At 44.8% G+C, this 115343-nt stretch carries 96 protein-coding genes, 4 tRNA genes, 1 pseudogene and 1 other annotated feature (1 of these 102 running past the window's edge); of the genes and pseudogenes, 50 read left to right on the plus strand and 51 right to left on the minus strand.

Going from position 1 to position 115343, the window contains the following annotated elements; genetic code table 11:
- Nucleotides 1–88: 88 nt before the first annotated feature.
- The 3 genes from R8O10_RS06150 to R8O10_RS06160 form a co-directional block, all read right to left on the minus strand.
- Entirely contained in the window at nt 89–184 is a 96-nt protein-coding gene (locus tag R8O10_RS06150; protein ID WP_005372963.1) for a MetS family NSS transporter small subunit, read from the minus strand.
- The gene (locus R8O10_RS06155) at nt 181–1647 is read right to left on the minus strand and encodes a sodium-dependent transporter (RefSeq protein ID WP_005372966.1); all 1467 of its coding nucleotides are present in this window, start codon (nt 1645–1647) and stop codon (nt 181–183) included. Before R8O10_RS06155 ends, R8O10_RS06150 begins: the two co-directional genes overlap by 4 nt.
- A gap of 569 nt (nt 1648–2216) precedes the next feature.
- Nucleotides 2217–2807: an outer membrane protein gene (locus R8O10_RS06160; protein WP_047103413.1), complete on the minus strand. Its 591-nt coding sequence runs from the start codon at nt 2805–2807 to the stop codon at nt 2217–2219.
- 127 nt (nt 2808–2934) lie between these two features.
- Here R8O10_RS06160 and R8O10_RS06165 point away from each other — a divergent pair, with 127 nt between their 5' ends.
- Both R8O10_RS06165 and R8O10_RS06170 read left to right on the plus strand, forming a co-directional pair.
- Complete coding sequence (locus tag R8O10_RS06165; RefSeq protein WP_005372970.1) at nt 2935–3027, plus strand: YnhF family membrane protein; 93 nt, start codon at nt 2935–2937, stop codon at nt 3025–3027.
- Between the two features lie 44 nt (nt 3028–3071).
- Entirely contained in the window at nt 3072–4223 is a 1152-nt protein-coding gene (locus R8O10_RS06170; protein WP_149192474.1) for a patatin family protein, read from the plus strand.
- Between the two features lie 108 nt (nt 4224–4331).
- Here R8O10_RS06170 and pyk read toward each other — a convergent pair whose 3' ends face one another.
- Entirely contained in the window at nt 4332–5774 is a 1443-nt protein-coding gene (gene pyk, locus R8O10_RS06175) for a pyruvate kinase (protein ID WP_005372972.1), read from the minus strand.
- Between the two features lie 407 nt (nt 5775–6181).
- Between pyk and R8O10_RS06180 the strand changes: the two genes are divergently transcribed.
- A complete protein-coding gene (locus R8O10_RS06180) occupies nt 6182–7399 on the plus strand; it encodes an ROK family protein (RefSeq protein WP_005385828.1) in 1218 nt (405 codons plus the stop codon).
- Nucleotides 7400–7762: 363 nt separating this feature from the next.
- On the plus strand, nt 7763–8716 hold the full coding sequence (locus tag R8O10_RS06185; protein ID WP_005372976.1) for a chemotaxis protein CheV: 954 nt from the start codon (nt 7763–7765) through the stop codon (nt 8714–8716).
- Nucleotides 8717–8788: 72 nt separating this feature from the next.
- On the opposite strand, the gene R8O10_RS06190 is transcribed toward R8O10_RS06185, so the two are convergent.
- From R8O10_RS06190 to R8O10_RS06205, 4 genes are all read right to left on the minus strand, one after another.
- Nucleotides 8789–11863, minus strand: coding sequence for an error-prone DNA polymerase (locus tag R8O10_RS06190; RefSeq protein ID WP_318191213.1), 3075 nt, complete (start codon nt 11861–11863; stop codon nt 8789–8791).
- 27 nt (nt 11864–11890) lie between these two features.
- Complete coding sequence (locus R8O10_RS06195) at nt 11891–13294, minus strand: DNA polymerase Y family protein (RefSeq protein ID WP_318191214.1); 1404 nt, start codon at nt 13292–13294, stop codon at nt 11891–11893.
- 4 nt (nt 13295–13298) lie between these two features.
- Complete coding sequence (gene imuA, locus R8O10_RS06200; RefSeq protein ID WP_005372979.1) at nt 13299–13991, minus strand: translesion DNA synthesis-associated protein ImuA; 693 nt, start codon at nt 13989–13991, stop codon at nt 13299–13301.
- A gap of 129 nt (nt 13992–14120) precedes the next feature.
- A complete protein-coding gene (locus R8O10_RS06205) occupies nt 14121–14867 on the minus strand; it encodes a YciK family oxidoreductase (protein ID WP_005372980.1) in 747 nt (248 codons plus the stop codon).
- A 254-nt stretch (nt 14868–15121) separates the two neighbouring features.
- Here R8O10_RS06205 and sohB point away from each other — a divergent pair, with 254 nt between their 5' ends.
- The 8 genes from sohB (at nt 15122) to R8O10_RS06245 (ending at nt 24244) form a co-directional block, all read left to right on the plus strand.
- Nucleotides 15122–16183 carry a protease SohB gene (gene sohB, locus R8O10_RS06210; protein WP_005385819.1) on the plus strand — a complete coding sequence of 354 codons (1062 nt, stop codon included), beginning with the start codon at nt 15122–15124 and terminating at the stop codon, nt 16181–16183.
- 208 nt (nt 16184–16391) lie between these two features.
- Nucleotides 16392–17072, plus strand: a complete 681-nt coding sequence (cmk, locus tag R8O10_RS06215; RefSeq protein WP_021033981.1) for a (d)CMP kinase — start codon at nt 16392–16394, stop codon at nt 17070–17072.
- Between the two features lie 110 nt (nt 17073–17182).
- Nucleotides 17183–18853, plus strand: coding sequence for a 30S ribosomal protein S1 (gene rpsA / locus R8O10_RS06220; protein ID WP_318191215.1), 1671 nt, complete (start codon nt 17183–17185; stop codon nt 18851–18853).
- A 213-nt stretch (nt 18854–19066) separates the two neighbouring features.
- Nucleotides 19067–19348 carry an integration host factor subunit beta gene (gene ihfB / locus R8O10_RS06225; protein WP_005385816.1) on the plus strand — a complete coding sequence of 94 codons (282 nt, stop codon included), beginning with the start codon at nt 19067–19069 and terminating at the stop codon, nt 19346–19348.
- Between the two features lie 281 nt (nt 19349–19629).
- A complete protein-coding gene (locus R8O10_RS06230; RefSeq protein WP_005376663.1) occupies nt 19630–19926 on the plus strand; it encodes a LapA family protein in 297 nt (98 codons plus the stop codon).
- A gap of 18 nt (nt 19927–19944) precedes the next feature.
- Nucleotides 19945–21120 (plus strand): lipopolysaccharide assembly protein LapB, encoded by a 1176-nt coding sequence (lapB, locus tag R8O10_RS06235; protein WP_005376665.1) that lies wholly within the window; start codon nt 19945–19947, stop codon nt 21118–21120.
- An 84-nt stretch (nt 21121–21204) separates the two neighbouring features.
- Nucleotides 21205–21906 (plus strand): orotidine-5'-phosphate decarboxylase, encoded by a 702-nt coding sequence (gene pyrF / locus R8O10_RS06240; protein ID WP_064368636.1) that lies wholly within the window; start codon nt 21205–21207, stop codon nt 21904–21906.
- Nucleotides 21907–22405: 499 nt separating this feature from the next.
- On the plus strand, nt 22406–24244 hold the full coding sequence (locus tag R8O10_RS06245; protein ID WP_017633867.1) for an extracellular solute-binding protein: 1839 nt from the start codon (nt 22406–22408) through the stop codon (nt 24242–24244).
- 60 nt (nt 24245–24304) lie between these two features.
- Here the strand turns inward: R8O10_RS06245 and R8O10_RS06250 are convergent, their stop codons facing one another.
- From R8O10_RS06250 to dsrO, 10 genes are all read right to left on the minus strand, one after another.
- Complete coding sequence (locus R8O10_RS06250; RefSeq protein WP_017821658.1) at nt 24305–24544, minus strand: hypothetical protein; 240 nt, start codon at nt 24542–24544, stop codon at nt 24305–24307.
- Nucleotides 24545–24750: 206 nt separating this feature from the next.
- Nucleotides 24751–25524, minus strand: a complete 774-nt coding sequence (locus R8O10_RS06255) for a hypothetical protein (protein ID WP_130545143.1) — start codon at nt 25522–25524, stop codon at nt 24751–24753.
- A 102-nt stretch (nt 25525–25626) separates the two neighbouring features.
- The gene (locus R8O10_RS06260; protein ID WP_042523078.1) at nt 25627–26205 is read right to left on the minus strand and encodes a membrane integrity-associated transporter subunit PqiC; all 579 of its coding nucleotides are present in this window, start codon (nt 26203–26205) and stop codon (nt 25627–25629) included.
- Complete coding sequence (gene pqiB / locus R8O10_RS06265; protein ID WP_253657350.1) at nt 26205–27851, minus strand: intermembrane transport protein PqiB; 1647 nt, start codon at nt 27849–27851, stop codon at nt 26205–26207. Before pqiB ends, R8O10_RS06260 begins: the two co-directional genes overlap by 1 nt.
- Nucleotides 27844–29175 carry a paraquat-inducible protein A gene (locus R8O10_RS06270; RefSeq protein WP_005385807.1) on the minus strand — a complete coding sequence of 444 codons (1332 nt, stop codon included), beginning with the start codon at nt 29173–29175 and terminating at the stop codon, nt 27844–27846. The genes pqiB and R8O10_RS06270 overlap by 8 nt, the downstream gene beginning before the upstream one ends.
- Before the next feature lie 304 nt (nt 29176–29479).
- Nucleotides 29480–30532, minus strand: coding sequence for a c-type cytochrome (locus tag R8O10_RS06275; RefSeq protein ID WP_318191216.1), 1053 nt, complete (start codon nt 30530–30532; stop codon nt 29480–29482).
- Between the two features lie 8 nt (nt 30533–30540).
- Nucleotides 30541–31104: a c-type cytochrome gene (locus tag R8O10_RS06280; protein WP_395240561.1), complete on the minus strand. Its 564-nt coding sequence runs from the start codon at nt 31102–31104 to the stop codon at nt 30541–30543.
- Nucleotides 31105–31381: 277 nt separating this feature from the next.
- Entirely contained in the window at nt 31382–34474 is a 3093-nt protein-coding gene (locus tag R8O10_RS06285; protein ID WP_318191218.1) for a tetrathionate reductase subunit A, read from the minus strand.
- Between the two features lie 17 nt (nt 34475–34491).
- A complete protein-coding gene (nrfD, locus tag R8O10_RS06290; RefSeq protein WP_318191219.1) occupies nt 34492–35622 on the minus strand; it encodes an NrfD/PsrC family molybdoenzyme membrane anchor subunit in 1131 nt (376 codons plus the stop codon).
- Nucleotides 35619–36386 (minus strand): sulfate reduction electron transfer complex DsrMKJOP subunit DsrO, encoded by a 768-nt coding sequence (dsrO, locus tag R8O10_RS06295; RefSeq protein WP_318191220.1) that lies wholly within the window; start codon nt 36384–36386, stop codon nt 35619–35621. Before dsrO ends, nrfD begins: the two co-directional genes overlap by 4 nt.
- Nucleotides 36387–36564: 178 nt before the next feature.
- On the opposite strand from dsrO, the gene R8O10_RS06300 reads away from it, so the two are divergent.
- The 14 genes and pseudogenes from R8O10_RS06300 to R8O10_RS06365 all read left to right on the plus strand — a co-directional run bounded on the left by R8O10_RS06300 (nt 36565) and on the right by R8O10_RS06365 (nt 50646).
- A complete protein-coding gene (locus R8O10_RS06300; protein WP_318191221.1) occupies nt 36565–38397 on the plus strand; it encodes a PhnD/SsuA/transferrin family substrate-binding protein in 1833 nt (610 codons plus the stop codon).
- A gap of 25 nt (nt 38398–38422) precedes the next feature.
- Nucleotides 38423–39025 (plus strand): response regulator transcription factor, encoded by a 603-nt coding sequence (locus tag R8O10_RS06305; RefSeq protein ID WP_025767241.1) that lies wholly within the window; start codon nt 38423–38425, stop codon nt 39023–39025.
- Nucleotides 39026–39127: 102 nt separating this feature from the next.
- Nucleotides 39128–39526 carry a hypothetical protein gene (locus R8O10_RS06310; protein WP_005376702.1) on the plus strand — a complete coding sequence of 133 codons (399 nt, stop codon included), beginning with the start codon at nt 39128–39130 and terminating at the stop codon, nt 39524–39526.
- 64 nt (nt 39527–39590) lie between these two features.
- Nucleotides 39591–41702 carry a protein-disulfide reductase DsbD family protein gene (locus tag R8O10_RS06315; protein ID WP_318191222.1) on the plus strand — a complete coding sequence of 704 codons (2112 nt, stop codon included), beginning with the start codon at nt 39591–39593 and terminating at the stop codon, nt 41700–41702.
- Nucleotides 41699–42214: a protein disulfide oxidoreductase gene (locus tag R8O10_RS06320; protein ID WP_318191223.1), complete on the plus strand. Its 516-nt coding sequence runs from the start codon at nt 41699–41701 to the stop codon at nt 42212–42214. The genes R8O10_RS06315 and R8O10_RS06320 overlap by 4 nt, the downstream gene beginning before the upstream one ends.
- 160 nt (nt 42215–42374) lie before the next feature.
- A pseudogene (locus tag R8O10_RS06325) lies at nt 42375–43006 on the plus strand (class I SAM-dependent DNA methyltransferase).
- Between the two features lie 25 nt (nt 43007–43031).
- Nucleotides 43032–43787: a class I SAM-dependent methyltransferase gene (locus R8O10_RS06330; RefSeq protein WP_318191224.1), complete on the plus strand. Its 756-nt coding sequence runs from the start codon at nt 43032–43034 to the stop codon at nt 43785–43787.
- A 19-nt stretch (nt 43788–43806) separates the two neighbouring features.
- Nucleotides 43807–44232: a GNAT family N-acetyltransferase gene (locus R8O10_RS06335; protein ID WP_161440840.1), complete on the plus strand. Its 426-nt coding sequence runs from the start codon at nt 43807–43809 to the stop codon at nt 44230–44232.
- Nucleotides 44233–44235: 3 nt separating this feature from the next.
- Nucleotides 44236–44796: a GNAT family N-acetyltransferase gene (locus R8O10_RS06340; RefSeq protein WP_213868106.1), complete on the plus strand. Its 561-nt coding sequence runs from the start codon at nt 44236–44238 to the stop codon at nt 44794–44796.
- A 228-nt stretch (nt 44797–45024) separates the two neighbouring features.
- Entirely contained in the window at nt 45025–46158 is a 1134-nt protein-coding gene (locus R8O10_RS06345; protein ID WP_318191225.1) for an efflux RND transporter periplasmic adaptor subunit, read from the plus strand.
- Complete coding sequence (locus R8O10_RS06350; RefSeq protein ID WP_005385783.1) at nt 46151–47422, plus strand: TolC family protein; 1272 nt, start codon at nt 46151–46153, stop codon at nt 47420–47422. Before R8O10_RS06345 ends, R8O10_RS06350 begins: the two co-directional genes overlap by 8 nt.
- Nucleotides 47419–48633, plus strand: a complete 1215-nt coding sequence (locus tag R8O10_RS06355) for an ABC transporter permease (RefSeq protein WP_239932584.1) — start codon at nt 47419–47421, stop codon at nt 48631–48633. Before R8O10_RS06350 ends, R8O10_RS06355 begins: the two co-directional genes overlap by 4 nt.
- Before the next feature lie 2 nt (nt 48634–48635).
- Nucleotides 48636–49919 carry an ABC transporter permease gene (locus R8O10_RS06360; protein ID WP_318191226.1) on the plus strand — a complete coding sequence of 428 codons (1284 nt, stop codon included), beginning with the start codon at nt 48636–48638 and terminating at the stop codon, nt 49917–49919.
- 22 nt (nt 49920–49941) lie between these two features.
- A complete protein-coding gene (locus R8O10_RS06365) occupies nt 49942–50646 on the plus strand; it encodes an ABC transporter ATP-binding protein (RefSeq protein WP_318191247.1) in 705 nt (234 codons plus the stop codon).
- 66 nt (nt 50647–50712) lie between these two features.
- On the opposite strand, the gene R8O10_RS06370 is transcribed toward R8O10_RS06365, so the two are convergent.
- Both R8O10_RS06370 and R8O10_RS06375 read right to left on the minus strand, forming a co-directional pair.
- Entirely contained in the window at nt 50713–51396 is a 684-nt protein-coding gene (locus tag R8O10_RS06370) for a topoisomerase I (protein ID WP_318191227.1), read from the minus strand.
- A gap of 75 nt (nt 51397–51471) precedes the next feature.
- The gene (locus R8O10_RS06375; protein ID WP_005376731.1) at nt 51472–52389 is read right to left on the minus strand and encodes a leukocidin family pore-forming toxin; all 918 of its coding nucleotides are present in this window, start codon (nt 52387–52389) and stop codon (nt 51472–51474) included.
- Nucleotides 52390–53490: 1101 nt separating this feature from the next.
- On the opposite strand from R8O10_RS06375, the gene R8O10_RS06380 reads away from it, so the two are divergent.
- Together R8O10_RS06380 and R8O10_RS06385 are read left to right on the plus strand one after the other, a co-directional pair.
- Nucleotides 53491–54465 carry a DUF1852 domain-containing protein gene (locus tag R8O10_RS06380; RefSeq protein ID WP_017636059.1) on the plus strand — a complete coding sequence of 325 codons (975 nt, stop codon included), beginning with the start codon at nt 53491–53493 and terminating at the stop codon, nt 54463–54465.
- 30 nt (nt 54466–54495) lie between these two features.
- Nucleotides 54496–55524, plus strand: coding sequence for a methionine synthase (locus R8O10_RS06385; protein WP_017636058.1), 1029 nt, complete (start codon nt 54496–54498; stop codon nt 55522–55524).
- 623 nt (nt 55525–56147) lie between these two features.
- On the opposite strand, the gene R8O10_RS06390 is transcribed toward R8O10_RS06385, so the two are convergent.
- Together R8O10_RS06390 and R8O10_RS06395 are read right to left on the minus strand one after the other, a co-directional pair.
- Nucleotides 56148–57167, minus strand: coding sequence for a DUF2955 domain-containing protein (locus R8O10_RS06390; protein WP_053304259.1), 1020 nt, complete (start codon nt 57165–57167; stop codon nt 56148–56150).
- Nucleotides 57168–57176: 9 nt separating this feature from the next.
- Complete coding sequence (locus tag R8O10_RS06395; RefSeq protein ID WP_234499420.1) at nt 57177–58241, minus strand: HlyD family secretion protein; 1065 nt, start codon at nt 58239–58241, stop codon at nt 57177–57179.
- Between the two features lie 99 nt (nt 58242–58340).
- Between R8O10_RS06395 and R8O10_RS06400 the strand changes: the two genes are divergently transcribed.
- A complete protein-coding gene (locus R8O10_RS06400) occupies nt 58341–59201 on the plus strand; it encodes a LysR family transcriptional regulator (RefSeq protein ID WP_017634710.1) in 861 nt (286 codons plus the stop codon).
- 150 nt (nt 59202–59351) lie between these two features.
- The gene (locus tag R8O10_RS06405; RefSeq protein WP_005457944.1) at nt 59352–59894 is read left to right on the plus strand and encodes a hydrolase; all 543 of its coding nucleotides are present in this window, start codon (nt 59352–59354) and stop codon (nt 59892–59894) included.
- Nucleotides 59895–59933: 39 nt separating this feature from the next.
- On the opposite strand, the gene R8O10_RS06410 is transcribed toward R8O10_RS06405, so the two are convergent.
- The 3 genes from R8O10_RS06410 to R8O10_RS06420 all read right to left on the minus strand — a co-directional run bounded on the left by R8O10_RS06410 (nt 59934) and on the right by R8O10_RS06420 (nt 62900).
- Complete coding sequence (locus R8O10_RS06410; protein ID WP_318191248.1) at nt 59934–60830, minus strand: 1-aminocyclopropane-1-carboxylate deaminase/D-cysteine desulfhydrase; 897 nt, start codon at nt 60828–60830, stop codon at nt 59934–59936.
- Between the two features lie 109 nt (nt 60831–60939).
- Nucleotides 60940–62226, minus strand: coding sequence for a HAMP domain-containing sensor histidine kinase (locus R8O10_RS06415; protein WP_318191228.1), 1287 nt, complete (start codon nt 62224–62226; stop codon nt 60940–60942).
- A complete protein-coding gene (locus tag R8O10_RS06420; protein ID WP_042523037.1) occupies nt 62223–62900 on the minus strand; it encodes a response regulator transcription factor in 678 nt (225 codons plus the stop codon). Before R8O10_RS06420 ends, R8O10_RS06415 begins: the two co-directional genes overlap by 4 nt.
- A gap of 152 nt (nt 62901–63052) precedes the next feature.
- On the opposite strand from R8O10_RS06420, the gene R8O10_RS06425 reads away from it, so the two are divergent.
- From R8O10_RS06425 to R8O10_RS06435, 3 genes are read left to right on the plus strand one after another with little or no spacing between them, the layout of a single operon-like run.
- The gene (locus R8O10_RS06425; RefSeq protein ID WP_080996684.1) at nt 63053–64093 is read left to right on the plus strand and encodes a glycosyltransferase family 2 protein; all 1041 of its coding nucleotides are present in this window, start codon (nt 63053–63055) and stop codon (nt 64091–64093) included.
- A gap of 2 nt (nt 64094–64095) precedes the next feature.
- Nucleotides 64096–65502 (plus strand): ArnT family glycosyltransferase, encoded by a 1407-nt coding sequence (locus R8O10_RS06430; RefSeq protein ID WP_064368611.1) that lies wholly within the window; start codon nt 64096–64098, stop codon nt 65500–65502.
- A gap of 4 nt (nt 65503–65506) precedes the next feature.
- Nucleotides 65507–65905: a GtrA family protein gene (locus R8O10_RS06435; RefSeq protein ID WP_017634704.1), complete on the plus strand. Its 399-nt coding sequence runs from the start codon at nt 65507–65509 to the stop codon at nt 65903–65905.
- A gap of 134 nt (nt 65906–66039) precedes the next feature.
- Here the strand turns inward: R8O10_RS06435 and R8O10_RS06440 are convergent, their stop codons facing one another.
- From R8O10_RS06440 to R8O10_RS06460, 5 genes are all read right to left on the minus strand, one after another.
- On the minus strand, nt 66040–66984 hold the full coding sequence (locus R8O10_RS06440) for a hypothetical protein (RefSeq protein ID WP_318191229.1): 945 nt from the start codon (nt 66982–66984) through the stop codon (nt 66040–66042).
- A gap of 3 nt (nt 66985–66987) precedes the next feature.
- Nucleotides 66988–67932, minus strand: coding sequence for a hypothetical protein (locus R8O10_RS06445; protein ID WP_318191230.1), 945 nt, complete (start codon nt 67930–67932; stop codon nt 66988–66990).
- A 3-nt stretch (nt 67933–67935) separates the two neighbouring features.
- A complete protein-coding gene (locus R8O10_RS06450; protein ID WP_033905695.1) occupies nt 67936–68880 on the minus strand; it encodes a hypothetical protein in 945 nt (314 codons plus the stop codon).
- Nucleotides 68881–68883: 3 nt separating this feature from the next.
- Nucleotides 68884–72393, minus strand: coding sequence for a T6SS effector BTH_I2691 family protein (locus R8O10_RS06455; RefSeq protein ID WP_318191231.1), 3510 nt, complete (start codon nt 72391–72393; stop codon nt 68884–68886).
- A 262-nt stretch (nt 72394–72655) separates the two neighbouring features.
- Entirely contained in the window at nt 72656–74989 is a 2334-nt protein-coding gene (locus R8O10_RS06460) for a YgiQ family radical SAM protein (RefSeq protein WP_054577677.1), read from the minus strand.
- Between the two features lie 425 nt (nt 74990–75414).
- Between R8O10_RS06460 and R8O10_RS06465 the strand changes: the two genes are divergently transcribed.
- The 3 genes from R8O10_RS06465 to R8O10_RS06475 all read left to right on the plus strand — a co-directional run bounded on the left by R8O10_RS06465 (nt 75415) and on the right by R8O10_RS06475 (nt 79021).
- Nucleotides 75415–77871 carry an EAL domain-containing protein gene (locus tag R8O10_RS06465; RefSeq protein ID WP_318191232.1) on the plus strand — a complete coding sequence of 819 codons (2457 nt, stop codon included), beginning with the start codon at nt 75415–75417 and terminating at the stop codon, nt 77869–77871.
- Between the two features lie 86 nt (nt 77872–77957).
- On the plus strand, nt 77958–78668 hold the full coding sequence (locus R8O10_RS06470) for a hypothetical protein (RefSeq protein WP_064376491.1): 711 nt from the start codon (nt 77958–77960) through the stop codon (nt 78666–78668).
- A 152-nt stretch (nt 78669–78820) separates the two neighbouring features.
- The gene (locus R8O10_RS06475) at nt 78821–79021 is read left to right on the plus strand and encodes a DUF4250 domain-containing protein (RefSeq protein WP_005376762.1); all 201 of its coding nucleotides are present in this window, start codon (nt 78821–78823) and stop codon (nt 79019–79021) included.
- A gap of 21 nt (nt 79022–79042) precedes the next feature.
- Here R8O10_RS06475 and metR read toward each other — a convergent pair whose 3' ends face one another.
- On the minus strand, nt 79043–79954 hold the full coding sequence (gene metR, locus R8O10_RS06480) for an HTH-type transcriptional regulator MetR (protein WP_005386724.1): 912 nt from the start codon (nt 79952–79954) through the stop codon (nt 79043–79045).
- A gap of 278 nt (nt 79955–80232) precedes the next feature.
- Here metR and metE point away from each other — a divergent pair, with 278 nt between their 5' ends.
- A complete protein-coding gene (gene metE, locus R8O10_RS06485; RefSeq protein ID WP_085569780.1) occupies nt 80233–82515 on the plus strand; it encodes a 5-methyltetrahydropteroyltriglutamate--homocysteine S-methyltransferase in 2283 nt (760 codons plus the stop codon).
- A gap of 133 nt (nt 82516–82648) precedes the next feature.
- Here the strand turns inward: metE and R8O10_RS06490 are convergent, their stop codons facing one another.
- The 8 genes from R8O10_RS06490 to R8O10_RS06525 form a co-directional block, all read right to left on the minus strand.
- Complete coding sequence (locus R8O10_RS06490; protein ID WP_005386726.1) at nt 82649–83041, minus strand: GspS/AspS pilotin family protein; 393 nt, start codon at nt 83039–83041, stop codon at nt 82649–82651.
- A gap of 3 nt (nt 83042–83044) precedes the next feature.
- On the minus strand, nt 83045–83341 hold the full coding sequence (locus R8O10_RS06495) for a YciI family protein (protein ID WP_005386727.1): 297 nt from the start codon (nt 83339–83341) through the stop codon (nt 83045–83047).
- A 115-nt stretch (nt 83342–83456) separates the two neighbouring features.
- Nucleotides 83457–83852: an acyl-CoA thioester hydrolase YciA gene (gene yciA, locus R8O10_RS06500; protein WP_005376768.1), complete on the minus strand. Its 396-nt coding sequence runs from the start codon at nt 83850–83852 to the stop codon at nt 83457–83459.
- Nucleotides 83853–84077: 225 nt separating this feature from the next.
- On the minus strand, nt 84078–84641 hold the full coding sequence (locus R8O10_RS06505) for a septation protein A (RefSeq protein WP_005376769.1): 564 nt from the start codon (nt 84639–84641) through the stop codon (nt 84078–84080).
- Between the two features lie 199 nt (nt 84642–84840).
- Complete coding sequence (locus R8O10_RS06510) at nt 84841–85083, minus strand: hypothetical protein (protein ID WP_318191233.1); 243 nt, start codon at nt 85081–85083, stop codon at nt 84841–84843.
- A 111-nt stretch (nt 85084–85194) separates the two neighbouring features.
- Nucleotides 85195–87735 (minus strand): hybrid sensor histidine kinase/response regulator, encoded by a 2541-nt coding sequence (locus R8O10_RS06515; RefSeq protein ID WP_318191234.1) that lies wholly within the window; start codon nt 87733–87735, stop codon nt 85195–85197.
- A complete protein-coding gene (locus R8O10_RS06520) occupies nt 87728–88912 on the minus strand; it encodes an acyl-homoserine-lactone synthase (RefSeq protein ID WP_318191236.1) in 1185 nt (394 codons plus the stop codon). The genes R8O10_RS06515 and R8O10_RS06520 overlap by 8 nt, the downstream gene beginning before the upstream one ends.
- Before the next feature lie 156 nt (nt 88913–89068).
- Nucleotides 89069–90328: a dicarboxylate/amino acid:cation symporter gene (locus tag R8O10_RS06525; RefSeq protein ID WP_005376774.1), complete on the minus strand. Its 1260-nt coding sequence runs from the start codon at nt 90326–90328 to the stop codon at nt 89069–89071.
- 543 nt (nt 90329–90871) lie between these two features.
- Between R8O10_RS06525 and R8O10_RS06530 the strand changes: the two genes are divergently transcribed.
- A complete protein-coding gene (locus R8O10_RS06530; protein WP_042522823.1) occupies nt 90872–92413 on the plus strand; it encodes a long-chain-fatty-acid--CoA ligase in 1542 nt (513 codons plus the stop codon).
- 126 nt (nt 92414–92539) lie between these two features.
- Here R8O10_RS06530 and R8O10_RS06535 read toward each other — a convergent pair whose 3' ends face one another.
- The 8 genes from R8O10_RS06535 to R8O10_RS06570 all read right to left on the minus strand — a co-directional run bounded on the left by R8O10_RS06535 (nt 92540) and on the right by R8O10_RS06570 (nt 100486).
- Nucleotides 92540–93235 carry a Crp/Fnr family transcriptional regulator gene (locus R8O10_RS06535; protein WP_005376777.1) on the minus strand — a complete coding sequence of 232 codons (696 nt, stop codon included), beginning with the start codon at nt 93233–93235 and terminating at the stop codon, nt 92540–92542.
- A 196-nt stretch (nt 93236–93431) separates the two neighbouring features.
- Nucleotides 93432–94238, minus strand: coding sequence for a tryptophan synthase subunit alpha (gene trpA, locus R8O10_RS06540; RefSeq protein WP_054577044.1), 807 nt, complete (start codon nt 94236–94238; stop codon nt 93432–93434).
- A complete protein-coding gene (gene trpB / locus R8O10_RS06545; RefSeq protein ID WP_005376781.1) occupies nt 94238–95428 on the minus strand; it encodes a tryptophan synthase subunit beta in 1191 nt (396 codons plus the stop codon). The genes trpA and trpB overlap by 1 nt, the downstream gene beginning before the upstream one ends.
- Nucleotides 95429–95492: 64 nt before the next feature.
- Complete coding sequence (trpCF, locus tag R8O10_RS06550) at nt 95493–96932, minus strand: bifunctional indole-3-glycerol-phosphate synthase TrpC/phosphoribosylanthranilate isomerase TrpF (protein ID WP_054577043.1); 1440 nt, start codon at nt 96930–96932, stop codon at nt 95493–95495.
- Nucleotides 96933–96945: 13 nt separating this feature from the next.
- Entirely contained in the window at nt 96946–97956 is a 1011-nt protein-coding gene (gene trpD / locus R8O10_RS06555) for an anthranilate phosphoribosyltransferase (protein WP_054701255.1), read from the minus strand.
- Between the two features lie 37 nt (nt 97957–97993).
- Nucleotides 97994–98602: an aminodeoxychorismate/anthranilate synthase component II gene (locus R8O10_RS06560; RefSeq protein ID WP_054577683.1), complete on the minus strand. Its 609-nt coding sequence runs from the start codon at nt 98600–98602 to the stop codon at nt 97994–97996.
- A gap of 16 nt (nt 98603–98618) precedes the next feature.
- Nucleotides 98619–100184 carry an anthranilate synthase component 1 gene (locus tag R8O10_RS06565; protein WP_033905669.1) on the minus strand — a complete coding sequence of 522 codons (1566 nt, stop codon included), beginning with the start codon at nt 100182–100184 and terminating at the stop codon, nt 98619–98621.
- Nucleotides 100185–100310: 126 nt separating this feature from the next.
- Nucleotides 100311–100414, minus strand: a sequence feature (Trp leader region).
- The gene (locus tag R8O10_RS06570; RefSeq protein ID WP_005376787.1) at nt 100361–100486 is read right to left on the minus strand and encodes a trp operon leader peptide; all 126 of its coding nucleotides are present in this window, start codon (nt 100484–100486) and stop codon (nt 100361–100363) included. (Overlaps the previous feature by 54 nt.)
- Nucleotides 100487–100581: 95 nt before the next feature.
- Here R8O10_RS06570 and rnm point away from each other — a divergent pair, with 95 nt between their 5' ends.
- Complete coding sequence (rnm, locus tag R8O10_RS06575) at nt 100582–101439, plus strand: RNase RNM (RefSeq protein WP_005386777.1); 858 nt, start codon at nt 100582–100584, stop codon at nt 101437–101439.
- A gap of 59 nt (nt 101440–101498) precedes the next feature.
- The gene (locus tag R8O10_RS06580) at nt 101499–102119 is read left to right on the plus strand and encodes an L-threonylcarbamoyladenylate synthase (protein ID WP_005376791.1); all 621 of its coding nucleotides are present in this window, start codon (nt 101499–101501) and stop codon (nt 102117–102119) included.
- Nucleotides 102120–102210: 91 nt separating this feature from the next.
- Here the strand turns inward: R8O10_RS06580 and R8O10_RS06585 are convergent, their stop codons facing one another.
- Nucleotides 102211–102921: a calcium-binding protein gene (locus R8O10_RS06585; protein ID WP_005376796.1), complete on the minus strand. Its 711-nt coding sequence runs from the start codon at nt 102919–102921 to the stop codon at nt 102211–102213.
- 566 nt (nt 102922–103487) lie between these two features.
- Here R8O10_RS06585 and rluB point away from each other — a divergent pair.
- The gene (gene rluB, locus R8O10_RS06590; protein ID WP_005376798.1) at nt 103488–104426 is read left to right on the plus strand and encodes a 23S rRNA pseudouridine(2605) synthase RluB; all 939 of its coding nucleotides are present in this window, start codon (nt 103488–103490) and stop codon (nt 104424–104426) included.
- A 187-nt stretch (nt 104427–104613) separates the two neighbouring features.
- On the opposite strand, the gene R8O10_RS06595 is transcribed toward rluB, so the two are convergent.
- A complete protein-coding gene (locus R8O10_RS06595) occupies nt 104614–104934 on the minus strand; it encodes an HI1450 family dsDNA-mimic protein (protein WP_005376800.1) in 321 nt (106 codons plus the stop codon).
- A gap of 2 nt (nt 104935–104936) precedes the next feature.
- Nucleotides 104937–105503 carry an elongation factor P-like protein YeiP gene (gene yeiP, locus R8O10_RS06600; protein ID WP_005376801.1) on the minus strand — a complete coding sequence of 189 codons (567 nt, stop codon included), beginning with the start codon at nt 105501–105503 and terminating at the stop codon, nt 104937–104939.
- Nucleotides 105504–105697: 194 nt separating this feature from the next.
- On the opposite strand from yeiP, the gene R8O10_RS06605 reads away from it, so the two are divergent.
- Complete coding sequence (locus tag R8O10_RS06605; protein ID WP_150919069.1) at nt 105698–106465, plus strand: nucleotidyltransferase domain-containing protein; 768 nt, start codon at nt 105698–105700, stop codon at nt 106463–106465.
- Here R8O10_RS06605 and R8O10_RS06610 read toward each other — a convergent pair.
- Nucleotides 106462–108825, minus strand: a complete 2364-nt coding sequence (locus tag R8O10_RS06610) for a DNA polymerase II (RefSeq protein WP_150919067.1) — start codon at nt 108823–108825, stop codon at nt 106462–106464. The genes R8O10_RS06605 and R8O10_RS06610 overlap by 4 nt on opposite strands.
- Nucleotides 108826–109252: 427 nt before the next feature.
- Between R8O10_RS06610 and uvrY the strand changes: the two genes are divergently transcribed.
- The 8 genes from uvrY to R8O10_RS06650 all read left to right on the plus strand — a co-directional run.
- On the plus strand, nt 109253–109897 hold the full coding sequence (gene uvrY, locus R8O10_RS06615) for a UvrY/SirA/GacA family response regulator transcription factor (RefSeq protein WP_005386783.1): 645 nt from the start codon (nt 109253–109255) through the stop codon (nt 109895–109897).
- Nucleotide 109898: 1 nt separating this feature from the next.
- Nucleotides 109899–111731, plus strand: a complete 1833-nt coding sequence (gene uvrC / locus R8O10_RS06620; protein WP_203345909.1) for an excinuclease ABC subunit UvrC — start codon at nt 109899–109901, stop codon at nt 111729–111731.
- A gap of 46 nt (nt 111732–111777) precedes the next feature.
- Nucleotides 111778–112335 (plus strand): CDP-diacylglycerol--glycerol-3-phosphate 3-phosphatidyltransferase, encoded by a 558-nt coding sequence (gene pgsA, locus R8O10_RS06625; protein ID WP_005394805.1) that lies wholly within the window; start codon nt 111778–111780, stop codon nt 112333–112335.
- Nucleotides 112336–112797: 462 nt separating this feature from the next.
- A tRNA-Cys gene (locus R8O10_RS06630) sits at nt 112798–112871 on the plus strand.
- A gap of 36 nt (nt 112872–112907) precedes the next feature.
- A tRNA-Gly gene (locus R8O10_RS06635) sits at nt 112908–112983 on the plus strand.
- 77 nt (nt 112984–113060) lie between these two features.
- Nucleotides 113061–113147 (plus strand) — tRNA-Leu (locus R8O10_RS06640).
- A gap of 13 nt (nt 113148–113160) precedes the next feature.
- A tRNA-Gly gene (locus tag R8O10_RS06645) sits at nt 113161–113236 on the plus strand.
- A gap of 897 nt (nt 113237–114133) precedes the next feature.
- Nucleotides 114134–115343 carry the start of a pyridoxal phosphate-dependent class III aminotransferase gene (locus R8O10_RS06650; RefSeq protein ID WP_318191237.1) on the plus strand. The gene runs 1667 nt beyond the window's last position, so 1210 of the gene's 2877 nt are visible here — the first part of the coding sequence; its start codon is at nt 114134–114136; the stop codon falls past the right edge of the window.

Below are 115343 nucleotides of genomic sequence, written 5' to 3' on the forward strand. Positions count from 1 at the left end.
CTTTAAAATACAAAACGCCCGATGAAGTACATCGAGCGTTTTAGTTAAAAAGTGTCAACCCATATCAGGACGGGTCAAACTTAACGTTTTATTGTTTATCCATGGCTCGCTTGATGCAAACGGCAGCGCCGCCCCAAGTGATACCTAAACCAATAACCATCATAATAATTGCGCTGATTGTCATTTTGCTGTCTCCTTGCGGTTCACTGCGTTGATCACTAGACCAAAGATAAAGAGTGCGGCGATAAGTGCCCAGCCTAAAGTTAGATCATAGCCACCGTAGCCTTCAGTAATTAGGGCGTATAGCTTGGTCGCTAAGATAATGGCGAGCATGATTGGTGTAACGAAGCGTAAGCAGATCTCGAACCATTGACCAACAGAGAAATCAGAGCGCTCGTTAACGTAATTACGTACTTCTGGCACGCGCTTCAATAGCCACGCCATCAAGACAATCTCAACCAGACCACCAACCATGATGCCAACGTTGTTTGCAAAGTGGTCTACTAGATCGAGTAGCAGCAGACCGCCATTGGTAGCAAACGCCATAGAGACAACGAAGCCAATACCAATCACAACATTTGCAGCTTTTTTACGGCTCCACTTCAGCTTGTCGATAATGGCTGAAGTTACGGCTTCCATAATTGAAATATGCGAACTTAGACCAGCAACCACCAGTGCAAAGAAGAACAGGGGACCAAGAATATATGGGGCAGGTAGTAGGTTAATTGCCGCAGGTAAAGTAACAAAAGCCAAGCCAACGCCTGCAGATACCACCTCTGTTAACGGCTTACCTTGCTCTTGAGCCATGTAACCCAATACTGAGAAGATCATGATGCCGGCTAGGATCGAGAAGCCACAGTTGATCAACACGGTCATAAACGCGTTATTCGTTATGTCCGACTTTTCTGGTAGGTAGCTAGAGTAAGCTAGCATGATGGCGAAGCCGATACTTAACGTAAAGAAGATCTGACCATATGCCGCTGCCCATACTTTCACATCCCAAATTTTGCTGAAATCGGGTTCGAACATGTAGTTCACGCCATCTAGAGCTCCTGGCAAGAAAATCATACGTCCGATTAAGAAAATCACCATCAAGAATAGGATTGGCATCATAATTTTAGATGCTCGTTCAATTCCTGATTTCACGCCTTTGGCAATAGCGGTGTAAGTAATTGCCCAAGCAATTACCATGGATAAAGCAATCTTCCATTGAATACTGCCTAAGTCTGTTGGTGAGTTGTCACCTAGCTTTAGGTATTCACTAAAGAAAAATGCGTTGGTATCGGTTCCCCAACCTTGAGTGAACGACAACCCAAAGTAAGAAATCGACCAACCGATAACAGCCACATAGTAAACGGCAATAACTGCAGCCACACCAACTTGGAACCAGCCAAGCCATTCAAATTTAGAATGAATTTTCGCAAGTGTTTTTGGTGCCGAGCCTCGGTATTTTTGTCCCATACTGAACTCAAGGATCATAAATGGAATACCGGCAGTGATCATGGCAAAAATGTAAGGAATAAAAAATGCGCCGCCACCGTTTTCATAGGCCATGTATGGGAAACGCCAAATGTTTCCCAAACCGATAGCAGACCCAACTGCTGCTAAGATGAATCCCGCCCGGGATCCCCATTGTTCTCGCTTCATATTTGACTCCTATAAGACTCCCTGAGGAATGAAGCTCTCTACGTAACACAGTAATAATTGCGCCAACAGTTGGAAGAAAGGACCGCTGTTATCCATCAGCTTTTCTATCCTTAATTCTAACTTCTTATAATTTTATAGAGCTATATTCTGGCTACTGTAAGAGAAAGTAGATTATTAATCTTAAAATTTTGATGTGTGTTTGATAAAACTGAAATATTTATCTGTTTTCACTGATCAGACTAACTTCTAATAATACTTAGCGCAATAGAATCTAAATGTTAATTCAGATGCGTTGTCTGGTTTTAATCTTGTTAAATTTGAGTTTGATTGTGGTTTTGTGTGGGTGGGTGGTTGTTTGTCTGGAATAAATGACTGGGATCTAATAATTGCTTTGGTATTTAAGACTATTTTGATTAATTAGGGCGTACGGCTATCTTTTGTGCACCTATCTAGATGATGCTTCGTTACTTTGCCAAACAATGGTGTTTAGACGATATCCTTTATCGGCTCTGTGCAGGACTCGTTCAGCGTTCTTTGTGACGAGCCCTACAGAGGAACATGCATAAAAATTAGAAGCGGAAACTAAAACCAACATTTGATTGGAATTGGTTCATCCAATCAGTATCGAACTTAATGATACAGTTTGAGCCGTCATTAGGTAGATTACAGGCGCCAGATGTATCGTTATCAACGACCGTTCCTAACCATCTCAGTTGGGCTGTTAATGCAAAGTTCTTTGAAAATTCATATTCCAGCCCTGCAAAAGCGCTAGCCGAAAATCCGTATTTTTTGTCTACCCAATCCACATCGGCATAAGAAGCGCCCAAACCTACACCGATATAGGTTTGCCAATTTTCTGCGACAGGATAGTACATGCTGCTTTGGAAGTGCAGATAATGGATATCTGCTGAGTTGGACAGCTTTTCAAGTTCCGTCGATTGATTGGAGTAAAACAATCCGATCCTTCCTTTTTCTAAGGGAGTCTCGACTGAAAGAGCGTAGTTCACTGCGGGGTCGAGATCGTATGTATTACCACTTTCATCCTCTACTTGGCCGCCTCCTGTATAGCCTATGTATGGTGTAACGATGATATTCGCTTGTGCATTGATAGCAGTACTCATCATCATGATTCCTACTAGCCAGCTGAGTTTTTGGTTCATGCCCTATCTCCTTATTATGACTAAGCTAATTGTGATGGGTTAGTCAAAATTGCGCGACTAAATTAAGCAAATCTTGAACATATTTCACACCGGTGTTATTAATTTGTTACATATTAAGGAGGTGTTTATGGAACACGATCTAAAATCCGCATTAATCATTGTGGTGACTGTTTTTGCAGTGCTTTTGTCATTTGGCATCATTGCTATTACAACAGCTTAAGATAACCACTTTTACCAAACGTTTTAACAAAATGGCGTGAGCCTATGATACGTAACAGCGGTATAATCACAGAAAGCCATGCAGAGCTTGATGTAAAAGTTTATGAGCAATTTAGGCATGGTAAAACTGCTTTAGTCACGCAAGGTGGAGGGCAGAGAGGGATTTTTACCGCTGGCGTTTTAGACGCCTTTTTACTTTCCAACTTCGATCCTTTCGATGAATTCTATGGCACCTCTGCCGGAGCACTTAACTTATGTTCTTACTTGTGTCGTCAACATGGCATGGGCAAAGCTTTTATTACCGAGCTGACAACGTCTCCTGAATTTTTTAATCTGTTTCGCTATATCCGAAAGCAGCAGTACTTAGGTTTAGAGTGGGCATTAGAACGGATTCAAGATTTCCCATACAAGCTTGACCTTGATTTAGGTCGCAGTGCATTGGGAAAACGAGGGGCGTTTGCTGCGGTAACGAATATAGAGACGCTATCAGATCAATATCTACCAATCTTGGATGACTCGTGGTTTAACACTATGCTAGCGACATGTGCGATTCCCAAGTTATATCACGGACCTGTCGACGTAAATGGCAATAAGTTTGTGGATGGCGGCGTGTCTGCCTCTATCCCTGTTCAAGAAGCGTGGCGTCAGAATGCTCGCAACATTATTGTCATTCGCACAGAGCCGTTTTCAGAGATTGAAGCGAGAGCCCAAAGTGAGGTGGGGGATGTGCCTGTCGAATGGTATCGGGAGTCTATCAACTCAGTACAGCAATCATGGCAGCAAAAAGTGAATCAGTGGAAGCTGGATTGGGCGTCGTTCTTCCAACAAAAAATTAATGCAGCACATCAATCGAAGCTTGCAGGGAAAATGCTGTTAAATGGAGGTCGTTGGTTGTTCGGTGCCGATAACTTGTATCGTTTAAGTCATCTGATTGGTGAGAATTTTGATTCAGGTTTAGCCGACATGCTGATGATTCATTATCAAACATTTGAGCTCACTCAGGCCTTTATATCTGCTCCACCTGACGACACTTTTATTTTACAAGTTGCGCCTAAAGAGGGACTTCGTTCTTCTTCTTTGTTAAGTGACCAAGAGTCACTAGAGCATGACTATCAACTTGGGCTTCAAGCTGGGTTTAACCTAGTTCAACTCTATGACCAGCTGGATGTTGAAATTGATGGTAGAGAGAGTGCATAAACCTTCTTACGTTCACGATGTGCGCAATATACAAAGCATATAAATAAGGCTCCATTTTCGGAGCCTTATTTGCGGGTTCTTGTGGTTAACTCCGGTTAGGTATAACTACTACGCTTGTAGAATGCGCATGCAGTTGGTTGAGCCAACAACATCCATTACATCGCCTTGTGTAATAATGACTAAATCACCTTTGTGCAAGAACCCTTGCTCTTTAAGGCTAGTAATCGCTGCTTGAGCCGTTGGTAAACCCGCATCACTTTTTGACTCGAAATATACAGGTGTCACGCCTCGGTATAATGCTGCTCGATTTAGTGTCGATTCATTCCGTGATAAGGCAAATATTGGCAAGCCAGAGCTTAAGCGAGACATCATCAACGCAGTCCTGCCGGACTCAGTTAACGAGATCATCGCTTTAATTCCTTCCATGTGATTCGCAGAGTACATGGTTGCCATTGCGATGGTTTCTTCAGCGGTTTCGAAGGTTCTATCTAAGCGATAGGTTGATAGACTTGCCTCCGACATTTTTTCTGCCCCCACACATACTTCGGCCATGGATTTGACCGTTTCTACAGGATATTTACCTGCAGCGGTCTCTCCAGAAAGCATCACCGCGTCAGTGCCGTCTAGAACCGCATTGGCCACATCCATCACTTCAGCACGCGTTGGCATTGGGCTAGTAATCATGGACTCCATCATTTGTGTCGCAGTAATCACGATACGGTTTAAACTGCGTGCGCGGCGAATCAGTTTTTTCTGGACACCTATGAGCTCAGGGTCACCGATTTCTACACCAAGGTCACCACGTGCAACCATCACTACATCGGATGCGAGAATAATGTCGTCAATAGACTCATTGGTCGCGACGGTTTCTGCTCGTTCGACTTTAGCCACTAACATGGCTTCAAGGCCTGCATCTCTGGCTAAGCGTCGAGCGTAATGCATGTCTTCGCCGTTACGCGGGAATGAAATAGCAAGGTAGTCTACTTGAATTGCTGCGGCGGTAAGAATGTCGGCTTTATCTTTCTCTGTGAGCGCATCGGCTGACAATCCGCCGCCTTTTTTGTTGATCCCTTTATTGTTGGACAGTGGACCACCGACAATCACACGGGTATGAACTTTATTACCCTCTACTTTGGTAACTTGCAGCTGAACGCGTCCATCATCGAGTAATAAAATGTCATTTGGTGAAACATCTTGCGGTAGTTCTTTATAATCTAACCCTACAGATTCTTGATTGCCTTCACCTTTTGGTAAATCACTATCTAATGTGAATTTATCGCCCACATTCAAAATGACTTGGCCGTCTTTAAACGTTGATACACGGATTTTAGGGCCTTGTAAATCACCAAGAATTGCAACCTGACGCCCAAGTCTTGCTGCAATGGTACGGACTTTGTTCGCACGTTGAATGTGGTCTTCACTGGTTCCATGTGAAAAATTCATACGGACAACGTTTGCACCGGCTTTGATGATCTCCTCAAGTATATTGTCCTTATCCGTTGAAGGACCCAGCGTAGTGACAATTTTTGTTCGTCTTAATTTGGAAGTCATAGATTCTCCGATGAATGTGTGTGTAAAGGTAACTTGAACTCTATCCTTACTTTACGCAATCGCTCTCAAGGTTAGCCTCGCTTAGCCCACACCTTAAAGCTACTTGAATATAAGTATATGCACAGAATGTTTACATTAAGAGTAACCCCGGTAAAACAGACAGATATTCGACAGGCAATGGCCTTATTGATAAAAATGCGCTGCTTTAAAGGCACTACTTCATAATTTAGTGAATAAAAATAAGTTATTTTTCAAACAATTTAACAGGAGTAGATTCTTCGTTATTTGATTGAATACACAAACAAACAGGTTTATACGTGATGCTTGTCACGGGGATTTATTAATTCACTTCACAATTAGTTCGCAAAGTAAAAAAATTGTCCCGTTATAGAATTTCGGAGTGCAAGATGTACATGGCTCAACCGGGCCATATTGATCATATCAAACAGGTCAATGCTGGTCGTGTATATAAACTAATTGACCTAAAAGGTCCTATTTCTCGAATTGATTTGTCCAAGCAGAGTGAGCTTGCTCCTGCTAGTATCACCAAAATCACTCGAGAATTAATTGAAGCGCACTTGATTCATGAAACGACAGTACAAGAAGCGACGAGTCGTGGTCGACCTGCTGTCGGTTTGCAGGTCAATAATGAAGGCTGGCAATTTTTGTCAATGCGTTTGGGGCGGGGTTATTTAACCATTGCTTTGCATGAGTTAGGCGGTGATGTACTGATCGATACTAAAATCGAGATACACGAGCTTGACCAAGACGATGTGCTTGAGCGCCTGCTTTACGAAATTGATGAATTTTTTCAGACTTACGCGGATCAACTGGATCGGGTTACCAGTATTGCCCTTACACTGCCTGGTCTCGTGAACTCAGAGCAAGGTGTCGTTTTGCAGATGCCTCATTACAATGTCGAAAATCTTGCTCTTGGACCAGAGATATACAAAGCAACAGGCTTGCCAGTTTTCATTGCCAATGACACGCGAGCTTGGGCATTAGCAGAAAAGCTTTTTGGTCATTCTCAAGATAATGACAACTCCGTTCTTATCTCTATCCACCACGGTTTAGGTGCGGGCATCATTCTGGATGGGCGCGTTTTGCAAGGCCGTCACGGTAACATTGGTGAACTCGGGCATATTCAAATTGACCCAAATGGAAAACGTTGTCATTGCGGCAATATTGGCTGTTTGGAAACCGTTGCCAGTTCTCAAGCAATTCGTGAAGAAGTCGTAAGACGAATCGCTGATGGCGAAGACTCTATTCTTGCTAAACAAGAGGAAATGAGTATTGAGAGCATTTGTGAAGCCGCTGCAAACGGTGATCCTTTGGCCGTCGATGTGATTGAAAAACTTGGACGCTACTTAGGCTCTGCAATTGCTATTGTGATCAACTTATTTAACCCTGAGAAAATCTTGATCGGTGGTGTGATTAACCAAGCAAAAGATGTGCTTTATCCTGCGGTTCGTCGATGTATCGAAGAGCAGAGTTTACCTGTTTATCACCAAGATCTTGAGCTGGTGGAGTCTCGTTTCTATAAGCAAGCCACAATGCCTGGTGCCGCGTTGATTAAGCAAGCGTTGTACGATGGTCAACTATTGATGAAGGTTGTGGAAGGTTAAGTACTTTTTAACATGATGATGTGCCTGGCTGTTGAGACTGCATTTGTAGGTGATTTAGGGTGAGACTTAACGGCTCACCCTTTTTGATCGCCTATTACTAGAAAGGGAATTTGAGTTATGTTGCATTGCTATATCTGCGCCATTCATGTAATTTCCTAAAAAGCTCAAGTAAATAAACAAAATGGCTTTCAATGTGCTGCGTGACTTTGCGTCTGATGCAAAGAGAAGTAATACGCTAAAACTGTTGTACTTTAAAGCTGTGCTCGAAAAGCCAAATATTTTAAGGTTATTTGGTTATATAACCTTGCTGTGTCTGTACTGATTTCGAGTAAAATAAGAATTATCCATAATTTAGGTAGTAGTATGTCCGGAGTGTTAAATACGGTTGACCAGCGTACAAACTTGGTTGGTGAAAATCGACTAGAGCTTCTGCTGTTCACTTTAAATAGTCGCCAATTATTTGCGATTAATGTGTTCAAAGTGAAAGAGGTCATCAAGCTTCCACCGTTAACTAAGCTCCCTGGATCGCACTACAATATTCGTGGGGTTGCTTCTCTACGAGGTGAAGCGGTACCAGTGATTGATTTACGAGGCGCAATTGGTTTTCCTGCTTTACGTGGTGAAGCGGAAGAAGAAAATTTGATCGTGACAGAGTACAACCGCACGGTGCAGGGCTTCTTAGTCGGTCCGGTTAAAAACATTATTAATACGGCATGGACTGAAATTCAGCCGCCTCCTTCCACGTCTGGTCGCTCGAATTACCTCACGGCTATCACGCAAATCAAAGAAGGGGATGCCTCTCAAATTGTCGAAATTATTGACGTTGAAAAAGTTTTAGCAGAGATCGTGCATTACGACGTGACTATTTCGGAGGACATTCTCGATCAAGAACTGGCCCAAGCAATGGTCGGGCGTAATGTTCTGATTGTGGATGATTCCTCTACAGCTCGTAATCAAGTTCGCGATACGCTTTCTCAATTGGGTATGAATATCATCGAGTGTCGTGACGGGCTAGAAGCGTTAACGGTTTTAAAACGTTGGTGTGATGAAGGTAAAGATGTAGAAAAAGAGCTGTTGATGATGATTACGGATGCTGAAATGCCTGAAATGGACGGTTATAAACTGACCCATGAAGTGCGCCAAGACCCACGTATGTCTAAGTTGTTTATCACATTGAACACTTCTCTGAGCGGTAGTTTTAATGAAGCCATGGTACAAAAAGTAGGCTGTGATCGCTTTATATCTAAATTCCAACCGGATCTGCTGGTTGAAGTTGCTCAAGACCGATTACGCCAGATGCTTTCTAAAAGTGCATGATTAGATCTAGTGAAATCAGAGGGAGCGCACCTCTCTCTGATTTTTAACATCTCTCTCCTTAATTCCTCTGTACTAATGGAAATCCCGAGACTTACTTTGTAGATTGTTCAAGTAGTGCGTGCAATCAATCAACTTACCAGCAATAACGTGCGTGACTTCTCCCTCTCTTTCAAGAATGCCTTTCACCATTAATACTTTAGCGCCTAAATACGCTTGCTTTTGGGCTCGTGCTGTCGCTTGCCAAACGACCACATTAATGTTGCCCGTGTCATCTTCTAACGTAAAAAATGTCACGCCAGCGGCGGTGCCTGGAGATTGTCTTCCTGTTACCACACCTACCACTGTGACCAGTGACTTATGCGGTTTCTCTGTCAGTTGCCTCATGCGGGTAAAGTGAGGGAGTTTGCCCGTTTCTTCTAATAATTTAATTGGATGGCGGCTAAGAGATAGTCCCGTGCTTGCGTAATCCTCAATTAAATTTTCATATTCAGAAGGTTGAGTCTGGTAGCTAACATTGGGTTCTTCGACCTTGTGAAACAATGGTAGGTCAGATAAGGAATCCATTGCTGCCCAGCGAGCGTTATAACGATTTCCCGATAAGGCCTGAAATGCATTGGCTGAAGCCAATAATTCAATGTCACTTCGGCTTCTTAATATCTGCTTTACTTCTTGAATCGATCGGTAACCATTAAGTGGTTTGCGCTCAATAAGCCTTTGTGCGCTTTCTGCGTTAAAGCCTTTCACCAAGCGAAAACCAAGTTGCACGCCGAGCCTGCCATTCGGACGTGAGACGAGATGATGTTGATATTTTGAATGATTGACGCACACCGGCAATACTTCGACGCCATGTCGGCGAGCATCTTGTACTAATTGCGATGGGCTATAAAATCCCATTGGTTGGCTGTTCAACAATGCAGTGTAAAATTCGGCTGGGTAATAATATTTTAACCATGCAGAACAATATGCCAGCACTGCGAAAGACGCTGAATGACTTTCAGGGAAGCCGTACTCACCAAAGCCGCAAATCTGATCGAAAATGCGCTCAGCAAACGCTAAGTCATAACCTCTCTCTTGCATACCATTGATCAGTTTTGGTCTGAATTTAGCGAGATCGCCATTCTTTTTCCATGATGCCATTGCTCGACGGAGTTGATCGGCCTCGCCGCCGCTAAACCCTGCGGCTACCATGGCTAGCTTGATGACTTGCTCTTGGAAAATAGGGACGCCCATAGTCCGCTCAAGAACGCTTTTTACTTCTTCCGATGGATAACTGACAGGCTCTTTGTGATCTCGTCGTTTTAAAAAAGGATGCACCATATCACCCTGAATAGGGCCTGGACGAACAATTGCAATTTGAATCACTAAGTCGTAATAACAAGCAGGCTTTAGGCGAGGAAGCATGCTCATTTGTGCACGAGATTCTATTTGGAATACGCCTATCGTGTCAGCTTTTTGGATCATGCGATACACGTGTGGATCATCTTGTCGGCGAGTGATTTCGGAAATAGAGAGGGATCGCTGGTGATGTTTCTCGACCAGCTGAAAGAACTTTTTGATGGCGTTTAACATGCCGAGTGCGAGCACATCGACTTTTAGTAGCTTCAAGCTTTCTAAATCGTCTTTATCCCATTGAATGATAGTGCGATCTTCCATCGAGGCATTTTCAACAGGTACCAACTCATATAAAGGGCCAGATGAAATTACAAAGCCACCTACGTGCTGAGATAAATGGCGTGGGAAGCCAATGATCTCGTTGACCAATTGGATAAACTGCTGCCCTTTGAGAGATTCTGGTTGTAAGCCCAGTTCAATAATTTGAGCTTGCCAGCCTTGGCTGCGATCTCGGCGATTAACGTTCTTAATGAAAAAATCTAATTGGGTCTCTTCAATCCCTAGTGCTTTACCGACTTCACGCACGGCACTTTTAAAGCGATAGCTGATCACTGTTGCAGCAAGTGCTGCACGCTCACGGCCATATTTTTTGTAAATATACTGGATAACTTCTTCACGGCGCTCGTGTTCAAAGTCCACATCAATATCCGGCGGTTCCTTACGTTCTTTACTGATAAATCGTTCGAATAAGACAGCGATTTGTCGAGGATCGACGGCGGTAATTTCCAGGCAATAACACACCACAGAGTTTGCAGCGGAACCTCGCCCTTGGTAAAGAATGCCTTGCTGTTTCGCGAACATTACGATGTCGTGAATAGTAAGGAAGTAGTAGTGGTATTTCAGCTCTTGAATAAGCGCCAGTTCATTCTCGATGGTTTGATTGACTTCTGCTGGCACGCCTTCAGGAAAACGCAGCCTTTTACCACGTTCGACCAACATACGTAAGTAAGAGTCGGGTGTATAACCATCTGGGATCAGCTCGGTAGGATATTCGTATTTTAAATCGGAGAGCTTAAACTCGCATAAATCGGCGATGTAAGTACTTTCTTCCAGCCATTCTGGTTTGTAAATCCGAATCAACTTTTTAAAAGGACGAAGCGCTCGCTCAGTATTCGAAATACGGTCAAAACCGAGTTTATCGACGCTACACCCATGCTTTATAGCAGTAAGTACATGCTGTAATGGCAAGCGTTCAACATCATGCATGAGAACGCCTCCGCAGGCAGTTATAGGTAATTGAAATTCATGTGCTAACTGCTCGCAGTGCGCAATGTACTCAGTATCGTTGTTACTCAAATGGCGCTGAATCGCTACCCACAAACGATTAGCGTGGTGTTGATTGAGCCAGCGCCCCCAATAGTGATCACTCTCTTGATGTGTGGGCAGCCACAATACCAAACAATGTCGAACCGACATCAAATCCCATTCGAACAGTTGATAGTTGCCTTTTTCACTGCGTCTCCTTGCGTTTGTGATGATACGACACAACTCGGCATAAGCCTTGCGACAAGGGCAAAGCAGTACGATTTGGCATTCATCATTTAACCAAAACATACTTCCAACGATTTGTTTGATATCGAGTTTATGTTGTTCGATGGTCGCATGGGCTTTGACAACGCCCGCGACTGAACATTCATCCGTTATAGCTAGAGCTTGATAGCGATAGAAAGCAGCTTGGAGTACCAGCTCTTCTGCATGAGAAGCCCCAGTCAAAAAAGAGAAGTTAGACTGACAAAATAGTTCCGCGTAACTCATAATGACCCAACAAAAATAACTGTCGATTTAACAAAAATAGCCATGAAGAAACCAGTGCTTGTGCTGATCGCGAAATATCCATAACCAGCGGCCTTGCTTGGTGTGTGCAATGTAGTAATCACGCATGATCTCATCACCATCCCACCACCCAGAAACTATTCGCTCAGGTCCGTGGACCAAAGAAACTTGTTCTTGCAATACAATGGGAGTCGGTAATTGTATTGCGGGGCGTAGTATGGATGGTATGGCGTGCCCCTTTTCATCCGGAGCATCAGCAGGGCGATACTGACTGGCCTTTTCTGGTCTAGGATCGCAAGCAATATTGGGTTTTAAAACGGCACTTTTTCCCAATTTAGCTTGCAGTAAAGAGAGCAGCTCTAAAGCATTCATGTTTCCTTTCTGCCCAGCAAAGAGATCGCGTGATGCACTAAGAGGCTCACCTTGACGGATGACTTTTAACGTTAGCCCTGTGACTGGGCCATTAAGCGAGAGTGATTCTAAGCTTAAACTCGCTAACTGTTGCCAACGCTGACATAGGTAATCACCTTGCGCAGAAGTGAGCTGAAGGTGTTGCTCTTGTTTCTCACGCTGGTGGAGTGTTAAACACAGTTCAAAAGCAACCTTATCTCTTAATTTAAGAAAGGTTTCGAGTTGACGAAGTAATTTGGCCAACGGCTTTTCAATCCACTGAACGTTTTCGATCTCAAACAAGAGCTCTAAATAAACTTGGAAGGATTCGGTAGGGTGATAAAAGTCGACAGGGTGTTTAAACTGCCCAGTCAGTCGACCAACGTAGTTCACCAAATCGATATCAAAGCGTCGTGCGATGTCTTGCAATGGCAGTTCAAGCAGGTTTTGCAATGTGGTGACGCCTACACGTTGTAACTTCTCTACTGTAGCGCTTGATAAATCTGCCAGTGTTAACGGTAATGGTGATAGGACTTTTTGTATGGCAGATTTGTCTTCACTGATGACGTTCGCTCCTGATATTGCCATCAATTTGGCAGCAAAAGGCGAAAAACCACATCCGAATTGAAAACTCAGTTTCAGCTCCGATAAGTGAGCTCTGACTTTATTCCAATAGTTTTCAAGCCCTTCATACAGAGCGAGCATTGGAGTAGCACGCAGTAAAATACCTTGGTTTGGCATCAACACAACGTCAGATGTGATCAAATACAACCACTGGGCTACCTCTTGTAATTTATTTAATTCGGTTTGTGGATGATAAGGATGCACTTGTAAATCTCGACACAAGGACGCAGCACTGCCTAAGCACATACCAGGCTTAATGCCTTGTTGTTCGGCAATCTCGTTGTATTGAAGAATCTGGCAACGTTGGCTTTCGACAATCACCACGGGTTGTTCTTGGTTATCACCAAAGAGTGCGTCTAGCTGCAGGCGAGGGAAGTGTAAGTAAATCCACAGAGACATATCACTAACCTTGGTTCGCCAGTGGGAAATTGACCACAGTCGAGTGCACAGTTTCAGATGATGGTTTCACCAGTTGCGGGTAATGGTGTTGGAATCCGATACTAACGCTACCTCTATTCCAGCCTCCTTTCCTTTTCAGCACTTCAACATGAATCCCTTGCTCGTCGCCTTTCAGTTTTAAACTGAGTGACACAGGCAAAGACAAGCGGTTGATAGTATCTGTTTTAAGCATAAAGAGAGGGCAAGTACCTTGTTCACTCGCTACCTGTAAGCGTTTCACTTGATGTATTTCAAGCTCTTCTTGCCATAACAAAACATTACTGCATACCCCACTTTTCAGACATTGCTCTGCAGCCCAAAGAGCGTCTTTGGGGTGAGTTGGAGTAACGACCCACACTTGGTTTATATCCAACCCGATGTAGTGTAAAAACAGAGAATTCACTAGCGCAGGTGGTTGAATAAATGCGGTCATACCATTGGTCTGAGTGGCTTTTAAATAGGGAGCGAGCAAACGCAATTCACCAATACTACCAATAGATTCCATCTCCACTACGCCATGAGGTGGAAAGCCTCCGCCGAGCAAATCATCTAATTCAGAAAAACCGGAACTAGTCTGCAACTGCTGAGGATCTGCTTTCGTTAAATTTGCTTGCCAAACAAGGTGTTGGCTTTTTAAGTTCTGAATAATATCTTGCATAATAAATACCTGTATATACATACAGTATATTTCTGTGGGAGAAAGTCGCAAGATTTTTATGAAGAGAGAAATGAAAAAAGGCAGCGTTTGCTGCCTTTTCAATCGATTATGTGAGGTAACCTGAATGAGTTATTTACGCTTCGGTTGAGCGTCGATGCACTGACCGTTCACATCGGTAACCGCAGGATCCATTAAGTGCAAATATAGCGGCATGATATCCAGTGGCGTTTTGAGAGTATTCGCATCTTCACCCGGATATGCTTTTTCACGCATGCGAGTACGAGTGGCACCAGGGTTAATTGCGTTAACGCGGATCGGTGTATCACTCAGCTCGTCAGCTAAAACTTGCATCATGCCTTCTACGGCAAATTTAGAGATAGCGTATGGCCCCCAGAATGCGCGGCCAGAGTGGCCTACGGTTGAAGAGGTAAAGATAATACGCCCAGCTTCTGATTTACGCATCACAGGCAGTAATGCTTGAGTCATTAGCACTTCGGCTTTCACGTTGATCTGCATGATATCGTCGAAGTCTTCCTCTTTGATTTGATCAAATGGACACAGCGAACTCAAGACACCTGCGTTGTGTAATAGACCATCCAAGCGACCAAACTGTCCTTCGATTGTCTCTGCCATATCAATGTAATTCTGCTGAGTTGCACCCTTGAGATCCAATGGAATGATAGCAGCTTGTGGATAGCCAGCAGCTTCAATCTCATCATAGATAGATTCAAGGTTTTGCACATTTCTACCCAAGAGAATAACAGTTGCACCGTGCTCGGCATAAGAAAGCGCGGCTTGACGGCCGATGCCATTACCAGCGCCAGTAACAAGAATGACTTTACCTTTTAGAGCATCAGCTGAAACGGAGTAGTTCACGGCGATAAATCCTTATTATTGTAAGAGGGTCCATGATAGTTAATTGACGCTAAAAAACGCCTGTTTCTCAATGGAAAATCTTGGTAATCGTGACAAGATGGTTACAATACACCAATTCATGTGTTATACCAATTCCAGAACTTTCGTTAGGTATGCTATCAATCAGAACAAGTGGTTACAAACCGCGCTGCCTTCTCGCTGATGTTTCTGCGTAACATACTAACGTCATCTGAAATGAGATAAAGGAGCTCTCGTTGGAATTTTTATTAGATTATGGTCTGTTTCTGGCCAAAATTATCACGGTGGTTGCTGCGATAATTGTTCTGCTCATTATTGCAAAATCGGCTGGTGGCAAATCGGGTGCGGCGAAAGGGGAGTTAGAGATTACCAACCTTTCAGAGCAACACAAACAATCTGTTGAGCAGTTAGAGCATCATTTGCATGACGATGCTTTCATCAAGGCTCGAGATAAAGCCGTCAAGAAAGAAGAAAAAGAGAAGAACAAATCTCGCGAGAAAGAAATCAAACAAGCGAGCAAAGACGGTTCATTAGATAGCAAGCGTGAACCACACCTATTTGTTCTTGATTTCAACGGTAGCATAGACGCAAAAGAAGTCGCGTCTCTACGTGAAGAAATCACCGCTATTTTGGCTGTCGCACGTGAAGGTGATGAAGTGTTACTTCGCTTAGAGTCTGGCGGTGGTATGGTTCATGGTTACGGCCTTGCCTCTTCTCAACTGGACCGAATCAAAGCTGCGGGTCTTCCTCTGACCATCTCTGTTGACAAAGTTGCGGCAAGTGGCGGTTACATGATGGCATGTGTAGCAGATAAAATTGTTTCTGCACCATTTGCAATTGTGGGTTCTATTGGCGTTATCGCACAGATTCCTAACTTCAACAAACTGTTGAAGAAACATGACATTGAGTACGAACAACTAACAGCGGGTGAATATAAACGCACGCTAACGATGTTCGGTGAGAATACCGATAAAGCGCGCGATAAGTTTAAGCAAGAACTTGAAGAAACACATGTCTTGTTTAAAGACTTCATCCGTGAGCGTCGTCCTAGTTTGGACCTAGACAAAGTAGCCACTGGTGAGCACTGGTTCGGCACACAAGCGAAAGAGCTTGGTTTGGTGGATGACATTAGTACATCTGATGATATCGTTGTTGCGGCATGCAAAGATAAAACTGTACTTTCTGTGCATTATGTACAAAAGAAAAAACTGGCCGACAAGCTAGCAGGTGTGGCGGGTAAAGTCGCTGATAGTGTGATTTTAAAGTTAGCTGAGCGTGGTCAAAAGCCGATTGTTTAATCGAGCTTAAGTTCATGACATTTAAAACGGCGAGGGCGGAAGCTCTCGCCGTTTTTGTTGAACTTTATGTTTATTGATGAATCCAATTACGCATTAGGTGTAATGCTTTACACGACATTTTTCCTCGCTCCAAAGACTGATTACCCGTATAATGTGCGCCTCGAAAACCGAGCAAATTGCTGAAAAGAAACTATTGGTGGAGAAGAACATGTCCTCTCAAACTCCGGTTGTAACCGTAGATGGACCTAGTGGTGCAGGTAAAGGCACTTTATGTATGTTGCTGGCGAAAAAGTTGGGTTTCCAACTCTTAGATTCTGGCGCAATTTATCGTGTACTTGCACTCGCTGCGATTCACCACGGTGTCGACACCGAGTCAGAAGATGCTCTTGTCCCACTAGCAACACACCTAGACGTTCAATTTATCGCGGAAGGTGACTTAGTTAAGGTCATTCTAGAAGGCGAAGATGTGTCAGGGGAGCTTCGTAAAGAAGAAACGGGTATGGCAGCATCTAAAGTTGCGGCTTTGCCACGTGTTCGTGAAGCATTACTACGTCGTCAGCGTGCATTTGAGACCGCTCCGGGTCTGGTTGCTGATGGTCGTGATATGGGCACAATTGTATTCCCGAGTGCGCAAGCAAAAATCTTCCTTGATGCGAGTGCTGAAGAGCGTGCAAATCGACGCCTTAAACAGTTGCAAGAGAAAGGGTTAGATGTTAGATTTGCTGACCTTTTAAGCGAGATCCAAGAGCGTGACGACCGAGATCGTAACCGCCCAGTGGCGCCATTACGCCCTGCTGAGGATGCGCTTGTGCTAGATTCTACGTCGATGACTATCGACGAAGTAGTAGAAAAGGCACTACAATATATCGAATCGAAGCTAGCTGAGTAATAATACTCGACTAGGCTAAGAGCGTTGGTCGCAAGGATGATGACTGGCGAATTTAATAACCCCATGCGGTAGGATACCCGTGGAAGTTTAATTTATTGAAGATTAATTAAATGACTGAATCTTTTGCTCAACTCTTTGAAGAGTTTCTAAACGAAACAGAATTCCAACAAGGCAGCATCGTTAAAGGTACTGTAGTAGCTATCGAGAACGGTTTCGTTCTTGTTGACGCTGGTCTTAAGTCTGAATCTGCTATCCCTGCTGAACAGTTCAAGAACGCTGCTGGCGAACTTGAAGTTGAAGTTGGCGCTGAAGTAGACGTAGCTCTAGACGCTGTTGAAGATGGTTTCGGTGAAACTCAACTTTCTCGTGAGAAAGCTAAGCGTCACGAAGCTTGGATCGTACTTGAGAAAGCTTACGAAGAAGCTGAAACTGTTGTTGGTATCATCAACGGTAAAGTTAAAGGCGGTTTCACTGTTGAACTAAACGGTATCCGTGCTTTCCTTCCTGGCTCTCTAGTAGACGTACGTCCAATCCGCGACACTGCTCACCTAGAAAACAAAGAGCTAGAGTTCAAAGTTATCAAACTTGACCAAAAACGTAACAACGTAGTTGTTTCACGTCGTGCAGTTATCGAATCAGAGAACAGCGTTGAGCGTGACGAGCTTCTAGAAACTCTACAAGAAGGTTCTGAAGTTAAAGGTATCGTTAAGAACCTTACTGACTACGGTGCGTTCGTTGACCTAGGTGGCGTTGACGGTCTTCTACATATCACTGATATGGCTTGGAAGCGCGTTAAGCACCCATCTGAAATCGTTAACGTTGGTGACGAGATCCAAGTTAAAGTTCTTAAGTTCGACCGTGAGCGTACTCGCGTATCACTAGGTCTTAAGCAACTAGGCGAAGATCCATGGGTAGCAATCGCTAAGCGTTACCCAGAAGGTCACAAACTAACTGGTCGCGTAACTAACCTAACTGACTACGGCTGCTTCGTTGAAATCGAAGAAGGCGTTGAAGGTCTAGTTCACGTTTCAGAAATGGATTGGACTAACAAGAACATCCACCCTTCTAAAGTTGTTAATGTTGGCGACGAAGTTGAGGTTATGGTTCTTGAAATCGACGAAGAACGTCGTCGTATCTCTCTAGGTCTGAAACAGTGTAAAGCTAACCCATGGCAGTCATTCGCTGAAGCACAAGCTAAAGGCGACAAAGTTACTGGTAAGATCAAGTCTATCACTGACTTCGGTATCTTCATCGGTCTAGAAGGCGGCATCGACGGTCTAGTTCACCTATCTGACATTTCTTGGAATGTTGCTGGCGAAGAAGCTGTACGTGAGTACAAGAAAGGCGACGAGATCTCTGCAGTTGTTCTAGCAGTAGACGCTGAGCGTGAGCGCATCTCTCTAGGCATCAAGCAAATGGAAAATGACCCATTCAATGCTTACGTTGCTGACAACAAGAAAGGTGTTCTAGTTAACGCTACTGTAACTGCTGTTGACGCTAAAGGCGCTACTGTTGATATCGCAGAAGGCGTTGAAGGTTACATCCGTGCTTCTGAAGTATCACGCGATCGCGTAGAAGATGCTTCTCTAATCCTAAGCGCTGGTGATGTTGTTGAAGCGAAGTTCACAGGTGTAGACCGTAAGAACCGCGTAATCAACCTATCTATCAAAGCTAAAGACGAAGCTGACGAGCAAGAAGCAATGGCATCTATCAACAAGCAAGATGACAATGCATTCGGTAACGCAATGGCTGACGCTTTCAAAGCTGCTAAAGGCGAATAATATACTCGCTTAAGCAAAAAAGGAGCCGCAAGGCTCCTTTTTTATATTTGGTCATATTTAAGTAGTAATACTAATGACAGTAAACTATCTTAATAAAAGGCATTTCTTCATTGCGCATTTTGCATAAAATTTGTCTAGAATTGTCAGCAAGTGTTTGTTGGAATTAGTATTACTTACTATAATAAGTGATAAAGATACTCAAAGAGGGCAACTATGACTAAGTCTGAACTGATTGAAAGACTCTGCGCTGAGCAAACACACTTATCAGCGAAAGAGGTAGAGGATGCTGTAAAAGATATTTTAGAGCACATGGCCTCTACACTAGAGAGCGGTGACCGTATCGAGATCCGTGGCTTTGGTAGTTTTTCTCTTCATTACCGCGAGCCTCGCGTAGGTCGTAACCCTAAAACGGGCGATAAAGTGGAATTGGAAGGTAAATACGTTCCACATTTCAAACCTGGTAAAGAACTTCGTGAGCGTGTAAATATTGGTTAATGCACTCTTATTAGTTTGAAAAAAGCGGCATACGTTTGTGTATGCCGCTTTTTTGTAATGTATCCAAGTTAGTCATACATCCAAGATCGTTTACTAATCTAATTGTGGATTCAGCTGTTTTCTTTGCTGCTTTCTATACCCAAATAACTTTAACTTCTAAGCATGTCTACAAACTAAGCATCTTGAGGTTACTTGGGTATAGATTATTGCTAATATACGTAGTCTGAAGAAGCATTTTCCTGCATAATCTTACCGACTTACTCCTAGAAGGGTGATGTAACATGAAAATTATAAAAATCGTTGCTGTTTTAGCTCTCTTTTTAATTGCATTGGCGTTAGGTTCCCAAAACCAAGAGCTCGTGACTTTTAACTATCTTCTAGCAAAAGGAGAGTTCCACTTATCTACGCTATTAGGTGTAGTATTTGTGGTTGGCTTTGCTTTAGCGTGGGTTATATTTGGTAGCATCCAACTGAAAACTCAGCTACAGGTCCGTCGTTTAAAGAAAAAACTGAAAAAGTACGAACCAACTGAATCAAACAACGCTGCTGATAAGCCAGCCATTGAAAAACAGGCATAAGGATAAGGCTTAACTTTAATGCTTGAACTACTCTTCTTGTTGTTGCCTATAGCTGCTGCGTATGGCTGGTATATGGGGCATCGCAGCGCTCAGCAAGACAAGCAGAAGCAATCTCATCAAATCTCTCGTCAGTATATGACGGGTCTTAATCTGCTGCTCTCTGACCAATCAGATAAGGCTGTCGATCACTTTATTGAATTGCTCCAAGTTGATAACGAGACCATCGATACTCACCTTGCGTTGGGTAACCTGTTCCGGTCTCGTGGTGAAGTCGACCGCGCAATCAGAATTCACCAAAATCTTATTTCTCGTTCAGGCTTAACACTGGACCAAAAGAACCTCGCCCTTCAACAGTTAGCGAAAGACTACATGGTCTCTGGTTTTCTTGATCGTGCAGAGAAAATCTTCGAACAGTTAGTCGAAGAGCCAGATTACAAAGAGGCGGCTCTTCAACAATTAGTGACCATTTATCAGCAAACACGAGAATGGGAAAAGGCGATTTATTACGCGAACCAATTGGCTAAGTTAGGTAATAAACGCTCAAGGATGCGTGCAAATATTGCCCATTTTTGGTGTGAAATAGCCATGCTCGACCAAGCTGATGGGAATACTAATAAGGCAATACAGCATTTTAAAAAAGCGTTAGCGGAAGACCCGAAGTGTGTTCGAGCAAGTATTGCTTTGGGACGAATTTATCTAGAGTCTGAAGACTATAAGCACACCATCAAATATCTGACAGGGGTACTTGAGCAAGATAAAGACTTTATCAGTGATGTCTTGCCAACTATTGCAGAATGCTATCATCATCTGGGTCAGGAAGATGAACTTGTCGAGTTTCTGCGAGCTTGTATTGATAAGAAAGCAGGCGTATCAGCCGAGTTGATGTTGGCTCAATTAGTTGCTCATCACGAGAACGTTGGGGCTGCTCAAGAGTTACTGACGAAACAATTGCTGAAAAACCCAACCATGAAGGGCTTCTACCGTTTAATTGACTACCACATTGCAGAAGCAGAAGATGGTCGAGCGAAAGACAGCCTATCAACACTACAAGCGATGGTGGGTGAACAGTTAAAAGTGAAACCACATTACCGATGCCGGAAGTGTGGATTTTCTACCCATTCCCTTTATTGGCATTGTCCGTCCTGTAAAGGATGGGGGACGATCAAGCCAATCCGCGGATTGGATGGTGAATAATTCTTAATGCAGCTGGCAGAGTTTCTGTCCGCTGCATTTTTTTAACTTTTTATTTAATAAGAACCAAAACAGTTAGGAGATGAAATGATCGACCAAAAAGTTATTGTCGCACTGGATTATGATAACCAAGCAGATGCACTTGCGTTTGTAGATAGAATTGATCCTGCGTCATGCCGACTAAAAGTTGGCAAGGAGATGTTTACGCTATTTGGTCCTGATTTTGTACGTGAACTCCATAAACGTGGTTTCTCGGTATTCCTAGATTTAAAATTTCACGATATTCCAAACACCTGCTCGAAAGCAGTTCGCGCTGCGGCTGAAATGGGTGTATGGATGGTGAACGTACACGCGAGCGGTGGTGAGCGTATGATGACGGCATCACGTGAAATTCTTGAACCATATGGTAAAGATCGTCCACTTCTTATCGGTGTAACGGTACTAACCAGTATGGAACAAAGTGATTTAGCTGGTATTGGTTTGAATGTTGCGCCTCAGGAGCAAGTGATTCGTCTAGCAACCTTGACCAAAAACGCAGGCTTAGATGGTGTCGTATGTTCAGCGCAAGAGTCCTCACTACTGAAGAGCGAACTAGGCCAAGGATTTAAATTAGTGACCCCTGGTATTCGACCTGCTGGCTCAGAACAAGGTGATCAACGCCGTATCATGACGCCAGTAGACGCTATCCAATCAGGTTCAGATTATCTTGTGATTGGTCGCCCTATCACTCAAGCGTCAAATCCTGCAGAAGTGCTGAAGTCGATCAATGAGAGCTTATCTAACATGTAAGCACTGTCTCGATTGTATGGAGAAAAGTGAGGCTAAGATGCCTCACTTTTTACATCGAATGAAAATACTAATCGCGGTAAACAACCATTCCTTTTAACCAGCTATGTCTGATCATTTACTCGCTTTAACTGGTATATCGGGGCCAATTGAGATAAAGGTTCTGCGGTTTATTCTGAGTAAAGTAGGGCTTGGTACTATGCCGATCACACTTTTGTAACATAACTCACTGTGATGCCTCGAAAATGCAACCATGTGTTATTGATGGCTTGCGTTACAAATGTCTAAAGAATACTATGGCGAAGATGCATTCACTGCGTTGTAAGGTCTAGGATGACCTAGTGAAACTCTTTGAAATTAATATAGAAGCTGGCAGGACGTCACTTCATATTACGTTCCTATTATTTCCTATCTGCGTATTTTAAATCGCAGCTTTCTGTGAGCTTTCACACGCTGTCTTCCTTGTTACGACCTTAGTGCGCAAACACAACAAGGAAGAAACATGACTAAAAAACTGCCATTTTCAGTACTAGCAACACTGACCGCTGCCAGTTTTCAACTGAGTGCGGCAGAATTGCCAGCCGATATCGAATGGATTTCAAACAACAACGAACCTCTATTTGCCTCTGAAGAGGCGGTACGAGGTGGCACCTATCGCACTTACATTCAGAGCTTTCCGCAAACATTACGAAGTGTTGGTCCAGATGCGAACTCAGGTTTGCGCCAATACTTAATGGATGGTTCACCAAAACTGGCTCAGCGTCATCCAAATACTGGCAAATGGATCCCTCAACTTGCTAAGTCATGGGCATTTGGAGAGGACAACAAAACCGTATTCTTTAAACTCGACGAAACGGCCGAGTGGTCAGATGGTGAAAAAATTACAGCAGATGATTACGTCTTTATGATGAAGTACTACACGTCAAAAGACATTATCGACCCGTGGTATAACGACTTCTTCACAAACAGTATTGTGAGTGTTGAAAAAATTGATGACTACACGATCAAAGTCAATCTTGCTGTAGCTCAAAGTCATGACTCACTTATGGTTATGATTAACATGCCAAGTAATGGTTTTCAGCCTCGTCCTGAACACTTCTTTGAAGGAGAAAAGGACGCAAATAACGATGGCATGCCTGATAACTTCGTCAGAAAGTTTAACTTTAAATCTGAGCCAACCGCAGCGCCTTACTACATTGATCAAGTGAAGAAAGGTAAGAGCGTGACATTCAAACATGTCGGTGAAGATTGGTGGGGATACAACAACCGCTACTATAAAAACCGTTATAACGTTGAAAAGGTTCGCATTAAGGTAATTCGCGATCCTGATATTGCCATGAAGCACTTTGAGAAAGGCAACTTAGACTACTTTGAGATGGTGCTACCAAGCTTTTGGCATGACAAAACCAATAGTGATGTGTACAAAAAAGGCTATATCCAAAAGTACTGGGGCTTTAACGAAGCACCGCAAGGAGCTGGTGGTCTTTGGATGAACACAGCGATGCCTATGTTGGATAACCTAGAAGTGCGTAAAGGTGTTATGGCAGCCACTGACTATGACGGCATGATTGAAAACATCATGCGTGGAGATTATTCACGTAAACCGCATGGACTCGGCTTTGGTCATGGCGAATACGATGATCCTAACAATACACCGCCAAAGTTTGATGCTGATGCGGCGGTTAAACACTTCGAAAAAGCGGGCTTTGATAAAGTGGGCGCAGATGGTATTCGTGTTAACGACAAGGGCCAACGCTTGAGCTTTGCTATCACCTACGGATACAACTCTTGGACACCGCGTATTGCATACCTGAAAGAGCAAGCGAAACTTGCTGGTCTTGAGTTCACGTTAAACTTGGTGGATGGCTCATCTGCGTTTAAATACATTCTTGAGAAAAAGCATCAGCTAGCGTTTTTGAATATGGGCTCTGGTGAGATCCCTGCGTATTGGGAATACCTACACTCGGATAATGCAAATCGACCACAAACGAATGCTCACACCAACTACAGCAGCCCTGAGCTAGACAAGTTAATTGAAGCGTATGATTCTGAGTTTGATCAGGAGAAGCGTTACGACTTGTCGCATCAAATCCAAAACTATGTCAGCAAAGCGAATATCATCGTTCCTGGCTACATGGTGCCTTATTCTCGAGTTGCTCATTGGCGCTGGGTTAAAATTCCTAAAAACGGCATGACAAAAGCGACAGAATGGGTGCTTCATCCAATGGATATCGGTAATTTCTGGATTGATAACCAAGTAAAAGAAGAGACAGAAGAAGCGATGGACGAGGGTAAAACCTTCCCAGAATTAACGGTAATTGATGATCGTTACAAATTGTAAATCAGTAGTTTAGATAGAAAATGATAGCCCCGGTAATGAATTTTATCGGGGCTTTCTTTTTTACTTAACAAGGTAAGACACTTCTAAAAGGTAGGTTTTTGCATCACCAAGCAAAGAGAACGCTTTATCGATGGTTTTAAATCGATCATCAAGCGAGTCGCTGGATATCAGCTGGCTGAATGTTTGCAACGAGAAAGCTTCGTTTGCTTTGAAGAACTGATGTACGTTTTCAAGCTGCACTTTATGAATATGCTCCACCTTATTTAGGGCGGTGGTTAAATCGGAAATGTTAATCGACATTGCTACTCGGGAACCTTATCAACAAGACCTATATGAGGTCATAGAGTGGGGTTTTATATTTTGCGACAGAGAGTAACACCGAAGAGCAATTTATAGTCTGATGAAGATCAATTTGCCTTATTTAAGCATCTGTAACGCGGCACTAGACGTGTACCTAGAGCTAGTACACGTTACAACGCTTGAATATAGGCTAGGGTTTCACCTGATCAAAAGTAAAAGCCAAGTCCGACTAAAAGCCCTTGAGAAGCCGTATCATATTCAAATACCTCTTCATTTTTGTAATCGACCCAGGTCGACTTGTAAGCTAAGTTGAGATCAGACCATTCGTTAAAGCGATAACGAACACCAGTTTGAATGGCATAAGTGAAGTGAGTATCGTTGCCAAGTCCGGCGTCGATGCTGGCATGAAGTCGCCAGTTTTCGCTCAATTCATCAATGAGTCGCAAGCCAACTAAAAAATCGACCCAATCTTCTTGTAATGACAGTCTATCTTCTAGTACCCGGTTATCATTACGATACAGCTTGCCGGTGATGTCATTGTCCCACCAACGTAATCCAAACATATAATCCAGTTTACCAAATGAATATTGTTCGCGTTGGAATGCCTTTGCTTCTAGAACACCTTGCCGTATTTCGATGTCCGCACGATAACGAGCGTTAGGCAGAGCGCCCTTGATATTATTAACATCACCACTTAAGTTCATGAAACTATAATCTATGTAGTAGCCCCACTTACTTTGGTAAATACTCTCGAATCGCAACATCGCCCCAATATCGAGGTGGTCTACGATGAACTTAGGATCGACATCCACCTCTGATGAAAAGCGACCAATACTGGTATCCCCGTGGATATTCAGTCCTAGCATGTACACTTCTATGCTATTTCGCCAACGAGATTCTTGTGTCTCGGCTGAGAGCGCTACTGATGTAGGTAATACAAGAATGAGTGAGGAGAGTGATAGCAGGTTACATGGTTTCATCCAATTTCCTTTTCGGCTTTTCGTCAGCTTTCAGCTTAGTAGAAGTCGCTACACTCTGCATAAAAAAGGGAAGCAACTTGCTTCCCTGTAATTAACATTGACTTAGAGTTGTTTGGCAATGTCTGAGGTTAGGCTTTCTAAGCCTATGGATAAAGCGTTGACGAGCGCTTCATAGCCCTCATCTTGAAGCGGCTGTGAGATTTGTATTGGCGCACTGTTTTCGACCTTACCTTCGGCATTAATGAGCAACCATTCTCCCTCAATTTCGATATTACCTTTGTAGCTGCCATTAAATTTATTTAACGTAAGCTGTAGTTTGGCTTCACCGCTTTGATCCAACAGATTATTCATTTCAGTCGGCCAGTAATGACTTTGCTTTTGACGTAGTTCCGCGACAACTCTCTGAGTGATTTGCTCAGAAATACTGTGCGCCCATTGATTGTGTTTTGCCTGAATAACTTGGGTCTCAGAGGTTCGATAAACAATGCCATTATCATTCAAATAACTCGCCAATGTCACTGGACGAACAACTAAAGTTGGGCGCTGAGCGATATCAGAAGAGCTCAGAGTCACTGGTTCCGCCTTAGGTAGAAGGTACATAGCTCCTTTAGTTTGCGGAGCGCTACTACAACCCGTTAGACCGACAAATAGCGCGATAGACAGAAAGAATACTCGTTTCATTAGTTTTGGCCTTTAACTGGTATTGGGTCACTGATTTCATCTTCTCCAAACACAAGAGAGTTTGGCTTTTCGTTTAGCTGTTTAAGTACGGGTTTAAACTCTGTCATCACGCTTTCTAATTCTTTTAGCGTGGCTTCCATTTCGCTGTACATGGTTGAGTTGGGCCCATAACCATCGAGTGTTTTTTGTAATTGCTGTAAGCTTTGGCGAATATCTGTTGGGATCTCTTGCGTCTCTTTTTGATTCAAAAGTTTATCAATACTGTCCGTCACGCGTTCTGCTGAAGCTAACGTTTTTTCAGACGTTTTTAACGTTGAATTGAGAGAATCTAGCGTTTCTTCCATCGGTAAGTTATTAATCTTATTTAGGAAGTCGTTCACTTGGCGCTGAACCTGCGCAAAACCACCACGCATGGTTGGGAAAACATCTAAATCAGCAAACTTACTCGGTACGTAAGGCTCGTCGTTTGGATAGAAGTCGGCGTCAACATACAGTGCGCCTGTTAATAAGTTACCTGTTTTTAAAGTACCACGTAGGCCTTTAGCAAACTCACTCTTCAATTTATCTTTTAACATTGGTAAAGATTGGGATTGGAAATCGCCATAAACACGGCCGAGCTCGATACGTACCAATACAGGGATTTTTTTCGCAGAAAAGTTCTCTTCTGGGGTTGGAAGTCGCATTGGTACACGCATCACAGTACCAATTCTCAAGCCTCGATATTCGACAGGTGCCTTACGTTTAAGTCCTCGTACCGATTCATCAAAAAGCATAACGAATTCAATATAATCATCGTACATGCCTTCTCGAAGTTGTTTAATATCATCGTACAAGCGGAAGTTGACCATATTTTCAGTGAGCTGTTCACCGGATTCAAGACCTGGAACGGTATCGAAGGTAACACCACCCGTTAGCATGCTCTCTAATGAGCCAAACTTGACTTCGAACCCTTCAGCATTGAGCTGTAAATCTACGCCAGAATTCAGCCAGAACTTGGTACGAGTGCGCACTAAGCTGTCATAAGGCTTGAAAATAAAGAGTTGGTATAACGCTTTGCGAGTGTCAACATCAAAGCTGGTTTTCTCTACACGACCAACCGTAAAGCCTTTATAAATGACGGGGTCACCAACGCCTAGTTTACCGGCCTCGCGGTGTGTTAACACAAGGCGTAACCCCTCTGCATCAGGAGAGGCCACTGGGGGAACATCTAAGACCGTAAAGCGCTCTTTCTCTATCTTAGATTTACCCGGTTGAAGTTGGATATAAGCGCCAGAGAGCAAGGTCTCTAAACCTGAAACGCCATCACGGCCAATACGAGGCTTCACCACCCAAAACATGGTGTCATCTCGCAGCATGCGTTCTGCATCCTTGTTCATTTGTGCCTTAGCGATGATGTGATCGTAATTTTCACTGAGAGTGACTTCAGTAATCAGTCCGACTTTTACATTCAATGCTCGGATTTCGGTTTTGCCAACCTCAATCCCATCTGCGGTTGGCAGTTGGAGAGTAATTTGTGGGCCTGTACTGTTGATATATTGGAACAGCATCCACGCTCCCATGGCTAGCGCAAGGATCGGGACAATCCATATCGCAGAAATCTGCTTTTGCGGTTTTATTTGAGCGGTTACGTTGTTCTCATCACTCATATTTGGCTTTCTCGTTTAAGTTGTCAGAAATCGGCTCCTGCACTTCGTTTTGTGGCAATTGCCACAACAAACGTGAGTCAAATATCATTGCAGAAAGCATAGTAAAAATGACCACTGCCGCGAAAGAGAGCGCAGCAGGACCTGGATAAATCGCCATTAAGTTTTGCAGCTGAACCAGTGCAACTAAGATCGCGACGACGAAGATATCGATCATGGACCAACGACCAATAAACTCAGTTATGCGGTAGATCTTTAAGCGTGAAATACTCTCTTCGTGCGGAAGATATCGCGCTTTTTGCGCATTGTAATACAGCCACGCGAGTGCCAGCATTTTCGCCATTGGAATAAATACGCTAGCAAAGAAAATTACCATCGCAATAGGGTAAGAACCTAAATGCCAAAGCAATATTACCCCCTCCATGATAGTTGAACCTTCTGCATGTCCAAGGCTTACGGTGTACATCATAGGGTAGAGGTTCGCAGGGATATAGAAAATGACTGAAGCAAACAAAAGCGCCCAAGCTTTTTGTAAATTGTCTGCGGGGTTGTATTTGTGAATAGGGCTTTTACAACGAATGCAGTGTTGGTGTTTTTTAGCTTCAATAGGGTTGAGCTGGTGACACGTATGACAACCAATATGGTTGTGGTTATGGTGCGTATCACCCTCTTTTACATCAGATAGCTCGATAGCTGGAATAAAGTGCCCCCAGAGCCAGCTTTTGTCGACCATTGATATGCATTTGACTACCAGAACGGTATATACACAAAACGCCCAGAATGAAGTGCCCATTCCTATGTCTGCGAGGGAAGCGATTTTAATTAAGCTGACCAACACGCCAATCAAAAAGACATCCACCATTAACCAGGGTTCGACTCGAAACAGAAGACGGCATAAAACTTTTGCCATTCGTTGCTGCTTTCTAGAGGGGGTATGTTTACGTGCTTTTAATGCTTCAAGGTGAAGAAAGAGAATGAGACCAACATAGATTGCAGGCAAAACGATAACTGTTGCGAGTAGCAGCACACCCAAAAGCACATTTTGAAACTCAGCCAGCATTTTGGCAGCGTGCAACAAGGTGATTTCTTGCGACAACCCTTGCACGCTGAACGACATAAAAGGGAAAGAAATGCTTAGCACTAACATGATCAAACATGCCGATGATATGGCGATCACGCTTTGGTAAGGCTTGGCATTCACTTTAGTCAGCGAATGCGAACATCGAGGACATTGTGCTTTTTGCCCCTGTTCGATATCGGGAATGCGAACAACAAGGCCGCACTCTTCGCATGAAATTAACTGACGGGAATTAGGTTGAATACTCATCGGGTAGGTTTTAGATTCATTTGCTTTAAGAATACTCTTTTTTCACTGGGCACGCTTGTTTTGATTCAGGAGTTTACGAGTTTCTTACTTTTGGCATTAGAGCATATGGGAGATCTAAGACATAAACGAAGTCGCGTTTGGTACAAGATTTTACGGCGAAGATGAGTATGTTGGAAGCCGAAAGTAATATGATGTTGCTTGGTTTATTGGAGGGGGTAACTACTTGTTTTTAAGGGTAAGTAACCCTGCCCAGATAATCTGAGCAGGGAAAAAGAGCATTTTATTTAAGGTGCTTAGTTGTACTTTACTTGACCGTTCCGCTCTTAAAGGCATTGGAGCCGACTTGCGTACCGTTGAGCGTTTTGCCGTAATAGCCTTGGTGCTGGTGATATTTCTCCGCGTTTGCGGTGACATTGCCTTTGAATCGAGGATCTTGTGGACGCTCATGGCTGTTGACGTATGCTGCGACATCCCAAGCTTCTTGCTCTGTCAGCTGCACACTTTTCCCAAGCGGCATGTTTTCGTAAATAAAATAGGCTGCAGTGTTAATCCGGTGCATGCCTGCGCCCCAGTTATACGCATATTCGCCCCAAAGTGGTGGAATGTATGAATGGTCGTTGGTGTCTTTGATGCCTGAACCGTCGGCGCGATGGCAAGTTTCACAGTTCTTTTCGTAGACCAATGCGCCTCGCTCTATTGATGGTTCTTGCTCAGGGGCGGCGATTTCTGGGTAGCCACGCCCAGAGAGATTACCTCGCTTTTCAACTGGTAATGCTTGTGCGATGGCTTCGGGCAACGGAAAGTCTTTTGCTTTTCCACCAATTTGCAACGCTTTTGCGTCTAGCTCTGGAATGGGTTCATCCGCCATACCATGTTTGTCAAGCAAGCCGCCCATCGCTAACCAGTAGGCGTAAGCACTAAGGGCAACAATTTCTGTCGAATCGTAAGCGGGCGCTTTACCGTTCATGGAATACTCGAAACAACCTTGGATACGGTCAGCATAGCTGTTTACGCGATCGTTTTTCTTACGATATGCCGGGTATGCCATGTAAGCTGCCCACAGTGGCGCAGCGTTTGCTTTTCGTCCTGCCTCCATATGGCAGTTCACACAGTTTTGTTCGTTGCCAACGTATTTTCCGCGCATTTGTTGTGAGTTAACAAAGAGCGAGTAACCGCGTTTTACTTGCTCACCAAATGCGGTGTTTGGGATTGTGCTGAGATCACGCGGTTTTAAGTATTCACCGTGCTTTTCTTTTTCTATCGCAGGTAGCTCTTTCTGGCGGTCCGGTAACAGATCGTTAGCTAATACGAGCGTAGAAATGAAAGGCAGTGCGAACAAAGAATAGAAACGTTTCATGACTGCTCCTAGTAACGTAATGAGGCAAAGTAGTAAGCAAGATTTTCGATCTCTTTGTCAGTGAGATTTTTTGCGATGGTCCCCATCATATTGAGCGGGTCACCACTGCGAGTGCCGTTTTTCCATGCCATCAATTGCGTTTTTAAGTAATCAGCATGTTGGCTTGCGAGGCGAGGGAACTTGTCGACGCCCATACCGCTGGCTCCATGACAAGTTGCGCAAGCTGGAATGTTTCTATCCCAATCGCCTTGGAAAATTAACTTACGATACGGGCTACGAATATCAGCTTGGTCGCCGCGTTGTTCTGGATTCGTGAACCCATAGCTCGGGAGGTTAGCAAAGTACTCCATAACTTCCTTACGGTCTGCGGGATCGCTGAGTTCCTTCGCCATGCCTTGCATGACCACATTTTGGCGTTCGCCACTAAGGAATAGTTCGATTTGAGTGTTGAGATAATTCGCGTTTAAACCAGCGATCATCGGCGCGATATTTGGCTGTCCCATGCCATCTTGGCCGTGACAACCGCTACATACGCTGGCTTTTTCCGGAATAGACGAGGCGCTTGCGCCCATAGTGGTTGCTAACAAACAGGCCACCACCACTGGAAGAATTTTTGACATGCTGACTCACTTTAATTTTTATTAATATGTCTAAGTGCTACTTGGTAGTCACTTGGACAATATTGTCGGCCTTGTCAATAATGAAAGGTATTGTGGATTTCCACATATTTAATAAGTGTAAATGGCCGTATTTGTTTTTATTGGTTGTTCTATAAGCGATAAAAACAAAGTGGTGAAGAGCTGCACAAATCGGCAGCTCTAAGTGGTAGAGACGTCTTAACGTGCGGCGTTACGCTTTGCGGATTTTGGCCGGCAAGGACTGACGTGCCGCCGCGCCCACGACCCAATCCAACAACACGCCTTTGCCTTCTCGAGTAGGGTCAATTAAGCCAATGTCGTTAATATTGACGCCATCTTGGCTGCGCGTTTTTACGGGTTGTTGTTTATCGCCGATCCAGTGCGAGCGTTGTCCTAGCTCGGTATGACCAAACCCATGTTCAAATCCGAGTGTGCCAGGGCGAATTCCGCTGACTATCATCGCAAGTGCTTTGGTGCTTGCAGATGGTGTCTCGATAACAAACTCATCACCCGTTTTAATGCCTGCGCGCTCGGCATCGATTGGATGGATGTACACTGGGTTTACGCTTTTAATCGAGTTCAACCTTGGCGATAGGTTGGATACCGCACTGTGAATGTTGGATTTAAAGTTCGTTAGGCTGAAAGGCCATTCTGAGCTTGGGAACTGGTCTTCCATTGGTGTGCCATCGGCCAGTTTTTGTGGATGCCATGTTGGGCAACCCGTGTAGAAATCACCGGTCATGGTGTTTCTTGCGCTGCCGACACGTTCATTCCATATCGCGACAGGTCGTGTCCATTTGTGCTTCATTTGCTCACCTTGATACGCTTCGGTTGCATTTTCAAAACGTCCACCGCGAGCAAAAATAAACGCCACACGTTTCATCTCATCCTCTGTCAGCGTCTTCTGCATGGCTGGCATTAAACGCTCTAGGCCGGACCACGCAATGTCTTCTGCCGAAACTTCAGGCACCCCGCCTTTCACATAAGCCAAGTTTGCCGCGGAACGTAAGTAGAAATCTTCAGCTCTGTGGAGAGCGAGCCAATTCCCTTGCGCATCTTGAATCGCGTTGTCACCAAAGCCGCCTAGTTGCATTTTCTTGGCGACATCAATCAAAAAGTTTTCTAAGCAAATCGAGCGACCGTCGGCGGTTTTCTCTGTTCGTGCTTCCACTATCGGCCAACGAGCGGTGACGGTTTTCACCGGAACGTCGTGCCAAGGCGTTGCCATACCCCAGCTTTCGTAGGTGACCGTGTCCGGCACAATATAGTCCGACAATGCGGTGGTTTCGTTAATGAACGCATCAACAGACACAATCAAACCGAGCTGCTTTGGATCTTTAAGCTTGTCTTCCAGCAGCGCTTTCAAACCGGGTACACCATACATTGGGTTCGCCATGTGATTGATCCACGCTTTAACGCGGTATGGATACCCATCAATAGCCGCAGATAGGTGCTCTGTCAGCAGTGGCGCGGCAAACGGATACCAAGGCGCGCGAGTTGGATAAGGGGATTCACCAGCCTCAACGCGACGTTTGTATTCGCTGGTTTTGTGGTATGGGAATTTACTGCGCGATAAAAAGACGCCTTTCGGGCCGACTTTGCCAGCAAATTTGGTGAAGTCGTAACGAGGACCCGAAGCGGAAGTTGGATAGCCACCCGCTTTGGCCATCGCGCCGCCTTTCATGTTGATATTACCAATCAACGCATTGAGCATCATGATAGTAAACGAGTTATAGAACCCATTGGTGTGCATGTTGCCACCGTGGGTATCGATCACCGCTTTTGTTCCGTGACTGGTAAAGCGCTTTGCTAGTTCAACAATTTGTTCGACAGGGATTTCACATTGTTGGCTGTAGAACGCAAGACTGTATTTGAACGCCTCTTCTTTGAGTCTTTGTAGAGACGATTTTACGCGCACTTCGCCCGATGCAAGCGAAACCGTTTTATCGACAAACAGTGCCGCTTCCTCAGCTTGGGTATGAACACCAAATTCGCCGCTTTGCTCATCCACGATGACGTACGGGTCGGAGTCAGACAACGCTTCGCCCTCGAATGGCAGATTCAAGTCCGACGCGCGTAAAAACGTGCCGTTTCTCGGGTGCTGATTATCGCTTATCACGAGATGCGTAGCATTACACCAGTGCGCGGTGCCGGCTCGTTTCATCGCGTTTGCCCCCGGCTGCGCCAAGAAGGTTTTGTTGTAGCGTTGGTTTTCGATAATCCATTGGATCATGCCAAGCACGAGGGCAGAGTCGGTGCCCGGTTTGATTGGTATCCAGCGGTTGTTGTCACCGGCGGCCAAGCTCGATGAACCCGCAGGCAAACTTGGCGTGATGATGGTGTATTCCAAGCTACCTTCTGTTCGCGCATTGGCGAGTTGGCGCGCCTGGCGCTTAAAAGGGTTGCCAGCTTGCGCAGGCGACATACCGATGAAGATGATGTATTCCGCATTATCAAAGTCTGGCTTCAAATGTGCGTTCTTATCTAAGTCGTTCATAAATGCGCCGCTGCCAGCACGAAATGCGTAGCCGCAGTAAGAGCCGTGATGCCCAAAGTTACGTGTACCATAGCTGTTGAACGCGAAGCGTTTGAATATGTCGTCTCGGCCTTCGTTACCGGCGTTGGTCATTAACAATTGGTTGGCTTTCGGTCCATATTCTGGGTTTTCAGGATCAACGGGTGTTGTTAAATCGCGAATGTCGCGTAAGCCATCAACATGGCCTTCACCAAATAAATCACCACCTTCTACGACTTCTTCTATCAATTGCTCGTAGCTGATCGGAATCCATTTTCCTTCGCCGCGTTTTCCAACTCGTTTCAGTGGCTGAGTAATGCGGTACGGGCTGTTGCGAATTTCTAGCATCCCATTGCCACGTGCGCATGCTGTTGAACGACCGTCAAGGCCCGCTTCTCCTGTCAAACTTAAATAAGCATCTTTGACTGGCGTTTCGAACGGAATGTGTTGCTGATGAGAGAGTGGGTGATATGGGTTGCCAGTAATACGCAAAATCTCGTCGCTGCGGTTATCAATGCGTACACGCAATCCGCACAGTGACCAACAACCAAAACACATCGATGGCGCAACGCGCTGATTTGGATTCGGGATTAGGTTGCCTTTGCTGTTGACCGTGTACTCTGGTTCAAGCGAGTTACCGTGGTGAATATCACGCGTTTTTTCTCCCGCAGTGCCTTCGAGCGCACCCTCGACCATGTGTTTGGTGGTGGTGGCGTAACCCGCAGCGAATGCGCCAAGCCCACTCACTGCAATGCCTGATTTCAAAAACTGACGGCGTTTGTTATCCATGATGAAATCCCCTTTGATTAGCGTTCAGTTAAGGTGAGTGATGAGGCTTTTACTTCGATCTTTTGTTTTGGCTGAACCAGCTCCGAACCGAGCAGTGCCAGTGCAAGCCATAATCCGAGCATGCCGATAATGCCTATCCAGCCATTTCCATCCATAGTGAGTTGGTATGGATACAGCCCTGCATCGAACTTGGCGATGATTTGCACTTCCATGATGGTAAACCAGCGAATCAGCCATGCACTTGCCAGTGCGGCAGCAGACACAAAACTGAGCCCTATGACGTGATGAAATCTGGCTGATGCGGACTTTTGGGTATCGCGCAAGAAGATGAAAGCGAGCAAAACACAACCTAAAACGACAAAAGTGAGCAGGGCAATGTTGTGCATCCACAGTTCGCTAGAATAGAGCGAAAATGCGGAATTGTTGGATGCCCAAATCGGTAGCAGTATCAGCGTTAATACACCGCTGGTAACCACTGATTTTTTAAGTAAATTAGTATCGCCAGATGTCAGTGTCTTTGACTGACTAGGCAGCAAGAGCCAAATCAACAGAGAAAATCCGACCGCGCTCATAAATGCAGTGACAAACCAAAGAACCGGCGACGCGGGTTGGTGCCATAAAGAGCGCGATTTAACGACTGCAATTTCAGCTCCAGTATAAAGGGCGATGGTTAAGCCTGATAACACGGTGATTGCAGATATTGTGAGCATCACTTTGCGAGAAATAGCCCACTCACCAAGCGACAACTTAGATAACAGAGGTAGTACTTTTCCCGGTTGATTTCGCAGTGCGATAAGATCCTGATGCAGATACAGCCATGCAGTCACTACCGCTAAACCTGAGAAAACAGGCAGGAACAGCGAGCCTAGAGACATCCATGACCACGGAGTGATGTGTACGTAAAAATGCCAAGCTCGTCCCGGCTGGTGAAGGTCGCCAGTTAACGCCAACGGGCCTACGATAGCGCCGATGGCCATCGTTAGCACCAGCGCGGCGCGTAACCGATGACTGGTGTGTTGCTCAAATAACAGTGCGATTAGGAACAAAATAGCGGCAGCGTAAGCAGAACCGATGTAAAAGAAGTACTGCACCGCCCACGGGAGCCAAGCCATCGCTTGAGGTTGGACTAACACTTCGGTGATGTTCATGCGCGCTCTCCTTGTGGGTCGTAAATAGCTGGCTGCCCGTCGATGTGGCTGGTGAAGCGTTCATCCATGCCGATGTAAAACACATGCGGCTTGGTCTCTTCATTGGGCTTTAGCACTTTGATATCGTCTTGGTGCTTCGCAATTAAGCGGCGAACTTCACTTGATGGATCATTCAAATCACCAATCACACGTGCTCCGCCAACACAGGTTTCCACGCAGGCAGGCAATAGACCTTTTTCTAGACGGTGAGCACAGAAGGTACATTTATCTGCGGTGAGGGTGTCCTCATTGATAAAACGAGCATCGTAAGGGCAAGCTTGTACGCAGTACGCGCAGGCGACGCAGCGACTGTTATCCACCATGACAATGCCATCTTCGCGCTGAAAGGTTGCTTGAACCGGACACACTGCCACGCAAGGTGGGTTGTCACAGTGGTTACAAAGGCGTGGTAGCATAAAGGCTTTTGCTTCTCGCGTGGCTGTAGAGCCATCATCTAACGTAACTTCGTATTGCTTTACGGTGGTTCGGAACTGACCGATTGGCGCTTGGTTCTCGATGCTGCAACCCACAGTGCAAGCCTGGCATCCGACACATTTACGCAAATCTATCACCATGGCATAACGCTTCCCGACTTGTCCTTTTCGGTCAGCGGACTGGTTATTTCGAATAATGTTTCCCGCAGTTGCCGTGCCAATGCCTGCGACTGGAATTAACGCGGCTCCGGCTGTGACCGCGCTGAGAAAGCGACGTTTGGTGGAATCCATAACTCACCTGCTTTTTTGTTGTATTTGAATTGACTGATTCCATTGTGAGAAATGCACTGCGAGGCTTATATTGTGGATTTCCACATACCCAGATCAAACTTGATCTAAAACAAATGTGGTTTAGGGAAGGTAGCTGTTACTCTTGTCGTACTCTCTTGACGGAACGATTCGACTCATCATGAAAAAAGCACTGTGGCTTCAGCTTTGGATTCTTTGCTTAGTTGCCTTTGCATCTTTGGCTCAGGGCGCAGTTTCTGAACAAGCAGATCTGCAAGGAATGCAAGAGCAAAAGGCAGAGCAGCCAGAGGCCAAGCAGAAAGTTGAAGTGGGCGTGTTAGCGATACGCGGCCACCTCTATGCAGAGCAAAGGTGGCAACCGACCATTGATTGGCTCAACCAGCAAATTTCCGATGTGCATTTTGTTCTTCATCCCCTTAACTTGGATGAAATGGGCGAAGCGGTGAAGTTTCAGACGATGGATTTCATCTTAACCAACCCAGGTCAAGCAGTGCGGTTGGGCAGGCAATACGCGCTGTCGTGGATGGCAACGCTAACCAGCAGAGCACCACAAAACTCGAATTACGGCATTGGTTCGGCGCTGGTGGTTCGAGCCAATTCAAGTTATCAAACGGTGCTAGATGTCTCAGGACGTCCCGTTGCGGCGGTATCAGAAAAAGCGTTTGGTGGTTATCTAACGATGCGCTATCAAATAGTCAAAATGGAGCTTAATCCAAACGATTTCTTTTCTGATGTCCGCTATCTTGGTTTTCCTATTGATGCCAACCTGTATCAATTACGTGATGGTAATGTGGAAGCGGCCGTCGTCCCTGCTTGTTTATTGGAACAGATGTTAAGTGAAGGGCTTTTACAACCGGGTAATTACCGAGTTTTAAATCAACAGCCGAACGAGCGCTCGTTATGCGCTGTTTCCACACCGCTTTATCCTAACTGGTCATTTGCCAAAACAGAGCGCGGCTCAGCTCAGATCGCCAAACAGATTGCGCAAGTATTGTTAGCGATGCCACCTGAACACCCTGCGGTTATTGCGGCAGGCGCGTCAGGTTGGACGTCCCCCGTCAGCTTGCTGAGCATCGACAAACTTTATCAGGCGTTGGATCTCCATCCGTTGCAACAACCTTGGTGGAGTGAGGCTCTACGCTGGCTGCGTAGTCATCAAGAATGGGCATGGGCGCTGTTCATGTTTGTGATTGTGTTGAACGCGTACCACTTTTGGCTTGAGTATCGATTTAGCAAGAGTAAGCAAGCGTTGGAGCAGACATCGTTACGATTAAAAGAGAAAAGTGAACAGTTAGAACATTCACAAAGGGTCGCGATTGTCGGAGAAATCGGCACTAGTCTTGCTCATGAACTCAATCAGCCATTGGCAGCTATTCGCAATTATAGTGAAGGCGGTTTACTTCGCTTGGCCAAAAAGCGCCCTCATGAAGATATTGTCCCTGTACTTGAGAAAATACAGGGCCAAGTTGAAAGAGCAGATGCAATTATTCAGCGATTAAGAACGTTGATTCGTAAGCGCAGTGTCGACAAAACGTCGTGCGATCTTCAAGTACTCATTGATGACACGATTGAGTTGCTCCATTTTCGAATGCAGAAGCAAAACATTTCTATTGTGACCAGTACAGAAGGGAACATTCGTCCGTTACTTGTCGATGCAGTTGGCGTACAACAGGTTTTAGTTAATGTGATCAGCAACGCGATTGATGCGTGTACTTTGTTCCAAGATAAATATCACTCATCATGTTATCAAGGTAAAATTGCCCTGCATTGCGATTACCAAATCAATCAACTCTCTATTCGAGTGTTAGACAATGGTACAGGGTTGCAGCAAGAGAATCCGACTCAAGCGTTTGTGAGTAGCAAAGAAGAAGGGCTGGGGCTAGGGTTAGCCATTTGTCGTGATGTGATGGAAATGCATGGTGGCGAGTTTGTCATCAGCTCGACAGTACCACATGGTTGTTTGGTTGAGCTTGTGTTTCCATATCAAAACTAATCTGAACTAGGCATAGGAGCATTCAATGAGCAGCGGTGAAAAGCAGCTACCTGTTTTTGTAGTCGATGATGATGAATCGGTGCGTGACTCGCTCGCTTTTATGCTGGAAGAGCATGACTTCAACGTGACGACTTTTGCTGATGGGCAATCTTTTCTCGATAAAGTGAACATTCATCAGGCCGGATGCGTGATCCTTGATAGTCGAATGCCCAACCTTCGTGGTCAGCAAGTGCACCAAATTTTAAATCAAGCCAACAGCCCGTTGGCCGTTATTTATCTGACAGGGCATGGTGATGTCCCGATGGCGGTCGATGCATTGCAAGCTGGGGCGGTCAATTTCTTCCAAAAACCAGTCAAAGGCGATGAACTGGCACGAGCCATTTTGCAGGGACAGGCGCAGTCTGCCACAAACCTCGATATGGCAGCAGCTAAATCGGCTTATGAATCGCTCACACCTAGAGAAAAAGACATTTTACGTTTGATTATTGAAGGAAAGCGCAACATTCGTATTGCTGACGAACTTTGCATAGCAATGCGAACGGTTGAAGTACACCGAGCTAATCTATTGAAGAAGTTCTCGGCAAAAACCGTCGCAGAGTTGGCATATATTTATGGCAAGCTAGATTAAAGCTTACCGAGTGAAGCCTCTTAAGGCTATTTAGAGGATACAACTTGAGCTTTATGACGACTCGCGTATTATCTTCTTCGTTCTTACTTTATCTGAATTCTTATGAGTTTGTTGACTAAACGACATCACACGCCACATAAGCGGGCAAAATGGCTACTGGCGATTATTGGCTGGGTGGTCGTTGTGTGTCTGATGCAAAATTCAGGCTTTGCATCGTCATGCTCTATGAAATATGAGACGGAATCGCCCGCGGTTTCACTTGCTGATGAGCGTTCGAGCGTCAAGTCGATTGATACTAAAGAAACCAGCAAGTGCGAATTGTCTGAAAAGTTAATTCAGTTTTCTCAACATCAACTCGATGTATTTATTGTTGTTCTGTTTGTCGGTCTTTTTGCTTCGGCAATTTGGTTGTGCAGTGCCTATATTGGTGCGCAACATTGGACGGAACCGATAGGCCGTAAGTATCGAGTCCACCTGACTTTCTGTGTGTTCCGAGAATAAAAGCGTGCTTTCTGACCACTAGCGTCAGTTATTTAGCACCTTTGTCTTTTAACTAGGAATCACTATGAATCAAATTACTAAACTGACTCAGTTTGCGTCCATGTTTTTTATGACGCTTGCTTTGAGTTTGCTCTCTCTGAGTGTTTCAGCTCAAACTACTGATACAGGTTGGCTGACCAACCCACAACATCCTCCAGTGCAAACGCGCTTTGTGCTCACTGGTCAACAAGATCCGCAAGCCAAAACAATCACTGGTTATTTGGATGTCAAGTTAACCGGAGACTGGAAAACTTACTGGCGTTCACCTGGTGAGGGCGGCGTAGCACCATCTATTGATTGGCAAAATTCACAAAATTTATCCAAAGTGGATTGGCAATGGCCGCACCCACAAAAATTCGAACTATTAGGTATCGAGACTCTTGGGTATAAAGGCGATACTTTGTTCCCCATGACGCTGCACGTCGAAGACATGTCCAAACCTGTCACGATTGATGCGGTACTGACACTTTCTTCTTGTACGACGATTTGTGTGTTGACGGACTATCAAATTCAATTGACGTTCTTGCCTTCTGAGCTAACAGTCGATGAAGGCGTGATGTTCAGTTACGCTCAAGCAGTGAGTAACGTGCCGCAGCCATCGCCGTTTATTGATGTTACTCAGGCGAGTTGGGATGCGAACCAATCGAAACTGCAAATCAAGCTAAAGAACAGTCAGGGTTGGCAACAACCACAAGTGCTGGTGGATGGCGTCGATGAAGCAACGCGAGACTATAGCTTCAAGCTTGAAGGAATGCATCAAGAAGGAAACATCGTCACCGCGAGCTATATCGTTGATACTTGGCTGGGCGATGTGGAGTTAGATGGTCAGTCGCTGTTTGTGACCATCAAAGACACCAATTTACTAGCAGAAGAAACCACTCAAGCAACTGCTGAGGCAATAGTTGAACCGTTGCCGAGCACGTCTCTAACGAGTGTTTTTCTATTCGCGTTGCTCGGCGGTTTAATTCTTAACATTATGCCTTGCGTTCTTCCGGTTTTGGGGATGAAGCTAAGTAGTATTGTTGCCGCTCAAGGTATCGAGCGTCGTCAAATTCGCGCTCAGTTTGTTGCCTCGTCACTTGGTATATTAACGTCGTTCTGGATTCTCGCTGGTTTTATTTTTGTGCTCAAGCTAACAGGTAATGCCATTGGTTGGGGCGTGCAATTTCAAAGCCCTTGGTTCTTAGGTTTGATGGTGTTGGTCACCACTTTGTTTGGGGCAAATATGCTGGGGCTGTTTGAAATCCGTCTATCATCGGGTACCAATACATGGCTGGCCTCGAAAGGTGATAACTCCCTAGTTGGTCACTATGTTCAAGGTATGTTTGCCACATTGCTTGCGACGCCTTGCTCCGCGCCTTTTCTAGGAACGGCCGTGGCGTTTGCCTTGGGTGCCGACGTATTAACGTTATTTGCAACTTTTACAGCATTAGCATTGGGTATGGCACTGCCTTGGCTCTTAGTCGCTGTGTTTCCAAATATCGCGCTGAAACTACCAAAGCCTGGCTCGTGGATGAATGTCGTTAAAATAGCGTTTGGCATAATGATGTTGGCAACCAGCGTTTGGCTACTTTCATTAATGGCAAATCATGTACCGATGTTATGGATTGCACTTATAGCTGTGGTTGCTTTTGTTGTAATGATGGCAAGAGTTAAGAAAGTGTATGGTGAGAAAGCGCTTGCTGTATCCGGAACTGCGTCATTAGTGTTGATAGCTGGTGGCTTATTACTTGGTAGCGTCACTGCCGACCAATGGGCGACACCGCTTCCTGAGGACTTAGCGTGGCAGAAGCTTTCTAACTCGGCGATTGAAGATCACGTCAATAATGGGCGAGTGGTGTTTGTTGATGTAACGGCAGATTGGTGTGTCACGTGTAAAGTGAACAAGATCGGTGTGATCTGGCAAGATCCTGTCTACTCATTGCTGCAAAGCCCTAATGTGGCGACGTTAAAAGGGGATTGGACACATCCGGACGGCTCGGTAACGGACTTTTTACGAGCTCATGGGCGTTACGGTGTGCCGTTTAACATCGTCTATGGCCCGGCGGCGCCACAAGGTATCCCGTTACCTGTTATTCTGACTGATGATGTTGTTTTAAGCGCGGTGAAACAAGCGAGTGGGGGAACCATTCAATGAGTTCGACAAAGCAGCGTAGAACATTCCGATATTGGCTCGTTCAAATCGTACAGATGGTGCTCATTGTCACCGCGATTTCTATCGCGATGGATTGGTATCGCACCAAAGATATTCCTAAACAGGAGGCTCCACCATTGAGCTCCGTATTGAGCGATGGTGAATACTTCGATGCAATCGCGCAAAGTTATGAACAACCTGTCGTTGTTTATTTTTGGGCTACTTGGTGTCCCGCTTGTAAATTTGTAAGCCCAAGCGTGAGTTGGCTGAGTGATGACTACACCGTAGTTGGCGTTTCTGGATCGTCGGGACCGAATGAGCGTGTGGCGCAGTTTATGAGGGCAAAAGAATATCGTTTCGAAAACATAAACGATCCTTCAAGCGATATTATGCGCGAATGGAAAATTAGCGTGACCCCAACCATTTATATTTTAAGAAATGGTGAAATTTCCTCTGTCACAACTGGCGTTACCACTCCGATAGGAATACTAGCGAGAATTTGGTTAGCTCGATAACGCTATAAAAATCCGATATTCAAAATATTGAGTATCGGATTTTTTGTTGTCCTAAACAACCAGTCGGTCACATACCATAAAGAACTAGTTAACTAATAAGTGTCTAGATGCTTATTGCGTGCTACATTCGAGCATCGTTCTGGTTATCAAGGAGGAAACGATGAACGTAGCAAAAATGTATGATGATGTGTCGGATCGCTATCAAAAGTTGGTGGATGGCAGTCACTACGTCGGTCCACGTTGGATTTCTGAGAAGTTAAAAACCTTTCCCATCGAGCAAGGCTCGGCTCTCGACCTAGCCTGTGCGACTGGCAGTATCGGCCATGTCGTAAAAAGTCACTATCCAGAACTCGCCATCCATGGCTTAGACATCTCGTCCAAAATGGTTGATAAAGCGCGCCAAACTAGCCTCTATCAAAGTGTCGCGGTTCATAATCTCGATGAGCCATTTTCCCTTTGTTTGAGCAAACCTTCGACCTTATCACCGCACTTGGTTTTACTGAGTTTCTAGCAAAGCCTCAACAACTTCTGGAGTGCATTTCGCATAAGCTAACTGCGAATGGACGATGTTTTATCAGCTTTCAATACCACGATCCGGATGGGCAAGATTTGCCTCGAAATACTTATAGTGGATCGGTCGTGCATAAGGCATATACCGAAAGTGAAGTTGAGCAACTCTGTCAGCAAGCTGGGTTGGAAGTGGTTTCCCTAGAAAATGTGATTGGTTACGTATCTGGTGTTGGTTATGTGTGTCGATACTTGATGCTAGAGCTGAAAAAGTCACACCGCTGAAATAAGTAACAAACAAGGATTGTTTTTGAAAACACAAGATTTAACCGAGTTCGGGTCTGGAATTGAATACGATGCTCAATACGACCAGCATTACCATCACGACATTGCTTTCATCACAAGGTTAATCGAAGAAACCAATGCTCGAAGTGTATTGGATGTCTGTTGTGGTTCCGGTATTGTCACGATTCCAGTCTCTGAGCAACTCAACGAAGCCATTGGCATTGATATTTCTGAAGGGATGCTCAAACATGCAAAGGACAAAGCCAAAAGCAGGAGTAACTTGCGTTTTCTTCATCTCGACGCAACCCAGTTTTCGTTAGGTAAGAAGTTTGACCTAGCCATAATGACAGGGAATGCATTCCAAGCCTTTTTAAGTGATGAGATGCTAGCAGGTGCACTGAGCTCAATATCAAGACACCTCGAAAAAGGTGGGCGATTTGTCTTCGATACGCGGTTACCAACGCCAGAGAATCTAGAACTGGATAATGAGATGGCACTGTGGCAAACCTATGTTTCTCCTACTTATGGTGAAGTGAATTATTTAGGTATGAAGGCCGAGTATGACTTGCAAACATCCATCATGTATTTGAAGAAAGAGCGCCATTTTGAAGGTGGAACGATTGAGTATTCCAGCATTGATTTAAAATATCGTCCGCTGGAAGACATAGAGGTTTTCCTTGAACAAGCGGGATTCAGAATCATAGAGAAGTACCAGTCTTGGTCAGCGCAAGTATTTGAGGCGAATGCCAACTCGCTTGTCTGTGTGGCTAAGAAAATATAAATCAATGTTGAGGGATACAATGCAAGGATTTCAAATTACTACGTCGTTAGATGACATGGATTTAGACGTTATCTACGAGTTCATTTCAAACAGTTACTGGGGAAAGGGCATTCCAAGAGAACGCCTTGAGAAGTCATTGCGCCATTCGTTCTGTTTCGCGGTTTTGGATGATGAAAATCAACTCGTTGCTTTTGCTCGGTTAATTACCGATCGTACCACGTTTGCGTACCTTGCCGATGTGTTTGTTATGGAGGTACACCGTGGTAAAGGCATCAGTAAGTGGTTGATCTCAGAAATTGTTGCTCATCCAGAACTACAAGGCTTACGCCGTATGATGCTTGCAACCCGCGATGCTCATGGGTTGTACGAACAGTTTGGGTTCACTCCTATTGCTCCAGTAGAAAACTTTATGCAAATCTGGAAACCGAATGTTTATCAGAGCTAAATCATGATGAGAGTTGAATCTCAACAAGTGGCAATCAGATACCTCAAAACAACAGACGCTGCTCCCCTGTTTGAAAACTATTTAGGCGATGAGAAAGCATGCCGCTTCCTCAATCGCCAAGCCCACCAAAATGTTAATCAAACCCTTGAAGCTATCGAAAGATGGTGTGCTCAATATGATCAAAAGTCTCCCAATCTCTTAGTCTTCGCTATTGAAGAACTCACTTCTCAAACTCCTATTGGTTGTCTGGTGCTGATACCTGAGCAAGACAGCAGTGAAATCCATTTTGGTATTTCTGCTCGCTATCGGGGAAAAGGCTATGCAACCCAAGCCTGCAAACTTGGCGTTGTCTACCTGCAAAGCTTGGGTATAACGCGCATTCGCACCGCCCCGCATATTGGCAACCACGCGAGTATCCGTGTGTTGGAGAAATGCGGCTTTATCAGCCAAGGCATTTTAAAAGCGCATGCAGTTTTTCCTGCTCTAGGACGTGAGGCGCAAGACTGTATGGATATGCGATTGGAGGATATCGAACAGCGCCATTTTGCACATTGTTCAGAATGAAATTGATAGCGGTTGAAACGAGCGGTTACAGATCTTGTCAGTCGCCATCGTAGACAGCGTCTTCGCTGAATGATTCCTCGAGATTTTTTTAGTCTTTGATTGTCAGAGGTGACTGACAAAACCATACCAACTGTGACAACCAAACCGCTATTAAAGCAGGATATTATTCCTTCAACTTTGTGTTTTAGGAGTAGTCATTAGACTACCCAATAATTGTTGGAATAAATAATGACGAAACGTTGGCTTGTCTCCGCAGTGAGCATTGCGCTGCTCGGCGGTGGTACGTACTTCTATCTCCAATCTGCTGCTCAACCAGAATTGCTGCCTACATTGATTGTGGAAAAAGGCACGATTGAAAAACAAGCGGTGGCTGTTGGTAAAATTGTCCCTGCACACTCCGTGTCTATCAAGTCACAAATCGACGGTATCGTCGGTGAAATTTACGCGAAAGTTGGTGAAAAGGTGAAGCAAGGCCAGCCGCTGGTCAAAGTGCGTCCAAACCCAACCCCCCAAGCATTAACGGATGCATCGGCAGAACTCATGCGTAGTGAAGCCGATCTGGAATCCGCCAAACAAAAACTGTCCAACTTAGAAAGCTTGGTCAAGCAGGACATTATTCCAAGTAACTACGACGAATACGTAAGTGCGCGCTCGGCAGTCAAATCTGCGCAAGCGGACGTATTGCAAAAGCGCCAGAATCTCGAACTCATCCGCAGTGGTGAGGCGTCTATCGGTGATGCGCGTTTAACGTCGACGATCTACGCGCCAATTGATGGCACGGTACTCAACCAGAAAGTTGAGGTCGGAGAGCCGATCATCTCGACTCAATCAAGCCAAGCCGCGACTGAAATGATGTCATTGGCCGACATGAACAGTCTGATTTTTAAAGGTAGCGTCAGTGAGCATGATGCTGCGCAGTTGTCTCCGGGAATGCCCGTTATGTTGACGGTTGCGCCTTATCCTGATGTGGCGATTTCTGGTGTGCTAACCAAAGTAGCGATTCAATCTGAGAACCTTAACTCACCAGAAGGCAACGCTTTGGCTAAAAGTTTTGATAACGGTTTTGAGGTTGAAGTGGGAGAACTCAAGATCCCACAAGATGTGTTGCTTCGTTCTGGTTTTTCATCGACGGCTCAAATCATTCTGAAGACTTCTGAAAACGTGCTCACGCTACCGGAGCGCGCTCTGCAATTTGATGGTGACGCACCGAATGTTCTGATCCCCGATAGCTCAGAACAAGGGTTTCATAAACAACCTGTGAAACTCGGTCTGTCAGATGGCATCAATGTCGAAGTGCTTGACGGCGTGGAGCTTGATGAAGAGGTTATCGACAACAGTATGATGGGAGCGGCGCATGGTTAAGCTGCAACGATCAACAATCGCCTTTGCATTGTTGGCTGCCACGCTCAGTTTGCCGACCTACGCAATTTCTATTGAACAAGCTTGGCAACAAGCAAAGCAGAACGATCCAAATTACGAAAAAGCGAAAATCGGCGTCCAGCTTGGCGAGGTTGGCGTACAGAGTAGCCGCAGTGCGTTATTGCCGGGTTTAAGTGCCAGTGCGTCAGCGGATTGGAATGAGTCCTCAAGCCATTCCAACAGTTACGGCGCTACCTTATCTCAAACTATTTGGGATAGCAGTTTGTGGTCGGAACTGGATCAAGCGAATGCCAATTATCTCAAAGCACAGTTAGAGCTATCTCAATCACATAACGAGCTTGCGCAGAAGTTGCTCACCGCTTACCTAGATGTGGCAAGCGCACAGGGCGACCTCAAATTGGCGCAGTCCAAGCTGGAGGAGGGGAAGGAACTTCTCAACATCATCGAGAAACGCTATCGAGCAGGCAAAGTGAAGTCGGTTGATGTTGAAGAGATGCGAGCGAATCAAGTCTCTGAGCAAGCAAGTATCCTCAATGCAAAAGCCGATCTCGAAGTGAAAAAAGCAGAGCTTGCGGCGTTAATCAATCAAATGCCGGAGAGTGTCGACCAAATTCGAACGGATTCTTTGATTCAGCCACCGATGCTGGTGGACTCTCAGGAGCAATGGCTAAAGCTGGCGAAAGACAGTAGTCCAGAGCTGTTGGTGGCGGCGCAGATGGTGAAAGCGAGCGAGTTCGCGAAAGATTCAGCTAAAGGTGGATACTACCCAACCGTCAAAGGCAGTGTGGGCTACAGCGATGGTGATAGTCGTTCAAACGGCGAGTTTAACGCTGGGATTAGTTTGAGTTTGCCGATTGACCTCAATGGTGCAGTGCGAGCGAAAGTGGACGAAGCATCGTTGAACATTTTAAGCGCCAAGCAAGATATGCGTAGAGTGGAAATTGATATTCAGAAACGAGTTATTCAGCAGTTTACGCAGGTCGATATCAACTGGAATCAAGTTTTGATAGCGAACGAGCTGGTTGAGTCGCGCGCCAGAGTGTTGCAAAGCAAAGAGAAACTTTACGACGCTGGCCTGCTTGAAGTGTCGGAAGTTATCAGCGCACACAACAGCTTGTTTGAGGCGAAAAACAGTCTGCAAACCAACTTGTACAGCTACTGGCGTAAGAGAATCGGCTTACTGCAAACCGCAGGGAAACTCGATGACGATACCATGGCGTTGATCTCTCGGGCTTTTCATTCATGAGCAGCCTATTGCAACAAACTTGGCAAACGTTGATGGCGCACCGCATGAAGAGCGTGCTAGCCATTATCGCGATTGCTTGGGGCGTGATCTCTGTGGTGGTGTTAATCGCACTTGGCGAAGGCTTTTATCGCCATCAGACCCAGTCGTTTTCATTTATGATCAACAATGTGCAAGTGGTGTTTCCGTCGAGTACCAGTAAACCGTGGCAAGGGTTACCTTCAAGGCGCCAAATTGATATACCACAAGAAAAAGTCGACACGATCAAACAGTCGGGCTTCGTGCAACAGGCGTCGAGCGTTTACGCCAAATGGGATGCGAATATCACCAATCTCAAAGGACAGAACTTATCGAGTACGGTCAGCGGTATTGACACGTCTTACTTTCCTTTAATGCAACGCAAGCTGCAATCTGGTTCGAGAAACCTGTCACCAAGTGATATGAACAACCATACTCGCGTGGCGGTGTTAGGCGATCAAATTGCGCAAATGGGCGGAATCCAAATCGGGGATAGGCTCAAAGTCAACGGCATTCCGTTTTTGGTGATTGGGATAACCGTTGGTGAGGACACTGGCATTTCATTCGGCGATAGCCGCACGGTTTTCATTCCTCAAACAACGTACCGCGATTTGTGGGATGCGAAACCTTGGATGGTATTGATGAAGCCGAGAGACGGGATGGATGCACCGTCGTTTCGACAAAATATCGTGAACTTTTTCGCCAAGCAGCTTCATTTTGACCCCAGTGATAAAGATGCGGTCGAATTACCCGATTTTAGTGAAGGTGCGGCGGTCATCAGTGGAATTTTGCGTGGCATTCAGATTTTTCTTGGAGCGAGCGGCGCGATGACCATGGCGGTCGGTGCGCTTGGCGTTGCCAACATCATGTTTTTATCTGTCACGGAGCGCACGCGTGAAATCGGTGTGCGTTTGGCGATCGGGGCGACTCAAAAATCCATACTCAGTCAGTTTATTCTTGAAGGGCTTATATTGGTAGCCGTGGGCACGGCATTAGGTCTGATGTTTTCGTATGCCGTGGTATCTGTCTTAAGCAGCATGGCATTACCGGAATGGATTGGTTTACCTGTGATCACGCCAGATTCCATTGCTTGGTCTTTACTTGTGACGCTTATCTTGGCATTGATGGCGTCGTATTTCCCAGCAAGGCGAGCATCGCGTCTCACGCCAGTCATTGCTTTGAGTGCGAGGGCTTAGTCATGTTGTTACCGATGAGACAAATTTTCCAAGAAATGGCCGCAGAAAAGCTGAGACTGGGTTTGACCATTCTAGCAGTAGCGTGGGCGACCCTTTGTATCGCTGCTATGTTGGCGGTAGGTGAGGGTATTCGTCAGGGCGTATTGAAAACCGCACAAAATGGTAACGGCAACTTGATTTATTTGACCGGAGGGATGGCCACCGTCGACCACGGTGCTTTTCACCAAGGTAAGTTTCTGACACTAAAAATGGACGATTCAGAGGTCGTTCGAGCGTTACCTGATGTAAAAAGCGTTGCGCCAACGGCGAAGTGGAAAGAGCGCATCACCGTTGGTGACAGAAGCTCGTGGCAAGAGCCGTTAGCGGTCACGAGCGAGTTTCAATCCATGACCAATTTGGTGCCGATGGCGGGGGGGCGATGGTTAAACCCACTCGATCAAAAAGAGACGCGCAAAGTCGTTGTACTGGGTTATGAACTGGCAGCCGACTTATTCAACTCGAATGAGGACTTTAGTTGGTTTGCGACAGTCACATTGCAAGTCAACCCTGTGGGGAAAAAGGTAAAAATCGGCAATGAGGAGTTCACAGTTGTGGGCGTATTGGAGAAAAACAGCGCCCAAATAGAACTGGGGGATCTTATCAACTATTCCAGCTTTGTGCCGTTAGCGACGTGGAAGCGATTTCATGTCAACGGTGAAATTGGTGGCATCAATGTGCAACCACAAGCCGATGTAAACCGAGAAGCTTTAGCAAAGACGATCAGGCAAGTGATTGCCCGTAAACACGGGGCAAGTGTCAGTGATGAACAGGTCGTCCAAGTCGATGATATGTTCCTTAAACAAAAGAGTATGCAGCAGTTTCTGATAGGTTTGCAGAGTTTTCTTGGCATTATCGGCTTCGTGACGTTAGCTGTTGCTGGCGTTGGCATCGCCAATGTGATGTATGCCACCGTAAAGCGATCTACGCGTGATATCGGCGTGCGCATGGCAGTCGGTGCAACCCCAACTGCCATTCGCATGCACTATTTAGTACAGTATTTATTGACAATGTTGATGGGGGGTGCGCTTGGGTTAGCCGTGACGTACGCGCTGGTGTCTGCCATCAGTTCCATTCCTTTAGAGGGCAATGCCTTTTATGAACAACTGGGTAAACCTGTCCCTGAGTTGTCGTGTGTCGTTGTCGCGATTGTCATCCTCACCTTAATGATCATTGGTGTGGCATCTGCATGGTTACCTGCAAACCGAGCCGCAAAAGTCAGCCCATTGGAGGCGCTACAAAGTGAATAACAACAATAACTCTGGAGAGAACATGTTGAACCAGCCGCTTGTTGAGCTAACCAACATCTGCAAATACTACTCAAGCGGAGAGGCGGAAGTACGTGCGCTCGACGGCGTTGACTTAACCATTAATCAAGGCGAGTTTCTTTCGATTCTTGGCCCGTCCGGTTCGGGTAAGTCAACGTTGATGAACATGCTCGGCTGTTTAGATAAGCCCACTGATGGCGAGTACCAACTTGGCGGCCAAAACGTCGCAAGTTTAAGTGCGAATGACCTCGCTGGCATTCGTAACCAAAAGATCGGGTTTGTCTTCCAAAGCTTTAACTTATTGGAATACGCGACGGCGCTTGATAACGTGGCACTGCCGTTGGTTTACTCTGGTATCAAAGCCAAAGAACGTCGCCAGCGCGCAGCTAAATTGCTAGAGCAAGTCGGGCTAGGGGATCGTTTAGAACATAAACCAAACCAGCTTTCTGGTGGTCAAAAGCAGAGAGTTGCGATTGCAAGAGCCTTGGTCAACGACCCTCAAATCATCCTAGCTGATGAGCCAACCGGCGCGCTCGATTCAAAATCTGGTGCTGAGATCGAAGCTCTGTTCAACCAACTCCACGCCGAAGGTAGAACCTTAATCATCGTGACGCACGATAACGCTCTGGCAGAGCGTACTAAACGCATCATCACCATCAAAGACGGCAAGGTAATTTCGGATAGAGTGCCGGTAAGTAGGGAGAAATGAGCTTTTCTTAATTGAGAACTGAGTTTTAAGGGAAATAGCGATACAGAGGCTATCTCCCTTTACTTTTTATTGGCGATGTTCGTTTTGTCTCTCTTTTATCAAGTCATGCTTTTGTTCTTTAAGTAGAGTGATTGCGAGCTTAGTGTCCTCAATCAATTTACTGTTATCGTTGAGATCTTTGCTCTTCAAAGGCAAAACTAGATAATGAATGCTGCCATCTGCATTCTGTACTCCGGTAGCGATGATGACATCACCTTCAGACGCCGTACCAAAATACTCTGATACGACTTTGGTTTCGCTGACACCGTAGCTATCCAAATAGGATGACTCCGTATTGTCAAACAAGATAGGAACCCCTTGCTTGGCTAATGTTCGCAATTGTTTTTGCTTTTGCTCGTCGAATGGATAGTCGGTCGTACTGATGTAACTTACCTGTTCAGCTTCAATAAAATCGTACAGTTCATTGCTCAGTTCATTTAATGGGGCAGATATCCAAGGTGTAGCTGGAATGACGTCGGAAGTATCATCATTGCCACTTTGTGGTGTTGGAGTGGTAACCACCTTTTGAGCAGCATCGCTCTCAGGAGGCGTTACACTTATTGTAGCAGCGTCTTCTGTCTTGATTTGCTCGTCAAGGCTTGCAACAGGTTCGGTCTGGGCATTCTTGTTATTTGAATTAATCAGAAATATGGCGAGTACTGCACCAAGTGCTAGCGCCGATCCAGTCAAGAGGTTTTTGTTACTTGTCATGTGTCATGTCTTACCGTTTATTTCATTAGTAAATACGGCGGCCACTTATTTATTCCGTGGCCGCAGGCTAATAAGTTAGTGGTAGAGATCGTCATTCCAAGAGATAGTTACGGCTCGGCTAGTCTCTGTCCATTGACTGCTATCACGATTTTTCTTCCAGGTATTTTCTGGAGTGGTATACCAGCTACACCAGTCGCGACCAAAGTAGTAATTGGTTTTTCGCCAACCAGCAACCAGCTTGACCTCTGATGTATCTAGGCCATCTTGAATGTCATTTTTTCTATATACGACGCCGACTTGTGGTTTAAAGTCTGAACGCATAACGACAGGTAACTCATTGTAATCAATCAAATTACCCATGTCACAACTGGTCCAACGATACAATAACCAGTCTTTAGCTGGCGTATTATGGCGGATAGTCTTGTTTTCAATTAACCAATTAATGCTTTCGTTAGCTTGGTTAAAATCGGCAACCGTTTGAAACTCTGGCTGGTCGTACGTTACACGGTTGCTCCAGGAGATTCCCCCACTAATATTTGGAGAAGTAGAAGCACTGAATCCAAGGTTAAAATCTAGAGACTCACTGACAGATGCCGTTGCAATGGTGTTTTCTGGAGCATGGCTCATGTGGCGTAAAGGGGCGCCATTTAAATAGCTCAGTGCCAGCTTAAAAGCCGTTGGAACGGTGTAACGGTAATCTCCCCCAGTAGCAAAACCATAGATTTGTTCTTTGTTTGGAACATTAGTCATGTCGAAGCCAGAACCGCCATTTAGGATCAACTTGGCTTCTTTAGCGCCATTTGGTAGCAAAGATTGGTTCCAGACATTTTCTAAAGAATAAATTAAGCGGATTTTTTTCGAGCGTGCATCACCATCATCAAGCTGAAGCAACGTCGAAGTGTAAGATTTTAATGTATCTTCAGCATGTGCTGGTGCTAAAGAACCAAGTAAAGCGAGTGCGATAATACTCGCGGAAAGATGCTGTTTTTCCATTATTTTTTCCTATTAGTCAGCCCATAAAGACTTTTGTTTTAAACCATCTTGATGGGCACTTTATAATTATGGACAGGTTATAAATTCAAGCTCAATAAATGAGCGGTGAAATAGTGCATCTTGTTTTTTATTAAAAAAAGAAAAAGGATAGATTCGTGGGATTAATGTCTCATAGTTTTTAAATTCACCACTCAACTATAATAAATAAGAATTTGGTTATTAAGTCTTGTCTTTTTAAGTTATTGCTTAATTTTAATTTTCTAATGTTTTGTTGAGATTTTCTATTGATAAAAGTGAATTTTATAAATGTTAGTCATGTTATTTTTAGGGTTTTTGTTATACCAAATTAAGTAAAGTATCGTTATGTGGTTATCTCGGGTTTATGGGTTTAATTCAAATTAAAACAGTGGTTTATGTTTTTTTTGTTATTATTTTTTTAGAGCTTAATGTAATAGTTTAGTAATAAAGTCCGTCAATGAAGTTGCCATGTTCGTGTATGAAGTTATATGTGCTTTTACAGCAGGAAATTAAACTTTACGTTTAAGATGGTAAAGATAGAAAAAGAAATAAATAAGATTATTAAATAATCATGTTTCGAGAATATAAAATGTAACGTACTTCTAATTAAACGAATGCTTGAATAAACGATGGAGTGTGAAAAGTGCTATTTAAGTTACGCTGTCCTATATTCCAGTTGGTGCCTTGTTCATACAATGCGTTTTCTCGGCTTAAACTGGTTTACGTACTGCTAATCTCTTATCCGTTTCTTAATTACACATATTGGCAATATGCTCGCCAAGTTACGTGTATTGGTGTCAATGAAAAACAGTATCTACGATAGCTCTCTCAGGGTTGGAACTGCCACTATGAATTTCCTTCATGTTCAATGTGAAACAATACCAATATTACTCAACTCGTGAAGCAAGTATAAAAAAAGGACTGCTCTGGTGTTAGGCACTGCGACGGTCGTTTTTTGTACGAACCGTTCGTCGTAAGTGCTGTGCAACCTAACGATTGGGAAAACCAAAAAACAAAAAATGTCCCCATGCACAGAGTTAGGAAAAGTCTGCTTTATCTAAGGAAATAGGATACCAACTCACGATGAATAACGATTTCACATTTGCTATCAAAAGCATTCGCTTTGATGAGAATTACCAACCATCAGACAACACGCGAATCACTACCAACTTTGCTAATCTGGCTCGCGGAAACTACCGCCGAGAGAATCTGCGCAATGCGCTCCGAATGATCGATAATCGTTTTAATGCGTTGGCATATTGGGATAACGCGCAAGGTGACCGCTACTCAGTTGAACTTGAAATCATCTCTGTTGATATGGATATCCAAGGTAGTGGAGAAGCATTCCCATCGATTGAAGTGCTCAAAACTAACATTGTTGATCACAACACTAACGAGCGCATCGAAGGCATTGTGGGCAATAACTTCTCTTCATACGTTCGTGATTACGACTTTAGCGTTTTGCTGTTGGACCACAACAAAAACCAGCCACAGTTCAGCATCCCAGCGAACTTCGGTGACTTGCATGGCAAACTGTTCAAAGCTTTCGTTAATTCTGAGTCTTATAAACAGCATTTCAAAAAGCTGCCAGTGATTTGTCTGAGCGTATCGGACAACAAGGTATACCGACGCACCGAAAATCAACATCCTGTTTTGGGCTTTGAATATCAGCCGAACGAATCTTCGTTGACGGAGCAGTACTTCAAAAAGATGGGCTTACAGGTGCGCTACTTTATGCCGCCAAACAGTGTTGCACCATTGGCATTCTACTTCTTCGGTGACTTGTTGAACGATTATTCAAACCTAGAGCTTATCAGCACGATAAGCACGATGGAGACATTCCAGAAGATTTACCGACCTGAGATTTACAATGCCAACGCGGTTGCCGGTAATTGCTACCAGCCAAACTTAAAAAACCTAGACCACTCGCTAACTCAAATCGTTTACGACCGAGAAGAGCGCAGCCAACTGGCGATTGAACAAGGGAAATTTGCCGAAGAGCATTTCATCAAACCTTATCAATCTGTGCTTGAACAATGGTCTGCAAATTACGCGTAAAAGATAACGAGAATCTAGAAAGGAATGACGATGAAAACACTATTACCGACTTCAACGGCTGGCAGCTTACCGAAACCTTCTTGGCTGGCCGAACCAGAAAAACTTTGGTCACCGTGGAAACTGCAAGGTGAAGAACTGATTGATGGCAAACGCGATGCGCTACGTGTCGCTTTGCAAGAACAAGAACTGGCAGGCGTTGATATCGTCAGTGATGGCGAGCAAACTCGGCAACATTTTGTGACGACCTTTATTGAGCATTTAAGCGGCGTAGATTTTGAAAACCGCAAAACGGTGACCATTCGCAACCGTTATGAAGCAAGTGTTCCGACTGTGGTTGGCCCAGTAAGCCGCACAAAGCCCGTGTTTGTTGAAGATGCCAAGTTCTTGCGTCAGCAAACTAAGCAACCTATCAAGTGGGCGCTGCCAGGCCCTATGACGATGATCGACACGCTTTATGATGATCATTACGGTAGCCGTGAAAAGCTGGCTTGGGAATTTGCAAAGATCCTCAATCAAGAAGCGAAAGAGCTTGAAGCTGCAGGTGTCGACATCATTCAGTTTGATGAGCCTGCGTTCAATGTGTTTTTCGATGATGTGAACGAGTGGGGCATTGCATGTTTAGAGCGTGCGATTGAAGGGCTGAAATGTGAAACGGCGGTGCATATCTGCTATGGCTACGGCATCAAAGCGAACACGGATTGGAAGCAAACGCTAGGCACTGAATGGCGACAATACGAAGAAGTATTCCCTAAATTGCAGCAGTCGAATATCGATATTATCTCGCTCGAATGTCATAACTCACGAGTGCCTATTGAGTTACTTGAGTTGATTCGCGGTAAGAAAGTGATGGTTGGTGCGATTGACGTTGCAACCAACGAAATTGAAACGCCAGAAGAAGTGGCGAATACACTGCGAGAGGCATTGAAATACGTTGATGCCGACAAGCTTTACCCATGTACCAACTGTGGTATGGCGCCTTTGTCTCTTGAAGTATCGACCGCTAAGCTCAATGCGTTAAGTGCGGGTGCGGAGATCATTCGTAAAGAGTTGGTGGGTTGATGTTAATACTTAGGCTCCGCACCATGAACTAAAATTAGGGTCATTCTAGCGAGTTTAAATGAGACTAGGAGTCGGTTTACTGCTCGCTAGGAAATAGCGATAACTTCCGCACTTCAAAGCACTCGGTGGGTAGATCCTGAATCACGCTCGTCCCTCGCTGTTCAGGATGACGGATGTTGGAAGATATATTGCTCGCCACAACCCTAGGTATTGGGGCAGCTCCAAGATAGGATCATTCTAGCGAGTTTAAACGAGGCTAGGAATCTGATTACAGCTCGCTATGAAATAGCGATAACTTTTGCACTTCAAAGCACGTGGTTAGTAGAACCTGAATCACGCTCGTTCCTCGATGTTCAGGATGACGGATGTTGGGAGATATGTTACTCACATACCCAACTATTTGGCTTGTATTCAAATTTGGGTCATTCCAGCGAGTCTAGACGAGACTAGGAATCTACTAACAACTCACTGGAAAATGGCGATAACCTTAGAACTTCACAGCACTCGGTGGGTAGCTCCTGAATCACCTCGTCCCTCGTTGTTCAGGGTGACCGTTTTAAATAAAAATGCCGCTCACAGTAAAGTGAGCGGCATACATTTCCCGTTTCCAGCCTCGGCCAGATTTAATTCAACTCTACGCTCTTCATCTCAGGATGCTTTAGCAACATCACACGAATCCAGTGATGCACCACCCACATCACCATCGCGGTGAGCAGAACCGCAACGAAAATCGAGCTGAAACGGTACAAGATCGAAAAGAACGCGTCTTTTTGTTCTGGCACCAACGAGGTCGTCAGCGGAACCGATAGGGCAGACATGGCAGAAAACGCGATAGCCGCTTTAATTTGCCCCTTGGTGAGCCACAAGCAGAATGGCCCCATTGCAATGGTAAAGGCGAGCCAAAAGAGTAGCCCATGCCCATACCAACTGCCCAATATCAGCTGAACAGCCATCCCTGCGATGCAGCCTAGTGCGGTGCCGATGATGCGAATTTTTGCCATGGCGAGCGAGCCCGCTAAAGTCATTGGGGTTAGGATGATCAAAATGGAAGCTTGTGCGGATAACGAGTCATATAAGTCCGCTACTTGGAATACGATAAACGCCGCCATCGCCACTACCCAACCCATGGCAACTTGGCTGATGTAGTCAATATCGCTTTTCACTGGGGTCGACATCTCAATGTGCTCGGTGTGGGACTTTGGCTCAGGGAACAACCAATACGCGAATGCGCAAACAAAAATATTGCTGAACGCCATCACCCACATGTTGACATTGAACTCTTCAATATCCATGAAGTTATAGCTGGCAAAATTCAACACAATTGAACCCACTAACAGCCCCATGTAACCAAACAAATAGGTTTTCTGGTTCATCATTGCAATGCACTTGAACAGCATAATGATTCCGACGGCTACGGTCATTAATGTTGGATGAAACTGCAAGTATTCCAGCAAAAATGTGGCTTGTATGGTTGTCCACACCGCAGAGAAAAACACGATCAATAAAGCCGAAAGATTAAAGTTGTCCATTCTGCCCAATATAAACAGCGGCATCATGATGGCAAAAAATCCGTAAGACCAACCGAAGATCATGCTTAGCGCGAGCCCTAAAGAGCAGCCGAACCAAATTCGTAAGGTTTTCATTGTCGCCGCCTAGTAAATGAAGTGGAACCAGCTTGCGAGGTGAATCTGTGCTTGCGCCATCAACTGCCAGAAAATGCTGTTGTCTGGGTACAAAACAATGGTAGCGCGAGAGCCGACAAACAGTGCTGGTGGTAACTCTTCGCTGCTGGTTAGGTTCACTCGTGTACGCTGCGCATCACGTACCCAGCGGTTGTTCACTTCCACTTTGGTTAGTGCGCCATTAGGCGTTTGTTGTGCGGCTGCTACACCGTAATCGCGGCTAGCTAAATCAAAGTCGTACACCGAACCTGGGTTGGCATCAAATGTGACCAAGGCGTGGAAAGTCTTGTCTATGTTCGCGACGGATTTTTCACGAAAATCAGCGGCTACCCAGAGTGATCCTGTTGGTACAAATGTCAGCAATGGCATGTTGGTGTTTGCCATCGTGCCAACTTCTAGTTGCAGGTTGGTCACGACACCATCACTGGGAGCGAGTACCGCGGTATTTGTCAAATCAAGTTGCGCCTTTTCGATGCCGTTTTTGGCAATTCGAACGGCGGTGCTTTGACCTTTTTGATCGCCTAATTGCGCCTCAATGACTTTTAAGTTTTGTCGTTCCGCTTTAAGCGCTGCACGTGATACCTGATTTTGGGCAAAGGCATTATCGAGTGTCGATTGAGAGATGACTTTCTGCTTCGATAGTGTCAGTAAGCGGTTGTACTCGCGGTGTGCATTATCAAATGTCGCTTGTGCGCGGGCAATATTGGCAAGAGCGGCTTCGCGTTGAGAATACAGCGTTGCTTCTTTTTCATAAGCGGATTGCAGAGACAGCTCCGCCTGTTCAAGCGCTATCTTGTATTTACGATCATCAATCGTAAACAACACATCGCCTTTTTGAACGGACTGGTTATTCTCGATGAGAACGTCGGTCACTTTACCAGATACCTCGGGTGCGACTTGGACAACGTATCCTTGCACTCGTCCTTCGGTCGTTAAGGGGGCGTGGCGGTCAGCAATGATAATGTACAAAAATAGTACGATGAACAGGACAATCAAAGTTCGCATCCAGTGTTTGAATTTTTGGTCAGCCGTCATTACAAGCTCCGTTAAACATATTGGATAGCGGATTATAGAGAAGTCACTCACAATTCAGTAGAATGATAATACGAACATAAATGACCTAAAAATAGGACAATGAACGTTAATTTTGATGATATTTACCTATTCACTCAGACGGTGGTTCACGGCGGTATAAGTGCAGCGGCAGAGGCGAATCAACTACAACGCTCAAAAGTGAGTCGTCGTCTGCAAGAATTAGAGAAATCGCTCGGGGTACAGCTTTTGATTCGCACAACACGCAGCATTGAGTTGACGGAGCACGGGAAACGCTTGTTTGAGTTGGTGGGGCAGCCTATTGACCATATTCAGCAAGGTTTAAATGCCATGCACGAATATCAACAAGAGCTGACGGGCAAGGTGCGTTTAGCCATTCCTTCCGCATTGATGAGCTCTGCCGCGTTTAACGCGATCATCACCGAGTACACAACGCGGTATCCGGAGATTTCGGTCGAGATTGAAAACCATCAAGAGAGTGTCGATCTCAAGCGTCAATCGTTTGATTTACAGCTTCTTCCGAGCGTGGTCAAAGTCACCGATGACAGCTATGTGCAGTTCAGTCTTTTGCCTTATCGTAGTCACTTTGTTGCGTCAAAAGCCTATCTAGAATCGCATCCGCCAGTAAAAACGGTGGAAGATCTTAAGCAGCATCGCCTTTTAACTAATCGTTACAATGCCGATTTGCTCGATTCAGATCTGCATGTGGCGTTGCGTTCGGATGACCTCAACTTGCTGCGCTCGATGGCGATAGCAGGAAACGGCATCGCGTTTATTCCTCAAATTCATTCCAAGCCTGCACTGAGAGACGGTTTGTTGGTCGAGGTGCTGCCTCAATTCGCGCATCCGAAGCAGCATCTTACTCTGATTTATCCCTCGGCCTTATTTCTGCCCAATAAAGTCAAAGCCTTGATTGAACTAATTCGAGAGAAATTTAAATAGTCAGTTCAAACCACTCTTACCTAAGGGCAAATGTGTGAGCGAAGGTCATCTTTCTAGGTTTTATTGCTCTAACATGAAAGGGTTCTGATACATTAACTGTTGCTCAACTTGTTGAGTATGGTTTGTGGTCGCACAAGATAGGAGATGGAAATGTTATCGAAAGGAAACACGGGCCTGATTGTGGTGGATGTTCAGGGCAAACTCGCTACATTAATGCATGAAAGCGACGCACTGATTGAAAATATCACGAAACTGGTAAAGGGCGCCAAAGCACTAGATTTGCCTATTCTGTGGCTAGAACAGAATCCAGAAAGGTTGGGCCCAACCGCGGAGCCGATTCGTGAAGTGCTTGAAAGCACGCATTTACCTATTACCAAGTACACGTTTGATGGTTGCAAAGAGGCGACGTTTAAGGTCGCGGTGGAGAACGCGAAAGTTGATACCTGGTTGGTTTGCGGTATTGAATCCCACATTTGCGTCTATCAAACCGCGGTTTCTCTGCGCCAGTCCGGTTATCGCGTTGAATTAGTCACGGATTGTGTCTCTTCCCGAACCGCTGCCAATAAAGCGCTCGCTCTTGCGAAGTTAACCGCTAACGGTGTGGTGCTCACTGGGTTAGAAATGTGTTTGTATGAAATGGTCGAAGATTGCCGAGCACCTGAATTTAAAGAAATTCTGGCGCTCATCAAATAGTGGAATCACTGTAATCAGCAACAACTTTATTTGAACACGCTATTCAAATTCTCGTTGATATCTTGGCAACATCGACTCGTTGCCAAGTAACCCGCCTTGGTGAATATAAATCACCGTTTTATCTGTGTTCTCTTCCAACCAAGGGGTGAGGCATTGCCACATATACGGGTCGTATAACAGGTCAAATTCGAGGTCGGTTTGCTCAAAGAGTGCTTTCCATGTGATGTAATCTTCTTCGTACAAGCGACCAAAATGGTGTTTGTTGCGCACGGTTAAAATGGTTGGGTGGCTGTTTTCACCGAGCTGGTTGAACTGCTCAGTTAAGTAATCTGCATCGCCTACGCAAGGGCAAGTTAGCACTTCTATGCCGTGTGGGCTTAAATGTTTATGAAGATATAAAGCCGTCGTGCCAGTACCTGATGGCAGGGCGACCGTAAACTGCTCTTTACCTCTCAATCGCGTCCAATCAAGAATTTCTCGTGCTAACTGTTTGATGCCAGCTTCAGCGAGGTGGGAACGTCCACCCTCTGGAATCAGCAATGTCGACTCATCTACTCTTCGTACCTGGTGGATGTATTCACTAGGGTGGAGTTCGCTACCGATGTCTTGCATGGCGGTGATTTTCATACCCAAATCGAGAGCGCCGCGATAGTTTCCGATGGGGGAGCTTTTTAGCCAAGATGGAATGTGATGAACATAAAACTCAAATGCCCAACGTTTAATCTGGGCGAGAGCCGCTAGCGAGTACATGGCATTAGATTGAGCGGAGCCAAAGCTTATTAACGTGGTGATGTCGGGATTTTGCTCTTCCATTAACGTCATAAACTTACGTGCTTTGTTCCCAGAAAAGTGGGAGTGGAGCATGTCGTCACGTTTAAGGAAAAATTTGCGCCCATTAAAGCTATGTTGGGTGATAGGACTTTCTGAGAGTTTCATGTCGATGCTGACGGAATAAACCGTGTCACCTTTGCCATTTAAAAAGGGCGCGTAGTGTAACGCCATTAAACCCAGATAAAAAGTCTGGGTTTCAGTACATCCATTTCGGTTATTCCTGATGTTCTGTTGCGAGGTCAATCACCGCCTCACAACCACCTTCTGGATGTGTACCAATCTTAAATTGCCAGCCATAGCGTTGGCACAAATCATCCACAATCATCAAACCTAATCCGTGCCCATCAGAATGTGGAATGGTCGAAAAGCCTTCACCTTCATCGCGCACCGAGATGGTGTTTTCATCCATGCTGATATGAATTGATCCCGATGGTGTCGCGGCGATGCCGTTGCGAATCAGGTTACCAAGAATTATGGTCAACACGGCATTGGTCGCACGCGTTCTTGGGTTGCCGTCGTTCTGTACATTAAAGTTGAGTGCTTTCTCATCCGCCTGAGCTTGGCTTTGGAAGATGATTTGGTTGAGTTCTTCTTCGGTGATGCTGCGCACTGGTGAATCATCTGCATTACGCTCGTAACGCACTAAGCCGAGTAGGGCATCTACCATGGTCGACATCTGCTGCGTTGCATCTTGAATTCGGTTCACTTGGCGAGTCTGGAAATCCGTGTTCGCACTTCTCGCCAGTAGGCTGCTTGAGCCTTTCATTACGGTTAACGGTGTACGCAGTTCATGGCTTGCGTATCGTGCAAAGGCTTGCTCACGCTTGATGACTTGGTTGATTTTGTGGCGATACTCATTCAACTCATCCGCAAGGGTTTGGAACTCTTTGGCTGAACCCTCTGGCACACTAAAAGTCTGTGTGGCATCGCCTTGATGATGATCGAGTTGGGTTTTAAGCGCATTGACGGGTTCAATCAAGCGCTGTGATAAGCGCAGCAGCAGACTACCAAACAGGAACACCAGCACGGCGACAATGGACAGCACCATAGCAACGACGAGAATGAATTCCTCTGAGGTGATCTCTATTTCATCAATCAAGGAAACCAGAATCACAGGATGCTCAACGCCTTTATAGGTGTAGGTGCTCATGTAAACCATGCGCGAGTATTCACCGTCTTCTACTTCATCAAGAAAGTGCTTTTGACCAATCAGGTATTTTTGGTAGCGCTCGGCAACCAGTGAGATGTCGTTGTAAGCGGTGGTGAGCAGATCAAGCTGAATACTGCCTTGCTCTGGGTGGGACTGGAAATGTTCAATCGCTTCTTTTTTGTCGACCATAATACGACGCTCGCCCACGCGGTCTTCAGACCAAAGCAGGGAGCCGGTAATCAACAAAAAGCAGAAGATGCCAATCACGACCGACACAAAAGAGAAAAACAGAGCGAGTCGCCCTGTCATACTTTGTGTGCTTTGCGTGCTAGCCAGTAAGCGATTGATCATGCACCAGTCTCCAAGCGGAAGCCAACTTTCGGTACGGTGATAAGCACATGCTGTTCAAATGGCTTATCAAGTTGGTTGCGAAGTTGGTAAATGTGGCTGCGCAGAACGTCGTTGTTCGGCTCGTTTTCTTGCCAAAGTTGGAAGGCGATTTCTTCGCGTGTCACCACATCTGGTGCGCTTTTTACAAGCATTTCCAGAATGGTGTAAGTGGTTGGGTTTAGCGCCAACAGTTTATCTTGGCGATAAGCTTTACGCGTTTTTTGGTCGATAGACACTTCACCGTATTCCAACTTGCTCGATGCGACAGTGCCACGGTAACGGCGGATCAGTGCCATCATGCGCGCTTCAAGAATATCCAGATCGAAAGGTTTGGTCAGATAGTCATCCGCACCGTGTTGGAAGCCTTTGAGCATATCGTCACGGCTATCGAGCGCCGTCAGCATAAGTACCGGTGTGTTGTTGCCCTCGTCGCGAAGTTTATTACACATGGTCAGGCCATCCATGCGTGGCAGCATGAGATCGAGCAAGATGATGTCGAAGGTGTTTTCCATCGCCAGTTTCAGGCCGAGCTCGCCGTTGTCTGCATAATCGAGTTCCATACCTGCACACTCAAAATAATCGAACAGCATGCCTGCGATTTCTCGATTATCTTCGACTAAAAGTACGCGTTTCATGTATTTCTCTCCAAGTGGGCAGGTGTTCGAAAATAACATTTCGTATTAACCGAACATTATTCACTAAGGACGTGAAAAAGATGTCAATAACATCTCTTTCACGTTGATGTTTGTAGACTGGATTCATTCATCGGATTTAGTGGAAGAGTAGCATGTCAACCTTCAACATTCACGCTGCAACCTTTTCAAAGGTGAGCCAACACACTGAGCCTAAAACAGTTTTGTCTGTTGTGGTGCCATTCTTTAACGAGCAAGAAGTCTTACCTGAATTTCATCGTCGTTTAGCCGCCGTTTTGGATGAAATGCCAGAACATTGCGAAATCGTCTATGTCGACGACGGCAGCAAAGATGACAGCCTAATGATCGCGCAAAACTTTTCTCAATCTTCTAGCGACGTTCGTTGTATTGCACTAAGCCGTAACTTCGGCAAAGAGTCCGCCATGAGTGCGGGTCTGGAACACTGCCAAGGTGAAACGGTGATCGTGATTGATGCCGACTTGCAAGACCCGCCTGAGTTGATCCCGCAAATGGTATCAAAATGGCGTGAAGGGTATGACGTAGTGAACATGCAGCGCAGTGAACGCCACGGCGAAACTTGGTTCAAACGCTTCTCGGCCGCTTGCTTTTACAAAGTGCTTAACAGCATGGCGAAATTGGATGTGCCTGAAAACGTGGGCGATTTCCGTTTACTGAGCGCAAAAGTGGTCAAACACATCAGTGCGCTGCCAGAACGTAACCGATACATGAAAGGCATTTTCTCTTGGCCGGGTTTCAAGCAAGTGACGGTTCAGTTTGAGCGTGACGCTCGTTTCTGTGGTGAGACTAAATGGAACTACCTCAAGTTGATTGGCCTTGCAATGGACGGTATTACCTCGTTTTCCATTCGCCCCTTGCGCTTAGCGACACTTGCTGGTGCGTTAGTGGCGTTCAGTACCTTTATCTATGGCGCATTCATTGTGATGAAAACTGTTGTATTTGGTGAGCCTGTCACTGGCTACCCATCCATGATGGTCGTCCAACTTGCATTGGGCGGTGTGCAACTGCTGTCGATTGGCCTTTTGGGCGAATACATTGGCCGCATTTTTATCGAGACCAAGCAACGTCCTCTTTATCTTGTTCAGTCTGTTTACGAGCAGCCTGCAAAACATCAATCCATCCAAACCATGAAGTTTAAACTGGGAGAAACCGCGTAATCATGAGTATTAATAAAACCCATCTGTGGTTGTTGTTGGCGTTTGCTCTTTTACTCCGTCTTATTTCACTTGCCGCTTACCCTTTGATGGACACCACAGAAGCCCGCTACGGCGAAATGGCGCGCTTAATGGTGGAAACAGGCAATTGGCTTACCCCACAGTTTGATTACGGCGTGCCTTTTTGGGGGAAGCCACCCCTGTTCACGTGGATGAGTGCTTACGGCATTGAGCTGTTTGGATTGAATGAATTTGCAGTGCGCGCGCCTCATTGGTTAGCGGGCGTTGCGACGATTGTTTTTGTTGCTTTCATGGCGCATCGCGCTGGCTTTAATGCTGTCATCGCAGCGTTGGTACTGGCGACGTGTGGCATCTTTTCAATTGCGGCGGGTGCGGTGATGACAGACATGGCACTGACGTTGGCAATGACGATGGCGATGGTTGGTTTTTACTATTGCTGGCTTGGCAAAGACAAACACAGCCGATTGTGGGGTTACCTCGGTTTCTTTGGCTTGGCTTGCGGGCTGTTAGCAAAAGGTCCGGTGGCGATCGTGATCATGGGCATCGCAGTATTTCCTTGGCTCGTGATTCAGCATGGTTTTTTTGGTGCCTTCAAAGCCTTGTGGCAGCGTTTTCCAATTGTATCGGGGTTGGCGTTCATGTTAGCGATTGCTCTGCCTTGGTACATCATGGCTGAAATGGCGACGCCTGGATTTATTGATTACTTCATTGTTGGCGAGCACTTTAAGCGTTTTGTTGTCAGCGGTTGGGAAGGGGACCTGTATGGCTCTGCTCATGATCAACCACGTGGGATGATCTGGGTATTCTGGCTGCAGTCGGCTGCGCCTTGGTCAATTGTATTGCCTATCTTGGCGTGGAAACGTCGTAAGGTGCTCAAAGCCATTGAAACCGATCATCAAGGTCTATTTAGCTTCCTGATGTGTTGGCTGATTTCTCCAATGCTCTTGTTCACCATGGCTGGGAATATTTTGCCTGCTTACGTACTACCGGGTGTGCCTGCGTTGGGTATCTTGATTGCGATGCTGGTGGATAAACACGATTTCAAATGGTTGACCGGAACGGCAGCGGTGTTGCCAGCCCTGCTTATGATTGCGATGTTGGTTTTGAATATGGGCAAAGCGGATAGCCGCAGCGACCGCATTATCTTCGCGCAAATTAATGACAACGCTCCGGTCTTTTATATTGGTAAGCGCCCGTTCTCAGGCCAGTTCTATAGTCATGGTCAGGCGAAAAAGCTTGAAGATAAGAATGACTTAAACAATCTGAAGAAATTCCGCCTGATTGGTAAATCGCAGCAAGTGGATAGCATGATTCATGAAAATGCGTTGAGTTGTACCAACGAGTTCACAGCAAAATCGAAACGCTCACTCTACACCTGTGTGGTTGGATAACGGAATGCGCAAATTACCAAAATTTACTTCGCTGGAAAGGTTTGCTCTAGTAGGTGGTGTCGGCTTTATGGTCGACACCCTTATCTTTTCTGTGTTGTTCCATAGGTTTGGTCTGGATCTGATGCTGGCTCGTGGGATAGCATTTTTGTTTGCAGCTACCACAACGTGGCTTGGCAATCGCTGGCTGACTTTCTCTCAAGCAGAAAAAACCAACCCTTTCGCTCAATGGCAAAAATTTATGGCGAGTGCCTTTATCAGTGCTTTGCCTAACTTTATTGTGTTCAAAGGCGTAACGCTCGCGCTAGGAACGCAAGGGGTGATGGTCTATTTGGCTTTGATCTTAGGCATATTGGCAGGCATGGTGAGTAACTATTTACTCAGTGCAAAATGGGTGTTTAGTTGAGGATAGAAAGGTTCGGGCTTACTATCCTATCCTCGAGTTAAAAATTCGTTATTTGAACCAATTTTTCTTTTTGTACATCAGAGTAAACCTAAAGCTTTTCATGGGGGGATGTAAAAAGGTAAACAAGCCAAGGTTTATACCTTGGCTGCCGTTAGTTCAGATTTTGATTGTTCGATTTCAGACTCGGTTTGCCACTTGCCGTTGTAAAGATACTTACACTCTGGGAGTGGCGCTTTCGCATCCCTTAAATCAAACACTTCATTGGTAGGGTATTCACGATAATAAGCGGGAGTCGTAAAAAGTCTAGGTTCAGGCTTCGCTTCAAACAGCTTTTTATGATCATTGACCTCTTTACAATCCAGTTTGTAGGCCTCTGACAGTTGCGTGACCATGGATTCTAATTCCACTTCATTTTTAAAGAAAATGTAACAATAAAATCGTCCCTGTGAGAGAAAAGTAATCTCCTGAGCAGTATCTTGGTATTCGCACCTGTCATACTTAAAAAAGAACTTAATTACTTTCCTTTTCTTATTGTAATCAGCAAAGAGCCAGTCTTCACGTTCTCCGACCCTCACTTCTGTTGGTTCATCAGGCTGACGTTTAAGCATTTTAAAGGAGACTAATATAAAAGCACCAGCGCCTGCTAACGCCATCGGGCCAACTACCGCTACCATCAAAACGCAAACTACCGCACCGATCCAGCCAACGGCTTGTGTGGCGGTATTCGCCCACTTAGGCATGTTGCGACGCTTCTTCATCACAAAGCCTTTGTCAGAAAAAATATAGTCATAGCGATAGTCGAGGCCAATCGTAAGGTAAAAGGCTCCAGACACCATCACCGACAAAATAAAAGAAAAAATAGTTACGCCAACCGTGTCACTCGTGTGTATAAACAAAGTTAGTAGGAATGGGGCGATCACAAATGGAAGCGCAAAAAGTTTAAAGTAATAGCGAAATGGTTCCTCTACATCATACTTATGCCATGTTCTGACATTATCGCCTGCGAGTATTTCTTGCTCTTGCGCCTCTTGATAAACTGCCAACTCTTCTGGGGTGATGTAAAATGGTGAATATGCCAAGGGTTACTCCAGAGCTGTAGTTAGTTTAGACTTTGATTGTTCGATTTCAGACTCGGTTTGCCACTTGCCGTTGTAAAGGTATTCACGCTCAGGAAGTGGGGCATTTGACGCCCTTAAATCAAATACCTCTTCGGTTTGATATTCTCTACTACAAACTGGAATACTAAAGAGCCTTGATTCTGGCTTCGATTCAAACAGCTTTTTGTGGTCATCTACCTCTGTACAATCCAGCTTGTAGACCTTTGACAGTTGCGCGATCATGGATTCTAAATCTGCTTCAGTTTTAAAGAAAACATAACAATCTGATCTATCTTGTGAGCGAAAGATAGTCTTATGAGCAGTATCTCGATATCTGCATATGTCCTGCTTAAAATAGAATTGGATCACTTTCCTTTTCTTGTTGTAGCCCGCAAACAGCCAATCTTCTCGTTCGCCTACTCTCACTTCTGTTGGTTCATCAGGCTGACGTTTAAGCATACCAAATGAAACCAATATAAACCCACCAGCTCCGGCAAGAACCATGGGTCCAGCAACCCCAACCATCACGACACAAACTATTGCTCCAATCCAGCCCATGGCTTGAGTCGCAGAGTTGACCCAATTCGGTAAATCACGTCGCTTTTTCATAACCAATCCGCGATCGGACAAGATGTAATCATAACGATTGTCCAACCCAAATGTCAGGTAAGATACACCAGACATGATAATCGTCAGACCCGATAAAATGTAAGTTAAGATCATGTCACTGTTATCATGTAGGAAATAGGTAAGGAAAAATAATGGACTGACAGCGGCTATAGCAATCGATAGGTATAAGTATCGAAAAGGCTCTTCAATATCGTGCTTGTGCCAGGTTGTGAGGTTCATCCCCTTTAGAATTTCTTGCTCTTGTTCTTCTTGATAAGCCGAAAGCTCGTCTGGCGTGATGTAAAAAGGTAAATAAGCCAAGGGTTACTCCTTGGCTGTCGTTAGTTCAGGTTTTGATTGTTCGATTTCAGATTCCGTTTGCCACTTGCCGTTGTAAATACGTCGCCATTCAGGAAGTGGGGCGTTTTTAGCTCTCAGGTCAAAGGTATCGGCTACCGGAAATTCAAGGCTGCGAGAAGGGATATCTTCAATTCGAGGTTCAGGTCTTCCTTCAAAAAACGCTTTATGGTCTGGAAAATCAATACATTCAATGTCGTATTTGTTTGAAAGGGTCTCTAGCATTGCATCTAGGTCTTGAACAGTCCTAAAGAATATGTAGCTATAACCACGAGTTTGAGCTCTGAAGATGGTATGCTTCTCTAGGCTCCATTTAGAACACTCGTCATACTTGTGGTAGAAGCGAATCACTTTACGCTTTTTGTTGTAGTAGGCGAACAGCCAATCTTCTGTCTCTGCTACTCGAACTTCCGTAGGTTCGTCAGGCTGACGATTTAGCATACGAAATGAAACCAGTATAAACCCTCCAGCACCGACAAGAACCATGGGCCCAGCAATACCTACCATTACTACACAAACTATAGCACCAACCCAGCCCATGACCTGCGTTGCTGAGTTTACCCAATTAGGTAAATCACGTCGCTTTTTTATCACTAAGCCGTTGTCGGACAAGGTGTAGTCATAGCGATTGTCTAAACCAAAAGTCAAATAGGACACTCCAGACATGATTATCGTCAGACCCGATAAAATGTAAGTTAAGATCATTTCACTACTATCATGTAGGAAATAGGTAAGGAAAAATAATGGGCTAACTGCGGCTATAGCAATCGATAAATATAAGTATCGAAAAGGTTCCTCAATATCGTGCTTGTGCCAGGTTGCAAGATCTTTCCCCTTTAGAATTTGTTGCTCTTGTTCTTCTTGGTAGGCCGAAAGTTCGTCTGGCGTGATGTAAAAAGGTAAATAAGCCAAGGGTTACTCCTGTAAGCTAAGTTCACTAGCATCAGAAGTTAATGAACTTCTGATCGTTGCTTGTTTAGTATTGTCTGAAATCGCCGTATAAGTTGCACGCTGTTTTGCATTATTTTGGAACCAGTACTTACGGCTTAATTCGTTTTTATCATCAAGGATGTATTCAATCTCAAATGCTAGATAGTTAGCTGAGTCTTTCATTGGTAAAGTTAATTTATAGACGCTTTGAGAATCTGAGGAATCCGTTGAACTATTCAACGTTTCTAGATTTACTCCAGTGTACCAAGCTCCCGACATCAGTCCCTCCTCTGTTACAGAAGTATTTGTCCGAAGTTTTATGCCATCTCTTGCATTATTGGTGGGAACTTGGATATGTAGCTCAATACCAAACAATTCTTGTTTTGCTGCTGGGTACTGTGTTGATGAATTCGGAACGGTACGCATCATTGGTGTTTGGCAGATTAAAGGTTTATCCATTATGGTTTTTAACTCAAAAAGGGCCTCTTGTACTAAAGAAGAATTATGCTTTTCTCTCTTTACCAAGCTTGAGGATTGACTCCAACGTGCTTTATCTGGGTGATAGCCCCAAGGAAGTTTATCTAACCATTTTTGATAATCGTCTTGTTTAAGTTTACTCATGATATGATTACTAAGAAGGTAAACCGCAGTGAGTCCCATAATGACAAACATTACTGGTCCTCCAAAGAGAACGTTTGCCGACCATATACCTGTTATTCCACCAATGGCCTGAAAGGCACCAACGACCGTTAATCCGACCAACGAAGAAAAGTTAAAATACCCAGCGATTCTTGCATCTCTTTCTAGGTCATCGATGCTATTTAAAACACGATAAGCCTCTATTCCTGACGCTAGTGCACCTATGATCCCAGTAACTGCAAGCCATTTATTGAAGGTTTTTATGTCGTCTATTATTAGGTGCTCGAAACCATCGGCTTGATCTGCAATTAGCTTTTTAAGCCTTATCCGTGAGTGTGCTCTGAGTTGGGCTTCACCTTTCACGCTATCCCATAGCTTACCGGTGCGAATTCCCGTCCAAGCGTTTACTGTATAAAAAAGCTTTTGCTGAATATCCAAAAATTCATCTGAGGACATTAACCCCGTGTCTTGGATACTACTCATGGCATCACCAAGCGCGATGCAGTTGAATATTAGTGCTAAAAAGCCTAGGCCACCTGCATTCTCGAACAGTTTATTCAAATCATCGAGCTTATTCATAGCGATCCGAGTTCTAAGCTCGACGGTTCTTTGCGGTAGATCATCGGGTAATTCAATATATTGTGGGTACTCCAATGTAGTTACAGCGAGTGCCTTCTTAATTCTCTTTTTATTTTTTAAAGCTGTTGTGTATTTAGAGTCGGCTTTGCGGTTGTTTTTCTGGAAGTCAGCAATGACCGCATCGTTTTTCTTGAGCTCACTTAGGTAATCATTTACGCGTGTTTTCCATTTTTTAAAATCGCGAGCGTAGCTTTCATTTACAGTCACCGGCATATTGTGTGCCATATGCTCTGCAATAACGGCTAACAAATAATAGCTCTGACGGTTCAGAGGTTTAGCGAAAACAGGCATCAGTAAAATCGATGCTTGTGAAGTCATGCTAACGCCAAACTCTAAAACTCCTTTTGCAAGTGCACCTATTGCAGATTTAAAGATAATGTCCAGCTCTTGGAAGCCTTTGGCGATATCCTTGAGAAAGTCCGTTTCCGCAGTGTTTGGGTTGGAAACAAAATCCATGATCTTAGAGTACATATTCACGCGGTTGCTGGTATCAGATATCTGGTCCATCAACTGATTATCAGGATCAGGATTTTCTGAGGCGATCGACTGTTCATCAAGCGCCTCTGTAATATTCTTCTCCATCACTTTAAATAAACTACGACTAAACCCAGAGGCATAGAGTGCGAGTAAACTGGTTGGTTTCTCCCATTGGCTTTCTGCCCATTGGCGGTCTTCTTCTTGCATCACCAAAGTAAATGACTCAACCGCTTGCTTGTGCAGTTGATACAAGCTGTACTGCGTGTCTTCGCTGTATAGGTCGAAGGTTCTCTCAAGATGATGAGGTGTTAAGGACTCCATTACTGCGATAAAGTCGCGTTTGACCGAAACCACTTGGGCTAGCATGGTTTCTTTTTGTTCTGACAGATCTTGCATCTCGCTCAGCATTTGCTTCCAGTTGAGCTGCTGACGCCAGCGTTCAGTCGCTATCCATTGTTCGTATTTACCAAAACGGCTCGCAGAAATTCGATATTTGTCCTGTATCGCTTTAGCAATGTCACTTTGGGTATGTTGGTGTGATTCAATCGCTCCAGCGGAAAATTTAGCAGGATAGCCGGACTGAACTGAGCTTTTGTTCTGCTCTGCCAAATCAAGTTGGTGAGAGGAGTCATAATAGTCAGCCATGTCGGTATAAAACGACAGCTCTTCGCCGTTACGCTTAACGCTAGCTGGCATGTCTATCTCGTCACTTGCACCAAACATACACAGTTGCATGGCGGTCTGCATCAAGTTCCACTGGTTTGAAAACTGGTCAGTGAAAAGGCGGTAAGGGCTTGCGGCACCAACAAAATGCAGTGACATATCTTGAATGTCTGCGGCGTAATCTTTTATCGCGACGAAGTAGCCTGATTCTTCTTCTGGAATCGCAGAGGTTAAATCGCTTTCGACTGCGACAGGTTTAAAGACAGAACCATCTTCATCTGCTTTGGTGGCGATGCCAGAATCCGCAAAGCGACCATCATCGACGGCAGAAGATTCAATATCAGCGACTTGGGTTAACTTATCTATTGGTGCAATGTTGTGCTGATTCTCGTTTGAGGACAGAACAATGGTTTGCATGCGATCGATATGATTACTCGGATTGTTAAGTACGCGCATGAACGTGTGCCATGTCCACCGGTGCTCAGAGAAGCAAATCGATAGTACGCTTCCGTTGACGTAAGTAAGGAAGGGCTTTGCATCTTGTGGTGTCCCACGCTGCTCTGATTTTGGGCTTTCTGATTCTCCCAACTTATAGAGCGTGAATTGCGTTCCTTTGATTTCGTATTCGTCTAAGCTTTTGTTGATTGCATCATAGACATACAGCCAACCGTCGCGCAGTTGACGCAGGGTGTAACCAACGGTATTGAGTTTGGCTGGGCCTTGGCCTTTCCATTCTTCAGGCAAACCAAAAGGTTGTGTCTCTTCTGTTTCTAGCTGATCGATGGCATAGCGGACTGGGATAAAGTGCGCAGGTGATGCTTCCGTTGCTTCTTTCTCAGTTTTTAAATTTAGAGGCTCTGGTTCAGACGGCGGTGGCGGATCGATTTTTTTTGTTTCTCCCTCCCAAAACATACTGCGCTCTGGGGGTGAGCCAGCAAGATCATCGGATTCCGTGGTTGGAACGATATTCAGCGATTTCAGTGTACCATCGCTTTCAAATGCCTGAACGGCCTCCTCATAGGTATAGCTGTTGTCATACCAGAACATAGAAGTTTTTGGGGGAAGTGGATTATTCATCGTTAGCCCATGTTTAAGAGTTTTACTCTGTTACGCAAATATCGCACCAAAATAAAGCGATTAAAAATCAATGGGTTATATTTTTATGGTTTTGCGTCAATCAAATAATTGTTTGTTTTTCCAATAAGTTGGTTGGTGTTTACCATTTTTTGTATTGATTGAATCAAAGTTTGAGTTGTGAGTGATGCCTCAATGAGCCGACAAAACAAAAGGGCTCCAGAGTTAACTCTGGAGCCCTTTCTAGTATTTAAGCTCTAAATAATTAGCGACGCTTTGGTTTACGTTGACCAGCTGGTTTGCCTTGTCCTTGCGGGCGACCTTGGCCTTGCGGCTTGCTACCTGCCGGGCGGTTTGCACCGTTGCCGCTAGGACGTTGGCCGTTGCTTGCAGGGCGTTGACCACCTGTAGCTTTGCCAGAACCGTTACGGTTACCAGATGGCTTACCATCTTTTGAACCGCTTTCAGAGCGTTTGTTCAAATGACCACCGAAGCCTGGTTGATTTTTGGTATGTTTGGTTGCAAAGCGGTTTGCCCCGTGACGACCAGATTTACGACGTTGCGCAGGTGTTTGTGCTTCAATGTCTTCTGCAGGAACGAGACAGCCTTGTTTGTCACCGATCAAATGTTTTTTACCCATACTGACTAGGGCTTCACGGATCATTGGCCAGTTTGCTGGATCGTGATAACGCAACAGCGCTTTATGCAGGCGACGTTGACGTTCACCTTTTGCTACAGGTACATCTTCACGTTTTTTGTACTTCACGCGTTTCAGAGGGTTTGTCTCTGAGTAGTACATCGACGTTGCGTTACACATTGGCGAAGGGTAGAAGTTTTGTACTTGGTCACATTCGAAGTTGTTCTTTTTCAGCCACAGAGCAAGGTTCAGCATGTCTTCGTCTTCTGTGCCTGGGTGCGCAGAGATAAAATAAGGGATTAAGTACTGCTTCTTGCCTGCTTCTGCACTGTATTTCTCGAACATCTCTTTAAAGCGATCGTACGTACCCATGCCTGGCTTCATCATCAGATCAAGAGGACCTTTCTCTGTATGTTCCGGTGCAATCTTCAAGTAACCGCCCACGTGGTGAGTCACGAGCTCTTTCACGTATTCTGGTGATTCAATCGCAAGGTCGTAACGTACGCCAGATGCAACCATCACTTTCTTCACGCCTTCAACTTTACGCGCTTCGCGGTATAAATCGATCGTGTGTTTGTGGTCTGTGTTTAGCTTGTTACAGATGCCCGGGAATACACAAGAAGGACGACGACAGTTCGCTTCCGCTTTTGGATCTTTACAGCCCAGGCGGTACATGTTTGCAGTCGGGCCACCAAGATCGGAAATTGTGCCGGTAAAGCCTGGAACTTTGTCGCGAATTTCTTCAATCTCGTTGATGATAGACTCTTTCGAACGGTTTTGAATGATTCGACCTTCATGCTCGGTAATCGAACAGAAAGAACAGCCACCAAAGCAACCACGCATGATGTTTACAGACGTCTTGATCATGTCGTACGCAGGAATTTTTGCTTTCCCGTACATAGGGTGAGGGATACGCGCGTAAGGCAGGCCAAACACAAAGTCCATCTCTTCGGTCGTCAATGGAATTGGAGCTTGGTTTACCCAAAGTTCACGATCACCATGGCTTTGAAGTAACGCTCGACCAGAGTACGGGTTCGTTTCTAAATGCAATACACGGCTTGCATGCGCATAAAGAATGCGATCGTTTCTTAGCTTTTCAAACGAAGGTAAACGGACCGCAGTCGTCGCAGCATCGTGGCGTGATGGGCGAATTGTGATTGGTTGTGCAACTGGCTCGTCTTTTTTAGTTTCACACTGAGTTTCTACTTCGTATGGGTTCTTTGGTACGAACGCTTCTTTACGAGGTTTTTCAATGCGAGAAGAATCAATAACCGTGTAGCCTTCTGGCGCCGCTGGCAAGTTCACGGCAGTACCACGAATATTGGTCATGGTGCTGATGTCTTCGCCGTTTGCGATGCGATGTGCTACTTCGACAAGTGCGCGCTCTGCGTTACCAAAAAGTAGGATGTCTGCTTTTGCATCAAACAGTACAGAACGGCGAACTTTATCTGACCAGTAATCGTAGTGTGCCACACGGCGTAGGCTAGCTTCGATACCACCTAAAACAATAGGTACTTCTTTGTATGCCTCACGACAACGTTGAGAGTAAACCAACGTTGCTCGGTCTGGGCGTTTACCACCTTCGTTATTCGGTGTGTACGCGTCATCGTGACGAAGCTTTTTATCCGCGGTGTAACGGTTGATCATGGAGTCCATGTTACCCGCAGTGATCCCGAAGAACAGATTTGGCTTACCAAGTTGCATGAACGCATCTTTATTTTGCCATTCTGGTTGAGCAATGATACCGACACGGAAACCTTGTGCTTCTAGCAGGCGGCCAATGATAGCCATACCAAAGCTTGGGTGATCCACATAAGCGTCACCGGTTACAATGATAATGTCACAGCTATCCCATCCTAGGGCATCCATTTCTTTGCGACTGGTCGGCAAGAAAGGTGCCGTACCAAAACACTCTGCCCAGTATTTTTTGTACTCATGAATAGGAGTGATGTTATTGGTCATATTTTGCTCTCTGTTCCAGGGAGCGCGAATTATAGCGATTTGATTATCAGGTATCTATAACAAACTCATCTATTCAAGCTTAGTTCATCGAGTTTTATTTGGTTTGTAAAAATATCAATGCTCTATCGGCGATTTTCTGTCTAATTTCACCTTGAAAGCCTCATGGTTATAGATCGGTTCATGAAAAATGTCGCAATCTTAATACAAAGCATAAGCAATGGTGTGCTTATGTGGGGTAAAGCCTATAATCAAATTAGTGCATATTAAATGCAAAAGGCTGAGCTGCTCTGGAAATAGTTCTAAGTCGATAGGCTTATCGTTGACACAATCCATCTATAAAGAGGATCGGCAGGTCCCAACTGGAATGTCGCAAATTGACTGTGAATTTTGAGCCTTGGGCTAATTACAAAAAAAGGGGCTAGGGTATGAGTGAATCTACGACAACAGTGCATCCAAAAATGCAAACGACTTCCAGTCTAACTCCTGTTATAGAGTGGTCTTACGATATTGATACTCGCGAGTTCGAATGTGATCAGCAAGGAATGGCAAAGGCATTTGGGATAAGTACGCCAGTAACCAGCCTAAATAACTTGTTTGATCATATGCTGATGGGGCAACAAGAAACGCTAAAACAACGAATTCTAGAAGTGGAACTCTTTGGCGGACGGGGGCGGTTTTCTTGTTGCATGATGCTAAAAAACGTTAACTTAGTGCACGTGACTATTAGTTTTGAAAGGCTCAATAAGCGCATTATCCAAGGCACTATCATTCCACAATTAACAATCACTGGTTGCGAGGAGTTAGCGACAATCCTCGAAACGATTTTTGATTTGCCAAATGTAGGCGTTTTAGTTGCCGATGAAGATACGCGCATCTTAGGTTGTAACCGTGCCTTTGAGTTACAAATGGGCTATCAAAACCGAGATCTGGTTGGGCTTAAAACTCATATATTCAGTACCTCTCACCATAGCCAAGCGTTTTATGATCAGCTGTGGCAGCAAATTAATGATGAAGGATGTTGGTGTGGTAACTTGTTGAGCAAAACAGCAAACGGTAGCAACCAAGCTCATCATCTTTGTATTTACCGACTTACGTTTCACTCTGGACGAATTCTTTATCTCGGATTTTCTACGGATATTTCTGCTTCGTTGTTGTGGATGAAAAATCGTTGTGAACAACAGCATGATTGGGCTGCCTTTTTACCGACGAGGAAAGAATTTGAACTCCAATTAGCTACCTTAGCGAATGAAAGCAGAAATAAAGAACTCAACATTGTTATGACACTCAGACCCAAGTTTTCGGAGAGATACTTGCTTGAACAGCAATTAGGTTTTGCAGACTTTATTATGCGAAGTCGCTACACCAGTATTGCGGGGCAGTTATCTCGGGATGTGTTTGTCGTATGCTTGCAGACCCCTCATTGTCAATGGTTGAGCCCGGTTCGTTTGATCCAAATTGCCATGAAAGGGTTCTTTAATGAGCTTAGAAATGAAATGGGCACAAAAATGCATGCCACTATCGTTAAAGGCCAAACTGGTGTGTCAATCCTTGGCTATGATACGAACCGACCAAGACAAGCGCTAGCACATGCAGCGCAAGCGATGTTGTCCTCTATTTCCGGTGAAGGCAGCTATTTCAACTTTTACGACAGTGAACTTCACTCTGAATTAGTGAAGCGCCAACATCTCGAGGCGTTTTTGGAGGCGCAAATAGAGAGTGGGCTAGTGGACGTTTACTTTCAACCGATTATCGACGTTCAAACCGGAAGCGTGGTTAAGTTCGAGGCTCTCGCACGCTTTTATGATGAAAATGATGCGTATTGTACGCAAAAGATGATCGCTATTATTGAAGATCTAGAACTCATAGCGGCACTTGATGACGTGGTCTGCCAAGCTGCGTTGAAGCACTTTCCGCGCTTACAAGAAATTTATGGCGAGGAAGTGGGCGTGACCATCAATCGCTCCCTCAACACGAAATTGGATTCTCTTCAGATCCTTCAGCGGTCGCATGATTTGATTAAAGCCAGTGGTGTAGACCCTAAGCGAGTAACTATCGAGCTAACAGAAACCGCGTATTTTGAACAAGATGAGGAGCATACTCGAGCTCTAGAGGAAGTGCGGAAAGAGGGCGTTGAGATCGCGATTGATGACTTCGGTACTGGGTATTCTTCTTTTTCTTATCTAGAAAAAGGGCAGTTTGATTTACTGAAAATAGACCGAAAATTCATCAAGAACATTCATAAAGGGAGCACCAGCTATAACATTGTGAAAATGGTCACCGAGCTTGCACAGCAAATGAATGTAAAAGTGGTTGCTGAAGGCGTGGAATCTAAGCAAGAACTTCAAGTATTGGCAGAAATCGGTGTCGATTACATGCAGGGCTTTCTATTTTCTGCTGCCGTGCCTGTCGATTTGATGGATAAAGCGGACAGTTATGAGCATCTGTTCTCTGACATCGCGATTGAGTCTAAGCAAAGTGATGTGTTGCAATCTTTGAGCCATGAACAAGTCAGGTCTATGGACCCTGGAGAACCGCTCTCCTTGGCAGTGGAGTACATGAATTTGAATCCAAGCTCGCCTTTAGTTGTTCTCAATGAAAATCGTTGTGTTGGGTTAATTACGAAAGAGACGGTGAATTTACACCTAACGCCTTCGATGGGAACAGAGCGAGAAACTGAACGAGAAAGCCGAATTTGGAAACGTCCTGTTAATCAGATAATGAGCACCGAATTTGTGTTGGTTGATGAGGATTTACCTGTCTCTGTTATTCGAGAGTTGGTTAAAACCGGGATTCGTTTCCCTTGGGTACTGTGTAATACCAAAGAAGAGTACCGTGGAGTTTTAACGCAGGAAGACGCGTTGAAGTATCTTGCTTCTCTGTGAATAAAATTGTCTTACCGTTTTAGCTCATTTGGGGGCCGACTTTCGGTGGTTTGGCGATAGTTGATTTGATATTATCGCCCCCCAAAATGACTTTTGAGCGTGCATTCAACATGATTCAACAATTGCTGGTTACTTTCCCTCCGATGCTATTTGGCGCACAAGCGCTACTGACTTTGCTTCTAATCAAGGGCGATATTTGTCCTGGTCAGCGAGGACGTCTTCATAAAATGTTGCCTGCAGTAGCTGTATTGTGGCTCGCTGTTGCGTCACTTCGCATTGAAGCATTTATGATCGTGTTTGCTATTTTCTACTTCTATTCTCAGGTTCAAACCAAGAAAACGCGTGAAAAAGGGCCACTATGGGCGATGTATTTAGCGAATGGTTTGGCCTTTGCGTATGTGAGTATTCAAGTATTTGAGCAATCAAGCTGGCCAGCATCGATAGCGATAGCGCTAATGATATTTTTCCTTGGGGCGTCATTTTCTCAATTGCTGCTTACGATAGCTCGCAGCAGATTACAGGCATTTCACCGTATTTTACCAGTTACGGGCATTGTGTCTGGAATGCTATTAGTCATCGCAACGTTGTTTGCTTCTTACCAGTTAAATGAAGCTGCACTGAACGCTGCAACACAGCCAATCTTGCTGTCTTTAGCTATGTTAATTTCTTCAATTATTGTGTGGTGTTGGCATATTTTTACGCATAAGAAACCAGAAAAGGTGCAACTGAGCGTTGCCTTGTTGCTAGCACTCGCGTCGATGACGAGCCTGCAAGGTTTATTCTCTCTCGCGGCTTAACCTCTATTCTAAAGACAAAGCTAGACGGCTTATATCCAAGTGCTTTCTTGGTGCTTGGGTATAAGGTGATCACGTTTTAGATCGCACTCACTTTAAATTCGCGTGATTACTACTACGCTTATTTATATACCTTGTCCAAGAGGAGAGTCGCGATGGATTTAAGCAATGTAGGTAATCTGGACAGCACTATTTTGCTAGGTATCGTCAACGAAAAGCTACGTTTAGAGTGCGACAGTTTTGACGAGTTAGTATCAGTGTATGAGATGGATGTAGAGTCTGTAGTCGGCAAGCTTGATATGCTCGGTTATCAGTACGATCCATTGACTAACCAATTTAAAGCATATCAACGCTAAGCCTTTCATAATCCAAATCTTTTAAGCCACCTTGATTCCGTCAAGGTGGCTTTTACATTGTAGCCTCGCGGTTGCGAAAAAAGCTTGTAAGTAACGCTTTTCTTTCTCTGAGTGACGCGTTGCAGCAAACAAGCGACGCCATAAGCCTTGGCCGAAAGGTTTACTGGTAATAAGACCTTGGCGAGAAAATTCAGAAATCGCCCAATTGGGTAGTGCCGCCACCCCTAATCCAGCAGAGACCATCTGAACTAACATGAGAGTGTTGTCGGCTTGCTTCCATTTCGCAGGTTCTATTCCTGCTGGCTGAAGAAAGTGTTTTACGACGTCTAGCCTTTGTTTTTGAACCGGATAAGAGAGCATGGTTTGATCTGCGAGATCTTGCGGCTCAATAATTTCTTTTTCCGCCAATGGGTGGTTGGTTGCGGTAATTAAACGCATTTCAAAGTCGAATAGAGGCTCGTAGTGGACTTCGGATCGAGGTTGGATATCGGAAGTAATAACGAGATCGAGTTCGCCTGCCAATAGAGCTGGGAGTGGTTCAAAGCCAAAACCAGAGGAAAAGTCCAATGTTACGCTAGGCCAAGCAAGTTGGTACTCCCTAAGTGCAGGCATTAGCCATTGGAAGCAAGAGTGACATTCAATGGCCATATGTAATCGGCCATTGACGTCTTCTTTCAAGCTCGCTAAATCATTTTCTGCTCTTGCGAGTTTCGGAAGGATATCTTCTGCAAGACGCAATAGGATTTCTCCCTCTGAAGTGAACTTCACCGGACGAGTCTTTCTCAGGAACAGTTGCCCTCCAATTCGCGCCTCCAAATCTTTGATCTGATGAGACAGTGCCGACTGAGTGAGATGTAAAGCGGTCGCTGTTGCCGTTAGAGAGCCAGTGTCTCGAAGCGAAGTGAGTGTCCGCAAATGTTTTAGCTCTATCATGAATTCCTTTCATCCTTTGTTGCTCGCTATGAACAGAATAGCAATCGTGTAAATAACTTAACGACAAAAAATGGATATGTAAACGTCTAGACGTCTATTTGTTGTGTTTATTTGCGAATCATGTCGCCTCATGATGAATTTTTTTAATAAACAAGTTGAATAAATGGACGTTGTTCAAACCGCAGATGAGAGCGATAGTTTAGCCATCCAGACATCTTTCATGACGAAAGATACTCTGACCCAAACAAATTAAACAAGATTGAAAAAGGAATAGGGACATGGCTACAACAACGCACGTACTAGGTTATCCACGCATCGGTGAAAAACGAGAATTAAAATTCGTTCAGGAAAAATACTGGCGCGGAGAAATTGATCAAGCAGAGCTTAAAAAGGTTGGAGCAGATCTGCGCGCTAAAAACTGGCAAACGCAAACAGATGCTGGCTTGAGTTTTACCACCGCTGGCGATTTTGCTTGGTACGATCATGTACTGACGACCACGTTGTTACTGGGTCACGTGCCAAAACGTCACGCAGACGGTTTCCCTGATTTGGATACGCTATTCAAAGTGGGTCGCGGTCAATCTCAAGCGGGTTGCGGCTGTGCGGGCGCTGCAGCATCGGATATGACTAAATGGTTCAACACAAACTACCACTACATCGTACCTGAATTTAGCAAGGACGATACATTTGAAGTGAGTTGGCCTCAACTGTTTGAAGAAGTCAACGAAGCAACCCAAGCTGGGCATAAAGTGAAGCCAGTTTTGCTTGGTCCAGTCAGTTATCTTTACTTAGGTAAAGAGGTAGAAGAAGGGTTCGATCGCCTGACGCTACTGCCACGATTGCTTACGGCTTACCAAGCTATTTTGGCAAAGCTCGCAAGTCAAGGTGTTGAGTGGGTTCAGATTGATGAGCCAATTTTGTCACTGGAGCTAGAAAGCAAATGGGCTGATGCGTTCAAGCTAGCGTACCAAGTGATTCGAAGCGATGTAAAAGTGCTGCTAACGACGTACTTTGACTCTATAAGCGATACGCTAGACAAAATTGTAAAGCTACCAGTGGATGGTTTACATATCGATTTATCTGCCGCGCCTCAGCAGCTTGACGACGTGGTTGCCAAACTACCGGAGGGGTGGGTGCTGTCTGCTGGCGTGGTCAACGGTCGTAACGTGTGGCGCTCGGATTTGAGTGCGCAACTTGAACGTCTACAGCCAGTAAAAGAAAAACTGGGCGACAACCTTTGGGTTGCGAGCTCATGCTCTTTGCTACATAGCCCGGTTGATCTGGAACAGGAAACAGAACTCAGTGAGGAAGTGAAAAGCTGGTTTGCGTTCGCAAAACAAAAAGTAACAGAAGTCGCCTTGCTTGGCCGCGCACTCGATGGTGATCAAGATGCGATTCTCGCTTGTGATACCTACAGCCAGCCAATCAAAGCACGTAAAACGGCAACGCATGTGAATAAGCCACAAGTTCAAGCACGTTTAAACAGTATTACTGCGTCACTTGCCGAGCGCAGCGCACCTTACGCGGAGCGTGCTGCGCATCAAGCTGAAGTATTGGGCTTGCCTTTGTTGCCAACAACGACAATCGGCTCTTTTCCTCAAACGGATGAAATCCGGGTGCAGCGCAGCGCTTATCGTACAGGTCAATTATCTGAGTCTGAATATATCCAAGCACTTAAAGGACATATTGCTGACGCAGTAAAACGTCAAGAGGCGCTCGACCTAGATGTGCTAGTTCATGGTGAAGCAGAGCGTAACGACATGGTGGAATACTTCGCTGAGAACTTGGCGGGTTTTCAAACGACCAAATTTGGTTGGGTACAGAGTTATGGTTCTCGCTGTGTGAAACCTGCCATTGTAGTTGCTGACATTGAACGTGAAAAACCGATCACAGTTGAATGGTCGACGTACGCACAATCGCTAACCAGCAAACAGATGAAAGGCATGTTGACTGGACCAGTAACGATTTTATGTTGGACGTTCCCACGTGAAGACATCACACGTCAAGAAATTGCGCAGCAACTTGCTTTGGCACTACGTGATGAGGTGTCTGACCTGCAAGATGCAGGCATCAATATCATTCAAATTGACGAGCCAGCCATTCGAGAAGGTTTACCACTCAAAAAACGCGATCACAAAGCGTACTTAGAATGGGCCGTAAATGCGTTTAAGGTCTCTGCGGCAAGTGCAAAACCAGAAACTCAGATTCACACTCATATGTGTTACAGCGAGTTCAATGAAATCATTGATTCGGTTGCGGCACTCGATGCGGACGTCATTACCATTGAAACATCTCGCTCAAATATGGAGCTGCTGAAAGCATTTGAAGAGTTCAATTACCCGAACGAAATTGGCCCTGGTGTTTATGACATTCACTCACCAAACATTCCTACGGAAGAATGGATTGAAGGTTTAATCAAGAAAGCGGCAGAAAAAATTCCGGCTCAACGTTTGTGGGTAAACCCAGATTGTGGTCTGAAAACACGAAACTGGAAGGAGACAGAAGCCGCATTGGCAAATCTGGTTTCAGCGGCGAAGAAGCTCCGTGCTGAGCTGGCGTAACACATCGTTGCAGCAAATAAAAACGGAGACTGTGGTCTCCGTTTTTCTATTCTTAATTGTTAACTTTCGTTTTCAGATTATCCAATAATAGCGAATCATCGTCTCATGCCGAAAGCAACAAAAATTACTGTAGCTACTTCACCTGAGTACAAGTCTGTGCGGAAACCAACTCATCTGCCATCAACTGACCGCGAGAATTACGTACCTTAATACGATACATCAAGCCCATATCAATTTGCTTGCGAACTTCTGGGTTGCTGCAGTAGGTATAGATACTGGTATTCAGTACTTGATTTAACGGCTTTGCACCGAGTGCGCCATCGTTATAAATCATCATCATCTCTACAACATTTTTGTTGGATGAGACACGCATTATTTGCAGTGGACCGTACTCTAAAGGGAGGCCCGCAGACAAGACTCCTGCTCGGTTTGATGCCATAAGCTCAAGTTGGCGCTGATTATCATCGGTTGATGAACAGCCAGCCAGAGCACCAAATACCAAGAAAAGACACAGTAATTTTTTCATAAATTAAAACACTTTTTTGAACGGTTTCACGATTACATGATCGTAAACACCAGCCGCTACATAAGGATCGGCTTCTGCCCACGCTTTAGCATCCTCTAGAGAAGCGAATTCAGCGATGACAGTTGAGCCCGTAAATCCAGCTTCACCAGGATTGTCAGAATCTATCGCAGGCATCGGACCAGCTGTAAGAAGGCGACCTTCGTCTTGTAGCTTTTGTAAGCGATCCAAGTGTTGTGGGCGAACGCTCATGCGTTTTTCCAACGAGTTCTCAACGTCCTGTGAAAAGATGACATACCACATAGCATAGTTCCTTAATTGGTAGGGTAAAGTGTTAATTTAACGCCTTTTTTGTGTCTCTCACAAGTGAACAACAGAAAATGTGAGATCCTTTCTAACTGTTAGCGTTGTAGGTTGACTAATTCTGAACCGGACGTGGTTTACCTTCACTGTCAATGGCTACGTAGTTGAAGGTCGCATCACAAACCATGAAGCGTTCGCCAACACCGTGAGCTTTGACGGGTTTGACCCATACTTCCAAATCGACACTCATGGATGTGCGGCCGATCTTAGTGCATTCGCCGTAGCAGCATACGACATCGCCCACACCAACAGGTTTTTTGAACGTAATGCTTGATACCGAAACGGTGACAACGCGACCACAAGAGATCTCTTTTGCCAGAATCGCGCCCGCTAAGTCGAGCTGAGACATTATCCAACCGCCAAAAATATCGCCATTGGCGTTTGTATCTGCAGGCATTGCAAGGGTACGAAGCAGCATTTGACCTTTCGGAGAGCTAATTTCTTGACTCATTGTGACATCCTAAATCTTAAAGGCGCTCAAACTAAGCGCCAACATAGTAAATACCTAGAACCAAAGGTCCTTAAAAAACCGCAGATACCGGACCAGAGAAAGTTGGTTTACAGCAGCAAGAATGGTCTGAAAACGGTACGTTGTTTGAGCGGTTTACTGATACATGGAGCAAAACAGCGACCCTAAGGTCGCTGTGAAGTCGCGGATTATAGCAAAACTGAGTTTTTAATCATCAGTGGACACATCGGATGAGTTATTTTTTTGTTCTTTTGGCATGTGTTTATAAATGTAAAAGCCAGTCGCAATCATGTAGGCAAATGTCGCGATCAACATTCCAAATACTTTGAAGTTAACCCAAACATCCAACGGCAATTCGTAAGCAATATAAATGTTTAAGCCAGCGAAGAATGAGAAGAAGCCAACCCAAGCCCAGTTAATCTTTGCCCAAACAGCGTCAGGTAACGTAATTTCCTTGCCTAGCATTCCTTTGATAGCTGATTTTCCCAATGCGTGGCTCACTGCTAAGCCAATCGCCAGAATCGCGTAAATGATGGTGACTTTCCACTTTATAAAATTGTCGTCGTGGAAGAAAAGGGTCATGCCGCCGAAGATAGTGACGATAACAAATGTTATTAGCTGCATCTTTTCGACTTTCTTATACAGCGCGTAGGTGACGACAAGTTGAATGGCTGTTGCTACGATCAGTGCACCTGTCGCTACGTAGATGTCGTACAGCTTGTATAAAGCGAAGAAAACGATGAGTGGTATAAAGTCTAGGATCTGCTTCATGATGGCAAAATCTACCTAATTATTGAATTGAAGACAGTCTAACGGAATCTGACAAGATGTGAATACTGAGGAAGTTAAGGTAAGAATAGTAACGCTTAGTATATCGTATAGACCGCAAGATTCTTCCATGTCGAAACAGCACATGGAAGGAATAAAAATTGCCGCGATGAGGCGGCAATAAAGTTGAGAGTTTTAAACCTTAAGCAACACGTTGATATTGGGAAATAAGCGTTTTTACATCTTCTAAATAGCCTTCCCGTAGTAAGTTATCGACCGTTGCTTCTAGCTCTTCGAGAGACATCGTGAAGCAAGTGGATTTACCAGTCATACGGCTCAGATATTGATGATACTCTTCTTCTGTATAGTGGCCTAAGCGATCAAGTAACAGTGTTTTGATTCCATGATGAATCAAGCCGTAGTATGTATGTCGATGAAGTAACATGGCGATCTCCTTATCAAGCTCATACGCTACTCATTTGCAGCCTGCTTGACCTTCTGGATAATTCGATTTACTCCAATAATGCACATCTAGTGCCAATTCTATATTTGCAAATTAAAAAGTGCTGGAAGGTGCAAAATTCTCGTTCTGTAACCATCTTTGGATGACGACTTGAAGTGCATTTAACGTGGTGGGCTTTTCGAGCCTGTCATCCATGAGTTTCGAAATTAGCTCCAACTCTCTAGCTCCAGACTCACCAGATAAGGCAATGATTGGAACGGAGGATGTGATTTGCTTAATCCGCTGGCTGGCGTCAAATCCATTCATTACCGGCATTTGGACATCCATAAGAACGAGATCAATCTTGTGAGAGTGGAATAGTTCTACCGCAGAGGCTCCATTATTTGCTTGTAAGCTGTTGACTCCCAATCTTTTTAAATACATCTGTACCAAGGTGCGTTGCACCTCTTTGTCATCAACAATGAGCACTGTTGGTGCATCTTTACATACTTGTACGTGTTGAGCTGAATGATTTTCAGAATGTGATGGAGTTGCTTTCCAGTTATCAAAGTCCGGTGCTCTCAATGTCTCTGGTTTTGGTGCGTTTGGTACGACTGGGAAATACAAGTAGAATTCTGTGAACTCGCTCAATTCAGACTGGCACTCTATTCGTCCTCCGAAGGAGCGCATAACACGTTGGCAATAGCCCAAACCTAAGCCACTGCCTCCGCTTTTTTGATACGAGAAAAAGTCATCAAATATCTTGTGTAAGATACTGCGATCTATACCTGGCCCACTATCTCGGAAGATCAGAATGTTTTCGTAAGCCCCCGTCTGGGTACGAATCTCAATTTGACTGTCGGGATAAGAATCAAAATAGTAGATAGCGTTACGAATCAAATTGAAAATGACAAAGTTAAACAGGGTCTCATTTAACTTCGCGACAAAATCGTGTGCCTGTGGCAGGTTAATTCTCTCAATTATTTGATCGTTTTCAAAACCATAACGGCTTACTGCTTGGTCGATGGCTTTATGTATGGAAGTGAGAGCTAAAGGCTCATGCTCTGGTGAGCTGTCGCTAACTTCTCGTAAAATAATATCGATAAGTTGTCGACCGCGTTGTATAGCGGCTTCACCTTTATCAATTTCTCTTTTTAGCATATCCAGTGAGGCGTTTGACTCTATATGCTGTTTTAAAGCTTCAAATTGTAATTGTACTTGAGCGAGAGGGTTACGCATTTCATGTGCAATGGAGTTAGCCAGCGCACGGCTTTGGCGTACCTTTCTATCGGCTTCAATGGTGCTCTGGATGCGAACTAATAACGTTTGCAGAGCTGAGATTTCTTCATTAGAAAACAGCTTATTATCTATTTTATGTGAAGAAATCAGCAAGTGAGTAACAGATTTTCCACGACCGAAGAGAGGCATAACGAGCGCAGTATTGCTTGAGCGCATACGCTCGTAGAGCTTTCTCATCGACCCTTTAGAAGAGGAGGCATAATCAATTTCTTCAGACAACTCATCAAGCACGAGAACTGACTTGCTTGACGGCAGGTACTCTTCGTAAAACGTTTCTGTGTAATTGCTAGTGACTAGCTGTAGCTTGTTGTTTGGTATGTTAAGTAACGATGCCAACTGACGCATAGCATCATCTATTGAGCGTTTAAACTCTTCCTCTAACCCAAGGATTTGCTGAACGGGAGTGTGTCGTTTCCCATAAATAAAATATGAAGCGAAACGACTGACTCGCTTAAAAAGCAAGTGCCAACTGATACCGATAAGCGCGCATAAAGGTACCGCAACAAGCCATTGGTTATCTTCAGAGATAGGAATAAATATCGCCCCTAGCGGCAGAACAAAAATGGCGCAGACTAAGAGCGCGCTTACCGTTAAGTACGTGAGATATTTAGCGCTGTAGAAGCGAGAGGTAAGTAGGGCATAGCCCACAAACAACATTTCGCTGATTGAAAGTGCTGGTGGTAACCAAGTTAGGGAGAAGTCGCCAAGGAAATACGTCATTCCAAGGTGTATCACTGCCGTAGATAACATGAATACCAAAATGCCAGCGATCATATAGTTGCTTTTTGCTAACGTGAGCTTGCTGCTGTTAGCGCGCATGGCAATCAAGTTAAGCAGCGTTAGTACCACGAAAGCTAGCAAACTAATGAAAAAATATGAGGTATGTGGGCCAAATTTAATGACGAACTGGCTTGGACCACTAATGGTGACATTTTCGACAGTAAGATTCGGTACTAAGTTGATGTACAGTGAATACGTTGCTAGTGCGACAAAGACGACTTTTTGCCAGGCTTTGACCGCTGTTTTTTTAACATCTGCGGTTAACTGGCAAGAAAAATAGAATGCAAACGCAAAGGCGAAAAAAGACGCTAAGTTCGCTAACTTAGCCATAAAAATGCCACCAACAGAGCCTAATTCTGGCAATAAATCGGTATGGAAATAGGCGTTGCTGCTTATCCAAACAATGATACAGCTGGAATAAGCGATGTAAGGCGCGTGATGCGAGCCTAAGATTGATTCACTCTTCTGTTTTAGGCGATAGCAGTAATACAGTAGCCAAGCGAATACTATTAGTACAGTCGCGTACAATGCCATTGCTTTTGGGTAAAAGAGACCGTGCAAATGAACATCAAGCATGCTCATTCACCTTTTTATCCATTCTTTTTGTTCGTACGCAATGTTTGTAGTCGCGAAATTGTATGTCTTGAAATGCTTCAACCATCATACCTAAATTCCAGAAACCGCGGTATGTCTTGGTACCGTCACCGTTAATGTCGCGGTATCCTGAGTGAAAGTAGGCACTTAAATCAATAGATTGATAGAAATTTAACATAAATACTTGCTCAATAATGGTAAAGCCGAGCTTATAGCCTGCTTTATAGAGCTCGCTCATCATAGTTTTTTGCGCCAGATACAAAAAATACAGCTTTTGTTGAATGTTGCCTCCCACCGTAAGACGCAGTACTTCGCAAACCGCTTCACTGTTCTTTACACGAGATTGAAACTGAGCATCAAACTCAATAAGAGTGTGCTCATGAGTTAGAGCACGACACTCCAAAATACCCAGTTGATTGAGAACACTGTACCCATGATTAGGAAAGCAAAACTGCCATTGTTCGTTACTAAACTGTGGTGAGTAACTGAGCCAGTTATTTCGTTGATGCCAGCTTTGCACTAAAGCAGAGGAGACCATGATTGGTGAAGATGACGATTTGAGCAAGAGGGCAAAGTGCTGCCCTTTTTGCGAGAGTGATAAAAGAGGCAAGATTTCAAACCATTGTTCAGTTTGGACGAAAAGCTCAAGATTACTCAGTGTGATCGCTTCGGAAATCGGCATTAACGCTGCATGATTTGGCAGCATTACCTCAAGATCGCAATCTGCGATATCTTCAATTAACACGCTAGTATAGCTGTGGTCGTCAAACGGAAGCGGAGTAGGAATCGCAGCTTCGTTTGAAGGATATTTTTGCTTGATTGCTTCGATCTCGCATTGACACCAGAAAACCATCCAATGCGGGTAACAATCTGCGGCAAGTTGTTCAAGTAAACGAATCTCTTTGGAGAAACCTGTCGGATACTGTTGCACTAAATCTCGATAATCCATTAACTCAAATAGTGCAGAAAGACTTTTTGATGCGTGTTTAGGAAAGAGAGATTTAAGCAGTTTTATTCGATACAGAGCAACCTGTTGAAAAAGAGCATCTCGTTTTTGTTTCGTTAGGGCAAGAATAACTGAGTCAACCAGGGCCTGCTGCTTTGATTCGATCGGCAAATTTATTTTGGTGAGATATTCCAAAGATTGCTCAAGACTCATGATATAACCTAGCTCTAACGTTTTGTTATATTTTGTAATGGTTTATATCATTTTGAAAAATTTATGCCATCGGTTTCTATTTGTATAGTTACGTAATGCAAGAAAAGACAAAAAAACCGCTCATTATGAGCGGTTTTTGGTCTATTCAAGAAAGGGTTAGGCTTCTTGCTTTTTAAGCTCAGCTTCTGCCGTTTCTTCTTCAATTAGCGCATCAACGATAACTGCACATGCAGCATCACCTGTGATGTTCAGTGCTGTACGAATCATATCGAAAATACGGTCAAGAGCGAATAGCAGCGGTAGACCTTCAATTGGAATGCCAGCGGCAAGAAGCACGGCAACCACTAGGAAAGAAGGGCCAGGAACACCCGCTTGACCAACCGCACCCAATGTAGACGTTACGATAATTGCAATGTAAGCGCCCATGCCTAGATCGATATTGAACAGTTGAGCAAAGAAGATAGCAACCAAGCCATAGTAAATCGCATTACCTGACATGTTGATCGTTGCGCCTAGAGGCAGAACAAATGATGCAGTTGAATTTTTTACGCCCAGCTCTTTTTCACAGGTGTCCATTGTAACAGGCAGTGTTGCCATAGAAGACGCTGTTGAAAGCGCAACTGCTTGCGGTTTCTTCATTGAAGACAGGAATTTCTTCGCAGATGTCTTCGTGAAAACATGCACCATTGCTGGGTAAACAACGAAACCGAAGATTAGGATGGCGGCAACGTAAACAACGAACAGTTTAAACACCACCATTAGCGCACCAAAACCGAACGTACCGACGGCTTCTGCCATCAGACCAAATACACCGATAGGTGCAATGATCATTACTTTGTTGATCATCCAAACCATTGCGTCAACGATGCAGTTAACACCATTGATGATTGGTTCACGACGCTCTTTTGCTTGCTTAGAAATCGCAATACCAAAGAACATACAGAAAACGAGGATCTGTAGGATGTTTGCTTCATTTAGTGATTGGAAAACGTTGGTTGGGATCATACCAGTGATGGTTGCCCAGAAAGTAGGTAGTTCACCTTTTGAAGCGTATTCTGCTGAGAACATGCCTTCAACGCCAGAGACGTCGATACCCATGCCTGGTTGGAATACTTCACCCATAAATAGTGCAAGCGCAACGGCTAGGGCGGATGTTAAACCAAAATAACCTAGAGTGACGATGCCAACTTTACCTGCTGACTGGCTGTTCCCAAGACCAGCGGCGCCAGAAATCAAGGCTACAGCGACCAAAGGAATAACCAACATTTTGATTAAGTTGATAAAGATAGCACCTAAAGGAGCGAACACTGTCGCATCATGACCCATCATGGCACCAACGGCTGTGCCCACGATCATGGCGATTACGACTTGTACGCCAATGTTGTTTAGCAAACTCTTTTCTTTTAACACTTCCATAACCTCTGTGCTAATAAAATGTAAAATCCTAAAATTACCCACTAACCATAAATGGATTTACGGATAATTATCTCGCCTTGCTTTTTACACTTATCGTTTACAATTGGCAATATGCAGCAAGGTATTATTGATGGATTAATCGATATTTTATTGACGAACGATAAAGTTTTGTTCAATAGCAAACGTTTGCTATTGATTTTTCTTATAAGGGTCGCGCTTAGGATTGTTCAAGTTTATTTTTCTTTATTTGTTTTCTTTTTGTTAATTTTAACCGCTTTTGTATTTGCTATTGCAGTCAGAGTTTTTAGTGACTTGGGTTGATATCTATAACAATTCATCTCTTTCAAGCTCACACTTTTATTAATTTGCCTTCTGAAATGTTAATTGCTTTACATTCTTGGCTCTAATTGCGTTGTAAACATAATGTTAAATTGTAATGACTGGTGAGACTCAAATGCTGACGATCCAGTGTTAGAGATAACTTGCTTAGTTAATGCTCCTGAGCTGATTAGACGAGAAAGACAAGTAAGAGGTGAAGAGACTATGATGAATCTTGCTGCTGCGTTACAAAGAAATGCTGCGAGTAAACCAGATAAAACGGCGTTGATATGTGGCACTGAAAAGATAAATTATGCGCAGTTTGATGCGATCGCCGGCAAGATCGCAGCGTCTTTAATCAATAAAGGCGTAAAGCCAGGTGACCGCGTTGCGATTTCATGCCCAAACATTCCTTTTTTCGCGTTTGTTTATTATGCAATACAAAAAGCTGGCGCGGTTGCAGTCCCATTAAATGTGCTTTTGAAAGCGCGAGAAATTAAGTATCACTTAGAAGATTCAAAAGCGAAGTTTTATTTCTGCTTTGAAGGGACGAAAGAACTGCCAATGGCAAAAGAGGGTGTCAAAGCCTTTGAACAAGTCGATACATGCGAAGGCATAGTCGTATTGACTCAATCTCAAGATGAAAGCTATTGGAATGGTGTAATAACTCTCAATGCGTTTATAGCCGATGTCCAACCGTTGCCGGATTATATACCGCGTAATGCGGATGATACATGTGTGATTTTGTATACATCAGGGACGACAGGCTTACCAAAAGGCGCTGAACTGACTCAGCAGAACATCATAATGAACGCTCTGGTGGCACAAAACATTATGGGCAGCCAGGCCGATGATATTCACTTAGTAACTTTGCCTTTATTTCATACATTTGGTCAAACCGTCCACTTAAATGCTAGTGTTTTGGGCGGGGCAACATTGGTGTTAGTGCCTAGGTTTGAGCCTAAACATGTTCTTGAGCTGGTGGAAAAACATAGGGTGACGATATTTGCTGGTGTGCCAACGATGTACATCGGTCTGCTTCATGTGCAGCATCAATTTGATACCTCGTCATTGCGTGTTGCAGTAAGCGGTGGTGCGCCATTACCAACCGAAATCTTTCGAACCTTTGAAGAAACATTTAATGTGCCGATCTTAGAAGGATACGGGTTGTCGGAGACAAGTCCTATTGCATGTTTTAATCATTTAGATCAGGAGCGAATACCAGGCTCGGTAGGTCAACCGGTTCAAGGCGTCGAAGTAAAAGTTATCGACATTGAAGGCAATGCACTACCGATAGGCGAAGAAGGTGAGATTGTTGTGCGTGGTCATAATGTTATGAAGGGATATCTTGACCGCCCAGAAGTTACTGAATCTGCGCTACAAAATGGTTGGTTCCATACTGGTGATGTGGGCCGCTTTGACAGTTCAGGTAATTTATTTATTGTCGATAGAATGAAAGATCTGATCATTCGAGGTGGATTTAATGTTTATCCCAGAGAAATTGAAGAAGTTTTCATGACTCATCCTGCCGTTTCAATGGTCGCGGTGATAGGGATTCCAAATGAAGAGTATGGCGAAGAGATAAAAGCCTACGTTGTACTTAAACCAAAAGAATACATTGACGCCGATTCATTACAAAAGTGGGGTAAAGAGCAATTAGCCTCGTTTAAATATCCTCGTTATGTCGAAATTCGTGAACACCTCCCGATGAGTGCGACAGGAAAGATTTTGAAACGTGAGTTGAAATCTGAATTGAATATAGCTTAGTCAATTCAATGGTTTTTGTGTCACAGCGCCACTTGCCTAAGTGCAAATGGTGTTGTGCTCTTGACCAATTAGATGCATAAGGTTTTTAGCTATCGTTAGACAATACTTACCGTTTGTTGAATGGATCTATTGCTCGAGTTCTTTAAAGTATTCTTCTAAGCGTTTCGGATTGGTAATGGTTACTGAGCCATAGTTTAGCTCTAGCATCCCAATACTTTCTAATCGTTTTAGTATCTTGTGTACGCTCTGACGAGTTAGCCCCATCATGTTAGCGATATGTTCTCTTGTTACCCTGACAACGCATGGTCGAGTATCGATCGCTTGATTAAGTTGGTATTCAGCAAGTAGCAGCAACCTTTTGGCGACTCGTTCTTCAATTCCTCTAATCGCGTCATCTTCGATAACAGAAATAGCAGACCACAAGCGGCGGCTAAGTAAGTCGAGTATAGTGGGGTAACTTTGAGGGTATTTGGCGAGTAATTGGCGAAATTTATCTCCAGGAAGCTCCATTACAGTCACGTCCGAATGCGCGGTCGCACCAAAAATACGAGGCATGCCGGGAGAAAAAACATTGTCTCCAAACCAGCCACCAGCTTCGAAAATCATCAGTGTGACTTCTTTGCCTTTTGAACTAATTGAGTTCACTCTCACTGCACCTTGAGCTATGACCATAAGAGAAGATTGAAGCGCACCTTTATTGCAAATCAGTGCTTTTTCGTCGAAGCAGCGAACCTTAGTCATTTGCGCTGCTTCACTAAGCCCTTTATCTGGCAGCCCTGATAGTACAGGACATTTGGCTAGCAGTGTTTTGACTTCTTCCATGTAGCAACCTTACTGCACATTGCTTTATTGAGTTAGTTAAGTTACCCAAGCTTAACACTCTTTGAGTGCTCTGCTTGAGATAGATTTGGAAAGTGCGGGCGTTGAACAAAAAATGACGTGGTATAAACGCGATAGTAAGAAAACGCCCACTAAACATAATGTTAAGCGGGCGTTGTTATGTCATATCAAACTGAAATTATTTTTGAGTGGCAGCTTTCATTGCAGAAACGAATTCACCTAGCTTGTCGAGCATAATTTGTGGCTGATCAACGTTCGCTTCAATGATTTTGACCACGGCTGAACCAGAAATTGCACCAGCGGCGCCAGATTCTAGTGCTTGTTTCACCTGTGCAGGCTCTGAGATGCCAAAACCAAGTAGCGCTGGTGGCGCATCAAATTGGTTCAGTCTATCGAGCATATGACCTACAGGCATGTTTGCTTTGGTTTCTGCGCCAGTAACACCTGCACGAGAGAGTAGGTAAGTGTAGCCGCCACCTAACTCTGATACTTGCTTCAGTGTTTCATCACTTGCCGTTGGTGGTGCGATGAAGATTGGGTGAATACCAAACTTCTCTGCAGCCGCAACGAACTCAGTACTTTCATTAGTTGGTACGTCTGCAATCAAAACAGAATCGATGCCTGCTTTTGCACAACGCTCATAGAAGTTTTCGATACCACGAGAGTAAACAAGGTTCGCGTACATCAGAAGGCCAATAGGTAGCTCTGGGTACTTAGCTCGGATCTTACCAATTTGCTCAAAGCAGATATCTGGTGTTGCACCTGACTCTAACGCGCGAATGTTAGCGCCTTGGATGGTTGGGCCATCGGCTAGTGGATCTGAGAATGGAATACCAAGTTCAAGGGCATCTGCGCCAGACTCAACCAGTGTTTCCATGATTTTGTAAGATTGCTCTGCGTTTGGATCGCAAACCGTTACGAACGGTACAAATGCGCCTTGGCTCTTTTCGTTTAGGCGCGCAAACATCTTCTCATAACGGCTCATTAGATTGCTCCTTTTTCTTCTAGGATGGCATGTACAGTGAAGATATCTTTATCACCACGACCTGATAGGTTAACAACCAACAATTGCTCTTTTTCTGGATTCTCACGTGCCATACGTAGTGCGTGTGCCACGGCGTGAGAAGATTCAAGAGCAGGGATGATGCCTTCATGGCGTGCAATCTCTTGGAATGCTTCTAGTGCTTCATCGTCTGTCACGTTGTCGTATTCAGCACGGCCAATTGCGTTTAGGTGTGCGTGTTGTGGGCCAACTGAAGGGAAATCAAGGCCAGCAGATACCGAGTAAGACTCTTCTACTTGACCGTTTGGATCTTGCATCAATGGCGCTTTCATACCGAAGAAGATGCCTGTTTTACCATGCTTAAGTGGTGCACCGTGCTGGTCAGTATCGATACCTTTACCTGCTGGCTCAACACCAATTAGGCGAACACTTTCTTCTTCGATGAAGTCAGCAAACATACCAATCGCGTTTGAGCCACCGCCCACACATGCGATAACCGCATCAGGAAGACGACCTTCACGTGCCAAAATCTGATTCTTCGTTTCTTCACCGATCATGCGTTGGAAGTCACGCACGATCGTTGGGAATGGGTGAGGACCTGCCGCTGTACCTAGTAGGTAGTGCGCGTCTTCATAAGTTGCAGACCAGTCGCGTAGCGCTTCGTTACATGCGTCTTTAAGCGTTGCTGAACCCGAGTGGACAGGAATAACTTCTGCGCCCATTAGCTTCATACGGAATACGTTCGGGCTTTGACGCTCAACGTCTTTTGCACCCATGTAAACGCGACACTTAAGGCCAAGCAGCGCACACGCTAGTGCAGTTGCTACACCGTGTTGGCCTGCGCCTGTTTCTGCGATGATTTCGTTTTTACCCATGCGTTTTGCAAGTAGCGCTTGACCTAACACTTGGTTGGTCTTGTGCGCGCCACCGTGAAGTAGGTCTTCACGTTTTAGGTACAGTTTGGTTTTCGTACCTTTGGTTAGGTTACGAGTTAGAGTTAAAGCCGTTGGGCGGCCCGCATACTCTTGAAGAAGCGTCATGAATTCGCTGCGGAATTCTGGATCTTCTTGCGCGTCGATAAACGCTTGCTCTAGTTGCTCCAGTGCTGGAACTAGAATTTGCGGAACGTACTGACCGCCGTATTCGCCAAAGTAGGCATTCAGTTTTGCCATCGTTATATTCCTTCTCGTATTTTTCGCTACGAATAGCTTTAAATTTTTTAGCTGATATCCAGCTTTAGTAGTTGCGAATAGCAGTGAATGCCGCGAGCAACTTCTGTGAATCTTTTTTGCCTGGTGCGCTTTCTACACCAGAGTTTAAATCTAATCCCAAGCAACCTAGTGTCGCTGCTTGTTGAGCATTTTCTGGCGACAGTCCGCCCGCTAGCATAATTTGACTTGGGTCGCCGATCAGTGACCAGTCGAACACTTGACCGGTTCCGCCAGTTTGAGTGCCAACTTGCGCATCTAATAAATGGCGATCAATGTTGTCTGCTAGCAGTTCTGGCTTGGCATCAGTCACGCCGTAAGCTTTCCAAATTTCTACCGTTGCTGGCAGTTCGGCTTTGAGTTGGTTTACGTAAGCTTGGTCTTCTTGACCGTGCAGTTGCACCGCTTTTAAACCCAAAGAGGTGACGACAGAAGCAACAAAATCGATATCGTGATTTTGGAAAACGCCCACGTAGTTCAGTGGAGCACCGCTCATGGTTAAGCGAGCACCTTCAAGGTCAACCGCACGCTTCGACTTCTCGACAAAAATCAGGCCACCAAATACTGCGCCAGATTGATACGCTTTTGCTGCGTCATCTGGATGCGTTAAGCCACACACTTTGTTTTCGCCTAACGTCACTTTACGTACAGCAAGTTCTAGGTTGTCTTCCGCCATCAGTGAACTACCGATCAAGAAGCCGTCTGCGTATTCCGCTAAATCACGAACTTGTTGATGTGTATAAATGCCAGATTCTGAGATTACTGTTGCGTTAGGAGCCAGTTCGCGAATGGTCGGTGCCAGTTCTTTAGTACGATTCAAATCAGTACTTAGGTCGCGAAGGTTACGGTTATTAATGCCGATAACGCGTGCGCCTAGCTTAACTGCACGATGAAGCTCTTCTTCGTTGCTGACTTCGGTCAAGATACCCATGTTCAGGCTGTGCGCTGCTTCCTCTAGCGCTTTGTACTCTTCGTCATTGAGGACAGACAGCATTAGCAAGACAGCATCAGCACTGTAATGACGCGCTAGGTAAACTTGGTAGGTATCTACCATGAAGTCTTTGCACAGAACCGGTTGTTTGACTTGACCACGCACTTGAGGAAGAAAGTCAAAGTTACCTTGGAAGTACTTCTCGTCTGTTAGGACTGAAATCGCATCAGCATGGTTGTTGTAAACCGATGCAATGTAATCCAAGTCGAAGTGATCACGAATCAAACCTTTAGAAGGAGATGCCTTCTTACATTCGGTGATGAAGGCCGTCTTTTCGCCACTCAGAGCATCGTAGAAGCTGCGGTCCGATGGCAGCAAATCAGACTGAAATGTGCTTAGCGGTTGAGACACCTTACGGTCTGCTACCCACTGATATTTGTCGCGGACAATTTTCGCCAGTACTTCTGCCATTTCTGCTTCTTTCTTAGAAACGTGTTCAGACAGGTTGTCAGCTTGCTGAGTGTTGAAGTCAGTCATCTTCTTCAATTCCTTAAGCGTGTGCGGCAAGTTGTTGTACCAATTGGTACGCCTTGCCTGAATTCATTGCCTCAATCGCTTGTTGCGTGTTGGCTTTTAAATCTTCGTGGCCGAATAGACGCATTAGCAGAGCAACGTTTACTGCCACTGCACCCAACTGTGCGTCTGTACCTTTACCCGTCAGAATATTGGTAATGATTGCTTTGTTTTCTTCAGGATCGCCACCTTTGATTGCTTCTAGTGGGTGCGCTTCTAGACCGAAGTCTGCAGGCGTTAATTTGTATTCTGTGATCTTACCGTCTTTGATTTCGGCAACGGTTGTTTCACCGTGAATTGCTACTTCGTCCAAACCACTGCCGTGTACTACAGCGGCGCGCTTCATACCCATTTGTAGCATGGTTTCTGCGATAGGACGAACCAGTTCTTCACTGTAAACGCCCATCAATTCGATGTTAGGACGAGCAGGGTTAATCAGTGGGCCAAGAATGTTAAAGATGGTGCGTGTTTTCATGGTTTGACGCACTGGCATCGCATGGCGCACACCACCGTGGTATTGAGGTGCAAATAGGAAAGCAACACCGATATCGTCTACCGCTTTGCGCGTATCTTCTGCGCTCATAGCTAGGTTGATACCAAATGAATCAAGAAGGTCAGAAGAACCCGATTTGCTTGAAACGCTGCGGTTACCGTGTTTCGCTACTTTTAGACCACATGCTGCAGCAACAAACGCCGCAGTGGTTGAAATGTTGATGGTGTTGTGACCGTCGCCGCCAGTACCTACGATATCCGCGAAATCATAATCTGGACGAGGGAATGGGTTTGCGTTTGCCAGCAGTGCTTTCGCCGCGCCTGCAATTTCATTCGGCGTTTCGCCTTTGATTTTTAGTGCAGTTAGTGCTGACGCCATCAAAATTGGGTCTAGTTCCCCACGGATAATGATGTCGAATAGCTGTTGGCTCTCTTCCTGAGTAAGCGATTCTTGCTCGTACAGTTTGGTAATAATAGGGTTGATGATTGCTTCCATATTTCCTCTCCTAAATTTCTTATGTGCCAAGTGCTTTTTAAGCAGTGAGTGGGTTCGCTGAAGTTTGTTCTTCAAGTGCCCATTCGATGGCATTGGCCAACAGTGTTGCTCCGTAGGTCGTCATAATAGATTCCGGGTGGAACTGGAACCCGCAAACTTTATCTTCTTCATGTACAACAGACATTACCAAATCATCCACTTCTGCTGTGATGGTTAGGCTCTCAGGAACCTTGGTCGCAACCAGCGAATGGTAACGTGCAATTGCAAGTGGTGATGGTAGGTTCTGGTAAATCGCATGGTTTTGGTGCTCCATCATAGAGACCTTACCGTGAATGATTTCGCCCGCGCCAGCAACGGTGCCACCGTAAGCTTCAACAATCGCTTGGTGACCAAGACAAATACCGATCATCGGCACTTTGCCTTTCATGCGTTGGATAAGCTCAGGCATTGAGCCTGCCTCTGACGGTGCACCAGGACCTGGTGACAGCAGAACCACCGGGTTTTCAAGCTCGTTTATCGCTTGTTCAATGGTTTCTGCTGGAATGTTGTTTCGGTAAATCTTGACTGAGTGACCTAGCGAGCGGAATTGATCCACAAGGTTGTAGGTGAACGAGTCAAAGTTGTCGATAAAAATGATATTAGCCATCTCTGAACCCTATTCCTTATTGTGACTTATGCGCTGCTTGGATAGCAGAGATTACCGCTTGTGCTTTGCCGCGCGTTTCGTCTGCTTCCGCTTGCGGATCAGAGTCGAACACCACGCCTGCACCAGCTTGAACTTGAGCAATGCCGTTTTCTACGTAAGCTGAGCGAATGACGATACACGTGTCGAGTGTGCCTTCACCAGTTAGGTAACCAACCGCACCGCCGTAGCTACCGCGACGTGCGCCTTCTACATCGCGAATCAACTGCATTGCGCGAATCTTTGGTGCACCAGTGAGCGTGCCCATGTTCATACAAGCTTGGTATGCGTGCAGTGCGTCTAGGTCTTCACGCAGTTGACCAACCACACGAGACACCAAGTGCATTACGTGGCTGTAGCGGTCGACTTTTAGAAGGTCTGCTACGTGGCGAGTACCAGCTTGAGCAATACGAGCGACGTCGTTACGTGCCAAGTCAACCAACATCATGTGTTCTGCGTTTTCTTTCATGTCGGTGCGCAGTTCAAGTTCGATGCGGCTGTCTAGGTCGAAATCAATCTCGCCGTTAGGGCGCTTACCGCGGCGACGAGTGCCTGCGATTGGGTAGATTTCAATTTGGTTGGTATCGGTTTCATACTTAAGCGCGCTTTCTGGTGATGCGCCAAACAGAGTGAACAGCTCATCTTGCATGTAGAACATGTAAGGGCTTGGGTTACTTTGTTTCAGTTCTTTATAAGCAGCCAGTGGAGAAGGACAAGGTAGAGTGAATCTACGAGACGGTACAACTTGGAATACATCGCCTTTCACTACGAACTCTTTTAAGTCGCGAACGGTTTGGCAGAAGTCTGCATCAGACACGCTAGGTTCTACCGTTACATCTGTTATTTGCTCTGCACTCGGCAACAGTTTTGGCGCTGCACATTGGGCGCTAATTTCTGCAATACGAGTCTCTAACGCTGTTTTCTCTGAACCATCAACAAACAACGTCGCTTGAAGCTGGCAAGATTCCGTTTGATGGTCGACAACAAGTAGTGTTTCCGCGACGTAGAAAACGTAATCTGGACACTGATTTGTTGCTTCGGCATTACCAAGCGGCTCAAAGTTTGCGACTAAGTCGTAGGCAAACAGACCACCAAGGAAAATTGCGTGTTTGTCTTGCTGTGAAATATCAAAACTATGCTGAACCAAACGCAGCGCATCGAAAGAAGAGGCTTCACGTAGGCGAGAGTCTTCATCTAACGTGTCGCATGGCTGGTTAAACTGCAAAGTTAGCGTTTCGCCATCGAACTTGCTCTCAACGTCACCACGGATGTTCTGGTTTAGGTGAGACAGTAGGTTTTTACCGTTATTGGTCAAGGCGTGCATGCTAACGGTATGGCCGAAGCAAACAATGCGAACCGCTGAATCTACGATCAGCAGGGATTTTAAATTTTGCTTTGAATCGATCTCAGCAGATTCCAGCAATAGGCTGTCAGTTTTGTTCTCACATAGTGTGTGGAACAAGCGAGTCGGGTCTTGAGTATAAGGGACGGAAGCCGTTAGCACTTCAAGCTGTCCAAGTTTCTTAATTTCAATGGCCTTGTTCACAAGACCTCCTTGTAGCTGTTTAAATCTTCCTGCCGTACATAGTCGCATAAAGCAAACGTTCTCCCAATCTAGAGTTGGCTATATTCGATTAATGTTTAGGCAGTTGAATGTGAAATGAGCAACAAAACAAAAAAGCCCGCTTAAGTAGCGGGCTTTACAACGTTTGGTTCTATAAACTAGAAGTATACGTTTGCCCACCAAGAACTAGTCCAAGTGCGCCACCAAGCAAGATCTGATGAGTTTGCCTTATTAAGACAAACCGCAACTTTCGCTTTTTGGTTTTGGTTAAATTCTTGTAACATGGTGAACCTTAAATTACGTACTTTGTATTTGTGTACTAGTTAACTAGTGCGAGAGTAAAAAGTCAACCCCAAAACGGCATTAAAACGATAAAAATATGAGAATTGATTTACATAGTCACACCACTGCATCGGACGGTCGGTTAGAGCCTAAAGATTTAGTGGAAAGGGCGCTGAGTTTTGATATCGAGGTTTTGGCGATCACTGATCACGATACGGTTGACGGTTTGGCGTTAGCTAAGCAATACGTTCAAGATAATAATTTGCCGATAAAAATCATCAATGGCATTGAGATATCGACCGTCTGGCAAAACAAAGACATTCATATTGTCGGCCTGAATATCGATCCGGAAAATGAACAATTATCTGCCCTCATAGAACAGCAGAAGCAGCATCGCATAACACGATCTGAGTTAATTGCAGAGCGACTACAAAAAGCAACTCGAGTAGGTGTGCTTGAAGAGGTAAGGCAAATCGCCGGTGATGCTCCAGTGACAAGAGCGCATTTCGCGAAATGGTTGGTAGATAATGGTTACGCAAAAACCATGCAAATGGTGTTTAAAAAATACCTAACGCGTAATAACCCAGGTTATGTACCACCGAATTGGTGTTCGATGAAGGATGCGGTTGATGCTATCCATGCGGCTGGTGGAATGGCGGTATTAGCGCATCCTGGCAGATATAAGTTGACAGCGAAGTGGATTAAGCGTCTTCTAGCAGCGTTTGTCGAAGCAGGTGGTGATGCGATGGAAGTTGCACAGCCACAGCAAGCGCAACAAGAAAGGCGCAACTTGGCTGATTATGCTATACAATACAAACTATTAGCCTCTCAAGGCAGTGATTTTCACTACCCATCACCGTGGATGGAGCTAGGAAGGAACCTATGGTTGCCTGCTGGCGTCGAACCAGTTTGGAAAGATTGGGGAATAGATCCTTCGTTGAATAATACTCAGTAATACGAAGTCGAGAACCCATAAAAATATAGAGCCGAGAGGCTCGATAATGAGGAATTACAATGAGCCAGTTTTTTTACGTTCACCCAGAAAACCCACAGGCTCGCTTGATTAATCAAGCAGTAGCAATCATTCGTAACGGCGGCGTTGTGGTTTACCCTACTGATTCAGGGTACGCACTTGGCTGTCAGTTGGAGAACAAACAAGCACTGGAACGAATCTGTCAGATTCGTCGTCTGGATGATAAGCATAACTTTACTTTACTGTGTCGTGATTTGTCGGAGCTTTCTCTCTATGCGCGAGTGGATAACTCTGCATTCCGACTGCTGAAAAATAACACACCAGGTCCTTACACCTTCATCTTCAAAGGCACAAAAGAAGTGCCGCGTCGTTTGATGAATGCAAAACGTAAGACCATCGGTATCCGTGTCCCAGACAATCAAATTGCCTTGGACTTGTTGGAAGCATTAGGTGAACCGATGATGTCTACGTCGTTGATTCTACCTGGCAGTGACGTAACAGAATCTGATCCAGAGGATATTCGCGATAAACTAGAACATGCGGTTGATGTGATTCTTAATGGCGGTTACCTAGGTGAACAACCTACGACTGTAATTGACTTTAGCGAAGGTGAACCTGTTGTAGTTCGTTTGGGATCAGGTGACCCTGCACCATTCGAATAGTAGACGCACCACCGCCAAACAAAATAGGAGGCATCGCGCCTCCTATTTTAGTTGTCATATCGAATATCTCATTGAACTTAACTGATTGAGGTTAAGCAAAATCGAAAATGTCGATACCATTTTGTTCTGCATAGTTGATGTATGCAGAGCTCACACCGTTTAGTGTCACTTCAACATTGTATTCATCACTTGAGAATACTGCCCAGCCACATTCATTGTAAGATAAAGTCAGATCATCCGCTGAATCCAAGAACGTATCTCGAATGCCATCGTTATCAGTGTCTCGGCCCATATCAAAGACAAGTTTGTCATGGAAAATATTAAAATCGACAATGTCGGCTTTGACATCAATATCGTTGGAAGATACTGGCTGATCAGGTACACCAATAGCCAGGCGGTTTGTAAGCACGAAGGTGTCGTCTCCACAGCCACCGCTCAGTACTGATTCACCATCACCAACAACGAGGGTGTCGTTACCCCAGCCACCACTCAAGTAGTTGTTGCCTGAATAATCAAAAATTGTGTCGTCGCCACAGCCACCAAAGAGTTTGTCGTTTCCTAATCCTCCGGATAGGAAATCGTTTCCAAAGCCGCCAGAAACAAAGTCGTTACCTCGGCCACCAAGCAAGGTATCATCTCCCCAGCCACCGAAGACAATATCATTACCTCCGTATCCTACAAACTTATCATCACCACAGAAGCCGAAGAAAATATCGGTTGTTTCAGAGCCTTTTGTGCCTGTCATATCGTCATCTTGAGATGTCCCAAAAATCCAATTTAGGTCGAGATTTAGCATAGACATTGTTCTATTCCTTTTTGTCTGATTTATGCCAATCGCCGAGAGTGCAGAGCGAACCTAGAGAGTCAGAGTACACGATAGCATTAGTGTTATTTTTTGATGTGAACTAATGACTTAAAGACAATTTTTGTCTTGCTACCCACGACCTTGTTTTGCTATGAGCGCTCATTGTCTGCGGTGATTGGTATTACTTAGCAGCAAACAGGGACGGCTTATTCTTCGTTGCTTTCTAGCAATACGAACAGTAAACACACCCCAAGTGGTTATTGTTGTAACCCTGACAATTTTATCAGGTACAGCGTGGTTAAAGTGGTTCAGGAAGACCGATATTAGTGGGATTCTCGTTGAGCAATGCCTGCATTAAGTAGTAAAAAAGTTGCAGAATAGGACAAATATTTCGGTCATTTTTGAAGTGAATTTTGGTGTGGAGAATGGCGCCGATTTAGCTTACATTAACTAAGAAAGTTACGTATAATGTCCGACCGAAAAATCCCACTGAAATGGGTAAATAGCAAAATGCAGACCAATCCTGGTCTAGACGTCTGTGAAGACGACACATAGGTAGATAAATGAGCGAAAAGTTACAAAAAGTATTAGCACGTGCTGGTCACGGTTCTCGTCGTGAGATTGAATCGTTAATTAAATCTGGTCGCGTTAGCGTGAACGGTGTAGTCGCTAAGCTTGGTGAAAGACTTGAAGACGAGAGCAGCGTAGTTCGTATCGATGGTCACATTGTCTCTGCAAAGATTCAAGAAGAAGTGATTTGTCGTGTACTTGCGTACTACAAACCTGAGGGTGAACTGTGTACTCGTCACGATCCAGAAGGTCGTCGTACTGTTTTTGATCGTCTGCCAAAAATTCGTGGCTCTCGTTGGATTTCAGTTGGTCGTCTGGATGCGAACACTTCTGGTCTTCTACTTTTCACAACGGATGGTGAACTGGCGAACCGCTTAATGCACCCAAGCCGCCAAGTTGAACGTGAATACTTAGTACGTGTGTTCGGTGAAGTAACTGAACAGAAAGTTCGTAATCTAGTAAAAGGTGTTGAACTGGAAGACGGTTTAGCTCGCTTTGAAGATGTTGTTTACGCGGGTGGTGAAGGCATGAACCACACGTTTTACGTTGTTATCAATGAAGGTCGTAACCGCGAAGTTCGTCGACTATGGGAATCGCAAGAGTGTACCGTTAGCCGTCTGAAACGTGTTCGTTACGGCGACATCTTCTTAGACAAGAAACTGCCTCGTGGCGGTTGGATGGAGCTTGACCTGAAAGAAGTAAACTACTTGCGTGAGCTTGTAGAGCTTCGTCCAGAGAAAGAAACCATGCTTGATCTGAACAAAGACAACACGTCACGCAAACGTGAGCGTGCACGCAGCCAAAAAATTCGTCGCGCAGTTAAGCGCCATGAAGAGCGTGTTAACACGCCAAAAGGTCGCAGCAACAACCCTTCTCGTCGTAAGCCGAAGAAGACTGCTGGTGACCAAGGCGCACGCAACAAGCATCGTTAATCGATAGCAAAACATCAGAAAGGCTTGCCAATTCGGCAAGCCTTTTTCTTATCTGTTACATAACAAAAGGATCTAAAGCCTATATAGAGCAGGGTGCTTTGTATAAACATATATCTCAGCTAGACGAAAACAACAGATAAAAAAATACCAGCACTAGGCTGGTATCTTTGTTCATGATGAAGAAACGTTAATCGCGTTTCCAAAGCATATGGCAGAACTTATGTTCAGGGTCTCGGCTGATTAGCATACGAGCAAATACGTCATCAAGAACGTCATTTTCCTCATTTACTAGGCCGATACGAACCTCTGCATATACTTCTTTGTCGATCTCGAAGCCAACATGTTCAACCCAGTCATCACCGGTTTCAACAAGTTCTGCGGCACCACGATCTTCAAATTGCGCAGTAAACAGAATCACGTCAGCAGGCTCTAGGTTATCTGGAGCCATCTCAAGGAAAATGTCGTACGCTGCGTCGATGACGTCGTCGTAAGAAATCAAATCAGACATGCTTATGCTCGGCTCATGTATTTACGTTCAGCTGTGTTAATGATAACACGGTCACCAGTTGCAATGTACTCAGGAACCTGGATGACAAGACCTGAAGCGAAGCGTGCTGGTTTAGTACGAGCAGATGCAGAAGCACCTTTGATTGAAGGGTCAGTTTCTTCAATCACTAGCTCAACAGAAGATGGTAGTTCAATACCCACTGCAGCACCGTTAACAAGGATAATGTGGATACCTTGTGTATCTTCGTTGATGAACAGCATGTCGTCTTCAACTTCATTGTGCTTGAATGTGTATTGTGAGTAGTCTTCGTTATCCATGAAGATGTGCTCATCGCCGTCAGCGTATGAGTACACAACTGCACGTTTGTTCATTTCTACCGTTTCAACAACGTCATCAGACTTGTAACGCTCATCTACACGTGCGCCCGTGTTTAGATCTGTACAACGCATTTTGTAGATTTTAGCGCCGCCACGACCGCCAGGAGTCGTTACTTCGATGTCTTTAACGAGAAGAGTTTTACCATTAGACTCGATTGCGAAGCCTTTTTTGATTTCACTTGCCTTTGGCATTGTATATTCCTATTCATACTTATTAAGCAAAACTCGGTGATTATAGCGCTAAGTTAGCCGCCTAGCATTAAAATTCATTGCAGAAATTTGTTGTTACTCCCATGACTAAACACCTGAATGGACTTGATTCGGTGAGTCGGCTAAGAGAACATATAGCCCAACTTCTTGAACCATCTGAGAACACGTTTTAAGTCATGTCTCTGCCTGTTATCGATCCTAAACAACCATTTCAACCAGAGTTTGCGCCTTTAATTAGGGAAGTCACCGCTTGTCTCAAAGGTGGATTGGGGCAAAACTTACACAGCGTTTATGTATACGGTAGTGTTGCTCGTAAAACAGCGATCGTTGGGAGGTCGAACTTAGACCTGGTTGTCGTTACTCAATCATCCTTTGATCACAATCGCGCGACTTTGCTCAACACAATTAAGTGGCGTGCGCAGCAGAGTTACCCTCACGTTAATGGTGTATCGGTCCGTACAGCCTTAGTGAGCGAAGTTGCTAATTTAGATAGTATTTTCACTTGGGGCTTTATGCTTAAGCATTGCTGTGTCTGTGTTTATGGTGATGATCTAGCAGACTGTTTTGGTGATTACGTCCCAAGTTGGGAAATTGCTAAGCACTGGAATATGGATGTGGAAGATTGGATTACGGCTTATCGCAAAAAAATCGTACAAGCGAAGACGATAGAAGAGCAGGTGGCCGCCCAGCGCGTGATTGCTAAAAAGTTACTAAGAGCGTCATACTCTTTGGTGATGTATCGAGATAAACGTTGGTTTGATGACCCCGTAGAGTGTGGCAAGGTATTCTTAACTTATCATCCTGAAAAGCAGCTTGAGATCGAGCGGCTAGAAATTTTACTTTCTGGCCGGGGGATTCCCAAGCGTTCTGTTATCGGGCTAATTGATGCGTTTGGTGATTGGTTAGTCAAACAGTACCAGAAAACAGAGTTTCGTATCGGCTAAAACAACCCCATTTGTGGCGCTGAAAGCCTGTCAAAGTCCGTCCCAATGAAAGGGAGAATCGCATCTGCAACGGGTTTGAGTTGTTTATCAATGTAATGTTGATAATCAATCGGGCTATTGAGGTACTCATAAGGTTCAGGGCCGTTCACGGTAATAATGTATTCAATTCGTCCTTTGTTTTGATACTGTAATGGGCGGCCAAGCTTGGCATTTATCTCATCCGCTAAACGAGCTGCGCGCACTTGTGGCGGGACGTTCTTCTGATACTCATGCAGTTTTCTGCGCAGTCGCTTTTGATACACCAACTGTTCATCAAATTCACCGTTGTTAGTTTTCTCAACCATCTCTCGGACATAGTCGCTTGGATCTTCACCATGGAAAATCATGCTATAGAGTGTATTTTGAAATTTCTGAGCTAACGAGGTCCAGTCAGTACGGGCACTTTCTAACCCTTTAAATACAATCCGTTCTTGCTCTCCTTCACCGATTAAACCCGCATAGCGCTTTTTCGAGCCAGTTTCTGCGCCACGAATCGTTGGCATAAGGAATCTGCGATAATGGGTTTCATACTCGATTTCCAACATAGATGTTAGGTTGTACTCAGAACGCAGGTGTTCTTGCCACCAAGAGTTGATGTAATCAACTAATTGATTTCCAACAGCGTCAGCTTCTACTTGACTGTATGGTCGATTCAACGACACGAATGTGGAATCCGTATCGCCGTAAATCACTTGATATCCTTGCTCCTCAATCAGCACCTTAGTTTGCTTCATGATTTCATGTCCGCGCATGGTAATACTAGAAGCTAACCGAGTATCAAAGAAACGACATCCCGATGAGCCCAGTACGCCATAAAAGGAGTTCATGATGATTTTGATTGCCTGAGAAAAAGCTTTTTCATTGTTCTTCTTTGCAACATCACGTGCTGCCCAAAGCTTTTCAATCATTTCTGGTAAAAAGTGTTTCGTACGATGGAACTGCCCACCGCGAAAGCCAGGTACAGCCTGATTTTCTTCTTTTCCAATATCGAGCAATAACCCTTCAACTAAACCCATAGGATCAATCAAGAAAGAGCGAATAATCGATGGATATAGACTCTTAAAATCCAATACTAAAACAGAATCATATAGGTTAGGGATGGAGTCCATCACGTAACCGCCTGGGCTAGCAATCCAATTTTCAGGGTGTAGGTTCGGAGCAACGTAGCCTGCTCGGTGTATCTGAGGCATGTATAGGTTTGTGAATGCTGCAACCGAACCGCCGACACGATCCAGTTCGACACCAGTGAGACGAGAGCGCTCTATTGCAAAGTCAAGCAGGTGAGTGTGATTGAAAATCTTATTCACTAACACGCAGTCTTGTAAATTATATTTAGCCAGCGATGGTTTGTCGGAGCGGTACATACGATTGATCTCATCCATGCGGTCATGCACGTTGTGGATTTCTTTACCTTCCCCCAAGAGTTCTTGAGATACAGACTCTAATGACCAAGATCGAAAGTGGTAAGTAGCCGTTTTTAGCGTATCGATACCATCCATCACAACTCGCCCGGGAATGGAGATAAACCCTTGTTGGCTTTGAGATGAACTTCTAAAAAAGCTGGCTTGGTCTGCTCTGCCAAGCATTAGCTTCATGTTGTGCCATTCTGCTCGTTTGTGTAGCAGACGAAAGTCAAAATCAATGACATTCCAACCGACAATGACATCGGGGTCGAATTTTTTAAACCAATCGATGAGTGCTTCTAGAAGCGCTTTTTCATCCTTAGCCCATTGTATCGGTGTCTCCGAAGGTTCTGGTTCTCCGATCATGATAACGCGGGAATCCATGACGCTGTCTAATCCGATTGAGTAAAGAATGCCTTTCTCAGAGCATTCTAGATCTAACGAGACAACGTTTAACTTCGGCTCATATTGCCCCGCACGGCATTTTGCGCTCTGGACGCGTTGGTAGCCATTGGTGCGAGTCACATTGCCTGTAAACTCGATACTGCCTTTGATAAAACGCTCCATTAGGTAGCGATCGGCGAGGCGAATATCACTTTCATACGTAGTGATATCTTTTTGAGCGAATGTGTCTTTGAGTGCGAGAGCGTCTCTGGTTACATTGGTATAGCAGGCAGCAAGAGGCGTATGTTCAAACGTTTTGAGATCCAAAAGGCGGATGTCGACGAATATGTTTTTTTCTCGTGCGAGTGTCTTTGCTTGCTCTGAGTGTTTCTGAGCGATGAAAAATACTGGCTTCTCACCATTAATAAGTAACTGAGTAGGACCTGCTTCTGTCGAAAGCCACAGCTCGATTTGAGTTTGACCTTTGATGTCTCGTGCCTGTCGAGTTAGCAGGAAGCCTTGTTGAATATTCAAATGTGAGAAACCTTAGAAAACTTGAAGAACGTTAGTTTAACACTAAGAACTGTAAAAATAACCAGTAAAGAAAGCGTCTCAAATTTTTGCTGGAATTAGTGATTACAAGTTAGTCTTTGGTGCAAGAGGGACAGTGTCATTTTAAGTTATAGCGTGTTTCTCTGGGCAATATGAAACCTAGTTACTTGATTTATTGTACTTAATGTTGTTAATTGTCTTCTCTTAGATTTCGGTTCTGCTCATCACGCTCTAAAATAATAGAGTGGTTTATGAATAAGTTCTTGCTAAAGTTTGCGTTTCAGCACATATTCATAGAAAGCAATTTTTTGTCGATTACGTTAGTATATAGGCAGTCATACTGATATCCACATTTAACAAATAATGGTTATGTGGGTGCAGAACCAATACAAAGTGTGGAGATACAAGTTTGATAAATGTTTTCCTTGTAGATGATCACGAGCTGGTTCGCACAGGGATACGACGTATTATTGAAGACGTCCGTGGAATGAACGTAGCAGGAGAAGCTGACAGCGGTGAAGATGCAGTAAAATGGTGTCGCAGTAATCATGCTGACGTCGTTTTAATGGACATGAACATGCCAGGAATTGGCGGCTTGGAAGCCACTAAAAAAATTCTTCGCGTGAATCCTGATGTGAAAATCATCGTACTTACCGTTCATACAGAAAACCCGTTTCCAACCAAGGTGATGCAGGCAGGTGCGTCTGGTTATTTAACCAAAGGTGCTGGCCCTGACGAAATGGTGAATGCGATTCGTGTAGTTAATAGTGGGCAGCGTTACATCTCGCCAGAGATTGCGCAGCAGATGGCATTGAGTCAATTTTCTCCAGCCTCTGAGAACCCTTTTAAAGACTTATCCGAACGTGAATTGCAGATCATGCTTATGATCACCAAAGGCCAAAAGGTAACGGATATTTCTGAGCAACTTAATTTAAGTCCAAAGACAGTCAACAGCTATCGCTACCGACTCTTTAGTAAATTGGACATTAATGGTGACGTTGAGTTAACTCACTTAGCGATTCGCCACGGAATGCTGGACACCGAGACCCTTTAGCGTGAATCCTCCTTTCGATTCGGCTTCCTTTCTCAAGACAGTAACTCATCAGCCCGGCGTTTACAGAATGTACAACGCCGAAGCTGTTGTAATCTACGTAGGTAAAGCCAAAGACCTTAAAAAGCGCCTTTCAAGCTACTTTCGAAAAAAAGTAGACAGTGAGAAAACTCGCGCGCTTGTCAGTAATATCGCCAAAATAGACGTCACGGTGACTCATACTGAGACAGAAGCGCTGATCTTAGAGCATAACTACATCAAGCAGTATTTACCGAAATACAATGTGTTGCTGCGAGATGATAAGTCTTACCCTTATATCTTTATTAGCGGTCATAAGCACCCACGGCTTTCTATCCACCGTGGCGCCAAGAAGCGCAAAGGTGAATATTTTGGCCCCTACCCAGATTCTGGTGCAGTAAGAGAAACATTGCATTTGCTGCAAAAGATATTTCCTGTGCGCCAGTGTGAAGACACTGTCTATTCCAACCGAACGCGCCCATGTTTGATGTACCAAATTGGTCGTTGTGCAGGACCATGCGTTAATACCATCATTTCTGATGAAGAATATGCAGAGTTGGTTGGCTTTGTGCGCATGTTTTTGCAAGGCAAAGATCAGCAAGTACTCAAACAGTTGATTGAGAAAATGGAAGATGCCAGTCAGCAATTGCGCTTTGAAGATGCCGCTAAATTTCGCGATCAAATCCAAGCGATTAGGCGTGTTCAAGAGCAGCAGTACGTCTCAGAAGACAGCATGGATGATATGGATGTACTCGGGTTTGCTCAGGAGAATGGTATCGCGTGTATCCATATCCTGATGATACGCCAAGGCAAAGTGCTTGGTAGCCGTAGCCATTTTCCGAAAATCCCACAAAATACAAGCCAGCAGGAAGTGTTCGATAGTTTTCTGACTCAATACTATTTGAGCCATAACGAAGCACGTACAATTCCTTCTCGTATTATTTTGAATCAAGAGTTGGCAGAAGATATTGCGCCAATACAGAAAGCGTTAAGTGAAGTGGCAGGCCGTAAGGTTCATTTTCATACGTCGCCAACTGGCTCTCGAGCAAGGTATCTCAAGCTTTCGAACACGAATGCACTAACGGCGATTACCACCAAAATCAATCACAAGATGACGATTAATCAGCGTTTTCATGCGCTTCGCGAAACATTGAAGTTGGAGTCTATAGCTCGAATGGAATGTTTTGATATCTCCCATACGATGGGGGAAAGCACGATTGCGTCATGTGTGGTGTTCAACAACGAAGGCCCCGTAAAGCAAGAGTATCGTCGCTACAACATTACTGGGATTACCGGTGGTGATGATTACGCAGCAATGGGACAAGCGTTGGAGCGCCGTTATTCGAAGCAATTGGACGTAGAGAAAATTCCCGACATCATCTTTATCGATGGCGGTAAAGGTCAGTTAAATCGTGCGCATGACATCATTTCGCAGTACTGGGGGGATTGGCCAAAGCGTCCTATCATGATTGGTATTGCAAAAGGCGTTACTCGCAAACCAGGTTTAGAAACGCTGATTACAGTCGATGGGGACGAGTTTCATTTACCAAGCGATGCTCCTGCGCTGCATCTTATCCAACATATTCGTGATGAAAGCCATAACCATGCTATAGCGGGGCACCGTGCTAAGCGAGGTAAAACCAGACGTACGAGTGCACTCGAAGGGATTGAGGGAATCGGCCCTAAACGACGTCAGGCGTTACTCAAGTACATGGGTGGGTTACAAGAACTTAAACGTGCAAGTGTCGAAGAAATCGCCAAAGTACCGGGAATAAGTCACTCTTTAGCAGAAATTATTTTCCAAGCATTGAAACAATAAGGAAAATCGCGCAACATTAAGCCGCAATGTGTAAGAGAATAATAAAATGCGTTTGAATATCCCGAACATTCTGTCTCTTCTTAGACTGTTCCTAATCCCTGTTTTTGTGGTTGTCTTTTATCTACCTTATTCATGGGCACCGTTTGCAGCAGCAATGGTGTTTTGGGTAGCGGGTTTTACTGACTGGCTTGACGGCATGTTGGCCCGTAAACTTGGCCAAACTTCTCGTTTTGGCGCGTTTATTGATCCTGTCGCTGATAAAGTGCTAGTGGCAACGGCATTGATTCTAATCACGGAACATTATCATTCAATTTGGGTGACCATTCCTGCGGTAACGATGATTGCGCGAGAAATCATTATCTCAGCATTGCGAGAATGGATGGCTGAAATCGGTAAGCGAGCGAGTGTTGCGGTATCTTGGGTTGGCAAAGTAAAAACTGTTTCGCAAATGTTCGCCTTATGGGTGTTGATATGGCGTTACGATGAATGGATGGTTTGGCTAGGCTTTGCGGCCTTGTATGTGGCAACTTTCTTGACATATTGGTCAATGATTCAATATTTGGCTGCTGCGAAAGACGATCTGTTGAATGAAGAGCACCATTAAATTCTGATGTTAGAAAGCAGGCTTAATAGCCTGCTTTTTTGTATCTAAGACAATCTACAGCATTTTTTGCTTCTCTCGCTTTTCAATGCTTGCTAACGGCCATGCTTACAATTTGTATCTGGGGCTTTTGCTTCGATAGAGTTCCATTTGTGATCTAAGTCTTGTTTTTGTCCTTGGAGAGTCTTAGAGAGGCGAGTCTTCTGATTATTAATACTTCAATGCACGCAACGCACGGCCAGCAGTGTAAGGCGTAGCCAAAGTTTTATGATAAACAAGTGTATTTAAGCGATTTTTAGTATTAAAACTAAGCAATCCATCGTCTTTCGCACAAATTCTAGTCAAACGATTTAAAAAAATAAAAATAGTGTTGACTCGATCGCTCGAATCCGTAGAATGCATCCCGTACCCAAGAGAGCACGGCTCAAAAGGGTGGTGAAAAAGCTTAGCTTTATTCACAAATGAGGCGCCTTGGCAGAGTGGCTATGCAGCGGATTGCAAATCCGTGGACCTCGGTTCGACTCCGGGAGGCGCCTCCATTATTCTTTTGAGAGCGAATGGCTTTCGAGAAAAATGCGACACTAGCTCAGTTGGTAGAGCGCAACCTTGCCAAGGTTGAGGTCACGAGTTCGAACCTCGTGTGTCGCTCCAAATTTTATTGATATGGCATTGGCGATATCAGATGGTGTTTTACTTTTCTGTAAAGGCATCACAAAGAATATTTGTGTGCCCTGGTGGTGGAATTGGTAGACACAAGGGATTTAAAATCCCTCGACGTTCGCGTTGTGCCGGTTCAAGTCCGGCCCGGGGCACCATCTCATATTAAATGCGACACTAGCTCAGTTGGTAGAGCGCAACCTTGCCAAGGTTGAGGTCACGAGTTCGAACCTCGTGTGTCGCTCCAGATTTAAGGCCTAACATGAAAATGTTAGGCCTTTTTCGTATTTTTTGAAAATCTCAAACTTCTTTTCTGTCACAGACTTCGTTAAGTAACGAACCCTTTGTCTCATTGACTCAAGTGATTGTTCATTCTGCCATTGCAAAGCATCTTAGCCATTCCTACTAGTCTATGTTTAAACCATCACTTGTGGAGAATAACCACTCTTGCTCCAGGCAAAGCTGTGACGAGAATGCTATCTTTTTAAATGTTCCGGATATAGAAAGGAATGTTTTATGATTAAGCAGCACAACCTTAAACCTCTGTTGGATGAGGTGATGATATCTCAAGAATATTTGTTTAAATAACAGCTGTTTGAGAGAAGCAGAAAAGCATAGCTCATGAATATGAACATGCGTGTTGCGATGGGGTATGTTTTGTTGTGATTTACATCACTGTTACTAATATGAAAAATCGTTGCCAGAAGATTTTATTTTGTGATAAATTCGCGCGCAATCTCGGAGCGTAATTAACAACGTTTGATCTCTGGGGGATACGCGTAGTGACCATTCAAGCTGATTGTGACACTGCGTAGGGTAGGTATCGGCAAAGCCTTTTGTCGATAGACGGGATACTAATGCTGTAAACGCGGCATATTAATGGGAAACCCAACATTGAAACCTTTGAATAAACACACACTAATCAGCTTCATACTGCCGAAATGTCCTGTTTTACAAAACGGGTGCATTACAGAACCTTGATTAATCCCTTTTACATATAAAGTCGCGAGTATCGTGGCGGATGATCTGTATTTGTCATTTATGCACTGACAAATGCGGAGGGGTATTCACACCTCCTGTAATTTCATTCTAATGATTATTAATACAGGATACAGAATTATTATAATTCAAGGGATTATGTAGTATGAGCACTGCCTTTGAAGTCGATAGCAATATCGCAAACATTTTTTCGTCTCAGGTTCCTATCGTTGAGAGAACGTATGACTTAACGCCAGATCAAGTATTGATTGATCAGGCTGAGCATGAATCTGAAGTACGTTCTTATCCACGTCGTTTGCCGATCGCAATTAAACAAGCCTTTGGGTGCTTGGTTGAAGATACGCGTGGACAGATCTTTCTAGACTGCCTTGCGGGGGCAGGCACTCTAGCTTTGGGGTATAACCATCCTGAAATAAACCAAGCGCTAAAAGAGCAATTAGATTCAGGACTGCCATATCAGACGCTAGATATTGCAACATCAGCAAAAACGACGTTTATTCAATCCGTTAAGTCTTTTCTTCCTCAAGAGTTAAGTGAGAACAGCGTTATCCAATTTTGTGGCCCGTCTGGAGCTGATGCGGTTGAAGCTGCTATCAAGCTCGCGAAACAGACTACTGGTCGCAACACTATGTTTGCCTTCCGTGGCGCATACCATGGTATGACTAATGGTACGATGGGGATGATGGGTAACTTAGGTACGAAAGCTCGTCGAACTGGTTTGATGTCGGATGTGCACTTTATGCCTTTCCCATACAACCTGCGTTGTCCTTTTGGGCTTGGCGGTGATGAAGGTGCGAAAGCAAGCATTCGCTATATCGATCGTCTTTTAAACGATGATGAGTCAGGCATTATGAAGCCTGCCGCGATTATCGTGGAGCCAGTGCAAGGTGAGGGTGGTGTTGTTCCTGCGCCAGCATTCTGGCTACGAGAGTTACGTCGTATTTGTGATGAACACGGTATCTTACTGATCTTCGATGAGATCCAGTGTGGTGTTGGTAAAACTGGCTACAATTTCGCGTTCGAAGAGTCGGGCATTGTTCCAGATATTCTGTGTTTATCAAAAGCAATTGGTGGTGGCTTACCAATGTCGCTATTGGTTATCAACAAGCAACATGATACATGGAAGCCGGGCGAGCACACAGGTACATTTCGTGGTAACCAGCTAGCTATGGTCTCTGGTGCGAAAGCATTAGAAATTATCCAGCGTGATAACCTTGTTGAGCATGCCAATATTGCGGGTCAGTACCTGCGCTACGGCCTTGAAAGTATTCAAAAGCGTGTGAACTGTATCGCAGAGGTTCGTGGCAAAGGTTTGATGCTAGGCGTGGAGATTAAAAATCCAAACGGTGAGCTCA

It is taken from the genome of Vibrio sp. 1727, from assembly GCF_033344415.1.
GTDB classification, from domain to species: Bacteria; Pseudomonadota; Gammaproteobacteria; order Enterobacterales; family Vibrionaceae; genus Vibrio; species Vibrio alginolyticus.

What these genes read in the sequence shown, in the direction of transcription:
- R8O10_RS06150 (WP_005372963.1), bottom strand. Translation starts at nt 184, where the DNA reads ATGACAATCAGCGCAATTATTATGATGGTTATTGGTTTAGGTATCACT.
- R8O10_RS06155 (WP_005372966.1), bottom strand. Translation starts at nt 1,647, where the DNA reads ATGAAGCGAGAACAATGGGGATCCCGGGCGGGATTCATCTTAGCAGCA.
- R8O10_RS06160 (WP_047103413.1), bottom strand. Translation starts at nt 2,807, where the DNA reads ATGAACCAAAAACTCAGCTGGCTAGTAGGAATCATGATGATGAGTACT.
- R8O10_RS06165 (WP_005372970.1), top strand. Translation starts at nt 2,935, where the DNA reads ATGGAACACGATCTAAAATCCGCATTAATCATTGTGGTGACTGTTTTT.
- R8O10_RS06170 (WP_149192474.1), top strand. Translation starts at nt 3,072, where the DNA reads ATGATACGTAACAGCGGTATAATCACAGAAAGCCATGCAGAGCTTGAT.
- pyk (WP_005372972.1), bottom strand. Translation starts at nt 5,774, where the DNA reads ATGACTTCCAAATTAAGACGAACAAAAATTGTCACTACGCTGGGTCCT.
- R8O10_RS06180 (WP_005385828.1), top strand. Translation starts at nt 6,182, where the DNA reads ATGTACATGGCTCAACCGGGCCATATTGATCATATCAAACAGGTCAAT.
- R8O10_RS06185 (WP_005372976.1), top strand. Translation starts at nt 7,763, where the DNA reads ATGTCCGGAGTGTTAAATACGGTTGACCAGCGTACAAACTTGGTTGGT.
- R8O10_RS06190 (WP_318191213.1), bottom strand. Translation starts at nt 11,863, where the DNA reads ATGAGTTACGCGGAACTATTTTGTCAGTCTAACTTCTCTTTTTTGACT.
- R8O10_RS06195 (WP_318191214.1), bottom strand. Translation starts at nt 13,294, where the DNA reads ATGTCTCTGTGGATTTACTTACACTTCCCTCGCCTGCAGCTAGACGCA.
- imuA (WP_005372979.1), bottom strand. Translation starts at nt 13,991, where the DNA reads ATGCAAGATATTATTCAGAACTTAAAAAGCCAACACCTTGTTTGGCAA.
- cmk (WP_021033981.1), top strand. Translation starts at nt 16,392, where the DNA reads ATGTCCTCTCAAACTCCGGTTGTAACCGTAGATGGACCTAGTGGTGCA.
- rpsA (WP_318191215.1), top strand. Translation starts at nt 17,183, where the DNA reads ATGACTGAATCTTTTGCTCAACTCTTTGAAGAGTTTCTAAACGAAACA.
- ihfB (WP_005385816.1), top strand. Translation starts at nt 19,067, where the DNA reads ATGACTAAGTCTGAACTGATTGAAAGACTCTGCGCTGAGCAAACACAC.
- R8O10_RS06230 (WP_005376663.1), top strand. Translation starts at nt 19,630, where the DNA reads ATGAAAATTATAAAAATCGTTGCTGTTTTAGCTCTCTTTTTAATTGCA.
- lapB (WP_005376665.1), top strand. Translation starts at nt 19,945, where the DNA reads ATGCTTGAACTACTCTTCTTGTTGTTGCCTATAGCTGCTGCGTATGGC.
- pyrF (WP_064368636.1), top strand. Translation starts at nt 21,205, where the DNA reads ATGATCGACCAAAAAGTTATTGTCGCACTGGATTATGATAACCAAGCA.
- R8O10_RS06245 (WP_017633867.1), top strand. Translation starts at nt 22,406, where the DNA reads ATGACTAAAAAACTGCCATTTTCAGTACTAGCAACACTGACCGCTGCC.
- R8O10_RS06250 (WP_017821658.1), bottom strand. Translation starts at nt 24,544, where the DNA reads ATGTCGATTAACATTTCCGATTTAACCACCGCCCTAAATAAGGTGGAG.
- R8O10_RS06255 (WP_130545143.1), bottom strand. Translation starts at nt 25,524, where the DNA reads ATGAAACCATGTAACCTGCTATCACTCTCCTCACTCATTCTTGTATTA.
- R8O10_RS06260 (WP_042523078.1), bottom strand. Translation starts at nt 26,205, where the DNA reads ATGAAACGAGTATTCTTTCTGTCTATCGCGCTATTTGTCGGTCTAACG.
- pqiB (WP_253657350.1), bottom strand. Translation starts at nt 27,851, where the DNA reads ATGAGTGATGAGAACAACGTAACCGCTCAAATAAAACCGCAAAAGCAG.
- R8O10_RS06270 (WP_005385807.1), bottom strand. Translation starts at nt 29,175, where the DNA reads ATGAGTATTCAACCTAATTCCCGTCAGTTAATTTCATGCGAAGAGTGC.
- R8O10_RS06275 (WP_318191216.1), bottom strand. Translation starts at nt 30,532, where the DNA reads ATGAAACGTTTCTATTCTTTGTTCGCACTGCCTTTCATTTCTACGCTC.
- R8O10_RS06280 (WP_395240561.1), bottom strand. Translation starts at nt 31,104, where the DNA reads ATGGGCGCAAGCGCCTCGTCTATTCCGGAAAAAGCCAGCGTATGTAGC.
- R8O10_RS06285 (WP_318191218.1), bottom strand. Translation starts at nt 34,474, where the DNA reads ATGGATAACAAACGCCGTCAGTTTTTGAAATCAGGCATTGCAGTGAGT.
- nrfD (WP_318191219.1), bottom strand. Translation starts at nt 35,622, where the DNA reads ATGAACATCACCGAAGTGTTAGTCCAACCTCAAGCGATGGCTTGGCTC.
- dsrO (WP_318191220.1), bottom strand. Translation starts at nt 36,386, where the DNA reads ATGGATTCCACCAAACGTCGCTTTCTCAGCGCGGTCACAGCCGGAGCC.
- R8O10_RS06300 (WP_318191221.1), top strand. Translation starts at nt 36,565, where the DNA reads ATGAAAAAAGCACTGTGGCTTCAGCTTTGGATTCTTTGCTTAGTTGCC.
- R8O10_RS06305 (WP_025767241.1), top strand. Translation starts at nt 38,423, where the DNA reads ATGAGCAGCGGTGAAAAGCAGCTACCTGTTTTTGTAGTCGATGATGAT.
- R8O10_RS06310 (WP_005376702.1), top strand. Translation starts at nt 39,128, where the DNA reads ATGAGTTTGTTGACTAAACGACATCACACGCCACATAAGCGGGCAAAA.
- R8O10_RS06315 (WP_318191222.1), top strand. Translation starts at nt 39,591, where the DNA reads ATGAATCAAATTACTAAACTGACTCAGTTTGCGTCCATGTTTTTTATG.
- R8O10_RS06320 (WP_318191223.1), top strand. Translation starts at nt 41,699, where the DNA reads ATGAGTTCGACAAAGCAGCGTAGAACATTCCGATATTGGCTCGTTCAA.
- R8O10_RS06335 (WP_161440840.1), top strand. Translation starts at nt 43,807, where the DNA reads ATGCAAGGATTTCAAATTACTACGTCGTTAGATGACATGGATTTAGAC.
- R8O10_RS06340 (WP_213868106.1), top strand. Translation starts at nt 44,236, where the DNA reads ATGATGAGAGTTGAATCTCAACAAGTGGCAATCAGATACCTCAAAACA.
- R8O10_RS06345 (WP_318191225.1), top strand. Translation starts at nt 45,025, where the DNA reads ATGACGAAACGTTGGCTTGTCTCCGCAGTGAGCATTGCGCTGCTCGGC.
- R8O10_RS06350 (WP_005385783.1), top strand. Translation starts at nt 46,151, where the DNA reads ATGGTTAAGCTGCAACGATCAACAATCGCCTTTGCATTGTTGGCTGCC.
- R8O10_RS06355 (WP_239932584.1), top strand. Translation starts at nt 47,419, where the DNA reads ATGAGCAGCCTATTGCAACAAACTTGGCAAACGTTGATGGCGCACCGC.
- R8O10_RS06360 (WP_318191226.1), top strand. Translation starts at nt 48,636, where the DNA reads ATGTTGTTACCGATGAGACAAATTTTCCAAGAAATGGCCGCAGAAAAG.
- R8O10_RS06365 (WP_318191247.1), top strand. Translation starts at nt 49,942, where the DNA reads ATGTTGAACCAGCCGCTTGTTGAGCTAACCAACATCTGCAAATACTAC.
- R8O10_RS06370 (WP_318191227.1), bottom strand. Translation starts at nt 51,396, where the DNA reads ATGACAAGTAACAAAAACCTCTTGACTGGATCGGCGCTAGCACTTGGT.
- R8O10_RS06375 (WP_005376731.1), bottom strand. Translation starts at nt 52,389, where the DNA reads ATGGAAAAACAGCATCTTTCCGCGAGTATTATCGCACTCGCTTTACTT.
- R8O10_RS06380 (WP_017636059.1), top strand. Translation starts at nt 53,491, where the DNA reads ATGAATAACGATTTCACATTTGCTATCAAAAGCATTCGCTTTGATGAG.
- R8O10_RS06385 (WP_017636058.1), top strand. Translation starts at nt 54,496, where the DNA reads ATGAAAACACTATTACCGACTTCAACGGCTGGCAGCTTACCGAAACCT.
- R8O10_RS06390 (WP_053304259.1), bottom strand. Translation starts at nt 57,167, where the DNA reads ATGAAAACCTTACGAATTTGGTTCGGCTGCTCTTTAGGGCTCGCGCTA.
- R8O10_RS06395 (WP_234499420.1), bottom strand. Translation starts at nt 58,241, where the DNA reads ATGACGGCTGACCAAAAATTCAAACACTGGATGCGAACTTTGATTGTC.
- R8O10_RS06400 (WP_017634710.1), top strand. Translation starts at nt 58,341, where the DNA reads ATGAACGTTAATTTTGATGATATTTACCTATTCACTCAGACGGTGGTT.
- R8O10_RS06405 (WP_005457944.1), top strand. Translation starts at nt 59,352, where the DNA reads ATGTTATCGAAAGGAAACACGGGCCTGATTGTGGTGGATGTTCAGGGC.
- R8O10_RS06410 (WP_318191248.1), bottom strand. Translation starts at nt 60,830, where the DNA reads ATGAAACTCTCAGAAAGTCCTATCACCCAACATAGCTTTAATGGGCGC.
- R8O10_RS06415 (WP_318191228.1), bottom strand. Translation starts at nt 62,226, where the DNA reads ATGATCAATCGCTTACTGGCTAGCACGCAAAGCACACAAAGTATGACA.
- R8O10_RS06420 (WP_042523037.1), bottom strand. Translation starts at nt 62,900, where the DNA reads ATGAAACGCGTACTTTTAGTCGAAGATAATCGAGAAATCGCAGGCATG.
- R8O10_RS06425 (WP_080996684.1), top strand. Translation starts at nt 63,053, where the DNA reads ATGTCAACCTTCAACATTCACGCTGCAACCTTTTCAAAGGTGAGCCAA.
- R8O10_RS06430 (WP_064368611.1), top strand. Translation starts at nt 64,096, where the DNA reads ATGAGTATTAATAAAACCCATCTGTGGTTGTTGTTGGCGTTTGCTCTT.
- R8O10_RS06435 (WP_017634704.1), top strand. Translation starts at nt 65,507, where the DNA reads ATGCGCAAATTACCAAAATTTACTTCGCTGGAAAGGTTTGCTCTAGTA.
- R8O10_RS06455 (WP_318191231.1), bottom strand. Translation starts at nt 72,393, where the DNA reads ATGAATAATCCACTTCCCCCAAAAACTTCTATGTTCTGGTATGACAAC.
- R8O10_RS06460 (WP_054577677.1), bottom strand. Translation starts at nt 74,989, where the DNA reads ATGACCAATAACATCACTCCTATTCATGAGTACAAAAAATACTGGGCA.
- R8O10_RS06465 (WP_318191232.1), top strand. Translation starts at nt 75,415, where the DNA reads ATGAGTGAATCTACGACAACAGTGCATCCAAAAATGCAAACGACTTCC.
- R8O10_RS06470 (WP_064376491.1), top strand. Translation starts at nt 77,958, where the DNA reads ATGACTTTTGAGCGTGCATTCAACATGATTCAACAATTGCTGGTTACT.
- R8O10_RS06475 (WP_005376762.1), top strand. Translation starts at nt 78,821, where the DNA reads ATGGATTTAAGCAATGTAGGTAATCTGGACAGCACTATTTTGCTAGGT.
- metR (WP_005386724.1), bottom strand. Translation starts at nt 79,954, where the DNA reads ATGATAGAGCTAAAACATTTGCGGACACTCACTTCGCTTCGAGACACT.
- metE (WP_085569780.1), top strand. Translation starts at nt 80,233, where the DNA reads ATGGCTACAACAACGCACGTACTAGGTTATCCACGCATCGGTGAAAAA.
- R8O10_RS06490 (WP_005386726.1), bottom strand. Translation starts at nt 83,041, where the DNA reads ATGAAAAAATTACTGTGTCTTTTCTTGGTATTTGGTGCTCTGGCTGGC.
- R8O10_RS06495 (WP_005386727.1), bottom strand. Translation starts at nt 83,341, where the DNA reads ATGTGGTATGTCATCTTTTCACAGGACGTTGAGAACTCGTTGGAAAAA.
- yciA (WP_005376768.1), bottom strand. Translation starts at nt 83,852, where the DNA reads ATGAGTCAAGAAATTAGCTCTCCGAAAGGTCAAATGCTGCTTCGTACC.
- R8O10_RS06505 (WP_005376769.1), bottom strand. Translation starts at nt 84,641, where the DNA reads ATGAAGCAGATCCTAGACTTTATACCACTCATCGTTTTCTTCGCTTTA.
- R8O10_RS06510 (WP_318191233.1), bottom strand. Translation starts at nt 85,083, where the DNA reads ATGTTACTTCATCGACATACATACTACGGCTTGATTCATCATGGAATC.
- R8O10_RS06515 (WP_318191234.1), bottom strand. Translation starts at nt 87,735, where the DNA reads ATGCTTGATGTTCATTTGCACGGTCTCTTTTACCCAAAAGCAATGGCA.
- R8O10_RS06520 (WP_318191236.1), bottom strand. Translation starts at nt 88,912, where the DNA reads ATGAGTCTTGAGCAATCTTTGGAATATCTCACCAAAATAAATTTGCCG.
- R8O10_RS06525 (WP_005376774.1), bottom strand. Translation starts at nt 90,328, where the DNA reads ATGGAAGTGTTAAAAGAAAAGAGTTTGCTAAACAACATTGGCGTACAA.
- R8O10_RS06530 (WP_042522823.1), top strand. Translation starts at nt 90,872, where the DNA reads ATGATGAATCTTGCTGCTGCGTTACAAAGAAATGCTGCGAGTAAACCA.
- R8O10_RS06535 (WP_005376777.1), bottom strand. Translation starts at nt 93,235, where the DNA reads ATGGAAGAAGTCAAAACACTGCTAGCCAAATGTCCTGTACTATCAGGG.
- trpA (WP_054577044.1), bottom strand. Translation starts at nt 94,238, where the DNA reads ATGAGCCGTTATGAGAAGATGTTTGCGCGCCTAAACGAAAAGAGCCAA.
- trpB (WP_005376781.1), bottom strand. Translation starts at nt 95,428, where the DNA reads ATGGCAAAACTGAATGCCTACTTTGGCGAATACGGCGGTCAGTACGTT.
- trpCF (WP_054577043.1), bottom strand. Translation starts at nt 96,932, where the DNA reads ATGACTGACTTCAACACTCAGCAAGCTGACAACCTGTCTGAACACGTT.
- trpD (WP_054701255.1), bottom strand. Translation starts at nt 97,956, where the DNA reads ATGGAAGCAATCATCAACCCTATTATTACCAAACTGTACGAGCAAGAA.
- R8O10_RS06560 (WP_054577683.1), bottom strand. Translation starts at nt 98,602, where the DNA reads ATGGCTAATATCATTTTTATCGACAACTTTGACTCGTTCACCTACAAC.
- R8O10_RS06570 (WP_005376787.1), bottom strand. Translation starts at nt 100,486, where the DNA reads ATGTTACAAGAATTTAACCAAAACCAAAAAGCGAAAGTTGCGGTTTGT.
- rnm (WP_005386777.1), top strand. Translation starts at nt 100,582, where the DNA reads ATGAGAATTGATTTACATAGTCACACCACTGCATCGGACGGTCGGTTA.
- R8O10_RS06580 (WP_005376791.1), top strand. Translation starts at nt 101,499, where the DNA reads ATGAGCCAGTTTTTTTACGTTCACCCAGAAAACCCACAGGCTCGCTTG.
- R8O10_RS06585 (WP_005376796.1), bottom strand. Translation starts at nt 102,921, where the DNA reads ATGTCTATGCTAAATCTCGACCTAAATTGGATTTTTGGGACATCTCAA.
- rluB (WP_005376798.1), top strand. Translation starts at nt 103,488, where the DNA reads ATGAGCGAAAAGTTACAAAAAGTATTAGCACGTGCTGGTCACGGTTCT.
- R8O10_RS06595 (WP_005376800.1), bottom strand. Translation starts at nt 104,934, where the DNA reads ATGTCTGATTTGATTTCTTACGACGACGTCATCGACGCAGCGTACGAC.
- yeiP (WP_005376801.1), bottom strand. Translation starts at nt 105,503, where the DNA reads ATGCCAAAGGCAAGTGAAATCAAAAAAGGCTTCGCAATCGAGTCTAAT.
- R8O10_RS06605 (WP_150919069.1), top strand. Translation starts at nt 105,698, where the DNA reads ATGTCTCTGCCTGTTATCGATCCTAAACAACCATTTCAACCAGAGTTT.
- pgsA (WP_005394805.1), top strand. Translation starts at nt 111,778, where the DNA reads ATGCGTTTGAATATCCCGAACATTCTGTCTCTTCTTAGACTGTTCCTA.